The following is a 115,343-nucleotide window of genomic DNA, read 5'->3' as shown; positions in this document are numbered from 1 at the left end:
TATTTTCCACCCGAAATTTTGAACATTTCTTTCTTACGGTCGATAATTTTTAAGAAGTGCTTTTCTTCCCAAACCCCAATATCTCCAGTATGTAACCAACCATATTTTAAAACTTCGTCTGTCGCTTCTTGATTTTTGTAGTAACCCATCATCACATTTGGTCCTTTTACTAAAATCTCTCCATCCTCCGCAATTTTGATTTCTACATCTAAAACAGCTGAACCAACAGTTCCGATTCTTAAACCTAATTTGTTAGGATTATTTACAGATATTAATGGTGATGCTTCAGTCATTCCATACCCTTCGAAGAAAGGTAAACCAGCAGCTAAAAATACACGAGCAATACGACCTTGTAATGAAGCAGAACCTGAAATAATACTTTCAAAATTACCACCTAAAGCATCGTAAAATTTATTTAAAACTAATTTACGAGCAACTGCTAACTTCATATTATAAGCTAATGATCTTTTAGAAGCGTCTGGCTCATATTCTGCAGCAACTTCCACAGCCCAATCAAAAATCTTACGTTTAGTACCTGTTAAATTACTTCCCGTTTTCATGATTTTTTCGTACACTTTTTCCATCAAACGTGGAACCGAAGTCATGATATGTGGCTTAACTTCACTGATGTTATCACCAATTTTTTCTAATCCTTCCGCAAAATATACGCTGATACCAATGTGTAAATAAGTATAGATAACCATACGCTCGTAAGCATGACACGGAGGTAAAAAAGTTAATCCACGTGCGTCGCCTTGAACCAGTTTAGTAACTTCACGAGCCGCTAAAAAATTAGATACCATATTTTTGTGCGATAACATCACACCTTTTGGTTTCCCTGTTGTACCAGAAGTATAAATTAAAGTCGCTAAATCTGTTTCCTTTATAGCTGCGCTTAATGTATCGATAACAGACTCTGGAGTATCTTGTCCAATCTGAAATAATTCAGACCAGTTTCTAGAATCTGGAAATTCATTAATAGCAAAAACATGGCGTAAACTAAAAATTGAATCAACCATTCCGTTGATTCTTGTATATAAATTTTTATTACTAACGATACACAATTCAATTTCTGCATCATTAAAAATAAACTGATATTCAGCATCTGTAATATTTGGATAAATTGCTACAACAACTCCTCCAATTTGTTGAATAGCAAAATCAATAACATGCCACTCGTATCTACTTTCACAAATTAAACCTACTCTATCTCCTGGTTTAACACCTAATGCTAATAAACCTTTAGACAGTTTTCTCGTTTGTTCTATATATTCATTTGTTTTAGTAAACTTCCATTCACCATCAATTTTTGATGCAAACATATCATGATTAGGCCATAATTCAGCCTGACGATATGCTAAATCAAATATTCTCGTAGGATTATTCATCTCGTATTATTTATATTTTTCCACTATATAAAATGCAGGCAAATCTCGTAATATTTTTCCATAATATTAAACTTTCACAATCATTTTGATTAAAAATGGGTAAAATACAGTGACTTAATCTCTTTTTAAATATTTGTATTATAATTGATTATTGACTAAATACTTTGCAAATAATTCTTTTAAAAGACATAAAAAAAGACCATTAAAAAATGGTCTTTTATAAATTTTATTTGAAAATATTCTCTATTTCAGTTTTATATTTTTCAGCAATTACTTTTCTTTTTTTCTTTAAAGTTGGTGTTAATTCACCTCCTTCGATTGTAAACTCATCAGAAATGATAACACATTTTTTTAACTGTTCCCAATTTCCAAAAAATTGGTTTGCTTGTCTAATTTCTTGATTAATTTTCTTTTGAACCTCAGATTGCTTGTAAAATTCAATCTTTGGTAATTTCGCAATTTCTGGAGCAGCAACTTCTGCCCACTCTTTTAAATTTGCAAAATTTGGAACAATTAAAGCTGATGGAAATTTTTCACCATCACCCACAACCATTGCTTGATCAATGAAATTAGATTCAGTTAATTTATTTTCAATCGGTGCAGGAACAACATATTTCCCACCAGAAATTTTAAACATTTCTTTCTTACGATCGATAATTTTTAAGAATTTCCCTTCACCTTCAATCCAAGTTCCAATATCACCTGTATGTAACCATCCATCAATAATAACTTCAGCAGTTGCTTCTGGATTTTTGTAATATCCCATCATTACGTTTGGACCTTTTACTAAAATTTCTCCATCTTCAGCCAACTTAACCTCAACACCAGAAATTGGCGAACCAACTGTACCGATACGCACCCCTAAACGATAAGGATTATTAACTGTAATTAATGGAGAAGTTTCTGTCATTCCGTAACCTTCATAAAAAGGTAATCCTGACGCCATAAATACACGAGCAATACGACCCTGTAAAGACGCACTTCCTGAAATGATATTTTTGAAATTACCACCTAATGCTTCGTAAAATTTATTTAAAACTAATTTACGAGCAACCGCCAACTTCATGTTATATGCCAATGAACGTTTTGATGCATCTGGCTCATATTCTGCAGCAACCTCAACAGCCCAATCAAAAATCTTACGTTTAGTACCAGTTAAAGTACTTCCTGTTTTTATAATTTTTTCGTACACTTTTTCCATCAAACGAGGAACGGCCGTCATAATATGCGGTTTCACTTCACTGATGTTTTCACCAATTTTTTCTAAACCTTCAGCAAAATAAACATTGATACCTAAGTTTAAATAACAGTAAATTACAGTACGTTCGTAAGCATGACAAGGAGGTAAAAAAGTTAATCCTCTTGTTCCAGGTTCTAAAACTAACAATTCATTAGAAGCCTTGAAATTAGAAACCATGTTGTTGTGCGACAACATAACTCCTTTAGGACGCCCTGAAGTTCCTGAAGTATAAATTAAAGTAGCTAAATCAGTAGGACGAACAGCTTGACTTAAATTAGAAACATATTCATCTGAAATATCTTGACCAATTTTTATTAATTCAGTCCAATTTCTAGAATCAGGAAATTCGTTGATCGCAAAAATGTATTGTAAATTGAACATTGAGTCCATTAATTTACTAATACGATTATATAAATTTTTATTGCTAACGATACATAGACTAATTTCAGCATCGTTAAAAATAAATTGATATTCAGCATCTGTTATATTTGGATAAACTGCCACTACAACAGCTCCAATTTGCTGAATAGCAAAATCGATAACATGCCATTCGTAACGGCTTTCACAAACTAATCCAACTTTATCACCAGGTTTTATACCTAATGCCAAAAGCCCTTTTGAAATAGCTTTGGTTTGTTCAATAAACTCAGAAGGTTTTGTAAATTTCCATTCACCATCTATTTTAGTAGCAAACATATTATTGTCAGGCCATAATTCAGCTTGACGGTATGCTAAATCAAATATTCTTGTCGGATTATTCATCAATTATATTTTTTCCAAAAATGTTTGCAAATTTCGTGATATTTTTTCACAATAATAAACTTTTACAAGATTTCGTTACATCAACACAACTAATCGATTGTAATTAAGTAAGATATAAAATAAATCTGAATAATTAGTATTAAAAATGATGAATATCGAAAATTGATTAGATAAAAAAAGTGATTCGAAACTATATTCAAACCACTTTTTTATAAACTAAATGTTTTAATTATTGATAGATCATCTCTATCTCATTCTTATATTTTGCAGCAATTACTTTACGTTTTAGTTTTAATGTTGGCGTTAATTCTCCTCCATCAATCGTAAATTCGTTAGGAATAATTGCGAATTTTTTAATCTTTTCCCAATTCCCAAAATGGATATTTCCTTTCTCAACTTCTGACATAATTTTGTTATAAACAGTTTCAGATTTTAAGAATTCATCTTTTGATAATGATAATAAGTCTTTCGCATTTGCTTTTGCCCAATCCATTAAATTTTGATAAGAAGGAACAATTAAAGCTGCAGGAAATTTATGAGTCTCGCCAACGACCATCATTTGCTCGATAAAATCTGACTCAACCATTTTTGATTCAATCGCTGTAGGAACAATATATTTTCCACCTGAAGTTTTAAACATTTCCTTTTTACGATCGACTATTTTTAGAAACTTACCATCAATAATTTCTCCGATATCACCTGTATATAACCAACCATCTTTCAAAACTTCTGCAGTAGCTTCCGGATTATTGTAATATCCTAACATGACATTTGGACCTTTTACCATAATTTCGCAATCACTTGCTAATTTAAATTCCACACCAGGAATTGCAGGTCCAACAGTTCCGATTAGCACTCCGTCTTGATAAGAATTTACAGAAATTAAAGGTGAAGCTTCAGTTAAACCATAACCTTCGTAGACATTAACTTTGGCCGCAAAATACAAACGCATCAGCCGTTGATTAAGAGCCGCACTTCCAGAACAAACTGCTCCTAAATTTCCTCCTAAACCTTTTTTCCATTTCGAAAGAACTAGTTTATGTGCAATCGCGTATTTAATATCGTAAAAGAAATCGCGTTTCGTTGGATCTGGATCATACGCTTCTCCTACTTCAACAGACCAAAAGAATAATTTACGTTTTATACCTGATAATTCATTTCCTTTAGCCATGATTTTCTCATAAACCTTTTCTAATAAACGCGGAACAGCAGAAATCATATGAGGTTGAATTTCTTTCATATTTTCTCCGATAGTTTCCATCGATTCGGCATAATATACTTGCATTCCTTTGTACATGTATAAATACTGAATCATTCGTTCGTAAGCGTGACAAGCTGGTAGAAATGTAAGTGATTTATCGTATGCTTTAGTTGGTGTAGGACGATCAGCAGCCATCGAATTACTTAAAATGTTTTTGTGCGATAACATTACTCCTTTAGGATTACCTGTAGTTCCTGAAGTGTAAATTAATGTCACTAAATCATCTTCTTGTACTGCATCTTTCGCAACCTCAACTTCAGTTTGATTGATTGTATTTCCTGCATCAATTAATTCATTCCAATTTGTTTTACCTGGAGATGGATTAATCATATACAATCTTTCTAAAGTAGGTAAGTTAGATTTTAGATTGTTAATACGATCATATAAATTATCAGTGCTAACCAAACAAACTTTGATGTTAGCGTCTTTAAAAATATATTCGTAATCAGCATCAGAGATATTTGGATAAATTGCCACGACAACACCACCTACTTGTTGAATAGCGAAATCGATAACATTCCATTCTAAACGATTCTCGGAAATTAAACCAACTTTCTCACCTTGTTTTACACCTATTGCAATAAGACCTCTTGAGACTTCATTTACCATGTCGATAAATTGCTTAGAAGTAATTGCTTTCCATTGCCCATTAACTTTTGTATTAAGCATATTTAGGTTTGGAAATAACTCTAATTGTCGGTAAGGTAAATCAAACAATCGTTTAGGTTGATTCATAATTTTTTATTTATTGTAATGATAAAAACAAATATCAATTAAAAATTTAAATTTCCTATGCAAGAATAATAAATTTTTAAAAATTCATACTTATTTATTCCAAATGCGTAATTAATCCACAATATTAGCCACAATTATTGAAATATTAATAAATAATATTAACACTATTTTATCTAAATAAGACAGATAAAAAAAGCTTCCAATTGGAAGCTTCTGAATTATTTAGCATATATTTTTTGAATAACTGAATCAAATTTTTGAGAAATTATTTTTCGTTTCAATTTTAAAGTTGGTGTTAATTCGCCAGTTTCAACTGTAAATTCATTCGGAAGAATTGCAAATTGTTTTATTTTTTCCCAGTTTCCGAAATGACTATTTGAACTATCAACTTCGTTCTGAATTTTTGAAACAATTTTTTCGTGATTTAAGAATTCTTCTTTTGGCAAATTAATTAAATCTGGATTTTCAGTTTTAGCCCAATCCAATAAGTTGGTGTAACTCGAAACAATTAATGCCGCAGGATAATGTTTACCTTCTCCTACTACCATCGCTTGCTCAATAAACTTAGATTCCACCATTTTTTTCTCGATTTGCTGGGGAACAATGTATTTACCTCCTGAAGTTTTGAACATTTCTTTTTTTCTATCAATAATCTTCAAAAACTTACCTTGAAAAACTCCAATATCACCAGTGTGTAACCAACCATCTTTTAAGACTTCTGCTGTGGCTTCAGGATTTTTGTAATAACCCTTCATTACATTATCTCCTTTGACTAAAATCTCACCATCATCAGCCAATTTCACATCAATATTAATCAATGGAATACCAACAGTTCCTATTTTTAACCCACGCTTTATACAATTTACAGAAACACAAGGTGCAGCTTCTGTTAAACCATAACCTTCCCAAATTGGAATACCAGCAGCTAAATAAATTTTAAGCAAACGTTCTTGTAAGGTAGCACTACCCGATGCAACTCCTTTCACGTTTCCACCAAGCGCTTCTCTCCATTTAGAAAAAATAAGTTTTCTGGCAATTTTTAGTTGAAATTTATACCAGGCAGATAATTTTGTTTCATCTTCATTGTACTGCTCGCCTAATTTTATAGCCCAGAAAAATAATGCACGTTTTACTCCAGTTAATTGTTCTCCAGTGGCCATAATTTTATCAAAAACTTTTTCCAAAACACGCGGAACAGCAGAAAAAATATGTGGTTTAACCTCTTTCATATTTTCTCCAATCACTTCCATGGATTCAGCATAAAAAATGGTAACACCCATATAAATATATACATACTGAAAAACACGTTCGTAAGCGTGACAAGCAGGTAGAAAAGACAAAGCACGATCGTAAGCTGTAATAGGAAAAGAATATTCAGAACTAACTACATCTGATATTAAATTTTTATGAGACAACATTACTCCTTTCGGATCGCCTGTTGTACCAGATGTATAAATAATTGTAGCAATATCGTCTTCGCTTACATTAGCCTTATAATCTTTGATAATATCATTTTGAACATATAAACCTTCTTTGATCATCTCGAACCAATGAGGAATATGAGGATATGAATTGAAGGTATAAACTTTTTGAAGTGTTGGAATTTTATCTTTAATGTTCAGTAATCGTTGATACAATAAATCTGAACTTACTAAACATAATTTAACCTCAGCGTGATTGAAAATATATTCGTAATCATTATCTGAAATATTAGGATAAACTGCAACCACCACAGCGCCTAATTGTTGGATAGCAAAATCAACTAAATTCCATTCCAATCTATTTTCGCTAATCATTGCAACTTTATCTCCAGGTCTAACACCCGAGGCATATAATCCTTTGGATATGTTATTGACGCGCTGAATAAAGTCTTTTGTCTTAATTCCTTGCCAAACACCATCAGTTTTAGAACTAAAAATATCTATTTCTCTGTACTTTTCTAACTGAAAATATGGAAGGTCGAAAACTCTTATTGGTTTGTTCATTTGTAGATTTTGTATAAAAATCAAATTTCGGCAAATTATTATTGTAATAAAAGACATTTAAGCCTTATTTAACAATTTTGAAATTTGTTTTGAATGAAAAAAAATAAAAATACCGAACCAATTTAAATTCTAAAAGCGTTATAAATTCCTTGTTTAAAATTGAATTTATATTATTGATTCTCCATTTTCGTTCGTGGTTAAAACTTCCGTCATGTAATTGTAAAATGGTAATAAGCTTTGATAAGCTTCTACCACCTTTTGAGGAAAATCTTGATCAAAGATTTCATGATCGTCAAACTTTTTAATGAATAGAAATTGTTTTTTTCTAAGTAACTCAATACGTTCATGATCTTTTGGAAATCCTTTAGGTGCTGTCTTTAATTCATCTCCATATAAGTTCCCGAATGTATTTAACAATACTTTGTCTTCTAATAATATTTCTAAAGTTGCAGACGAATCTATTGCTTTTCTAATGCGCAATAAATCATCTTTTTCTGGTCCCCAAAAACCACCACCAATAAAACAATTATCTTTTTCGAAATGGATATAAAATCCACCTCTTTTTTCAGGTTTCTTACGTCCTACAAAAGCAGAAAAATGATTTTTATAAGGCGTTTTATCTAAAGAAAAACGAATATCTCGGTAAATACGATATTTTTTCAATGGTTGCAAAACTTCAACTTCTGACAAAGCTTCATAAACCTCATCAAAAATTAAATCTGCTTCTTTTTTTGCTGTTTCAAATTTTGGCTTATGCGCTGCAAACCATTCTCTATTATTATTTTTTTCAAGCTGACTTAGAAAGTCTAAAAAATTTGCCATCGATTATTTTTTTGATTTTAGAAGACTCTCGTACAAATTTACATATTCTTCCACAGTAAATTTAGTCGCTAATTCTGCTATTAAATCATAAGGAATATCGTCTACTTTTTTAAAACGAATGCAACTTTTTCCCATGTCTAATTTCTTTTTCGAATGATTTTTAAATTCAGTTGTGAACCAATCCAAAACCTCTTGATTCATGTAAATTCCCATGTGATAAATTGCTATGTGATTCTTTTGAGAAGCCAAACCGATAAATGGTAAAGGTTGAGTTGAATCGCAATGATAACCTTTGGCATAAATTGAAAAAGGCACTACAAATCCAACATGACCATAACTAATATGTTCGGAAAATCCTGTCGGTAAATTTGCTTTTATGGTTTGATATAATTTCTCGAAACCTACTTTTCGCTCATCTGGAAGTTCTTTAAAATACTCCTCTGTATTACTTACTGTATATTGCATTAGCTTTTGTATTTATCGTGTAAACCTTTTCCTTCCAAAATGATTGGTTTAATTTTATTCAAGCGATTAATTTTGGTTTTCTCTTGTTTAGCTTCGTCAATGTATTCGATGTAATCTTTACGTCGTCCAGGTGTTAGCGCAAAAAAAGCTTGATGTAAATCTTGATCTTGTTCTAACGCTTCTTTCAGTATACCTTGTGGTTCTTTAGGTGGTTCTTTAGGTGGTTCTTTTACAAGAATTAATTCTTTTCCTTCTTTAGCTATCTGGATGGCTTCTTTGATATAACTTTCTATCAATTTTGTATCTAAATCTTCAATACTTTTGAAACGCCATTGGCGTAAAGCTTTCGTTTTTTCTTCGTTGGCTGAAATCAAGACTTTAGCTTTATCTTCTAAAAAAACTCCATTATGAAACCATAATGAATAGTGATTTTTAAAACCACTAAAAGCCAATACATTTTTACCATTGTAGGTATAAATATCTCCACCCCATTTAAATTCTTTTACCAAATCAGTTTTAGAAACAATTTCTACTAATTTATTGGTAATATCAGCATATTGATCGTGGTATTTTTTCCAATCCGGAACTTCCTTATTTTTTAAAATTTCTACTTTATGAAGGATTATTTTTTGAAGCGTATCAAATGGAATCTCTTGATCTAATTGAATTTGAATTGTTCCTTTTGAAGTCTTATAATTTTTTAAATCATCTTTATAAAGTTCAATCATATCTTCTCCAGGATAAATGCCTACATGATTTTTGAACATCGCAAAATGAATCAAATTACCATTCAATTTATACGTTGGCATTTTATAATTGATTGTCGGTTTCGCCTCTGGAACTAAGTTTTGAATAAAATTTGAAAGTGAATGTAGGATATTCTTTTTATCTCCTTCAAAAGTGTCTATATATTCTTCGATTGTTGAAAAAACATTCGCCATCGCTTAAGAATTAAAATCTCCTAAACCGAAAACTGCACCAGCTGGATCAGAAACAATCACATAAAAATAAGAACCGTCTTTTTTACGCGCTTCGTGGATTAATTTACCACCCAATTCTAATACTTTATTTAAAGAATATTCAACATTTTCTACATTAATATACATAATCCATTGCGATGGTAAATGACTATGTTTCCCTCTTTTATTACAAATTCCGGCAGAACCTTCGCCGTCGATTCCCATTCCATAATCCACATAATCATCCTCTCCATCTTTCATCGGCACAGGATTTTCTTCCCAACCAACAACTTCTTTATAGAAATCTTTTATTTGATCCGCATTTTCTACCGTTAAATCAGACCAAAGTATTTTACCAAATTTATTTTTGTTTTCGCCCATTTATAATTATTGTATTTAAGATTAAGGTTTCATAAAATCAAATGCACCTGTGCGTAAATTGATTCCATATTCTAAACTTGCTTTCATACACGCTAAGAAATTTGCCCAACCACCGGTTTGTCTCATTGCAGTTTCTATACCTTCTTTATCCGAATTAAATTCGTGTTCAATGACATTAACAACTGTAAAATCTTCACCAAATTTTTCAAGATAAATTTCTACCATCATATTATCTTCGCCGCCGCTCCAATCGAAAGAAATATACTCGTTGGGTTTCATCAAAATTCCGGTAACCGGGAAAGTGTCATTAAATTCAGGAAATTTCCAAATTACAGTTTTGTAAGCTTCTAAAGGACCTGATGAAGATTCGATAAAATAAGTACTCATTTTATCGGGCATAATAATGGATTCGTAAACCTCTTGGATAGGCCTTAAAATTTGAATACTTGCTTGTGCTGTTATCTTCATAAACTCTTGATTTTATTCTATCTAATTTAGATAAAATATGTTTGATAAATGGGAATTTAAAATAGATAAAACACATTAAAACAACAAATTAAAATAGTTTAAAATAATTATAATAAAAAAATCCAGCATGATTGCTGGATTTATATTATAAATGGAAATTCATTAGAATGTAACCTTTCCTATTTTACCTTTATTACCGACTAAAATAACTGATTTTTTATCAGGTGAAGCAATGCACGTGTTGTAACTATCTTTGGTAATATTTTTCCAATTATGTCCACCATCAATAGAATAATCAACACCTGAATAACCACATACAATTACTTTATCTTTACTTAAAATGGCAACGCCTGATTTGTAACCTTCAGGATATTTCCAAGAATCTATAAAATTAATCTGATTATTTACAATCTTGAATTTATACAAATTGTATTTAGAATCTGTTGGTTTTGTATAGTCACCACCAACCATATAACCTATATTGTTTGTAGCATCGTACGCCATGCCATTAACTCCTGCTGTTGTTGACGATGATTTTTCTAACGAATATAATTGTCCTCCTTTAGCTGTGTAACGATAAACGTTAGATGCGACACCTCCAGAAACTATTAATACTTGATTTTCATCAGCATAAATATTACTTCCACTCGAAGCAAAAAAAGCTTCTTTAGGATTTTTTAAACGCAAAGGTTGATTCATTACCGATTTAGAAACTTCCCATTTCGTTGGATCAGTTAAAGTTGAAGTTACTAAAAATGGTTTACCAACTTCTATCGGATCACCTAAAGCATAAATTTTCTTCGATTTCTTATCCACATACAACGCGTCTAAAAACACACCTTTTTGGTTATTTTCATACACTTTTGTCCATGTTTTTCCACCATCTTTCGTTAATAACAAATAAGCTGGAGAATCAATTCCCATTGCTAAATAAGTATCCTTACCTAAAATTTCGATGTCACGAAAATCTCTATTTTGAACAACCGTTGGATTAATCCATTTGAATGTTTTTCCACCATCCGTTGTTTTTCCAATTGTATTTTTAGATCCAGATACAACAAAATTAGTTGCAGATTCTATCGCTAAACCTCGAAAACTGACATCAGTTTTTTCTTCGTTGATGATTTTATAGGTTTGTGCTAATGAAAAACTTGATAATAATAAAAATAAATATTTCATACAGGTAAATAATTACATAACACAAGATAAAGATTTATATTACATTAAAATTAATATAATTGTAATAATTCGGATTATTTGGTATAAGGTTTGAATTATCTTTAGAAAAAATAAAACATATGAAAAAATTACTACCCCTATTTTTGATTGCACTATTTAGTGTTTTTGTAGTGAGTTGTACAACTGACGATGACAACTTTACACAAGATACTGATACGATTTCTTCAGTATATGATCTAAAAAATGTGAACTTCACATATGATAACGGTTATAACATTTTCAGACAATTTCAAGTTCCGTTGTATAACAGTGATGTTGTTTTAATCTACAGACAATCTGCAACAGTTAGTGGTAATCCAGTTTGGGAGCTTTTACCTAAAACGTATTATTTATCAAATGGTGATGAAGTAGATTATACTTTTGATTTTACAGTTAATGATATTACAATTTATGCTGGTGGAACATTTGATTTAACTGGAACTGAATTTATAAGAAATCAAACGTTTAGAGTAGTTGTAATTCCTGCTAATTTTGGAAGATCTGCAAATGGAATTAATTTCGAAAATTATGATGAAGTAATAAATCATTACAACATTAACGATAAAGTGGTTAAAAATTTATAATACAAAAAAGGGATGTTTTACATCCCTTTTTTATTTTCTATTAATTAATTTTTTCTGCTGTGTAATCACTTTCATTACCTAAACGGTCAACCGCTTTTAAAGCAACTGCATTTAATTTTTTACCATTTTTAGTTTTAGATAATGAATGATATGTAGTATTCGGATTTAAGAAATGAGTTTCCCAATTCTCATTATATCTTGTAAATAATACCCACTGTGATATATTATTTGATTTTGATTCTTTCCAATTTACAACTACATCATTTGGTTGATTTGTAACTAAAATTTTAGGTTTAGATAATTTATCTGCCTTTATCCAATTCATCTTAGGAATCAAAGCTTTTGATTGATAAGGTCCATTTTTCAATGAACTTAACATCGAAGGATTTTTAGTTAATCCCGCAATACTCCAATGAATTACTCCCGGATGTTGATCTAAAATTTGATTAGAAATCTTTACTTGATTTACAATTTCAGTTGTACGATCAGCAGCTTTAACTTCAACCGTATTTAAACCTGGCCATAAGTGACGATTATGCGTATTTTCAGATTTCCACCATTCTAATAATTTAGGAAAAGGTTGACCTTTCGATTCGATTGGCCAATACAATTGAGGCGAAAAATAATCTACCCAACCTTTGTTCAACCACAATTTAGCATCAGCATATAATTCATCATACTGAGAAGAACCAGTAATTCCAGCAGGATAACCTGGTTTCCAAATACCGAATGGACTAATACCAAATTTAACGTGAGGTTTTTCTGCCTTTATTTCTCGGTATATACGCTCTATAATATAATTTACGTTATCACGACGCCAATCAGCACGAGCTAATTTTCCACCATTTTTTTGATACTGATTCCATGATGTATTATCAGGAAAATCTGCACCACCGTTATACGATGCGTATGGATAAAAATAATCATCAAAATGAACCCCGTCAATATCGTAACGAGAAACAATATCTTTTACCACATTAGAAACGTGATTTTGTGTGCGTTTATCCGCAGGATCAAACCAATACATTCCATTCTTAAGACGAACTACGTTTTCTGGGGCTTTTTTAACCATAGACTGACTTGTAACAGAACCTCCACTCGAATGATGCGCACGATATGGATTTAACCAAACATGCAATTCTAACCCACGTTTATGTGCTTCTTCAACCCAAAATTCCAAAGGATCGTAAAAAGGGTAAGGACTTTTTCCTATTTCGCTAGTTAAGAAATACGACCAAGGTTCGTAATTACTTTTATATAAAGCATCTCCTGAAGGACGAACTTGAAATATAACAGCGTTAAAATTATTAGATTCTAACATATCTAAAATTTTAATAGCTTCTTCTTTTTGCTGATCTGTTGTTAATGTACGCTTAGATGGCCAATTGATATTGGCTACCGTTGCTACCCAAGCAGCTCTAAATTCACGATTAATTTCAGGTAATGTCACTTTAAAAATCTCTTCTTTAGGTTGAGAGACTTGAGGTTTTGTGACAGTTGTACTTGGTGTTTCTCTAGGAACTACAGGTTTCGTGACAGGTTTAGAAACCTTTTTGTAAACCACCTTTTTAGTTGATTTATTCGTAGAACATGCAGTAAATGTTAGTGTAACAACACTTAACATCACCAATAAAGACTTATAATTAAATTTCATTTGAAATTAATTTCATTATTTATAATTGATTACTAAAGTATAAAATCTAAATCATACGCTTCAACTCTACTAGTTAATTATTTATTTTAATCGTTTATCTATTTTATAATATTAGAATTACATTTTGCAAGTTAAAAATTGATGTGAAATAAATACTTTAATTCATTCAGAAAATCTTTAAATCTCCATCTTTAATCCATTCTTTTTTCTTCATAAAAAAGTAAATGATATATGATAATATAGCTGGTAAAATAATTTGTAAACCTAAAATCGCTGTTAAAATATAAGTTTTCGAAAAATTAGTTTTCATTGCGTTGTAAGTTCCAATTTGCCCAACCAAACCACAACTTCCCATACCAGATTCTAAAGCTGTATTGGACATTCCAAAGTATATGATTGCAATCGGACTTATTATTGCTGAAGCTAAAGTTGGCGGAATCCAAATTTTCCAATTTTTATAAATATTAGGCATTTGTAACATACTTGTACCTAAACCTTGTGCCAAAACGCCTTTTATTCCGTTATCTTTAAAACTAATGGTTGCGAATCCAATCATTTGTGCACAACATCCAATTGTTGCAGCTCCTGCAGCTAATCCATCCAATTCTAACATCAAACATAATGCTGCTGAAGAAATTGGTAAAGTCAAAACCATACCCACAACAATTGCGATAACTACACCCATAATTAGAGGGTTTGCATCAGTAGATAATATAATTAGTTCGCCAATCCATTTCATTAATTGATTTACTGATGGACCAATAAATTGCGCCAAAATAACACCCACCAAAACGGTGACAATTGGTGTAATCACAATATCTATTCTAGTTTCTCCCACAACCATTTTACCTATTTCTACGGCAAAAATTGTGGCGATAAACACACCTAATGGACCACCAAGTTGGTACGCAGCAATACCAACAACTGCCGAAGAATACATGACTAATTGTGGCGCGCGCAAACTATATGCGATGGCTAAAGCAATTGCAGGTCCTGTCGCTTGATTGGCTACTGGCCAAACAACATCTTTTAAGAAAGCAATTCCCAATTCGTCACCTACAGTTTTTAAAATAGTCCCAACCAATAAAGTTGCAAACAAACCATAAGCCATTGCTCCCATTGCATCAATAAAATATCGTTTAGGAGATAACTCAATATCTTTTCTTTGAAGAAATTCTTTCATTTATAAATGATCAGTTTACAAATATCTATATTCTAATTCTGTAAACATTTTTTTATCACATTTTTTTAAAGTAAAATAATCCATTAATTATAAACTTGTTAGCTAAAATTAAAATGCTTAGAAATTTTAAAATTAAAATAGTAAATTCGGATTAAATAAAATATCCATGAAGAATCTTGCAACTTTAACATTATCAATGCTTATCTTATTTTCATGTACAAATAATAAAAAAAGCACTGAGAATACTGATATAAACGATAGCATTCCTAAAGAGACTGAAGCTGCGAATACTGAATATAAACCAGCATTTGAAGGCCAAACTCGCGCAAATTATATTAAGACTAAAAGTACTTATGATATAAGTATCGTCAATGAAAATTTAGGTTTACCTTGGGCTATTGTCAATTTACCTGATGGAAAGTTATTGATGACAGAAAAGTCGGGTCATATGATGATTATTGATTTACAAAAACCTTACGAATTAAAAAAAGTTACAGGTTTACCAAAGGTTAATCAATACAATCAAGGAGGATTATTAGATGTAATTTTAGATCCTAATTTCAAAGAAAATCGAACGATATATTGGACATTTTCTGAGCCTGCGATTGATGGAACCAAAAATGATCAAACTTCAATAGCAAAAGCAACTTTATCAGCAGACGAAACTAAGGTAGAAAATGTAAAAATAATTTACAGAACATTCCCTTCACACGATAGTGGTTTACATTACGGAAGCCGTTTAGTTTTTGATAAAAACGGATATTTATACGCTTCATTCGGAGAAAGATCTGATGAAGAAATGCGTAAATACGCACAAGATTTAAAATCGCCATTAGGAAAGATCATTCGAATTACAACTGATGGAAAACCTGCTCCTGGAAATCCATTTGCTTCAAATAAAGATGCTTTACCTGAAATATACAGTTTAGGTCACAGAAGCCCTCAAAGTTTAGCATTTAATGAAAAAGGTGAATTATGGGAAGTAGAACATGGTCCACGTGGAGGGGATGAATTAAATTTAATTCAACCTGGTAAAAACTATGGATGGCCTTTAATTACATACGGAATTGAATATGCTGGTGGAAAGATAGCAAATGGAGCTACTAAAAATGATGGTTTAGAACAACCTAACTATTATTGGGATCCTGTGATTGCACCAAGTGGAGCTGAATTTTACACTGGTTCGATAGACGAATGGAAAGGAAATTTATTTGTTGGTGGTATGATGAAACAAGCCTTAGTTCGTTTAGTTATTGAAGGAAATAAAGTTGTTGGTGAAGAGCATTTATTATTAGATCAAAAAGATCGTATTCGTGATATGGTAACTGGAACTGATGGACATTTATATGCTGTTGGTGATAATGGAAAACTATACCGAATCGCAAAAAAATAATTTCAGAAAAAAGTGGTAATGTATATTACCACTTTTTTAACTCTTATTAGTAATTGCCATGAAAAAATTCTTTATCCCGATTTTATTTATTTGCTCAAATTCACTTTCATTTGCTCAAGAAAATGACAGTATACTATTACATGAAACTGTCATCCAAACTTTTCATCGAAAAACTCTAATTTTAGAATCTACATCGTCCATAAATTCATTGAGTAAACTTCAAATGAAATTGAATCATCCTGAACGTTTATTGGAAAGTTTTAATACTCTTCCTGGAGTAAAAATGGAAGAACGTTCGCCTGGTAGTTATCGCATATCTTTAAGAGGAAGTACAATTCGATCACCTTTTGGTGTTAGAAATGTAAAAATTTATTTAGATGATTTTATTTTGACTGATGCAACTGGAAATGCGTATTTAAATTTAATTGATCCTCAATTTTTATCCTCGATTGATGTAATGAAAGGACCTCAAGGTGGTGAATTTGGATCAGAAACAGGTGGTGTAGCAGTTTTAAAAACTTTAAGAAATAATGGAATTAAAGCTTCTGTTGGTACAGGAAGTTATAATCAATTTCATGAAAATATCAATTATAGTAAACAAATTGGAAAGCATCGATTGCATTTTGGACAAACTCATTATCAATCCGATAGCTATCGTGAACAATCTGCTATAAATCGTAATTCATTTCTTTTAAAAGATCAATGGAATTACAATAATGAAAATGAATTAAATTTTATCTTATTATATACTGATTTAGATTACCAGACGCCTGGTGGATTAACTTATAATCAAATGCAGGAAAATCGTAGACAAGCGCGTTTGGCAACTCCTACTCTTCCAAGTGCAGTTGAACAACAAGCTGGTATCCAAAATAAAACTTTTTTGGGCGGAATTAATCATTTGTGGAAAATCAATCCAAATTGGAAGAATTTTGTAATGATCCAATCATCATACACTGATTTTGAAAATCCTTTTATTTCTAATTATGAAGAGCGACAAGAGAATAATTTTCAAGGACGTTTGTATTTTGAATATGAAAAACAACTAAGTCAAATCAAATTAAATACTCGATTCGGAACTGAATTAGGTCTAAATAAAACCAAATTCCGCAACTACGATAATAGTAAAGGAATCAAAGGAAATCCACAAAAATTTGACGATTTACAAACTTTCAACGGATATTATTACATCAATCAGCATGCGAATTTTGCGAATAAATGGTTTGTTGATGCATCGATTAGTTTAAACACAATGAAATACAATTGGGAAACTTTATATCCGAATGTAGAATCAGGTAATAAATCGTTTCAAATACAATTACTTCCACAAATAGGCGTTAGCTATAATTTTATAAATAATTGGAGTGTAAGAGGTAAAATTGCAAAGGGAATTTCGGCTCCAACAACAGAAGAAGTACGATCTTCAACACAAGAAATTCAGCAATATTTGAATGCAGAATATGGTTGGAATAAAGAGTTTGGAATTCGTTATACATTTAATCAATGGTTTGTTGATTTAACTGCTTTTGATTTTCATTTAAAAGATGCAATTGTAAGAAGACAAGACGAAAATGGAAATGATTTCTACATCAATTCTGGAGGAACAAAACAACGTGGAATTGAATTTCAGCTTCAATCAAAACCGTTTAATTTTGACCATTCTATTTTTACAAAAGGATCTTTTTTTGTTTCAGGTCATCTATTTGATTTTAAATATGATCATTACAAAATTGCCAACAATGATTATTCAGAAAATACGATTCCAGGAATATCTAAATTTTCATTACAAAATAGCATTTCAATAGAATTATTGAATAAAATACAAGTTATTTGGAGTAATTATTACAATTCTAAACTTTATTTAAATGATGCAAATACAGTTGAGGAAAAAGAAACTGTAATTGGAAATATACTTGTTGATACAAATTTTAAAATTAAAGAAAGTTCGCTATCGATTTATTTCGGAATAAATAATCTTTACAACACAAAATACAGTGCTGGTTATGATTTAAATGCTTTTGGAAATCGATTTTACAATCCAGCGGCAACAACAAATTTCTATTTAGGATCACGATTTACATTATAAAAAAAAACCTGCAAAATGCAGGTTTTATTCTTTTATTTTGTCTTATCTGTACTTCTAAAATTCATTTTATGAATTGGAAAACTACCTTCTATAAAAGCCATTTCAAGTTCTAAAATTAATTTCAAAGATTGATAATCTATTTTATCTGAATCGTCGGTTGGTTTATGATAATCAGGATGACCGCCAGTATGGAAAAATAAGACTGGAATATCTTTTTCATAAAAAGAAGTTTGATCAGATCCGCCTCTACCTTCGTAACCTGTATAATGCTTAATAAATTTTGATTTATCTATTTTATTATACAAGATTTCAAATTCTGGTGATGTACCATAACCTATAATCGAAACTCCTTTTTCTGCATTAAAACGACCGATCATATCCATATTTAACATCCAATGAATATTTTCTAAATTAAGCGTTGGATTTTTTACAAAATATCTTGAACCTACTAAACCTAACTCTTCTGCTCCAAAAGCTATGAATAAAAAATTGACAGGTTCTTTAATATTATTTGAACTGTATATTCGAGCTAACTCTAACAAACCCGCAATTCCAGAAGCATTATCATCTGCTCCGTTATGAATAATTCCATAACTGTTTTCAGCCAATGAACTACCTTGTTTTCCTTCGCCAATGTGATCGTAATGAGCACCAATTACGATTGTCTTTGCTGCTTGATTATCTAAAAATCCAATTACATTTCGAGCTGACCGAATACTATCAGGCACCACTACTCTTTTCACTTTAGCTGTAAAGTTTTGAAAATAACCATCATTTCCTAATGGCTGTAAAGCTAATTTCTTAAACTCTTTTGCTATATATTTTGATGCTTTAGCATTCTGTTTGCTGCCCGTTCCACGCCCTTTCATCTTATCATCCGCAAGAAAATAAATATGTTTTTGAAGATTTTTAACTTCAACCTGTTGCCCGTTGACTTGACAGACAAATAGTACTAATAAAAAGTATATAAATTTCATAGTGATGAATTATGTAAATCTCAAAAATAAGATTAATCCAGTAAAATTTATATAAATTTATAGCTTATATACAATACATGAAATTAACACCTTTTTTAATTGTTTTGGGCTTAATAGAAATTATTTTATTCATTCTAACTATCAATTTTATTTTTATTGACAATAATGGAGGAAAAGCTTTAGGTGGAGTAATTGCATTGTTAGGGTTTATTATTATTGGAATAATTTTGGGCGTAGAGCAATTAATTCTACAAAGTATAAAAGTTAATTCGACTTTAATATTTATAATAGAAACTATACTACTTTTGTTATTCGCACTATATATTTTTATAAATGGATTTTCTATTGGTTAATATTATAAACTGAATATTTTATCATAAAAAAAACCTGCAAATTTTGCAGGTTTTTTATTTAATCAATTGGTAATGTAGCTAATATTTGATATGTTTTGATTTCTGTTGCCGTAGGCCATTCCACAGTTTCACCTACTGCTTTTCCAACAGTAGCTAATCCTAAATTTGACAAAATTGAATATTTATCTTTCTTGAATTTTGCTTTATCAGGTGCTACTAATTTCACTTCTATTTCATCATTTGTTGACACATCTTTAACTCTTAAAATATTGTTTACAGAAACAATATCTTTCGGTAGATCTCTACGAAGAACTTGCTTTGCATTACGTAGACCTTCAGTTAGAATTACTTCTTGTGATTTTGTTACTTTTTTTCTTCTTAAATGATCTTTAATTAAATCGTAAATACCTGTTGTTAAAATTAATTTTGTTGACATAATGATACTGTTTAAATCTTTTGGATTAAAAAGTTTATAGCATGATCCATCAGAACATCACGAAATGTTCTGAAAACTTTTTTGAATATAAAATTGATTGTAAGAAAATTCCCTGTCTAGGATCTAACAGGGCTTAATTTATAAACTCCTTAGAGCTTCTTAAAAAAGTATCGTCGTGCAAGTAAGCTAATGATAACACAAGCATAGCAAGACCATACTTTAAAAATTTGTTATTTGTTGTTACCATATTTGTTATTACTTAAAGGACAAACATAATGAAGTTTATCTATTAAAGCAAATCATTTAAGAATTTGAAACATTCTATATAAATTATTACTTCAATTAAAATATTAAAGAATCTCATAAATTAATTGGAATTAATTGGAATTAATTCATACTTATTAGATGCATGTTATATCATTCAAATTATTAAAATAAAAAACCGAAGCTAAAGCCTCGGTTTTTTAGATATTTAAAGATATAATTTACATATTTCTTCTGTACTGACCACCAACTTCAAATAAAGCTGAAGTGATTTGGCCTAAAGAACAAACTTTAGTTGCTTCCATCAATACTTCAAAGATGTTTTTATTGTTGATAGCCGCAGTTTGAACTTCTTCTAAAATTTGCGCTACTTTATCAGCGTTTGCTTTGTTTAAGTTTTCTTTTGTCTTGATTTGGAATTGTTTTTCCTCTTCAGTCGCACGAATTACTTCCGCTGGAATCACCGTTTTAGAACCTGTAGAACTTAAGAACGTATTTACACCGATGATAGGGAATTCTCCATTGTGTTTTAATGTTTCGTAGTATAAAGATTCTTCTTGGATCTTAGAACGTTGGTACATCGTTTCCATCGCACCTAATACGCCACCACGCTCTGTAATTCTATCGAACTCAGCTAATACCGCTTCTTCTACTAAATCAGTTAATTGCTCGATGATGAACGAACCTTGAATTGGGTTTTCGTTTTTCGCTAAACCTAATTCTTTATTGATAATCAACTGAATTGCCATCGCTCTACGTACAGATTCTTCTGTTGGCGTAGTGATTGCTTCATCATACGCATTCGTATGTAACGAGTTACAGTTGTCGTAAATCGCATACAATGCTTGTAAAGTCGTACGAATATCGTTGAAGTCGATTTCTTGTGCGTGTAACGAACGACCAGATGTTTGAATGTGATATTTCAACATTTGCGCACGCTCATTAGCGCCATATTTATTTTTCAATGCTTTAGCCCAAATTCTTCTTGCTACACGACCGATTACTGAATACTCAGGATCGATACCATTAGAGAAGAAGAACGATAAGTTAGGACCAAATGCGTTGATGTCCATACCGCGAGATAAATAGTATTCTACATAAGTGAAACCATTCGCTAATGTAAATGCCAACTGAGAAATTGGATTCGCACCAGCTTCTGCAATGTGGTAACCAGAGATAGAAACCGAGTAGAAGTTACGTACATTTTTATGAATGAAATATTCTTGCACATCACCCATTAAGCGTAACGCAAATTCTGTAGAGAAGATACACGTATTTTGAGCTTGGTCTTCTTTCAAGATATCCGCTTGTACTGTACCACGAACTTGTGCTAAAGTCGCTTTTTTAATTTCGGCATAAACGTCATCAGGTAAAACTTGATCACCTGTAACGCCCAATAACATCAAACCTAAACCATCATTACCTTCTGGTAATTCACCATTGTAACGAGGACGTTCTACACCTTTTGCTTTATAAATTGCTTCGATTTTCGCTTCAACTTCCGCTTCTAAACCATGTTCTATGATGTATTTCTCACAGTTTTGGTCGATAGCCGCATTCATGAAGAAACCTAATAACATTGGCGCTGGACCATTAATCGTCATAGACACCGATGTAGCAGGATGCGATAAATCGAAACCTGAATATAATTTCTTCGCATCATCTAAACAACAGATCGATACACCTGCGTTACCAATTTTACCATAAATATCTGGACGATGACCAGGATCGTTACCGTATAAAGTTACCGAGTCAAACGCTGTAGATAAACGCTTCGCTGACATACCCTTAGATACATAGTGGAAACGACGATTGGTACGCTCAGGGCCACCTTCACCAGCGAACATACGTGTAGGATCTTCACCTTCACGCTTGAACGGATATAAACCAGAAGTGAATGGGAACTCGCCTGGAACATTCTCTTGTAATACCCAACGTAAAATATCGCCCCAAGCTTCATACTTAGGTAACGCTACTTTAGGGATTTGTAAGTGAGATAATGATTCAGAATGCGTTTGGATTTTGATTTCCTTATCGCGCACTTTGAACGAGTATACTGGATTCTTGTATTTGTTTACTTTATCTTCCCAACCAATGATTACTTCCCAGTTGTATGGATCTAAATCACGTTTTAATTTATCAAACTCAGCTAATAAAACTTTACCTAATTCTGCATTATCCGTACCTGTAATTTCGATACCGTGCTGCGTTAAACTTGGTGCTTTACCTGTTAAAGTTTCTATTGTTTTGTAGAAACCGTATAACTTTTGCGCCACTTCTTTTTGCGATAAAGTTTTAGCATCATAACCACGATTATTTTCTGCGATTTCAGATAAATAACGTGTACGAGAAGGTGGAATTACGAAGATTTTCTCCGACATTTCCTTCGTGATTTCAAAAGTAGAGTGGAGTGGCGCACCCGTTTTCTCTACAATTTTATCCATGATTGATTTGTACAATTGATTGGTACCAGGATCGTTAAATTGAGATGCAATCGTACCAAACACTGGCATTTCTTCAGGATTAATATCCCATAAGTTATGATTGCGTTGGTATTGTTTTTTCACATCACGTAATGCATCTAAAGCACCACGTTTGTCGAATTTATTAATCGCTACGATATCAGCGAAATCTAACATATCGATTTTCTCCAATTGCGTAGCGGCACCAAATTCTGGTGTCATAATATATAAAGAAGCATCAGAGTGGTCTAAGATTTCTGTATCAGACTGACCAATACCTGAAGTTTCTAGGATAATTAAATCATAATTAGCTGCTTTCAATACTTGTAATGCTTCCTCTACATATTTAGATAAAGCTAAGTTTGACTGGCGCGTAGCTAATGAGCGCATGTATACGCGAGAATTGTTGATCGAATTCATACGAATACGGTCACCTAATAATGCACCACCAGTTTTCTTTTTAGAAGGATCTACAGAAACTAAAGCGATTGTTTTCTCAGGGAAATCAATCAAGAAACGGCGTACTAACTCATCTACCATAGAAGATTTACCAGCACCACCTGTACCTGTAATACCTAATACTGGCGTATTTGTATTATCTGCTTTATTAAAATCGAAAATTTGTAAGAAATCATCGTGTCTATTTTCTGCTAAAGAAATTAAACGAGAGATTGTCGTTACATCATTATCTTTTAATGATTGGTACAAATCTTTACCATCTGGCAACTGTAAGTCTGGTGTAGGGAAATCCGACTTTTGTACCATATCATCGATCATACCTTGTAAGCCCATTTCACGACCATCATCAGGAGAATAGATACGCGTGATACCATAATCCATCAATTCTTTAATCTCAGTAGGTAAAATTACACCACCGCCACCACCTACGATGCGGATATGACCTGCGCCTTTCTCTTGAAGCAAGTCGTACATATATTTGAAATACTCATTGTGACCACCTTGGTAAGACGTCATCGCGATAGCGTTAGCATCTTCTTGAATAGCGGTATTCACTACATCTTCTACCGACTTATCGTGACCTAAGTGAATAACTTCACAACCAGTAGACTGAATGATGCGACGCATAATATTGATAGCAGCGTCGTGCCCGTCAAATAAGGCTGCAGCCGTAACAATACGTACTTTATTTTTAGGTTGATATGTTTCTTGGATAGGATGCGAGTTTGCAACCTTATCTTTAGTAACAGTTTCTGACATTATAATTTTGTTTGTTTTGATTCATACGAAGATATAAAAAACAGAATTAATAAAATATCCGAAAATTGATTAAATTAATCAATAACTAAAATTGATTTAAAGGTTTATATACATTTTGTTAATATCATTTATCCTTATAGATTGAAATAAAGATGATTCAGAAAATAATTTTTATAAAAATTATTTTCTGAATTAAATAATGATTGAATAATAAATACTTATAAAAATATAAGTGGAAAAAGACAATGAGTTTACTATGCATGCATTCTTAATCCTTGTAAAAAGGAATTTATTGTCAAATGTTTTTAATAATTTTAGCAAATAATTGAATTCAATTAAACTCGTAAACTTTACTAAATTTAAAATAAATTGAACCAAAAATGGTAATAATTAACAACTTCGAAGAATACAAAGCATTTGAAGGAAAAATCATTGGAACTTCTGAATGGCACACTATTGAACAAGAACAAATCAACATTTTTGCTGATGCGACTCGTGATCATCAATGGATTCACTGTGATGCAGAAAAAGCAGAAAAAGAAGGTCCATTTAAATCTACTATCGCACACGGTTATTTAACTTTATCTTTAATTCCTTATTTATGGAAAGAAATTGCTGATGTTCGCAATATCAAAATGGAGATTAATTATGGAATTGAAAATTTTAAATTTGGACAACCAGTATTAGTAAATAGCGAAATTCAATTACAAGCGAAATTAAAATCTATTGTTAATTTAAGAGGTGTTGTTAAAGTTACGATTGAATCTACTTTAATAATTAAAGACAATGCAAAACCTGCATATGTGGGTGATGTAATTTTCTTATATCATTTTAATGATTAATAATTAGAAAAATATATTAGTAAGCTTCCTTTTGGAAGCTTTTTTTGTGAAATAAAAAAACCTAACCAATAATTTGATTAGGGCACACATGAAAACTACTCATTACTTTTTGAAAATATTCTTAAAGTATTTATTTTATATCAATAATTGGATGAAATTTCTTTTAATTAAAAAAGTGTCTTTTTTGAAATTTAATTGATAAAAAGACACTTTCAAGTTAATTATAGATTTTATAGGTTGGTTAAAATTTATATTACAAATTAATCATATATAATTGGAGAAAATTTCTTAAAATATATAAAGCTTGATGTTCAGTTTGTAAAAGATGTGTTTGACTGAACCAATCAAAATTATTCGTTATAAATCCAAAGTAAAACAGGTTTTGTTACATTTTTAAAATAGCTATCTACCTTAGTCATAGCAGCATTTGACAACGCCGGACATCCCCACCCTTCTGGTGTACCATTTGGAAATATTTCTGTATCAGGAACTGCTTCCCAACCATGTAAAACGATAACACGTTGTAAGGCATTAGAATTCGTAGATTCTAATCCATGTAATAAATATTTAATATTTATTCCCCACTGGCTCCACCCACGTTCTCCAATTTCATATTTTCCTAAAGATGATTTATGACTATTATTTTCATTACTAAAAATTGGATTGTCTTTGGTTGATGTTCCACTCCATGGATTATCTCCCGCTCCATGACTAACTAAAAATTCTTCTACGATCTTATTTTCGTTAAAATCCCAGATATAAAATCGTTTCAATCCCGAATGTTTACTGAAATCGATAAGAATGCAAAAATCCGTGTTCATTCCTCTGTTTTGTGCAAAAGATAATGCTTCGTTAGCTTTGGTATCGATATTAATTTTTGATTCAGCTTGTTCAACTTCAACTTGATTTTGTTCACTTTTACTATCGCATCCAAAAATGACATTGAATAAAATACAGCAGATTATTTTTTTAAACATGAGGAAAATACATTTAATTTTAATTCTAAATCAAGATATTAAAAAAATGAACACTTGTAAGTAAATAATTTTTTGAATTTGAAATAAATAATTAATAAAAACCATTTAAATTTAGAACATCAAATTTTGATAATTACTCTACATGAAAACACAGTATTTTCGATTAACAAAAACTTTTTTCGCTTTAGCTTTTTTTACACTAATTTTTGGTTGTAATCAGATTGAGAATACAAAAGAAATAGAGAAAAATCTTGATAAAAAAGGGATTTCTTTAATTCAGTATGACGATGATGAAATGAATAAAGCAATAAAAGATGCTCGTTTAACTTTTGATGATTTTAAAGAGGAAATCGAAAATCCTGAAGACAAATATTTCGCTGTTAAAATAGGAATTTTATATCCTGGCGGAAAAGAACATCTTTGGGTTGTTGATGTGGTTAATGAAAATGGAAAATATTATGGTCGTGTTGACAATCAACCCGAATATACGAATGATGTAAAATTGAATGATATTATTGAAATTCCATTGAATTTAATTAGTGATTGGATGGTGATTGATGGTAACCAACTAATTGGTGGTGGTTACACGCTAAAATTAATTAGAGAACGTATGAATCCACAAGAACGAGAAGCTTTTGATAAAGAAAGTAATTTGAGTTTTCAAGATTCTATTTCATAAAAAAAGAGACCTTCCGGTCTCTTTTATTTTGAATCTAACATTTTAGTTATTTTCCCACCAAACTTTTACATCTATACGGTCGCCACCCATATTTTGTACTGCTTGATTATAATTTGCTGTATTTAAATTTTGTGCCGAAGTTGGATATAATAATCGATTTGGAACTTTTTTGTTATTCAACATTGTATTTGTTGTTGGTAAAACTGGAAATCCAGTTCTTCTGTATTCATACCATTGTTGATAATCTGTAAAGAATAAAGCATAATATTTTTGTGTCATAATCTGTTCTAAAGATCCGTTATAAGCAACTTTTTCATGCGCTAAATATTCTTCTGTTGGTTCATGATCTGTCCACATAGAAATTGCAGCTTTTACTCCATTTGTATAATGAGTTTCTGCATCTGTATAGAATCCTTTTTGTGCCAATTCAGCTTTTATAAATTCAACCTCAGCATAAGACATTAAAACCAATTTCATTGGTTCCATTACAAAATCTGTATTTGGACGAGATGGTGTAAAATCGAATTGAGAACTGTTTCCTTCATAAGCTGCATCAACTCCTTTGTATCCAATTGAAATACCATTATTATCCGTTGCATGTGTTGTAAATTTAGCTAAACGCGGATCATTAATTTCATTTAAATTATTGATAAAAAACGATGCAAAAGCACGGTTATCACGATAATCTTGTTCACGTTGCCAAGGCGAAACATTAGGAGAAATTCCTGTAACTTGTAAAACAGCTGCATCAAGATTTGATGTAAAAATTGGATATGTAGCTGGATCGTTTAAAATAGCTATCATTTTTTGGAACGCGTTCATTTCAGCTTTATTCGATACGCGTAACAATAATCTCAAGTGTAATGAATTGGTAAATTTTTTCCATTTCGTAATATCTCCATTAAACAAAATATCAGCACCATATTTCATACCCAAACTATTTTGATATAGTCCATTTGCATTTTCTAAATCTGATAATAATGCGGTATAAATTTCTTGTTGAGAATCAAATTTTGGTGTAAAATTACCTAACTCTCCCTGTCCAGCTTCGCTAAAAGGAACATCTCCGAACATATCTGTTAAATTAGACATCATCCACGCACGTAATGTTAAAGCAATAGCTTCGTAATTTACATCACCATTTTCGCGGCTTACTTTCAACATTTCTTCTAAATTAATTAAATTGTTGTAAGTCGTTGACCAAGTAGAATTACCTGTTGCTTGTGTGATGTCGTAACGATGAACACCTAACGCATTACTAGGAAAAGGGATGTGAACTTGCATTAATTGCGCTGTAATATCATAATTTTTGGATGTATTGTTACTTACCATATTATATATTACAGGATTTAAAACTGAACCAGCTGTAATTTCTGAAATCAAGTTTGGATTAACGTTAGTTTCCTCAAAATCTTCTGTACATGAAGTGACTGAAAAAGTAAAGGCTAAAGCGGCTAAAATTGAGAATGTATATTTTTTCATTGTGTAAAATCTAATGGATTAGAAAGAAGCTTTTAAAGTAATTCCGTATGTCGCTGTTGATGGCATCTGTCCCATTTCTACTCCTGGAACATACGTGTTTCCGTTTAATGCAGCGGTTTCTGGATCGTAAAGTGGGAAATCACTGATGATAAATAAATCACGACCAAAAGCAGTTAAGGATAAATTTGATAAGCCTGTTTTGTCAATCAACTTCTTAGGAAAATCATACGTAAAACTTACTTCTCTTAACTTTACATACGACGCATCAAAAGAGTTAGATTCTACATTTGCACGACGATAATAATCACCATAATATGTTGCTAAATCTACTTGTTTTGTATTTGGTGAGTATGAACCATCTGGATTTAAAATTACACCATCACCAACAATAAATCCATCTTCACGACCAGGTAATGAATCTTTTAATTTTCCTTGTTCCATTAATTTGTGGTACGATTGCGAATAAACAATTCCACCATATTGCCCATCAAATGTGAAACTAAAACGTAAATTTTTATATTTAAAACTATTTGTAATTCCTGCTCTCCAATCTGGTGTTGCATCACCAACATATTCTATTTCAGTTGGTCGAACTGGTAAACCTGTATTTGGATCGTAAATAATTTGTCCGTGTTCGTTTCTTACAAATTTATAACCGTATAATGCAGTTGAAGATTGACCTGGAATTGCGATCATAGAAACAGTACCTGCAGTTGCAATCGTTTGTTGGTTCCCTTCTACTCCGTCAGATAATGACATTACAGTATTTTCGTTCGTAGACCAGTTCATGTTTATATCCCAACGGAAATTTTTCGATTTTACAGGAGTTACATTCGCTGCGATTTCAATTCCACGATTTCTAATTTCTCCACCGTTAATGAATCGGTAAGAATATCCTGAAGTTGGATCTGTCGGAACACGTAAAATTTGATTATCTGTATTTTGTTGGTAAACTGTGAAATCTAACCCTAAACGTTTCTTGAACATTTGTAATTCAATACCTGTTTCCCAAGATGTAACAATTTCTGGTTTTAAATCAATATTATATAATGTATTAGCGACTTCGTTTGCTGAACTAAATTCTGATGTATCGTAGTATTTACTCGTTCTGTAAGGCTCTGTATCATTACCTACTTGTGCAAATGCTGCGCGGTATTTAATGTAATCAAAAGGACCTTTGATATCGAAAATATCTGATAAAATAAAACTTGTTGTAACCGACGGATAGAAGAAAGAATTGTTATGTTCTGGTAATGTTGATGACCAATCGTTACGACCTGTAATATCTACAAAGATTTGATTTTTCCAACCAAAAGATAACATTCCATATAACGAATTAACTTTTTTGTAAGCATCAGCAGTTACGGTACGAACTGGGTTTAATGAATTTGTTAATTTATAAATTCCTGGCGTACTTAATTGATCTGCGATTGCACTAACACTCGTGTATTCATAATTTAACCGATTACCTCCAAAGTTTGCATCAACTGTAAAATTTTCTCCAATTTTAGTAGAATAATTGAATAAGAAATCAATGTTAGATTCCATCTTCGTAATATCTTGTCTTCTGTAGCTTCCTTGAGGCGAACGATTTAAATCGAAAGGACGTTTTTGTTCACGAAATTGATTGAAAGAATTTACAGCTCCACGAACCATTAAATTGAAATTCTTCGCTAGTTTGATATCCGCTTTCATATTTCCTACAACCTGCGTACTACGCATAGGATTTACTGCTTCATAAGCAATAACATAAGGGTTATCGATGTACGAACTAAAAGGTCGAATCATTTGTACCCCTTCAAAACCTTGTTTCCAACGTGGTTTGTACCAATCGATATTTACATTAGGCGAATGCATAATCATAAAATAAGCAATCGATCCGTTGTTGTAACCTGTACTTGGTAAATTGTCTGAAGTTTTACGCGTATAATTCACTACCGACGAAACAGTGATGCGGTCTGATAATTTATAATTTCCATTTAAAGAGGCTGTATAATTTTCGTAACCTGTATTTGGCATAATCCAAGTATTCTTTAAATGTCCTAAAGATGCTCTGAAACTTCCTTGATCACCACCACCTGATAATGTAACGGAGTTATGACTATTAAATCCAGTGTTCCAATAACTTTTGTGCGTATCTCTATAAGGCACCCAAGGCGTACGCTCTAGTCCTACTCCTTGCAGATTTGGATCGTATTGATAAAACATTTGTCCATCAAAACGAGGTCCGAATGCTGAAGATGTTGAAGAAGTACTAGGTCCATCATCCGAACGACCAAAAGAATAGTACGGATTACCATTTGAATCAAATTGTTTTCCTGTTCCTTGACCATATTCATATTGATAATCTGGCCAATTATTTACAACTTCAACGGAGTAAGTAGATTTTAATTCAACACCTAATTTATTTTTTTTATTTCCTGCTTTTGTGGTAATAATTAAGGCACCATTTGCAGCACGAGAACCATATAAAGCTGCAGCTGCAGGACCTTTTAAAACAGTAACACTTTCTATATCATTTTGATTAATTTCTGATAATGCATTACCAAAATCGATAGGAGAATCATCGCCCATATAAGCTGTATCGTTTCCAGAAGAAGTCATTTCTGTACTCATTGGAACACCGTCAATTACAATTAAAGCGTAATTTTTTGATTGATCTAATGAATTGTTACCTCTTAATTTTATTCCTTGCGAATTAATTGGACCAGATGAAGCAGACGTAATTTGTAAACCTGCAACTTTCCCCTTTAAACCTGAAGACCAATTGGTAGCTTCGGCTGTTGATAATTCGTCTGAACCAATGGTTTGTTGAGAGAAACCTAATTTTCGTTCTTCACGTTTAATACCTAAAGCTGTAACGACAACTTCTGATAACTGATTTACTTCTGGCTTTTGTAAAGTTCTATTAATGATTCCATTTGCTGGAACATCAATTTCTAGATCGTTATGCTCTAATGATACAACTAAAATTTTTGAGTTTGGAACATGTATTCCAAAATCGAAAAAACCATCTGTGTTTGTATATGCAACATAATCTGTACCTATAATTCGTACTTCAGCATCCGCAACTCCAAATCCATCTGCATCTGTAATGCGACCTTTAATTGGGCCTTGTTCGTTAATAGAAAAATCAGTTTTGATTGAGTTAGCATTAATTTCCGCTTGAGCGATTTGCATCGAGAATATACTACATGCTAAAACGATCGGAATGTGTCTTTTTTTCATCTTGTAGAGTACTAAATTTATACCTATCTGAGTGTGTTATTAATCTGATACAAATCTATTTTGGCGAAAATCAATAACGATTAACTGAATTTTAAGAGTTCCTTAACTAAACGTTAAATACGAATCCAAAAAAAAATTATTGATAACTTAAACTTTACATTATTTATAATAAAAAAAGCCTAGAATAATCTAGGCTAATAAACAAACGATGGGTATTAAAAGTTTTATTTAATCACTTCGTAATTTGAAGTTGCTGTATGCACTTTTCCGTATTTATCAGTCGCACGAATAGTTATATTATATTTCCCAGCTTTTTTAGATGGTAATCTATCCGACCAAATATGTGTAGATTTTACTGCATTAGAAGGTCTTTTACCATCAAATTTTACTGCATCTACATCATAATCCATAATAGTTTTCATGTAATTATAATCAATTCCTGGCGTGTAATTCATTAATTTCCATTCGCCTCCATTAATCTGATATTCAACTTTATCTCCGTTTTGTCCCATAAAGAAATTCACCATTAACATGGCTTTACTTTTAGAACCTTCTACAACTTTCTTCGTATTGTAAACATTCATTTGGAAATCACTTCTTTTATTGGCAACTTTATAATCAAAATCATACTGATTACCTTTGATATTTAAAATCGCGTAACCTTTTGGTGTACCATCTCGCATTGTTGAAACAGGCACACCTTTTTCATCTTTTTGACCTGAATACCAATCCCCTGAAGTTGTACCAACATTAAATTCGTGATGAGGTTTTTCTTGTTTCCAACCCTCATTTCTACCATAATATAATTGCTGCTGGATATGTGTATGTGCAGAAATTGAAACCGTATTTGGATAATCTTTTAACAAGTCGAATAAACGTTGACGATGTCCATCTTTAAAATTATCTTCATTTTCGTGAAACAATGGAATATGAAAAGCTAAAACAATTAATTTATCTTTTGCTACATGTTTCAAATCGTTTTCGATAAATTTTAACTGATCTTCTCTAAATCCACCCCAATAACTTTTACCATCACGTGGATCTGGATATAAAATATCGTCTAATACAATAAAATGTGCGTCGCCTACATTAAAAGAATAATTGGCTGGACCAAAATTTTGTTCAAAAGTATCGTCACTGTACTTATCTTCTTTCGCATCATAATCCATATCATGATTTCCCATTACGTTGTACCACGGAATTCCAATTTCTTTGACCGCTTTGATATATGGCTGATGTAAAACCAAATCATCACCAACTAAATCACCCAATGAAATTCCGAAAACCATATTTTTGATGCCTTTTAATTCATCAACGATTCCACGAGAAAAATAATCAACCTCATCTAAATTATAAGCTTGTGGATCTCCGAAAACTAACGCCGAAAATTCTTTTCTTTCAGGAGTTGGAATCAATCCAAAGTTGATTGATTTTGGTAATTTTCCAGTTGGCTTACTTCCTCCATATTTTAATTCAGGAGAACCATTCGGTTTATGTATGTAATAAGATTGTGGTAATTGATCTTTTAAAACAGATAATTGATAATTTGATGGTTTAATTACAAATAAAACAGTTTCATCCGTTACTGTAATTTCATATTCACCTTTTAAATTTGTTTTTGCAATATCAACTCCATTACTCACCAAAACATTTGGCAAACCTTTTTCTTTTTTATCTAAAATTCCGTTTTTATTAATGTCTTCGTAAACAATTCCTCTTGCTACTTCTTGTGCATTGACAAATAATCCTGCGAATAAAATTGATAATGTAAATAATCTCTTTTTCATGTGTTGTTTTTAACTGAAGCAAATTTGTAAATAAGTATTGGCACTTGTATTAACTTAGTATTAACTCTATTTTAAATAATTGTTGTTAATCATTTTCAGATTTTTTTGATAGAATTTGTCTAATACATTTGCATTAGAATTTAACAGAAAATGATAAAACAAATAATTGCCGGAGTTGTTATATTAATAACAAGTTATACAACTGTGAAAGGACAAACGACACAAATAATTGCACATAGAGGTTTTTGGAAAACTGAAAATAATGCTCAAAATTCAATAAAAGCTTTACAAGAAGCTGCTAAAGAAAACTTTTATGGAAGTGAATTAGATATTCATATCACGAAAGATGATGTTCTAATTGTGAACCACGATCATGATGTAAACGGAGTTGTTATTGAAACCTCGAATTATTCAGATGTAAAAAATTTCACATTAAAAAACGGTGAAATTCTTCCAACTTTAAAAGAATATTTGATTGAAGGAAAAAAATATCCTCATTTAAAATTAATCCTTGAAGTTAAATCTCATCAAGATTTAAACCGTGAAAATAAAGCTGTAAAGGAAATTATTCAATTAGTAAATGAACTGAAATTAGCTGAACAAGTTGAATATATTTCTTTCAGTAAAAATATTTGTGATCAAGTTAAAATGCAAAATCCGAAAGCTTTAGTTTCTTACTTAAATGGAGATTTATCGCCGAAAGAAGTCAAAGAAAAAAGTTGGGACGGAATTGATTATAATTATAAAATTTTTCAGAAAAATCCATCTTGGATAAAAGAAGCGAACGATCTTGGTTTAATTACAAATACATGGACTGTAAATAAAGAAGATGTGATGAAAGAAATGATTGACCAGAAAATACAATATATCTCAACAGACGAACCATTAACGCTAAAACAAAAATTATCGAATAAATAAAAACGTTTTTAAAACTCCTCAAGTCTTATAATCTTCCTCATCAAAATGGTGAGGATTTTTTTTATAAAAAAAATCCGACTCTTTCGAATCGGATTTAATATTATAATTTTGGTTCTTGCTGACTTAAACAGTGGAAAGATCCTAATCCCCAAATAATGTCTGTAGAATCAATTCCTACGACTTTACGATCTGGGAAACATTTTTGAATAATTTCTAATGCAATTTCGTCTTTTGCACAACGATATGTTGGTACTATAACTGATTTATTAGCAATGTAGAAATTCGCATAAGATGCTGGTAAACGCTCGCCTTCGCAGTAAACACCATCTGGCATTGGTAATTCGATAATATTTAACGGACGACCATCTTCTAATTTCATTTCTTGTAACTGACGAAGATTTACTTGTAATAACTCGTAGTTATCATCATTTTCATCTTCTTCTACAACGGTTAAAACCGTATCTTCATTCACGAAACGAATCGTATCATCAATGTGTCCATCTGTATCATCGCCCACGATTCCATCTTCCACCCAAAGAATTTGAGAAACACCGTAGTAATTTCTTAAGAATTCTTCAATTTGCTCTTGCGAATATTCTGGATTACGATTCTCGTTTAATAAACAAGATTTAGAAGTCATCAACGTATTTTTACCATTGAATTCTACTGAACCACCTTCCATAATAATTCCTGGATAGAAAACTGGAAGATTAAATGCTTCTCCAATTTTAGTTGGAATCACATCGTCATTTTCGAATGGCGGATATTTTCCTCCCCACGCATTAAATCCCCAATCTACAATTACTTTAGGATTTTCTGTATTTTCCTTATTTACTAAGAAAGCTGGTCCGTGATCGCGACACCATGCATCGTTCGTTTCAAAAAAGTAAAATTCAACTTGCGATAAATCTGCATCTGTTTTTTCGATATGTGATAAAGCAAAAGCTTTCATTTCTTCATCTTTCACATTGATGCGAACTTTCTCACCTTTTGATAATTCAGCAATAAATTGCGCGTATGCTGGATAAATTAAGTGAATACGATCTGGCCAAGATTCTTCTTTGTGTGGCCAAGATAACCACGTTGCTTCGTGCTCTTCCCATTCAGCCGGGAAACGATAACCTAAATCTTTAGGAAATTTTGATGTATCTATTGTGTTCAATTTAATTCTGATTTAAAAGTTTTAAGGTATGTTCTAAATGTCCTTGCATTTTCCAATTGTCATGTCCAGCAATTACTAACTTGATTTTTGGATATTGATTCATTAATTTTTGAATCGTCTTTGGCCAAGCATTTACATCAGCTTCTCCAATATATCCTAAATCTGTGGCATCTGTACTTTTCACTAAACAACCACCATTTAAAATTTGATATTTGGGTAACCAAACGACCGTATTGTCAGATGTGTGTCCTTTCCCAAAATATTCAATTATGAAACGTTCACCTCCAATTTTATAATTTTTACCTAATTCAATTACATTTGTTGCAATCGCTTTTCCATTAGCTTTTAAAATAGAGTTCGTCTCTTTTGTTGCATAAGTTGGAATTCCCATTTTATTGTAATATTCAAATCCACCTGCTCGATCTTCATGAGAATGAGAAGCAAATACAGCAATTACTGGTAACAGATGTTTTTTCTGTATTGAATCTAAAATCGGTTGATATTGGGTTTTATCCCAAGGTGTATCAAATAGAACAATTCCTTTTTTTGTTACTAAATACATTCCATTAGCTGCATATTGCTTCCCATTAAATGTATTAAAAGTAGAATGAACAAATACTTTTGAATGAATTTGTTCAATAATTAAAGGTGCACTTTGTGCGTATAAAAATGTACTGAATAGAAAAATTATTCCTATCCAATACATCTTAAAATATTTTATGTTGAAATTAATCTTCATCAATAAATCGCTTCGTAATCGGAGCGTAAGTTTCGATACGACGATCTCTTAAGAATGGCCAATGCTTGCGGAAGTAATCAGATTCGTTTAAATCTAATTCTACAACTTCAGTTTCCTCATTATCATGTGAAGCTAAGTATAATAATTTCCCTTGCGCATTTGTAGCGAATGAACCTCCCCAAAATTTCATTGCTCCATCTTGTTCAAAACCACAACGGTTAACAGAAATAACTGGAACTCCATTTGCAACTGCATGCGAACGTTGAATTATTTGCCATGCGTTGTATTGATCTTGGTTAGTTTCCTCGTCTTGTGTTGTATCCCAACCAATTGCAGTTGGATAGAATAAAATTTCTGCACCCATTAAAGCTGTAATACGAGATGCTTCTGGATACCATTGATCCCAACAAATTAAGACACCAATTTTACCAAATTTAGTATCAAATACTTTGTAACCTAAGTCACCTGGAGTGAAGTAGAATTTCTCGTAGAATGCTGGATCATCTGGGATATGCATTTTACGGTATTTCCCTAAATATTCACCATCAGCATCTAAAATTGCAGTTGTATTATGGTATAAACCTTGTGCACGTTTTTCAAATAAAGATGCGATAATTACAACGCCTAATTCTTTTGCAACGACTGACAAAGCATCAGTTGATGGACCAGGAATAGATTCTGCTAAATCGAAATTATCATAATCTTCAACATCGCAGAAATATAATGATGTAAATAATTCTTGTAAACATACGATTTGAGCACCTTTAGCAGCTGCTACTCTAATTTGCTCAATCGCTTTATTTAAATTTTCTTGTTTGTCTTTAGTACAAGTCATTTGTACCATTCCAACTTTAACTTTTGCCATTTCGAAAATTGATAAATAGTTGTATAAATGTAAACAACAAAAATAGTGATATTCTTTTATAAAAATTATAAGAAAATCTTAATTAAACATGGTTGGATTTGACTTGAATTTATTTTGGTTAAATTTTTATAAATAAACAATTCTACTCAAAAACCTGATTCGTATTGGTTTAAATTATCGACATCTGAAAATCATATTTTTCAAGGATATGTAATTTTAAACACGAGATATTAATCAATCTCTTAATATTTATCCTAAATAACCTGTAAACTTTCTAATTTTAAGATAATATTAAATTTTTATTATAACTTTTCTATTCCAAAAGGAATAATTTTGCTCTTGGTTTGAAAAAAGATAAAACGAAAATGAAAAATTTACTGTTAACTATCTCATTAATGAGTAGTTCATTTATGATGGCTCAAACTGACGCTTCTTTTGTTTCCAACAACAATTTATATCATTACATTTCTAACTTCCCTAATTCAAATTCAGTTGAAACGGAAACAGAAACTATCCCGTTAGCTGAAGTTGAGATTAAAGTTGCAAAGAAAATTACGTACGAAGATCATTTACACGAAGCTGAATCCTTTGATATTCCGTTGATTTTGAATAATGAACAAATGGATTCCTTAGTATTAGCAAATCATTTATTAGCTGTTCCTGAAGAAGGCGAAGGATATAAAATCCAGAAATTAACACACTCTAAAGCCTATTTAAACGAAACTTCTTATTTAATACTTAAAGAAATCTCTTCTATCTTTTATAAAGAAACAGGTGTCGAGTTAAGTATTTCTTCTTTAACAAGAACACTTGAAAATCAAAATAAATTAAGACGCGTAAATAGTAACGCAGCAAAAGGCGATAGTTCGCATAATTACGGAGCTTCTTTCGATATTTCTTATGCAAAATATGGCGATAAAATCGGTAGAAATTATGCCAACGAAAAACTATTACAAACAATTTTAGAAGAGTTCGCTGCTGATGGTAAAATTTATTTTATCAAAGAAAGGAGGCAACCCTGTTTTCACATTACAGTGAGAAACTTTAATCCTGTATTGAAAGATATTTCTAAAAAATAACTACAAATCCTACTCTTCAGTAGGATTTTTTCGTAGATAAGGTTATATTAGTTTATATTTCCTATTATTTTTGCAAAATGTATAGAAAATTTTCATTTTTACTATTAATATTAATCATTACAGGTTTCCAATTTTCAAATGCTCAAGGAAGAAAGATCATTCCTCCAAGTGAAGAGTATAAAAAACATTTAAATGCAGCTAAATCTCATAATCTTGATTTAGTCAAAGACAAAAAGCATTTAGATAAATTGGTAAATCGTGGAAAATTGGTTGCTGTAAAACAACGTGGTTATGGTTGGCGTGTTGCCGATTTAACGCATAGTCATGGTTATTTGATACCGAAAGGTCAACAAGTTTTACGTGATATTGCCCGCGAATTTGTTAAAGAAACAGGTCAAAATTTCTTTGTTGTTACTTCTCTTACTCGTACGTTAAAAGATCAAGATCGTTTGCGTGGTGTTAATGGTAACGCATCTTCTAATGATAGTGCGCACAATTATGGTGCTTCTTTCGATATTTCTTATGTTAGATTTAATCATAAATTAGGTAGAAATGATCAGTTAGATAAAGAATTAAATCGAATTTTAACTGGATTTCAAAATTCAGGACGTATCTATTTTGTGAAGGAACGTTTGAGTAAATGTTATCATATCGTAATTAGATAATGAAATCGTTGTACATTATCTTTTTATCAATCTTTATATTTTTTGGTTGTTTAGATGCAAATGTGAATGGAATTATCATAAATGATTCCTTATTAAGTCAGCAATCTTATAATAAAAATCAAACGCTTAAAAAGATAATAATTCGTTGCCTCAATCAAGAATCTTCAGCATTTAAAGATCTTCAATCATTTGAATGTGGTGGAGCTGCAGGTTGTTATAATTTAGGATATATATTAACACAAATCATCTTTAAAATTGGTGAAGATAATTATATCAAAACTACCTCTCAATTACCTCATCAAATCCAAGAGTACTTAAAAGCTTTTATACGAGTTGGATTAGAATACGGAGATAATAATTATGATGGTGTGATGGATAATTTGAGAATTAAATCTACATTTCCTAAAATAGATCAAATAAATCTTCAATAATTTCTTAACTTCAATTCAAATCACAATATATGAATATCGAAGAATTGAGAGATTTCTGTTTGTCGCTCCCAGCTGTTGAAGAAAAATTTCCATTTGATCAAAATACTTTGGTTTTTTATATCGCTGGAAAAATGTTTTGTTTATCAAATATCAACGAATTTGAATCTATCAATATTAAATGTAATCCTGAAATTGCGATTGAATTGAGAGAAAAATTTCAGGCTGTTTTACCCGGATATCACATGAATAAAAAACATTGGAATACTATAAAAGTGAATGAAGATGTAAAAGATGATTTAATCAAACAATGGATTAAAGATTCCTATAATTTAGTGATCCTTACTTTACCAAAATCAAAAAGACCCGATTTAATATAAAAAAAGCAGAACTTAAGTTCTGCTTTTCTATTTGTACCAACTACTATACATTAAATAATTATTGGCAATACGTTCAATTTCGCCTTCTTTTAAACTTTGTGGTACATCTTTAACTTTTACTGCTGGTACACCAGCCCACAATTCACCTTCTTTTACATGTGTCCCTTTTGTAACAACAGCTCCTGCAGCAATTAAAGAGTTAGATTCTATTACACAATCATCCATTACAATTGCTCCCATTCCGATCAATACATTATCATGAATGGTACAACCATGAACTATTGCATTATGACCGATTGAAACATTATTCCCAATTGTGGTAGGTGATTTTTGATACGTTGCATGGATCGTTGCATTATCCTGGATGTTTACTTTATTTCCCATTTTGATGTAATGAACATCTCCACGAATAACTGCCGAAAACCAAATAGAGCAATCATTGCCCATTTGCACGTCACCAACAACAACAGCGTTATCTGCTAAAAAGCAGTTTTCACCCATTATTGGTTGTTTACCATTTAATTCTTTTATTATAGCCATAAAAAATATTATTATACATCAACAAAAATATAGAACTAAATCTATAAATTTGTATCAATTATGAGAGTATATACAGAAAATACACCTAATGAAAATGTGTTAAAATTCGTTTGTGACGAAACATTAACGCAAGGTGGAGTTGAATTTACAAAAGATTCAGCTGCTACCGAATCACCACTTGCACAAGTTTTACTTACTATACCATTTATTAAACAAGTATTTATCACTGCAAATTTTGTAGCGATTGAAAAAATTGATGCAGTTAGTTGGGACGATGTAAAAGACGATTTATTAGAAATTGTTAATGAGCATTTAGAGGAAGGAATTGTTTTATATCAGCAAAAAAAACAACCTTATACGGTCTATGCTGAAATGACGCCAAATCCTTCCGTAATGAAATTTGTTGCTAATGCACCATTAGTTCCAGAAATTATTGAAATTAAGGATAAAGAAAAAGCGGCAGGTGTTCCTTTAGCTGTTGCCATCTTTAAAGAATATCCATTTATTAAAGAAGTTTTCCTAACTGAAAATTATGTTTCTTTAACAAAAGATGATTCTGAAGATTGGGATTTATGGACAATGGACGTACGTTCTTTCATCTTAAATTATTTACAAGCTGGTGGAATTGTTTTTGAAGAATTCTACGAATTTAAAACAGAAGCTCCTGAAGAAGTTGTTGTAAAACCAAGAGAAGAATTTACAGATATTGAAGAACAAATTAAATCTATTTTAGATGAATATGTTCAGCCAGCGGTACAAAACGATGGTGGAAATATTGAATTAATTGGTTTTGATGTTGAAACAAGAACTGCCAAAATGTTATTACAAGGTGCTTGTTCTGGTTGTCCATCTTCAACTGCTACTTTAAAAAACGGAATCGAAGGTTTATTAAAACAAATGATGCCTGATGTAGTGGATAATGTAGAAGCCGTTAATGGATAAATCTCAAATTTTGTAAAAAGTAAAACCTCAGATTAATCTGAGGTTTTTTTTTATCTTAATAATCCTGAATCAATCAAAAAGTAATATCCACTATTTAAAAAAACATAGAAAACTAACATTTTAATTGATAACCTAAATTTTCGGTTAATTAATAATTGTATCAGATCGATACAAGCTGCGAAAAACAAAAAAATCACAAATAGAAATAATCCTCCTTGAATAGAAAATACTATAAATAATAGTAAACTAATTACGAAAGCAATAACATATCTTATAAATAATTCCAAAGGCTATTCGTTATAAAAATCTATCGATTGACGGTAATTATAAATCATTAAACGACGTCTGGCTTCTATATCGTTAATGCGGAAAGATGTAACGTCATCAATCATAAAATACAAGTTTCCTTCGTCCTGACCATCAGCTCCGATACATCGCAAAGAAAAATCTTCGTCCGTTACATCGTTTACAAAACCAGAAAATTGAGTTTCGTTATTAATTGAAATTCTTACAATATAATCTTGTTCGCCTTTAATTTCATTCAGGGTATGAAAAATCCAGTTTTCTTCTTTTGGAATATTTAAAACTACCTCATTTTGTAAATCTAAATCAGCATTATTTTCAAAAACATATTGCAAACATTTACAATAATCGTCTTTATCAATACGACGAATTTTATAAATAGGTTCTATAATTAAACCATCTTTTTTCCCGAATTTAGAGATGTGTTGCATGACGAAAAACTCATCATTAACATCTACAATATACCCAGCCCTAAAATCGGAAGCTGCAGGATCTTGAAATATTGCAATTATAGATTGCTCAACTTTAGATTGCTGGAGCAATGTTGAGAATTTTGAATTCATATTCATATCATTACTTTTTTCGAACTACAGTTGCTTCAAAAATCTCAGGTTTCCATTCTGATTTTTCGTGACCAACAATTTTTATTTTCTTGTAAACTTCCTCAGGTCCTGCCACAATCATAGTCATTTGAGAAGGATCTTTTAAGTTTTTTTCATTTAAAGCATATGTAATAATTACATTTTTCTTTGTTGTTGGTTTCACCAAATCTCTTAAATAAGTTTCAGCGTCAGCCGGAGTTTTAAACGTTTCATCTTTCTTTATAGAAACTTCAAAAGTACCTTCATAATCAAAAACTGGTTCATATAATAAAAACACTTTTTGATCTAAATCAATCGCTTTTTTTGCTTTTAAATATTCTTTTTCTGACTTGAAAGTTTTTAATTCAATTTCATATTCAAAAGGAAATTGTTTCGCTATATTCTCTAATTTATCAGCATCAAAAGAATACGCAATCCCGTTATTGAAAACATTATATAAACGTGGATTCACCAACCATTGATCTACAATTTTACGATCTTTAATTGCATAAATCATAAAATGATTAGAATCTGTTACCTTATTTTCTAATTCATAACCATGTTCCAAATTTAACTTTATACCACTAATACTTTTCGCATCGTTGATGAAGAAATTATATTTTTCGTAAGATTTGTCCGTATTATAATCGGCAGCCATTCCAACTAAAATCGTTTTCTCATCAAAATTCACTTTATCAATTAAAGTTTGTTGAGCTTGAACAATGTTAATTGACGAAACAAATAATGAAGTGGCAAGTAAAAGTCTTCGTATCATTTTTTAATGTTTTAAGTTTAATATGAATTTCTAAAAGTAATATTTATTTATAAATTTTAATATAGAAATGTGATTTCCTAAATATAGAGAATATTGATTTTTATTAAAACGGTTTGAATTATGCTTTTTAATAAAATTTAGCATTGATTTTGATAATGAAAATAAAACCAAAACCGCCATTATGAACAACAATAAACAATACATTTCCAATAATGTATTACTACAACTTGGATTTTTGATCTTAATCTTAATTGTTTTTGGATTAATTCTTAAAAATGTATTTGCATTTATACCAGGTATTTTAGGTGCAATATGTCTTTATGTTTTACTATTTAATCCCCTAAATTGGCTTACACAAGAAAAAAAAATAAATAAAACCGTTAGTGTAATCCTACTTATCATAACCAGTGCAATCTGTATTATTTTACCCTTGTATATTTTGATACAAACCTTAACAAATAAGGTAATGATCATGTTGAATGATACAAATAAAATTGAAGCTCAGATTAGAAAATTGATTGATTTGTTAAACAAACAATTCAACATCGACATTTTTAGTGAGAATAATATTTCCAAACTCGCACAAGTAACAACGACCATTCTTCAAACATTATTAAATGCATCGTTAGATATGTTTATACAACTAGGTGTGGCATTTTTATTGGCTTACTTTATGTTGATTAAACACAAGAAATTAGAGCAATCATTTTATCAACATATACCACTAAAAACAAGAAATTTAAAGAATATGAATTCCGATTTACGCCAACTTGTTATTTCTAACGCGATTGGTGTTCCATTAACGGCTCTTATTCAGGCAATAATCGCATATATTGGATTTCTAATTTTTGGCGTTGAAGAAGCTTTCACTTGGTTTATTCTTACCATTTTTGCTTCCATGCTTCCCGTTGTTGGTGCAGCATTAATTTATATTCCTTTAGTAATTTTACTTTTTATACAAGGCGATAATACAAACGCAATTGGTTTATTACTTTATTGTTTTTTAATTGTAGGACTTTCAGATAATTTAATACGTTTTATGCTTCAGAAAAAAATGGCCGATGTGCATCCTTTGATTACAATTTTTGGTGTAATTATAGGAATTAATTTGTTTGGATTTATTGGGATTATTTTCGGACCAATTTTATTTTCTGTTTTCTTATGGCTTATTAAACTTTATAAATCAGAGTTTGTGGATCCAAATCCAGAAGATGAATAAAATGGTTTCCACATTACTGCTCAAAAGTGTTATTATTTACAGAGATAATCGCAAAATATCCTTTTGATGCGATACAAACTTTAAAATTAACTATATTTAGTCATCAGTTAAACTGGTGACTTTTTTAATTCAAACCTCTATGAAAAAACTCATCTTATTTCGCCACGGAAAAAGTCGTTGGGATGAAGGTCTTTCTGATCAATTTCGTTCATTAAATGAAAAAGGAATTGAGCGCACTAATTTGTCTGCAAATAAATTAGCTGAAATTTTAGATTTTGAGCCTCAACATGTTTTTTCAAGTACGGCTACAAGAGCTAAAGAAACTGCTGAGATCACCAAAAAAATTGTTTTTCCAAAAATCGAAATTCAATTTGATAGTGAATTATATACATTTTCACATTTTAATCTAAAAAATTGGATAAAATCAACTGACAATGCATTAGATCATTTAATCATTTTTGGACATAATCCAGCATTTACGGATATTGCATATGATTTAGGATCTGAGTTTATACTTAATATTCCAACTTCAGGCGTTGTTTGGATTGAATTTATGACTGATAATTGGAATGATATTATTAGAGGAACAACAAAACACGTGATCTTACCTAAAGAATTATAAATGAAAAAATACATCAATAGAGACATTAGTTGGCTAAAATTTAATGCGAGAGTATTACAAGAGGCCGCTGATGAAAATGTACCATTACTGGAAAGAATTCGATTTTTAGGAATTTACTCGAATAACTTAGACGAATTTTATTCTGTTCGTTATTCTGCTATTTTACGCTCTATTCAGTTAAAAGACGTGGAAAAAGTTTATAGTAACATTGTATCTGATCAAACTGACGAAGAATTAATTGAAGAAATTAATACAATTGTTACAGAACAGCGTGAGAAATATGATCAACTATATGAAGATTTATTTAAAAAATTAGAAGATCATAATATTTATGTGATTGATGATAAAACTTTACCATTAAAATACAAAGACTTCATTACTGAATATTTCAATGACGAATTTATTCATAACGTTGGTGTTTTCGTTTTAAATGATAAAATAAAAATCCCTCAATTACGTGACGGTTCATTCTATTTAGCTGTAAAAATGACGATAAAAGACGAAGCTAAATATGCTTTAATTATCGTACCAACTAATTTATTTGATCGTTTTATTCTGTTACCAAAATGGGGTGAAAAATTTTATATCATGTACATCGAAGATATAATTCGCTACCATTTAAATGATATTTTTAGAACGTTTCATTATGATTCTATCGAAGCACATTCGATTAAAATTACGCGTGATTCTGAGTTAAACTTTGATAATGATTTAGAACATTCATTGTACGAAAAAGTAATTCATAGTTTAGAAGAGCGTAAAAAAGGTGATCCTGTACGCTTAGTCTATGACCGAGAAATTGCTGATGACACGCTTCAATATTTTTTAGAAAAGTTAGGATTAGATGATTATGACAGTATCATTCCAGGTGGAAAATATCACAATAAACGAGATTTAATTGGGTTTCCTTCTTTCGGAATTCAAGGTTTAACGTACAATAAAATCAAACCTATTGTACAAAAAAGACCAACCAAGTTTAAAAGTTATTTCCAAGCATTTACAGAAAATGACGAAATGATTTTTGCTCCATATCACGATTATTCTTTATTACTGAAATTTTTGCGTGAAGCTGCAATTGATCCAAAAGTCAAAAAAATAAAATTAACTGTTTATCGTGTTGCTAAAGATTCGCAAGTGATGCATACGCTTATAAATGCGGCGATGAATGGTAAAGAAGTAACAGCTATTTTAGAATTACGTGCTCGTTTCGATGAGTCGAACAATGCCATGTGGTCTAAAAAATTACAAGAAGCTGGCGTAAACGTAATTTTCGGTGTTCCTGGATTAAAAGTTCACTCAAAAATTGCATACATCGAGCGTTTACCTGAAGAAGGAATTGCTGAAAAATTTGCCATTATTAGTACTGGAAATTTCCACGCAAAAACAGCTAAAATGTATACAGATTATACTTATATCACTTCAAATCCTGGAATTACGAAGGAAATTGATCAAGTGTTTAACTTTTTTGACAAAAACTATTTAATTCAAACGTATCATCATTTAATCGTTTCTCCACACGGAACGAGAAACAAAATTATTAAGGCGATTAAACGAGAAATTAAAAATCAAAAAAGTGGTTTAGAGGCTGAAATCAACATGAAATTGAATAGTTTAGCAGATAAAGAAATAATTGATTTATTATATAAAGCTTCGCAAAAAGGTGTGAAAATAAGATTGGTTGTTCGTGGAATCAATTGTTTAATTCCAGGAAAGATTGGTCTTTCAGAAAACATTGAATGTGTAAGTGTAATTGATAAGTTCTTGGAACATCCACGAGTTTATTGGTTTAAAAATGCTGGTGAAGATAAAGTGTACATTTCATCTGCCGATATGATGACGAGAAATCTTGATTATCGTGTAGAAGTTGCTTGTCCGATCTATGATCAAAATATTAAAAAAATAATCATCGATACATTTAATTTGAGTTTTAATGATAATGTTAAAGCCAGAATTATTGATGAAAACAGTTCATTAACATACCGCCAAGATGAAGAACGTTTTAACCGTTCACAATTCTCTACGTATGAATATTTACAACAATTAAATGAGGATATAAATGAAAATTAGGAAACTTGGAGCGATCGACATCGGATCGAATGCAATGCGATTACTAATCAATTTTGTTTACGAAGAAGAAGGTAAAGCTCCAGTATTTAATAAAACAAGTATCGTTCGCATGCCTATTCGTTTAGGGCATGATGTTTTTACAGATGGTAAAATTTCTGATACGAATATAGAACGTATTTGTGACGCCATGCATTCCTATGCATTGATGATGAAAGTGTATGGAGTCGAAGAATATCGTGCGTATGCTACTTCTGCTATGCGCGAATCTATAAACGGTGAAGATGTTGCCAAAAAAGTAAAAGAACATTGTGGTGTAAATATTCAAATTATAAATGGAAAAACTGAAGCCGAATTACTTTTTTCAACTGAATTAAGTTCATTCGTAAAAGACAATAAAACTTATTTATACGTTGATGTTGGTGGTGGTAGTACAGAATTAACTTTATTAAAAGACAATAAAATATCAGCTTCAAAATCGTTTGAAGTTGGTACGGTTCGTTTGTTAGACAATAGAGTTGATCCGAAGACTTTTCCAGAAATGGAAGCTTGGTTAAAGGAAAATGTAAACAACGAAGAAATCGAACTTATAGGTTCGGGTGGAAATATTAACCACGTTTACAAATATTCTGGTGTAAAAATTGGGGTTCCGTTAGGAGCAGCTTACGTTAAGAAGCATTATAAGATTTTACAAACAATGACTGCTGATGAACGTATGCAAAACTTCAATATGAAGCCTGACCGCGCAGATGTTGTTGTATATGCCTTAGAAATTTATACAAATGTGTTAAAATGGTCAAAAGCAACGAAAATTCACGTACCGAAAATTGGACTTTCAGACGGAATTATTCGTTCTTTATATCAAGACATTTCAAAAAAGAAATAATACTAATCGGTAACCAAATGGTTGCCGATTGTTTTTGATTTTAATTCAGTTTCTCTCCACTCCTTTTCAGGATTACTATCTGGCATAATTCCTCCACCAACATACAATTTTACTACATCAGAAAAAATCTGTGCACATCTTAGATTGACGAAGTACAATGATTTATGAGGCGTTTTGAAACCAAAATAACCTGCATAAAATTTTCGATCATATCCTTCATTTGCTAATATAAAATCCTTAGCTTCTTGTTTTGGCATTCCACAAACAGCTGGTGTTGGATGCAAACGATTTAAAATTTCATTAACCTTCTCATAATCACAAACCTCAGCAGAAATGTAAGATTTTAAATGATTAAAAAATCCTGCATCAACTGTATGTGGCCCATCAACTGAAACTGATTTTGCATCATGTAAATTAGAAACGATATAATCTGTCACAACTTGCTGTTCATGAATTTCTTTTGCTGTCCATTCTTCTTCTTTAGGAAGTGTACCCGCTAAAGAAACCGTTTTTACCAAAAGGTTTTCTTCTTCTAACAACAATTCAGGCGAAGCGCCAATCCATAATCCATTTTCTTTTGTAAACCAGATATAAACAAATGCTTTTGGATAATTTTGGTGTAGATTTTTGAACGTTTTAATCAAATTTACACCTTCATTTTTTATCTCTTTTATCCTTGAAATTACAATTTTATCAATTGTAGATGCTTTTAATTCATCAACCGTTTTTGAAATTAAACTCAAGTAATTTTCGTAAGAAATTGCTTCGTTAGTTGTTGAAGGTTCTAACGGAAAAAAATCAGTTTCGATTAACTGATCTATTGCAATTTTTTCTACCAATGCAGAAGAAAAAACTAAATGTTGAGCATCATCAAAACGATGAAAAACAAATTGATTTTGGCTTGATTTATCATCATCTAACCATAATTCAACTTCAGTAGAATTTGGCTGTCTAAAAATTAAAAACGAGTGTTTATTGGCAATAACTTCTTGGAATTTTTCCTGAAAATTATTTTGTACTTGGTTTTTTAATGATTGCATTTGTAATGTGAGAATAACAAATTAATTTACCTTCTTCATCTGTAATTTCAATTTTAATCAAATGAGAAGTTCTACCCTTTTTTACAACAGTGGCGTGACCAAACACTGTTCCATCTCGCTTCGAACGAAGATGATTTGCATCAATTTGTTGTCCAACTGCAACTGCGTTAGGATCATTTAAAATATAGTTAGACAAAGAACTTCCTAAAGTTTCTGCCAAAACAACAGAAGCGCCACCGTGTAACAAACCAAAAGGTTGATGAACATTAGCGTTTACCGGCATACTTGCTTTTAAATAATCTTCGCCAGCTTCGTAAAATTTTATATTTAAATGAGATACTAATGTATTCTCTGACATTTTATTTAAACTTTCAACAGCTTTTTCAAAAGACATATTAATAGATTTTTTTGTTATATAATTCTGGATATTTAGCATTGATATTTTGGTAAAATTTTTCAATTTCATCTAAAATATCATTTAATGGTCTGTCATTTACTTCAACAATTTTAGATATTCCCGCACGCTTATTTTTATAATCACAATAAGCCAAAACAATAGGAACTTGAGCAGATTTTGCAATATGATAAAAACCTGTTTTCCATTTTTCAGCATAAGAACGTGTTCCTTCAGGCGTGTTTATCAAATACAATTGATCTGTATTTTTTAAAATTCCTGTTGCAAATTCTACCATGTTATGTCTTTGTGTACGATCTATCCCAATACCTCCTAATTGTTTGATAAAATATCCGTACCAAGGTTTTGTCCATGCATCTTTGATAAACATTTTCATCGGAATTCCCATCTGCCAAAATGCAGCAATTGTGAAATAAAAATCCCAATTGGACGTATGCGGAGCGCAAACTAAAACGCATTTATCCACTTTAGATAAATCTAAATGATTATCTAGCTTCCATCCTATTGTACTTAACATTAATTTACCGATAAACTTTTTCATTCGATACACATTTTAAGAGGTTTGTAAATGTAATTATACATTCATATAAAAATAGAATTATTTTACAATTTAAATCAAAAAAAGGATAGCTATAAAGCTATCCTTTTCAATATTAAAAGTTATATTTTTAATTTCTTAAATAAAGAAAGTAACAATTGTTTTAATTATTTCTGTAGTTAATGTTAATAGAATCTGTATCATCTTTATAGTTTATTTGGTTGTTTCTATTTTTTGATTTAGAATTTGAATCTACGTTTATACCTACAGATCCATCTTTCCCTTTTACTCTAATTCCGTTTTGGTCGATTATTACCTTTGCAGAATCAGTACCATCATTAATTTTAATATTTACGCTACCATCGTTATTGTAAGTATCATAATTTTCATGGTCATGAGAATCCTCATTTTCACAATTCAAACATACAATATTTCTACCATTATTTAGGTATAATTTATTGTGTATATCATAATAATATTCTTCTGAATCGTAATTTCCACCTGAATATACATGAACTGATTCAGCTTTTCGTACATGAACATATTTATTCGCTGGGACAAATAATGTGATGTCTACTGTTTGATTTCTGAATTTTCCATTTTTAGGAATTTTAATGAACTCGTCTAAGTTTAATTCATTACCATTAATTTCGTAATTATAAACTATTGATTCTAAATTCCTCTTAGCCTCTACATTACTTCCTCCTTTAGATGAATATTTGACTTCAATTCTGAAAGAATTATCAAAACTTTCTTTAATATCAAACTCATCACGAATAGGAATTATTAAATTTCCTTCTTCATCAATCAATTGATCAATATCATTAAATGTTTTGTATTTATAGTTTTTGGCACTATGTTCTTTAAAATTTACGACCAACGTATCCGATGCGATATTCATCGTTTGTTCTTTTGTTGTTTCTACCGAATTTCTAAATTTACTTGCCGTAGATAAAGAAATACCAATAATCGCGAATAGCGCTACAAACCATACAGCAATAGAACCGAAAATTAGAGATTTACTCGCCTTAAAATTTGTAAAACAACGAACGCCTAAAACTGTGAATAAAATTCCTGGAATTACTAATAATAAACCACCTAATATTTTAGATGTAATACTCATCCATTCTTCCTCGACTAAATAACCGAATAATTCTGTTGGCATTTCAGTCCAAGTTGTGAAAAACAATGCGAAACCTCCGATGATTAATCCAATTCCAATACATAGTATCAAGAATCCAATAAACCAAAGTAACATTTTACCAAAAACTCCGAAAGCTCCTCCTAATTTATTACTAATTTCTCGTCCACCAGAAACTACGGCTTCACCCGCCTGTTCGACGTTTTTTTTTATCGTATCAATATTCGCTGGTTTTCCGTACATCTGCAACTTTTCAGAAGTTGATTGTGCCTTCGGAACAAATATTAATAAAATGAAATAGCAAAAAACTACTAATAAAAATGAAACTCCTGCTGTGAAAATTCCTAAAATCCCTAAAACTAACCAAGTTGCTCTCACTGCCCAAGGATCTAAACCTAAATAGTGGGCTAAACCAGCTGAAAGACCTGTAATTATTTTATCGTCTGGATCACGAAATAATCTTCTTTGGTTTTGTGGACCATAAGTTGAATTGTTATAAGCAGAATTTGACGTTGTATTTTCACTTTCGAATTCATCTTCTTCAACTTTATATTGATTTGGATGTCCCATGGTAGCGATTACGAAATCAACATCGTCGTTACTAATAACTTCTTTGTATTTATTACGTTCGCGAAATAACTCTGAAATACGGATTTCAACATCTTCAATAATGTCTTCAATCCCTTCTGTACCACGTAACGAATTCCTAACATCCTGTAAATAGGTATTTAATTTTGAGTAAGCATTTTCATCGATTATGAATGAAAATCCTCCAAGACTTATTGATACTGTTTTATCCATTTTTATGTGTTTCTTTAGTTACTTTACCAACTGCTTCAATCAATTGATTCCATGTATCTGCTAATTCGCTGAGGAAAGTTTCACCTTCGTCAGTTAGTGCATAGTATTTTCTAGGTGGCCCTGCTGTAGATTCTTCCCAACGATATTGCAAAAGGTTATCATTTTTTAATCTTGTTAATAAAGGATATAAAGTTCCTTCAACAACAATCATTTCCGCTTTTTTTAGTTCGTCAATGATATCTGATGCATAAGCATCACCTTTTTTAATAATGCTAAGAATACAATATTCCAGAACACCTTTGCGCATCTGAACTTTTGTTTTCTCTATATTCATTATCTGTGTTTTAAATTGTTATACAAATATATGTGAAAATTATAGTATTATGCAAAACAAAGTACTGAATTATTTTTAATACTTTTGTTTAAAAAGCACTTGAAATTAACATGAAAGCGACTAATCATCAATGATGTAAACGAAATGTTAAATTTTTATTTTTTTTATAAAATAATTCAATCATCCTATCAAACCTTGTTAAAATCGAATTGATAAAGCTTACATTTGCACCAAATTATTTAACAATACATGAAAAAATTAGTTACAAGTGCATTCGCATTAACATGTTTATTGCTATCTACTGAAGCAGCTGCATGGGGAATGACAGGACACAGAGTTGTTGCAGAAATTGCTGATAATAACTTGACTAATAAAGCTCGTAAAGAGGTAACTAAAATTATTGGTCCTCAAAAATTAGCATATTGGGCAAACTGGCCAGATTTTATTAAATCAGACAAAAGCTGGAAACACGCAGACGCTTGCCATTATGTAAATATACCTGGAGACATGAGCCGTGAGCAATACAATGTTGCTATTGAAAGTACAGCTGATGAAAACATGTACAAGAAAGGTTTATTTTTAATTAATGAATTAAAAAATAATAAAGAATTAACTCTTGAAAAGAAACAAGAGTATTTATATTTCTTAATCCACATTATGGGTGATGCACATCAACCAATGCATGTAGGACGTGAGGAAGATTTAGGAGGTAACAAAATTAAAGTTAGTTGGTTCCGTGATACAACTAATATCCACACTGTTTGGGATTCTAAATTGGTAGATTACGAAAACTATTCTTATACAGAATATGCTGAGGTTTTAGATATTGTAACTAAAAATGATCGTAAAAAAATGCAAGAAGGTACTTTTGCAGATTGGATTTATGATTCTTACCAAAAAGCAAATGTAATTTATAAGACCGTGAAAATGGACGATAAATTAGGTTACAATTACCACTATGATAACAAATATAACATGGAACAACAGTTATTAAAAGGAGGTTTACGTTTAGCACAAACGCTAAATACTATCTTTAAATAATAGTTTCATTTATTTATAAAATATAACCGATTCTTTTGAGAGTCGGTTTTTTTATTTAATTATAGCTTATAAAAAAAGGATACACTTTAATGTACCCTAATACTAATAGTAACTAAATATAAAACTACTAATTATTCAATTATGTAGACTTTAATATCTTAAAGTAGACTTATAAATTTGTTTACTTCAATTGAAATTTTCAAACTGAAATAAATTTATTTTAATATCTAATATAATTTTAACTTCTTGAAAATAGAAATAGATAAACAATCACTCCTACCATTTAAATCCTTATATAAAAATGAATTAATTAGTGTTTAAAAAATTGTCATTTCTATATCTATTGAAAATCAACTAAATATGGTTAGCTAAACTTTATGATGATTGCTAAACCTTTCATTTTTATTGAGATCTAGAACACTTTGGAGAGTATTCGTGTAAATCCCAACTTGATAAAAAAAATTAAAGATGAGATTAAGAACTGAATTGTGCTTTTTATAGTTTAATCATAGGTTTAGTTTATTGCTTTACAAATCTATTTCCTAATTTATCATCTTTATGTTGCAAAATTATTGATAAAGAACCACAGTTAAATTTTGCATAATTTCTTGTACTTGACTAACCAAATGTTGAAATTCAATAAAATTTAAATTCATAATTTTCTGCTAGGTAAAATACCTTTAAATCTAATTTTTTCCCGATAAAAACATTTATACTATGCATTAATAACGATATAAAATCTGATTTATAAGGTACTTTCCTTACAGAAAGACAAGGATAATTGTTGGAGTGATTGTTAAATTCCTTAATTTATTTTGATTAATAGAATTAGTTTAAATTCAACTTCAATAAGTAATGCTTTTATACAATTAGGTATAGGTTGGTTATTGTACTATTGATACTTATCTAAAACTTCAATGAAAAAACTAAAATCTAATTACTAATTCTCCTCAATCATAATTAATTACCTACATCTTTACAGCAAATATATATTGAATTAAAAAGGATTGAAATAGTACTTATTCCCTACTTAAAATTAGGTATTCAATACCGCTTATTCAAAATACAATTTGCAATGAAAAACAACAATGCGTATTGTAGCTTTGTACAATACGCATTACTAAGACAATTAACTAAAATTGATTATAACATTTTTACTGTCTTTTTAAATTGTAATTGAAGATTATTAAAATCAAGAATATCTTTCTTTTTAATTATTATAACCTCACTTGGTTGAATGATATAAGAAATTGGTTTAATTTCTGTAACAGTATAATTGATATTCATAATATTTCCATTCATTCTAATACTATCTACGGATATTGTCGAACCTATATTAGTTTGTTCCAAAATAATTGGAATTACAATATCTGTATTAAAATCAATTAAAGTAGGAACACTTTCAGAAGACATCGTTCTGGCTACACCAAAAACACTATTAAAAACAGTTTCAGAATCTATGTATGATTTATCAATTAGATTAGAATTGAAATTATTTTTCACAAAATAATTGGATGCAATTTCAAAATTTAACTCTTTTGATGTAGAAGAAATTTTATCCTCATTTGTAAAAATATCAGTCGATTGTTTGTTGTTATTGGAACAACCTAAACAAATCGAAATAAACGATAATAAAAGAAATTTCTTCATTAAAATATTTTATGATTAAGTAACAAAGTACTTGCCAAAAAATATTAAAATTATTTAAAACGGAAATTTGAAAGTAGTTCATAAAAGTCAATAATAGTTATTAAAATAACTTCAATTACTATTATCGTTCTAAATGATAAAAAGTTAGATTGTTTTCATTCCAAGTCATATTTTATCAATAGAGCTTAAGAATTTATAATTTTTATCAAAAATCTTTTTAAATCCATTACTATTCATTTATTTTAGCTAAAAATAATACACATGAAGTTAATTAATTCACTTACTTATGCAGCCATATTCGGATCTGCTATAACGTTACAAGCACAAGTTGCGCCACAACAAAAACTAGATCCTACGATTGAGAAATTTGTTTCTGAAATCAAAAACAATAATCAATTAGAGAAAATTTCGCACGAATTATTAGACGGAATTGGACCTCGTTTAGTTGGTTCACCACAAATGGATCAAGCTGCAGATTGGGCTATGAAAACTTTTAACAGTTGGGGAATTACATCTCGTCGTGAAGACTACGGTACTTGGAAAGCATGGGAACGCGGATTAACACATGTTGATATGACTTTTCCAAGAGCAAAAAATATTGAAGCTACTCAATTAGCATGGTCACCAGCAACTAAAAAACCAATTAACGCAGAAGTTATTGCCATGCCAGTTTTTACTTCAGAAGCTGAATTTAGAGCTTGGTTACCTAAAGTTAAAGGTAAAATTGTTTTAATGTCACAAAATCAACGTTACGGTCGTTCAGATTACCAATATAAAGAATTTGGAACTGAAGAATTATACGATAAAGTAACTGCACAACGTAAAGCTGATAATGAAGCTTGGGCAAATTCAATTAAATTAACAGGATACAATAACAATACATTACCAGTTGTTTTAGAGCAAAACGGTGCTGCTGCTGTTGCAATTTCTTATTGGACAGGAATTATGGGTGCTAACCGTATTTTTGGTGCTAAAACTAAGAATATTCCGATGATTGACATCTCTAATGAAGATTACGGAATGTTATACCGTTTAGCTGAAAATGGAAAGGCTCCTAAAATTACTTTAAATGCACAATCAAAACACAACGGAGTTACAAAAGCGTACAATGTTGTAGGTGAAATTAAAGGTACTGAAAAACCAAACGAATACATCATTTTATCTGCTCACTTCGATTCTTGGGACGGTGCACAAGGTGCAACTGATAACGGAACTGGAACTGTTGCAATGATGGAGGCGATTCGTACAATCAAAAAATTATATCCAAATAATAAACGTACAATTTTAATCTGTTTATGGGGTTCTGAGGAACAAGGTTTAAACGGTTCTCGTGCATTTGTTGAAGATCATCCAGAAATTGTAAAAAACACTCAAGCAGTTTTCAATTTAGATAACGGAACTGGTCGTGTAGTTAATATTAACGGATCTGGATTTAAAGAATCTTACGAATACATGACACGTTGGTTAGCTGGAGTTCCAAACGATATTACAAAACACATCAAAACGGATTATCCAGGATTACCAAGTGGTGGTGGATCTGACCACTCTTCTTTCGTAGCTGCAGGTATACCAGGATTTATGTTAAGCTCTTTAAACTGGGGTTACGGTACATATACTTGGCACACAAACAAAGATACTTATGATAAGATTGTATTTGAAGAAATTCAAAGTAATGCAATTTTAGCAGCTTCTTTAGTTTATATGGCTGATCAAGAAGAAAAATTAGTTAATCGTGATCGTCGTGTATTACCAAACGGTCGTGACGGTAAACAAATGACTTGGCCAGAGGTTAAAGGACCAGCTCGTACTTCTGATGCATACTTCAAATAATAAATATTAAACATAAAAATCCGATTCAATAGAATCGGATTTTTTTATTGTTTAAAGAATTGATAACCTATAAACGAAATCAAAGCTATTTGTATAAAAACAATCAAGTAAATGATAGATTTAAAATCAGATTTCTGCGTTTTATGTCTAAATTGTGTCATTCCAATTATAGCTCCCAAACTTCCTCCAATAAATGCTAGAAAAAATAATGTCTTTTCTGGAATTCTCCACGATTTATTTTTGGCTTTTACTTTATCAATTCCGAAAATCAAATAGGTAATTAAATTGATACCGATTAAAATATAAATTAAATACTCCATAGCTTTTTAAGAAAAAATCCTAATTCATTACAAATTAGGATTAATTATATTAAGATTAAAATCTCCAGACTAATAAACGAGTTATTTTATTTCCTTGCTCCATATTAATCACACGAACTTCTCTAGCTTTTACACGTTCTAACATGCTTTTAAGAGGATGTAAATTTTCTTTACGAGAAACTAAAGTTGTAAACCATCTAAATTGATGTTTATACTTTTCACTTTCCTTAATCATATTCGAAATAAAAACACGCTCCCCTCCTCTACACCATAACTCAGAGTTATTACCACCAAAGTTCTGAATTGGTTTTTGATCGGATTTGTTCCCTAAATTTTTCAATTTACGCATCGTTTGCTCCATCACCTCTTTATTTGACTTGAAAAACGGAGGATTACAAATCGAAATTTCAAATTTTTCTCCTTGTTTTACAATATTTGTAAAGATATTCGTTGGATTATATTGCATTCTAATCTCAACTTTATTACGTAAACGAGCATTTTTACGAACAATTTCTGATGCATTTTTATATGACTGATAATCTAATTCAGCTCCAACAAAATTCCAATCATATTCGTAATTTCCAACAATCGGGTAAATACAATTCGCTCCAACACCAACATCTAAAACTTTAACGTCTTTTCCTCGTGGAATAATTCCTCCATTACTTTCGCCAAGTAAATCAGCAATGTAGTGGATGTAATCTGCACGACCAGGAATTGGAGGACATAGATTATCAGCTGGTAATTCCCAATAATCAATATCGTAATACGTTTTTAGTAACGCTTTATTTAACGCTTTAACACCATCTCTATTAGAAAAATTAATAGTTGGTTCACCAGATTTATTTGGAATTATATATTGTTTTAAAGGAGGATAAATAGCTACTAATTTATCGAAATTATAAGACGCTAAATGTCTATTTCTCGAATGTAATTTTTTTAACTTTCCCTTATTTTCAGGAGTATTCATTTCTAAAAATTTGTACAAAAATACAACAACCTGAAGTTTTTATCAGCAAGCTCTAATTCTTAATTAAATATTTAACTTAATTTTATGCTCACAATAATGAAATTACTATAATTCCTTTATTGATTAAAAACGTATTTTAAACTTGATAACAAAACAAAAATAATTTTGTTTTAATACTCTATAAACGAATTCTGATGAAAAAATATCTTCCAATATTATTTATACTATTTACCTGTATAGCAAATGCCCAATTTATTAAAGAAGAAAATAAGGCAAATGTTATTGCATACTGGGAAAAAGGTGAAGAATATAATTACAAACAACTTGAAAAAGAATATAAAATTAATAAAAACGATACGGTTATTACCAAAGACAAAAAGTTTGATGTAAAGATTAAAATCGTTGATCAAGATTCTACTTCTTATACAATTCATTGGGAAAACACGCCTGATTTATCGGATTATCCACCTCAACTTGCTCAATTAGTTGCGAATCATAAAGTTGGAAATTTTGTTTTTAAATATAAAACAGACGAGTTTGGTTCTTTCGTAGAATTATTAAATATCGATGAAATTGTAGATTTTAATAAACGTGCGATGGATATGATGTTAGAATCCATTACCGATAAAAAAGTTAGAAAAGAAGTTGAGGATGCTTCTAAATTATTAATGCAAAACGAAGAAGTAATTACACAATTTGCAGTTAATAAAATTAATACTTTTCACTTTTTTTATGGTCATTCATTAGAATTAGGAAAACCACACGAATATGAGTTTGAAAATATAAATCCTATTACAAAAAATAGAATTCTTTACAAACAATTAGTCGAATTAGAAAGTGTAGATGAAGAAGATAAAACATACTCACTTTACACCGAAACAATTCCTGATGAAAATAATCTTATTGGCGAGATTAAATCAACTTTAGAAACTATCATTTCGAAAGAAGTGAAAGAAATGGATCAGATTAAAAACTTTGATTATATCAGTAAAATTTTTCAAGTGACTCACGATTCTGGTGTGATTTTCTATCAAATGAAACGTGATTTTATCGAAGCGGATAACCAAGAAATAATTAAAGAAATTGAGTTTATCTTAAAATAAGCTTGATTATATTTTTCGTAAATTTGTAGATATTATTGAATTATGGAACAAAAAAACAATCCATTGCACGGCAAAAGATTAGATGATATTATTGAAGCTTTGGTATTGTACTACGGTGGTTGGGAAGGACTTGGAAAAGAAGTTAAAATTAAATGTTTTAACGAAAACCCAAGCTTAATATCATCATTAAAATTCTTACGCAAAACAGATTGGGCGCGTAAAGAAGTGGAAGAATTATACATCAAAAAAATTGCTAAATAATGCCTGAAATTGAGTTAGAAAGAGAAGTTTTTATCGCTACTGAGCTTTTAACACAAATTGAAGAAGAATCGCAAGTTATTGTACATTGTCACATGGATTGTACAGAATTTGCTGATGCGGCTCGTATATGGCCAAGCACCTATATTATTGATAATGCAACTGGAATTCGTTATCAATTGGTACATTCGGAAGGGATTACAATGGCTCCGAATTGGACGTATATTCCTGAAGGTTCTTCCTTGCATTTTACCTTATTTTTTAAGGGATTACCAAAAAGTTGTAAATCTTTTGATTTAGTTGAAATTATTTCACAACCTGGTGGATTTGAATGTAGAAATATACCAAGAAACAACAACGATGTTTACCACGTAATATTCGGATAAAATAAAAAACCTTCAACAAAATTGTTGAAGGTTTTTTATTTTATCATTGTTATTTTACTTCCTTTTTCTTCGTCTTTAACAATATTCAACGAAACAGGAATTCGTTCTTTCAGCTCTTCTACATGCGAAATTATACCAACTATTCTATTCTCTTTATGTAAATGATTTAACGTTTCAAAAACAATATTTACTGCTTCAGCATCTTGCGTTCCGAAACCTTCATCAATAAAAAAGAAATTTCGTTCTGCCTTCGAATTCGATTGTACACTTTCAGCTAATGCTAACGCCAAACTTAGCGAAACCTGAAACGCCTGACCTCCAGATAAAGTTTTAACGCTACGAGCGCGGCCTTCGTTTAAATAATCAACAATTTCGAAATCGTTGTTTTCATTGATCTGTAAACTCAACTGATTTCTGGTCATTCGATGGAATCGAATATTTGCATTATCACATAATTGTTTTAGATAAATAGACGAAACATATTGCACAAACCCAGCTGCATTAAACATATTTTTCAATATTGCTAAATTCGCAGCACGTTTTTGTAATTTATCCATTTCCTTCAACAAATCTTTTTTTGCCTCAAAAGATTCTTTCAGAATTTCAATTCCTGTTTTTAATTTGGTAACAGCTTCCGTCGCTTCTTTTAAATTTGATGTGATTACATTTAATTTTTCTTCCTCAATTTGATAGGCTTCATCATCAAAAGAAATAGATTTCAGTTTTTCTTCTAACTCTTCAATCGAATTTTTTAAAGTTTCATATTTCACTCTAAAATCTTCCAATTCTTGTCGAATTTGTGAAATATTTAAATTTAATTGTAAAGTTTGATGAACGATTTCTAAAGAATCGAATTGATTTTGAATCAACGCTTTTTCTATTCCAGATGTATGTGCAACTAACTCTTGATTCAGTTCTATTATTTGTTTTTCTAAAGAATCAATCGAAGTTTTTTGCGATGCTAATTTGGGTTTTAATTCATTTAAATTTTGATTAAAACGTGTATAATCTAACTCCGTTTTTTGAATAAATAACTTTAAATTTCGCCATTTATTTTGAACATTTTCTATCGTTTCTGAATTAAAATCTTCAAAATTCAATATTTTTAAATTTTGTTTATTCTGCTGAATTTGAGATTCTTTTTGAGCTTCTTCTAATTTAAATTGCTCCAAAGCTTTCGTAAATTTCTCTAAATTCACACGCTCCTTTTCAAACAATTCACGTTGTTCAGTCAGTAAGTTATTTTTCTCAGTAATCAATTTTTCAATTTCTAAAGAAGCATTTTTTCTTTCTTCAAAATTGGCAAAATCTTTAGAATCAAAATCTTTCCAAACAAACCCTTCTTGATGAGTATTGAATTGATTTACTAATTCTGTAAAATTATTTTTATCTAAACTCAACTGCTCTTCAATCAATTGTTTTTTATTGAAAATTGAATGCACATTTTGTTGTTGAATTCTAAGTTTTTCTTGTTCAGAAATAACATGAGCAATTAACTTCGAAATTTCATGTAATTCCGTTGTTACATCATCAATTTCAACGACGTTCGGATGATTTTCTGAACCACATAACGGACATGGTTTTCCATCATGTAAACTGTGTGCGTATTCCGAAATCTTCTTCTTTACTTCGATCTCGTGCTTAAGTTTTTCGTAAGCGTTTTTCTGAGTTTCTAATTCTTCAAATTTTGATTTAAAATCATTTTCGAAAGAATCAATTTTTATATTTTGATTGGCTAAATCTTGGACAAGCGTTTCGATTTGCTTTTGAGAATCAGCTAATTTTTGTTCTTGTTTTTGAATTGAAAGTTGAATATTTTGATTCTGATTAAACCAATTTCCAACTTCCATCAAAATTGTAGAATCAATTTTATTTTTAGTTAAAGATTTAATATCACTTTCTAAAGTTTTGATATTTTTCTCGATTAATTCTTCATTTTGTTTAACCTCAACAACTTTTTCTAAACCTTTTTCAGTTCTAATTTTTAAAACTTTAATTTCTTCCAAAAAAGTTAAAATCTGAATGATAAATTCTAAATCAATTTCCTGTTTTAGTTTTATTGGCAACGCATCAAAATCAGCTTGAATTTCTTTAATTTGATTCGAAACTTCTGTAATCTGATTCTCGATTAATTGTAATTGATTCTTTTGAGATTCAATCGTAGCATTCTTAAGTTCAATTTCTTTTTGAACTTTTGATTGATCCAACAATAATTGATTAAATGCATTAAAAATCAATTCATATTTTTCTAATTGAACTTTGCGTTCATCCACCAAAACTTTATCAACTGACAGTTGTTCGAAACTAATTTTCTTTTGCTTTAAGCTTTCAAAATCATTTTTTAAAGCTTTTAATTTCTGAAAATTTTCATTCGCTTCCGTATATTCAACTTGATGTTTTTCGGCGACCTTTTCAAGTTCAATTAACTGAAGTTGTAATTCATTTATATAATCTTCCGAAACTTCCTCAAAACCTGATAATTTACCTTGTAATTGATCAATTTCCGATTGATTTTTCTTAACTAAAACCGCAACTTTATCTTGTAAATCAAATCGATGAAGATTAAAAATTTCCTTCATCATTTGCGTTCGATCTTTTGCTCCTAATTCAATAAATTCTTTGAATTGACCTTGAGGAATAATTATCGTGCGCTTAAAATTCGAGTAACTTAATCCCAGTAATTCTTCTGCGCTAGTATGGTTTAATGGTACCCAAACTTCATCTTTTAGCTCTGAAAAAACTACCACTGGAGATTTTACATCTTCAAATCTTTTAGAATTTCTTTTAAAATCTCTTGTAATTCGAAATATTTTATTTTCATGATTGATGAAATCAAATTCGATATAAGAACGATTCGATTTTAAATTCATCATATTATACGTACGTTTATCACGCACATTTAATCGTTCAGTTTCCCCATATAAAGCATAGGTAATTGCTTCTAAAATTGATGATTTTCCAGAACCAACTGCTCCGAAAATCCCAAATAATCCGGCATCAATCAGGTTTGTAAAATCTATTGTTTGTCTTTCTTGGTAAGAATATAATCCTTCTATCGTAAGTTGAACAGGTATCATAGGTAATTAAAATTGGAAAATGAAAATATGCTTTAAAAACAGTTGAGAATGAATTTTAAGAATTCATCACTTCATTAAATAAATCAACAATCTCATCATTTGGATCTTGATTTCCGTTTTTGGATTTAAAATAATCCTTAAAAAGTTCTTTCATATCCTTATCTAAATTAATATCTGTATGAATTGGATTTTCAACTTGATTATTTTTAATCTTAGGAATTAAATGAATAATTCCATCATGTGATTGATAGATTAATTTACGATCATCAGTCTTTAAAAATGTATCACTTTCTAAGGTTAATTCAACCAATGTGTTTTGATTTTCATTTAACCAAGAAACTGCGCTATCGATATTATCAAACTTTTTTCGAATTAAAGGTCGACCATTTTTTAATGCAATTTTTTCAAATTTCACAACTTGATTGGGTTCTGCATCAATGATAGAAACATATTTTGTTTGTCCCGCTTCTGAAAAACTGTAACACAACGGAGATGACGAGTAAACAATAGGTTTTTCCGCCGTACCAACGTTATTAAATCCATGCAAATGTCCCAAAGCCGTATATTGTATTTGACTCGGAATTGCATCTGAAAACACTAAATCCGCATTTCCAATTTTGATAGGTTTCTCACCTTCTGGTTCTTCCAATAAAATTGCAGTACCTTGACTGTTCATGTATAAATGAGCAACCAACAAATTGATTCCGTTTTCGTCACAATATTTTTCGGCAATCGTATTCCATTGATGTTTTAAAACTTTGTTTAATTCTTCGTCTTTATTTTCACCAAAATATTGCTTTAAACGAACTTCATTCGCATAAGCTGTATGTATAATTCTAATTGGAGTATCAGAATTTTTAAGCTGTAACTCGATAAACCCAGCATCTGATTGCGTGATTTTAAATCCATTTAATTGAAATGGGTTAATCACTGCATTTGGATAACCAATTAATATAATTCCACACTCGCGCGCCAATGGATCTGGAGCATCAATACGATCTGGCGAATCATGGTTACCTCCTATTGCAATAACAGGTCTTTCGCCATTATTAGCTAATCGTTTTAATGTTATATAAAATAATTCGACCGCTTCTACGCTTGGATTAAATGTATCGAACAAATCACCAGCTATTATAACTAAATCGACTTGTTGCTCTTCGGCAATTTCGACGATTTCGTTCATTACTAAAATCTGCTCATCCAAGCGAGAAAAGTTATCCAATTTTTTACCCAAGTGCCAATCAGCAGTGTGTAGAATTTTCATAAATTATTCTTCGTTAGTTTTTTTTTCTTGCTCATTCATTTTCTGAATGATTTCTTTTAAACGAGCCTTACGCTCTGCTTCAGCATCTTTAACCTTCTTTCTTTGTTGAGCTTTCTTAGCTTTTACTCGTTTCTTATTCGCTTCTGTATTTCTACTCATTTTTTTAAAATTAATCTAATAAAAAGACAAACTATGTCGCTAATTAATTATTTCAGCAACATGTTTTTCAATATTCATGGTAATTTGTTCAATCGGTAAATCATCCAAATCAGTACCAAAAGGTTCTTCTATTGTTTCAGCAATTAATTCGAGAGATGCCAAAACATAAAAAATAAATGGAACTGCAATAGCAGTGAAATAGCCCATGGAAAAAACTAATCCAATTGGCAAAGTTATAACATATAGTACAATAAACTTCTTTATAAATGAACTATATGAATATGGAATTGGTGTATTTTTTATACGTTCGCAAGCTCCACAGATATTTGTAAATTCTTCAAATTCTTTATCTAATATGATCATTTGATATGAATCAAAAATCTTTTGGCGATGCAACAAGGTAATTCTTTGATACATCAAATTTGCGATATGATTGGGACCATGTTTTTCAATTAAATTCATATTGAAATATTTATCTTCATCCAACATGAATTTAGTATAATCGCTTCGCAAAAAACTAAACAATGTTTTTGCATACATTGGAATCATTTGTTTAAAGAAATCTCGATTTTCAGAATCATTTTCTGCCAACATTCCATTTAATTTTATTGCTAAATTTCTAGAAGCATTTGTTAAAGCGCCCCATTGTTTTCGTCCTTCCCACCAACGATCATACGCCGAATTGGTACGAAAAACCAACAACATTGATATAACAAATCCTAATAAAGAATGTACAGTTGTAATTTCTTTCAACCATGATTTTGATGATAAGTTCAGGTACTCTAATTCAAAATATGCAATCAATGCAGAATAAGCTCCCATAAAAATAATGAATGGTAAGAGCTTTAAAAAAGTATCCGATTTTGGGAAGTTGACAACAGCATGAAACCATTCCTTAGGATTATAAATTTTCATAAATAAAATTCTATAGCGTATATGGTCAAAAATAATAAAAAGCGGGAAGTTTGTTTTTATGAAATAAGTAAATTATCTTTAAAGTATTGAATGATTGTTTTCTATTTTTCACATTCTTAGGAAAATGATATTTAATGTAAAAATTATTGTAAAGATTTAATTGATCACTTCCTCTAAATTTATTTTGCTTAGGCAAAGTATTTTTTCAATAAATCTGATAATTTTTAAGCTGAAAATCAATTCTGGTTTTCAGCTTTTTAGTTTAATATTTTTAACTTCGTTTTACAAAAATTACAAAAAATGATAAAATCAGTATTAGATGAATTTGAACAGTTTAAAAATGAATTGACAAAATTGAATATCGTGGTAAATAAAGTGGAAAAGGTTGGTAACGGAAGTATGCCTTTTTATGAAATATTTTATACTTCTCCTCGCTATACAGTAGAAAAACGATTGTATGTACAACGCCACGAATTAGATGAATGGTTAGAAAAATTTAAAGAACAATACAAAAGCTAAATTATAAAAAATCCCTTTAACAATAAGTTAAAGGGATTTTGTAATTAAATTTTAGAATATTTTATAACCTAAGATTATTGAAAGCATATTGAATTTGCTATCATAATCTCCTTTACTTTTTAAATCTGTTACATAACGCATTTCTAAACTATAACGATCTAAATATTTATATCCTGCACCAATTCCTAGATTTGTTCCGTTTCCAAACTCAATAACACCAACGTTAGTACTATTTCTTTTAGCTTCTATTTTAGAATCTAAACTAAAAATTGGAATAAATTGAGCATTAATAAACAACTTTGATTTTTCATTCAAAAACATATAGTGTCTTACACCAATTGGAACATCTAACGCTTGGTAATTTAAAGAATGCGTAGTTGTGATTCCAGAAATCTCTGCAACAGAAACATTTTCAGCTTTATATGAAACATAATTTGGCTCGATTAATATTGCCCATTTATTTTTGTAAAATGGTAATATAAATTCTGCTTCTAATCCAATTCCGAAAGTTAGTTTTTTATCAAAAGTTAAATTTCTAAATTCTATATTATTAGTTTGAAAATCTAGTGAATTAAAATTTATACGAGGTCTAATATTTAAATTGAAATCAATTTTTTTATTAGATGAATGTGTATTAAGATATTCAACTTCGGTGTTTTGACAATTATTTATTTTCTGAAATAAATTAATCAAATCTTTTTCACGATAATTAATTTTCATCAAATTTTCTTTTGATACAGCATCACACTTGAAAGATTTAATTAATTGTGATCTATAACTTTTATTGTAGGCAATTTTATTACTTTCAAACCAATAGGGCTTATAGATCAATTGTTCTATATTCTTATCAGCTGTAGCGTAAAAGAATTTTTGTTCATCACCTTCAGAAAAGCTATATAAATTTGCTTCACCCATCACCAAAACCTTTAATAACAAGTCTTTTTTAATAAATTTTGGCTCACTTTCGTAAGTTAATTTACTTAAATCTGAAGAAGATTCATCAATTAATACAGTTGATTTTATATATTTTGAAGAATAGAAAATTTCGAATAATTGAAGTTCTTCTATTGGTATAATTTCAGATTTTAAATTTTCATTAGTCTTAATTTCTATTTTAGTTGGATTAGATCTCCAATCCATGTTTTTTATTAAAACATCTTTTCTTGAACCATCTTTTAAAATGATGTAACCAGGCTCAAATTTTATTTGAGCAAAAATTATAGAACTAATTGATATTAGTAATACTGATAAGTAAGTTTTCATAGAATTATTTATGATGTAAAAATAAAAAATCCCTTTAACAATAAGCTAAAGGGATAAATTAAATTATAAGTATTTTCTTAAATCTGTTGATAAGTAAAGTTTTCACCTAAGTACACACGACGCACATCTGGATCATTCGCTAACTCTTCTGGCGAACCTGATTTTAAGATTTTACCTTCAAACATAATGTATGTTTTATCAGTAATTGCTAACGTCTGAGAAACGTTGTGATCGGTAATTAAAATCCCGATGTTCTTATCCTTTAACGAACGAACAATCTTTTGAATATCTTCTACCGCAATTGGGTCAACCCCAGCAAAAGGTTCGTCCAATAAAATGAAATTAGGTTCGGTTGCTAAACATCGTGCGATTTCGCAACGACGACGTTCACCACCTGATAATAAATCTCCACGATTTTTACGAACGTGTTCTAATGAAAACTCCTCGATTAAGGCATCAACTTTCATTTGTTGTTCCTTTTTCGAATATTTGGTGAATTGTAAAACTGATTTGATGTTATCTTCCACTGAAAGTTTTCGGAAAATAGACGCTTCTTGCGCTAAATATCCGATACCTTTTTGTGCACGTTTGTACATTGGATCTTTCGTAATGTCTTGTTTATCCAAGAACACTTTACCTTGTGTTGCCGAAACTAAACCTACAATCATATAGAAAGAAGTTGTTTTTCCTGCTCCATTTGGTCCTAATAATCCAATAATTTCTCCTTGTTCTACTTGGAAAGAAACTCCTTTTACGACGTGTTTTTTGCCGTAATCTTTAATTAAATTTTCTCCTCTTAATACAATTCCCATATCGTCGTAAAGATACGTTTTTATTTAATCGAATTGATGATATCGTATTTTGTAATGATATGATGTTTACCATTCTCTAACTCAATCAATACCGCTTGGTTGTCTTTCGTAATTAATTTAGAAACTTCTTCTACCGTTGCATTTGCTTTAACTACTGGATAAGCAGCTCCCATAATTTCTCGAATTGGTTTTTCAGCAATATTTGGATCTTGCATATACGCTTGGAATAAATCTGATTCGTCTAAAGAACCTGCAAATCCGTTGATGTCAACCACTGGAATTTGAGAAATTTTGAAACGACGCATACGATCAATCGCGTGTGAAGCTAATTCTTCTGTACGAGCAATAACTAATGGTTTATCGATATGTTCTTGAATTAAATCTGCAGCAGTTTTAACCTCATCTTCTAAGTAACCTCTGTCGCGCATCCAATCATCGTTAAAAATTTTACCAACATAACGAGAACCTGAATCGTGGAATAATACGACAACTACATCATCTGGACCAAATTCGTCCTTCAATTGTAATAATCCTTTAATAGCAGAACCAGAAGACATACCAACAAATAAACCTTCTTCTAAAGCTAAACGACGCGTGTAAACAGCAGCATCTTTATCTGTAACTTTCGTGAAACCATCGATGATATCGAAATCTACATTTTCTGGTAAAATATCTTCACCAATACCTTCTGTTACATAAGAATAAACTTCGTTTTCATCGAAAATTCCAGTTTCTTTATATTTTTTGAAAACTGAACCGTATGTATCAACACCCCAAACTTTTACATTAGGATTTTGCTCTTTTAAGTATTTTCCAACTCCAGAGATTGTTCCTCCTGTACCAACACCTACGATAAAGTGTGTTACTTTTCCTTCTGTCTGTTCCCAGATTTCTGGACCAGTTTGCTCGTAGTTAGCTTGTGCATTTGATGGATTATCGTATTGGTTAACGTACCATCCGTTTGGAGTTTCTTCAGCTAAACGCTTAGAAACTGAGTAGTAAGAACGCGGATCTGTTGGCTCAACATCTGTCGGGCAAACAACAACTTTCGCACCTACAGCACGTAAGATATCCATTTTCTCTTTTGATTGCTTATCTGTAATTACACAAATTAATTTATAACCTTTGATAACTGCAGCTAAAGCTAATCCCATTCCTGTATTACCAGAAGTACCTTCGATAATTGTACCACCTGGAACTAAACGTCCGTCTTTTTCAGCATCTTCAACCATTTTTAAAGCCATACGGTCTTTACAAGAATGTCCTGGGTTAAAGTATTCTACTTTTGCTAAAACTGTACATGGTAAGTCTTTAGTAATGTGATTAATTTTAACTAAAGGCGTATTACCAATCGTTTCTAATATATTATTTGCGTATTTCATTTTAATACTGATTTTTATTAATTAATTATCTAAAATTGATTGCTTTAGCAGGTGTTATTTTAGAAATCATATACGATGGCAAAAGTAATACAATTGCACAAATTATGATAGCTCCTGCATTTAATAATACAATTGTTGGAATATCCAAATAAACTGGTGCAACAGATATATAATAATTCTCTGCTGGAAGTTTGATGATTTTAAAATATTTCTGGATCAATAATAACCCTAAACCTATTACATTTCCAGCGATTAAACCTGGTAACATAATAAATATAGCGTAATAGATAAATAGAGTTCTTACTTTCCAATTTGTAGCTCCAAAAGCTTTTAAAAGTCCGATGGATTGTGTTCTTTCCAGAATAAGAATTAAAAGAACCATAACCATATTAATGATTACAACGAAAAGCATAATCACAACAATGATGACAATGTTTTTATCAAATATCGTAATCCATTCATTGATTTGAGCAAAAGAATCCGATGCTCCTTCTGACAACAAATTATAAGGAATATTTTTAGCAACTTCTGCTGAAATTTTTTCAATATCCTCAACATCTTTTACAAATAATTCAAAACTACCAACGGTTGTCGAATCCCATTTGTTTAGATTTTGTACTTGTTTGATGTCACCTAACATTACGATATCATCAAAATTTTTAATGTCAGATTTATAAATTCCTTTCACATTAAATCGACGATAAACTGGCTTACTTTCGTCACGAATAAAATACATGACAAATGAACTATCAATATCTAATTTTAATTCATCTGCAATTTTTTGAGAAAGAACAACGTCGTTTAGAATTGAATCTTTATTAATTTTTGGAAACGAACCTTTTACTAAAAAATTCTGAAATCGAACGGTATCATAATCCGTTCCGACCCCTTTAAAAACTACTCCACTAAAATTTTCGGCCGTACGAATCACACCACTTTTGTTAGCGATGGCTTGCACATGCTCAATTTCAGGAATTTGTTTAAACGTGGGATAAAAAGCTTGATTAATTGATAACGAATCTGAATTTAAAGAATTATTACTATTGTAATTTTTAATCGTAATATGTCCGTTAAAATCGGCTAATTTACTTTTGATCGCTTTACGCGCACCAACACCTGTAGAAATTGTAACCAATGAAACAATTATTCCTAAAGCTACAGCTACTTGTCCGATACGAATGATAATGCTTGATAAGTTATTTTTAGTATTTTTACCAAGCGCTATTTTTTTAGAAAACCACCAAGAAAAGTTCAAATTATTAATTTTTACAATGATACATTTAAGTTGACTTTCAACATAAATCTATTTTGTTTAAACTAATGATAAATCAATTATCATCATGAAAAAACTTGTCAAATATACATCAATTGCTTTACTTCTAAGCACACCTTTATTTACGATTGCACAAACTTTTAATCAAAAAGTTCAAATTAAAGAAAATAGACAATTTGTAAGAGAAGTTTATGGATTATCTATCGGTTTAGGCGCCGAAAATACCAATGCTTATTTATCAAAACTGAAGGGTAAAAAAGTTGGAGTAGTTTCTAATCAAACTGGAATTTTAAGAACAAATCCTTCACAATTAGAATATAAAAACACTATTCATTTAGTTGATTTCCTTATCAATAACGATATAAATGTCGTGAAAATTTATTCGCCAGAACATGGATTTCGTGGAGATGCTGATGCTGGAGCAAAAGTAAAATCAGGCGTTGATTCTAAAACTGGATTACCAATCGTTTCTTTGTACGGGAATAATAGAAAACCAACTGCGGATCAAATAAAAGACATTGATATTTTATTGTTTGACATGCAAGATGTGGGCGCACGCTTTTACACTTATATTTCTACATTACATTATGTGATGGAAGCCGCTGCTGAAAATGGTAAGAAAGTGATCGTATTAGATCGTCCAAATCCCAATGCACATTATATTGATGGGCCTGTAATGCAACCAGAATTTACATCTTTTGTAGGAATGCACAAAGTTCCAATTGTTTATGGAATGACGATTGGCGAATATGCACAAATGATTAATGGGGAAGGTTGGCTAAAAAATAAGATGAAAGCGAATTTACAAGTGATTCCTTTATCAAATTACACGCATACAAAAAGGTACACATTACCTGTAAAACCTTCGCCTAATTTACCAAATGATCGTTCGATCAATTTATATCCAAGTACATGTTTATTTGAAGGTACAAATGTGAATGAAGGTCGAGGAACAGAAATTCAATTCCAAGTATATGGTTCGCCTTATTTGAAAAATATGCCTTTTGAGTACAAACCAATTTCTAGACCTGGAGCTACAAGCCCAAAATTTAAAGATGAAGTTTGTTACGGGGAAGATTTATCGCAAGAACCGTATATGAGTGAAATTTCGTTAAAATGGTTGATTAATGCGTATAAAAACAATACCAAACAGCCATTTTGGACTTTAAATAGTAAGAAACTTTGGATCGATCAATTATCTGGAACTGCTGATTTAAGAAAACAGATTGAAGCCGGTTGGTCAGAAGATCGTATAAAAGCTACTTGGCAAAAAGACTTAGAAGAATTTAAAAAAGTTAGAGCAAAATATTTGATTTACTAAGTTTAAAAATGGTAAAAAAATCAGTTCTGAATAAACTTTCAGATCAAGAATTAAAAAAATATTTACAATCTAACTCAAGATTTACAAGTGATGCTGTGAAATTGGCTTTAGAAATTTTGAAAGAAAGAGATTTTACTTTTTCTGATGAAGAAATAACTCGAATCAATTCACTGATTGAAACTAAAATTGAGAATGAACAAAAAGAAATTTTAATAGATTCAAACTTAGTTTACACAAATCATCCTGAAGCTAAAGAATTGTTTACTAAAGTATTTATCATTAGTGTTTCAATCTTTGGATCGTTTATTTTTGGTTGCTATTATTTATATAGAAATTGTAAGATTCTGAACAAATCAAATCAAAAAGCAATACTATATTTAATGATTTTTGGTTTAACATCTTTAGTAATTGATGTAATTTCTTTTCCTATTTTATATGAAAACAGAGAAGCAATCACAAAAACACTTAGACGGAGTGATTTTTATACTAAGTATTTTGAGAATTACTTTTACCTCTATATTTTCTTAATTCTTCGATTCATTTACTCACTAGCATTTATCGATATTTTATGGAGAAAATTTATAGGTAATGATTTAAAATATAAAGAAAAAACGGATCTGATTTAGATCCGTTTTTTTATTTAATTTCAGCATAATTAATTTCACCTGTCATTGCATCAAATCCAACGGTACAATTTTCGTATTGATAAATATTATCTGCACGCATTGGTTCTTGATTAAGATTTTGAGGAAAGTCAAATTGTTTTTTAATATCATTTTCCGAACTGATGTAACTTAAACCGAACACAAACTCTTTTCTGAAAGGTTGAGTTATTGGCGTTGGAGAAAAATAAACTTTAATGGCTGAGATTTTATTTTCAGAAATTGTAATTAATATTCCTTCATCTTTATATAACAATTCGTAATCATAAGATGTCGATACATTATTTTCACGCTTGGTTTGCTCACCTTCTAAGGAATCTAAAAAATTTATTACATCAACAGTTGTAATTTCTTTTCCTAATACGGCTTGATAATTATTCATATTATTTAATTGATTGGCACAAAAAAACCTTTCAAAATCAATGAAAGGTTTTTATAATTAATTAATAGCTAAAAATATTAATTTTCTTTTAAATAAACACCATCAGCTTCAAAGTTATATTGTAACTGTGGTTTAGTAATTTTTGCAATCTCTTCTTTCGATTTTCCTGCATCTTCAGCGTAGTGACGTAATTTATCAACAGAAATTTCACTAACGAAAGCCTTACCATTTACAACGATTTCAGATTTTTCTCCATCTAAAGGCATAAAAAATCCGTAATCTTTAAATCTTACAAATGATTGCTCTTCCCCTTTACCTAAGTCAACCTTCATCCAACAACCTTTCTTTTTACAAACCGATTCGATAGTAGATTTGAATTGTACATTTTCAATCACATCACCGTCTTTCATGTTGTCGTATAAAGAACCAAGTTCAACACTAGTTAAAGGCTTTTTTAAATCAAATGATTCTCCATATACTTGATATGCATATAAATCGTCAATTTTTGCAGAACCAGCTTCAATGATCTTTTTCTGAGATTTTGAAACTTTTTCTGTTTTAGGATTCTTTTTATCTTCTTTTTTTGTTTGTGCATTTGTTGTTACTGCAAAAGCCATAACTGCGCATACACCTAAAATATATTTTTTCATGATAAATTTCTTATTTATTACAAATCTAAATAATTATTTACTAATAACTCAATGTTTGGATAAGAATTATTCATCAACTCAGCGATATCTTCTTTCTTTTTCCAAACCACTTCTTCAATTCCTTCTTCAATCTGTGGTTGTGGCGTTTCAGTTCCATTATAAGTAACTTCAAACCAAAAAGTTTCTTTAATAATATATTCTTTCTGAAAATAGATATGATACGTAGACATTAAAAATTGCTCTAAATGTAAAGGAGTAATGCTACATTCTTCCTCTATTTCTCTAATAGCAGATTCTTCCTTTGTTTCACCTTCTTCCATCTTTCCTTTAGGTAAATCCCACTTACCTAAACGATAAATAAAAAGATATTCTTCTTTTGGATTACGTACAATTCCACCTGCTGCTTGAATCAATTTAAAATGATTTAGGAATAAAGACCATACTTGATCAATATTTTCGCTAAAAATATTTAAATGAGTTACGCCAGTATTAGCTAAAGTATGAAATGCTTCATCAAACTGAGATTCATGATGAAACAATATATTTTTCGCATCTGACTTTGATTCATGGTCGAAAGTCAGTAAACTTTCATTAAAAAAAACTTTGTACATTTGAGCTATTTGATACAAATTTATAAAAAACTCACAGGAATATGAAGGTAAATACAAATAAAGTACGCTTATCTAAAAGTCAGAAAGATGCATTTGATTTTTTATTAAATATGCAGAATTACGAACAGTTAATGCCTGCTGATACTAAATCTTTTGAAATTCATGAATCAGGAAAAGGATTTACTGTTGGTGTAGGTGCTTTACCTAAAGTTGGTATGCGTTTAAAAGAGACTAACAAGCCTTCTCAAATTGTTTTTGAATCTCCAGCTCCGGCGTTTGATTATACATTAACAATTAATATCGAAGCAGTTGATGAAAATAATTCTGATGTTGAGTTAGATTTTAATGGAAATTTTAATATGATGATAGAAATGATGGCGAAAGGACCATTAACATCTTTCATTCAAACAATTTCAGATAACTTAGCTAAAATATAAGCCATCAGAAATCATTACATAATAAAGCACTTCAATAATTTGAAGTGCTTTTTTTATGACATAAAAACAATCAAAAATATCTTTAATAAAACGTTATAATATTATTACTCATTTATAAATTAACTTTGCATACTATTTAAGTCCAATGCAAAAAATTTTATACTTATTTATTCTACTTGTTTCGGTTGTTGTTCATGCGCAGCAAATACAGGTAAATAGAAATTATACACCGACTCAACTTGTTCAAGATATATTTCTTGGATCGGATTGTATTGAAGTAGATGAACGTTCGATAGAAATAACAGGATTTAACAATTCATCTCATATCAGTTATGGTTATTTTGAAAAACGAAATTCTAATTTTCCTTTAGAAAATGGTATTCTTTTAAGCACCGGAAATCTTAACGGAGCTGTTGGTCCTAACAATAATTTACAGAGTTTTACAGCCGCAAATTGGGAAGGTGATCGCGATTTAGAAGAAGCTTTAGAAATCAACAATACATTAGATGCAACTGTATTAGAATTTGATTTTATCTCGCATCAAGATGATAAAATTAATTTTGAATATATTTTTGCTTCTGAGCAATATTTACGCACTGCAAGCGAAGGTCGATGCGGATATACGGACGGTTTTGCATTTTTAATAAAAGAAGAAGGTTCTCGTGACGATTACCAAAACATTGCCGTTATTCCTAATACTTCTACACCAGTTTCGGTACTTACAATTTTTGGAAATGGAGGTTTATGTCCGTCCATAAATTCACAATATTTCAGACAATTTAATGTTGGCAATTCTGCAACGAATTTTAATGGTGAAACTGTTGTTTTAACTGCTGTTGCTAATATTATTCCAGGTCGAAAATATCATATCAAATTAGTTATTGCAGATCAAGGAAATGGATTATATGATTCTGGAGTTTTCTTAAAAGCTGGAAGTTTTTCTGGTGGTAAAGATATTGGAGAAGATTTATTGATTGATACGAACAATGCTCTTTGTTTAGGTGACACGATTACAATCGATGCATCAACTACTAACGCAACTTCATACAAATGGTTTAAAGATAATGTAGAAATTATTGGAGCTACAAATGCTACTTATATAGTTAATTCAGCTGGAAATTATAAAGTCGAAATTTCGTTAAATTCAGGTTGTACGATTACTGCGGAAAGACGAATTGAATATTATGCAAATTTATCTGTATTAAACACAACATTCGAATTTTGTGATGAAGATTTAGATGGAATTGTAACACTGAATCTTGTGGATTTTAATAATCAAATAATCTCGAATTCAAATTCAAATTCAGCTCGAATCAAATATTTTTCTTCACAAGCTGATGCTGAAGCGAATCGAAATGAAATTCAGGAATTAAATTTTTCATCCACTGAAACGTCAAAAACAATATTTGTAGCAATCTCAACTGATTTTTGTCCACCAATAATTCATTCCATAACATTTACAAAAAAGGATTTAAGTACTGTAATTCCGGCTTCTCCTTTTGAAATATGTGATGATTTATTAGATAATCAAGAAGCGATTAATTTAGAAGATTACATCAATTTTATTCCAAATATCAACGAAGGTTATCGATTCTTTAGAACACTTGAAGATGCTATAAATAATAGAAATCAAATCTCTGAACAACAAGTTTTAGTTGGAGATACTACATATTTTATTCGTTTTTCACAGCCCAATTTATGTGATAATATTGCTCCAATTTCATTCAGATTAAAACAAGCTAAACGCTCAGAAACATTAATCGACCAAACGATATGCGAAGGTGCTACAACAACTTTAAACGCAGGTTCTGGTTTCGATTCGTATCTGTGGTTACATAATGGTTCAACTTCACAAATAGTAACAAATGTACCGGTAGGAACATATCAAGTTCGATTAGAATTTAATGGTTGTTTTTATACGCAAGAAGTTACTGTACACGCTGCTGAAAATCCAAACATAGAAAATGTAATTGTCACAGGAACAACGGTGACAGTTGTGGTAACAAATCCGACCTCGAATTATTTATATGCTTTAGATAATGGTGCTTACCAATCTTCAAATATATTTTATAATGTTGGAATTGGAAATCATACCATATCAGTAAAATCTTCAAGCGATTGTAACCCAATTTCACAAGATTTCTCTATTGTAAATATGGTTAATTTTATTTCGCCTAATAATGATGGAATAAATGATGTTTTAGATTATTCAGATTTAATATATAAATTGAATCCGAAATTTCAAATTTTTAATCGTTTTGGTCATATCTTATTCGAAGGTTCAACCGCAAATAACTTTACTTGGGACGGAACTTTTAATGGTAAAAAAGTAGCTTCTGGTAGTTATTGGTATACATTAGAATGGACCGAACCAGGAACAGAAGAAGTTAATCGACAAACGAATTCTATTCTTGTTAAAAGTAAATAAATGATGGAAAATTGGACTGCCTTAAAAAAAGGTGATTTGATGATGGAAATCTTCTTGGCTGAACAAAATTTAGATCAAGATTATATTTCATTCTGGGAACGAATAAAAATTAATCCGGTTATTTGGCACTGCGATGATGTGATTGAAGATAACTTTTGGGTTGTTGCTCAACACGAGAATTACATCATTTGGTACAATGATATTGAAGAAGGATTTTGTATTTCTAAATTTAAAACTGAAGGTAAAATACAACAATATACAGCATCTAAAAACGAATTAAATGCAGTTATTCAACTGTTTTTACAACAATTCTAAAATTATATGAATTAAAAAAGCGACTCAAAATTGAGTCGCTTTTTTTATATGTAAATCTTGTAAGATTATGCTCCCATAGATTTTTCGTAACGCTTACGATCAGTTTCTTTTAAGTGAATCTTACGTAAACGAATGTAGTTTGGTGTAACCTCGATACATTCATCAGCTTGGATGTACTCCATACACTCTTCTAAAGTCATTTCGATTTTAGGAGCGATAGAAGAAGAATCATCTTTACCAGCAGCACGAATATTATTTAATTTTTTAGCTTCGATAACGTTTACAACTAAATCGTTGTTACGAGAGTGCTCTCCGATAATCATACCTTCATAAACCTCTTCACCTGGCTCGATAAAGAATTTACCACGATCTTGTAATTTATCGATTGAATAAGGAGTAGAAACACCTTGATCTTTAGAGATAATTACACCTGCAGAACGTCCAGCGATAGCTCCTTTAAATGGTTTGTACTCTAAGAAGTTGTGTGCCATTACAGCCTCACCAGCAGTTGAAGTTAACATTAATGAACGTAATCCGATTAATCCACGAGATGGAATTTCGAATTCTAAGTGTTGCATTCCTTCTTTAGCTTCCATTACTAATAAATCACCTTTACGTTGAGTTACTAAGTCAATTGCTTTAGAAGAATAATCATCTGGAACATCAATTACTAATGTTTCGTATGGCTCACATTTAACACCGTCAATTTCTTTAAAGATAACTTGCGGTTGCCCAACAGTTAACTCATAACCTTCACGACGCATTGTTTCAATTAATACAGATAAGTGCATGATACCACGTCCGTAAACTAATTGTGTATTAGAATCGTCAGTTGGCTCTACACGTAAAGCTAAATTACGCTCTAATTCGTCTGTTAAACGATCTACTAAGTGACGAGAAGTAACAAATTTACCATCTTTACCAAAGAATGGAGAGTTGTTGATCCCGAATGACATGTTCATTGTTGGCTCATCAATGTGCATTACTGGTAATGCCTCTGGATTTTCAGCATCAGCAATAGTATCACCAATTTGGAAACCGTCGATACCTACAACAGCACAGATATCACCTGCTTTAACTTCTGTAGCTTTAACTTTTCCTAAACCAGAGAAAGTATAAATTTCTTTTACTTTTTGTTTTTTAGATGTTCCATCAGGTTTAGCTAAAGCAACCCAATCACCTTCTTTAATTACACCACGAGTTACTTTACCTACAGCAATACGTCCTAAGAATTTAGAATAATCTAAAGATGTAATTTGCATTTGTAAATCTCCTTCGTGTGCTTCTGGTGCTGGAACGTGCTCTAAAATACCATCCATTAATGGTAAGATATTTTCTGTACGAACATTTTCTGTATTAAACCATCCTTGTTTAGATGATCCGTAGTATGCTGGGAAATCTAATTGCTCTTCTGTAGCATCTAAGTTGAAGAATAATTCAAAAACTTTGTCGTAAACCTCATCAGGACGACAGTTTTCTTTATCAACTTTGTTGATTACTACTAATGGTTTTAATCCTAATTCTAATGCTTTTCCTAATACGAAACGAGTTTGAGGCATTGGACCTTCAAAAGCATCAACTAATAAGATAACCCCATCAGCCATTTTCAATACACGCTCAACTTCTCCACCGAAATCCGCGTGACCAGGTGTGTCGATAACATTGATTTTTACATCTTTATACATTACCGAAGCGTTTTTAGAGAAGATTGTAATCCCTCTTTCACGCTCGATATCGTTGTTATCCATAATTAATTCTCCTGACTCTTGGTTTTCTCTAAAAACGTTTCCTGAGTGAAGTATTTTATCAACCAACGTCGTTTTACCGTGGTCAACGTGTGCGATAATCGCAATATTTCTAATGTTTTGCATTCTTGAAAATTATGGGTGCAAATTTACGATAAAAATATTTTTTATTACTATGGATTTGATTTAAATTAAATAAATACATGATTAAATTAAAAAAAGTTAATTTTATTCACATCAGAAACTCAATAAATATTGATCAACTATTATATCAATTCTTAATCAAACTCGTCCAATTTTACTCACAAAACTTCACAAAATTACCCTACAAAAAGCGTTTGAATTTGAATAGTTCTAATTCTAAGTAAACCATTAATGGAAAATATTTAGGATTCTTTCATTAATTATTTCTGCTTATAATTAGAGTAACATTACATACTCAACTCTATCATAAAAAAAATAAGTTATTAAAACCTTATTTCTTAAGATCAATTAAATATAAGTGTTTGAAAAGTTTAAACGATGCAGATTAATAAATTAAATGAGGAAATTGTTCTTTAATAAACAATTTAAAATATAACAAGAAATAGATTATACTATTTAGAATCTAATTAATTCAGATGAAATATAATTTAAATTTCATGCATAAAAAAAGCCAAACATTACTGTTTAGCTTCTTGTGACCGGGCTGGGGCTCGAACCCAGGACCCCAACATTAAAAGTGTTGTGCTCTACCAACTGAGCTACCAGGTCTCCGATTTGGAGTGTTATTATTTTTATACTTCTCAATAACATGAAGTTTGTGACCGGGCTGGGGCTCGAACCCAGGACCCCAACATTAAAAGTGTTGTGCTCTACCAACTGAGCTACCAGGTCTCCGTTTTGGAGTGTTATTGTTTTTATACTTCTTAATAACGTGAAGTTTGTGACCGGGCTGGGGCTCGAACCCAGGACCCCAACATTAAAAGTGTTGTGCTCTACCAACTGAGCTACCAGGTCTCCGTTTTGGAGTGTTATTGTTTTTATACTTCTTAATAACGTGAAGTTTGTGACCGGGCTGGGGCTCGAACCCAGGACCCCAACATTAAAAGTGTTGTGCTCTACCAACTGAGCTACCAGGTCTCCGTTTTGGAGTGTTATTATTTTTATACTTCTTAACAACATGAAGTTTGTGACCGGGCTGGGGCTCGAACCCAGGACCCCAACATTAAAAGTGTTGTGCTCTACCAACTGAGCTACCAGGTCTCCGTTTTTTCGGAGTGCAAATATACGAAATATTTTAACACATCAAAACGAAAATGTAATTTTCTTTATTCCTTTTTCAAATTCTTAAAGAACTACCTTCGAAGTAAGAAATGGTCTATAATAGTGACCTGGCTGGGGCTCGAACCCAGGACCCCAACATTAAAAGTGTTGTGCTCTACCAACTGAGCTACCAGGTCTTTTTCTTAATTCGACTGCAAATATAGGGCGATTAAAATCAATTATACAAAACTTTTTAAATCTTTTTTGTTAAATAATTTTTAAACATTTCGAATTAAGAAACTTATCACACAAGAAAAATTAATAATTTTAATATCTTCTGTAAAACTTCTTGATTTTTTATTAAATTTTAAATTATTATTACCATTTGCAACTTCAAAATTAAATTATATTTGTCGTCATAAAATTTTACATTTAATCGTACCTAAACCAAACATCAATTAACTAATAAAATTTTAGAATGCATCAAAAAATATATATTGTATTACTATTAGGTACAATTTTTTTTCAGTCATGTAATAAAAAAACTGAAGCTGAAACTGTAAATCATGAGAAAGTTGATGAGCGTTGTACAGCTATAACTAAAGATACTTTACAATCTACTATTACTTTAGATGATTTAAAGGGTTTGATTAAAGCGGATCAAAATGAAATAAATAATTTCATGCACGAAAAATGTTTTACTAAAGCTGGTTTTGGTAAAAATTTATATATAAGTAACATTGAAAAGGCAGATTCTTTAAAGATAAAACAATTAAAACAAGGTGTGTTTTTCTTAAATAAAATCTCAGCAATAGATATATCACAAGAAATTGTTTATAAATTACAATATAGTTTTCCGATTAAATATCTTAATCAATACAAAAACGAAATAGATAAATTAGCTCGTAAAGCCCGTTTTTATCGTTCAAACTCTGTTGTAACTAATGAGGATTTTAAAGTTACTTATGAAATTGACCGTTGGGATAATCGTAATTTAAAAAATTCGTATTCTTACCAAATAGACACGCATAACGGGTTTGCTAAATTGACGATCTTCTACTCGGAAGATTTACCAGTGGATTAATAAACAATTTTAAAATGATTATTTCATTAATAGGTTATATGGGTTGTGGAAAATCTACAACTGGGAAAGATTTAGCCAAAACTTTAGGATACGAATTTATCGATTTGGATCATTACATAGAAAACAAGTATGAGTTATCTGTGAGTGAAATTTTTGATAAGTTTGGAGAACTTGGTTTCAGAAAGCGTGAAAAGGAAACTTTATTAGAAGTTTTACAAAAAACAAATGTTGTTTTATCGCTTGGTGGTGGTACGCCTGTGTACTACGACAACATAGATGTAATAAACGCCAATTCCATTTCGATATTTTTGCGTGTACAATTACCACAATTAGTAAAAAGATTAGAGAATAAAAAACATACGCGACCACTAATTGCTCATTTAAAAGATGATGAGTTAATGGAATTTATTGCGAAGCATTTATTTGAAAGAAATCATTTTTATCAAAAAGCAAAATACACGTTGAATATCGCCAATCAAAATTCGTCAGAAGTATTGAATCAAATCATGGAGATATTAAAAAAAGAAAAGATTTAGATTACTCTAAATCTTCCAATAAAAACTGATCGCCCGATACATAGTCATCTAAATCTCGGCGGTCTTTTTTTGTAGGTCTACCTTCGCCCTTTTCTCTATAGTAATCCTGAGATAATTTTCTCAATTCTAATACTTCATATTCTTCTTTCGGTGTTGTATCAACAATATGTAAAGACAATAATTTGGCACCAATTCTACTTTTCGGAACTTGTATTACTTTAAAAGATAAATTTATTTGATCTTTTCTAACTTCAATATGATCACCAGGAATCACATCTCTAGACGCTTTAACTACTTGATCATTAATTTTAACACGATTTTTTTTTATCGCATCTGTTGCTAATGCTCGAGTTTTATAATACCTTACACTCCAAAGAAATTTATCAATTCGCATACTTTATGACTATTTTTAACTATTGGATAAATATTTTTTCTAAATTCGCAATTTAAACCGAAAAATCATGATAAAGAAATTCTTTGTTACTTTATTAGCTGCAACTACTCTATTTAGCTGTAGCAGTGACGATGATAACAATAATGAATTAAGTGTTGAGCAAAGAAAAGCTTTGGACGACGAAGCTATCGAAGAATATTTGAATGACCACTACTTTAGCCCAATTAATGGTAAAGTATTAAAATTTGATACAATCGCAGGAAATGAAGATGATGCTAACATTAAATTAAGCGAACTTACTGTAAAAGATCCTGCAGGATATTACTACGCCATGCGCCCAGGAGTTGAAGCAAACGGAGATCAAGTTATAGAAGCTGATTCTTCTAAAATTTTAATTTCTTATCAAGCTAAAGTTTTTGAAGCTACAAATGATTTGGATACTTATGCAAAAAAATATGGGTACGTAAGTACTTACACAAGTAGTATCGATTCTGGCGACGGATCAGCACAAACTGACCCTTCTTTTTACAAAGCATTTATCAGTCCTGATATGATTGCAAACGGTGTTAAAAGAGAACATATTGAGTTGAAAAACTTTACTGAAGCTTTAAAGAAATTTAAATCTACTGGTACTAATGGACGTGATTTATACAACTTCCAAGGGATCATAATTTTACCATCTCAGTTAGCTTACGCACGTAACAGAATGTACACAGGAACAGCTATTACTGAAAATCATGCTTACAGAAATACATCTTTTATCTTCAATTTCGAATTACACAAAGTAACTCCGAGATAATAAGTTAAAATTTATATAATAAACTAAAAACCATCATTTATGTGATGGTTTTTTATTTAATTTATATTTAGAACGAAAAACGACCAAAAAATGAAAAATATCTTTAATTCCATACTCGATAACGATTTTTATAAATTCACGATGCAATATGCGGTAACGAAATTATATCCTGATGTAATTGCACGTTATAAGTTTATTAATCGCGGCAAACATGAATTTCCTGAAGGTTTTGCAGAAGAATTACAAAATCAAGTAAATGCAATGGCCAATTTGGCGTTGACTAAAGATGAAAAGAAATTTTTAACTGAAAATTGTCCCTATTTAAGTCCTGCTTATTTAGATTTTTTACAAGGTTATCGTTACGATCCTTCGGAAGTTAAAATTTCGCAAGATGGAATTAATGTTTCTGTAGAAGTTGAAGGGAATTGGTACAGAACTATTTTGTGGGAAGTTCCTTTATTAGCTTTAATTAGTGAAGTTTTTTACACTTTATCAGACGATAAAAGAATGACTAATGATGAAGTTACTAAAAACACGAGCGATAAAGTAGATTTGTACAATAAACTAGGTGTTAATGTTGCAGAATTTGGTACAAGACGTCGCCATTCTTATGAAGTGCACGATATTGTAATGAAAGAATTAACAAATCATTCAGGTCAAAGCTTTGTTGGAACGTCAAACGTACATTTCGCTCATAAATATAACGTAAAACCTATCGGGACACACGCCCACGAATGGTTTATGTTTCATGCAGCTCGTTTTGGGTATAAAGTTGCAAATTCTATGAGTTTGGATCGTTGGGTTAAAGTGTACTATGGTGATTTAGGAATTGCATTGACAGATACTTATACTTCTGATATTTTCTTCCGTCAATTCGATAAAAAATTATCTAAATTATTTGATGGAGTTCGTCACGATTCAGGTGATCCGATTGAATTTGGTGAGAAAGTAATTGCACATTACCAAAAAATGGGAATTAACCCAGAACATAAGACTATTATTTTCTCTGATGGATTAAATTCAGAAAAAGTAGAAACGATTGCAAATGCCTTTAAAGGTCGTATCGGATTATCATTTGGAATTGGTACTAACTTAACTAATGATGTTGGTTTACGCGCAATGAATATTGTAATGAAATTGACTGAAATTTCTTCAATAGACATTCCTTGGACTGGTGTAGTGAAACTTTCAGACGAAAGAAATAAACACACAGGTTCTGAAAGAGATATTCAATTAGCGAAAGATATACTTCAGTTAGGCGAAATAAAAGCCAACGACGAAGTTTTAAAATAAAAAAAATCCACTTCAAAAATGAAGTGGATTTTTTATTTATTGAAGATTATTTTTTCTTTTCTATTTCAAATTTCTTTGCTCCTTTTACCTTTTGATTTGTTAAAGCAATATCAAGAACTTCTTTCATTTCCTTCACGTAGTGGAAAGTTAAACCTTTTACATATTCTGGTTTAATATCTTCTACATCTTTACGATTATCTTCACAAAGAATAATTTCTTTAATATCCGCACGTTTAGCTGCTAAGATTTTTTCTTTAATTCCACCAACAGGTAACACTTTACCACGTAAAGTAATTTCTCCTGTCATTGCTAATTTCGCTTTTACTTTACGTTGTGTAAACGAAGACATTAAAGAGGTTAACATCGTAATACCAGCAGACGGACCATCTTTTGGAGTTGCTCCTTCTGGCACGTGAATATGAACTTTATAATTCTCAAAAACATCAGTTTCAAGACCATATTCATCTGCGTGGGCTTTGATATATTCTAATGCAATTGTTGCAGATTCCTTCATTACATTACCTAAATTACCTGTGATTGATAAACCACCTTTTCCTTTAGATAATAAAGATTCGATAAATAAAATATCACCACCAACAGAAGTCCAAGCTAATCCAACGACAACACCAGAAACTTCATTATTTTCATAACGTTCAGGAGTGATAGAAGGACCTAAAATCTTTTCAATATCAGCTACAGAAAATTTCTTATTATACTCCTCTTCCATTGCAATATTCTTAGCCGCGTTACGCACTAATTTTGCAACTTTCTGATTCAAATTACGTACTCCAGATTCACGTGTATAACCTGTAATTAAGAACTCAATTTCTTTTTTACCTAACGAAATTGCTTTTTCGTCAATACCATGTTCTTTTAATTGCTTTGGTAATAAATGACGTTTTACAATTTCCGTCTTTTCTTCAATTGTGTAACCAGAAATATTAATCATTTCCATACGATCGCGTAATGGACCAGGAATATTACCAATATTATTTGCAGTCGCAACAAAGAAAACTTTAGATAAATCGTAATCTAATTCTAAGAAATTATCACGGAAAGCATTATTTTGCTCAGGATCTAAAACTTCTAACATTGCAGAAGAAGGATCCCCGTGATTACTTGCTGTCATCTTATCAATTTCATCTAAAACAAAAACAGGATTTGATGATTCAGCTTTCTTAATAGATTGTAAAATTCGACCTGGCATTGCACCAATGTACGTTTTACGATGACCACGAATTTCCGATTCATCGTGTAAACCACCCAAAGACATACGAACATATTTACGCCCAATTGCTTTAGCAATCGATTTTCCTAAAGATGTTTTACCAACACCTGGAGGTCCATATAGACATAAAATTGGCGAACGCATATCACCTTTTAATTTCAGTACAGCCAAATGTTCGATGATGCGCTCTTTAACATCTTCTAAACCATAATGGTCTTCATCTAATGTTTTTTGTGCATTCTTTAAATCAAAAACATCTTTTGTATATTCATTCCAAGGCAATTCCAACATAAATTCAAGGTAATTACGCTGAATATTATGTTCTGGCATTTGAGGATTTAAACGAGATAAACGTCCAATTTCTTTATCAAAATGATTGGCAGTATCTTCAGACCAACGCTTAGATTGCGCTTTCTTACGCATTTCATTTATTTCCTCTTCAGTTGTATTTCCACCTAATTCTTCTTGAATAGATTTAATTTGCTGATGTAAAAAATATTCTTTTTGTTGTTGGTCTAATTCTTTACGAACTTTATTTTGAATTGAATTTTTCAACTCTAATTTCTGAAGCTCGATATTCATATATCGCATAACCTCTAAAGCTCTCAGTTTAATATCTGAAATCTCTAAAAGTAATTGCTTTTCATCTGTAGTTAACGTTAAATTAGACGCTACAAAATTGATTAAGAAAGTTTTACTTTCTATACTACGAATCGCATTTGCAGCTTCCGAAGGTAACATAGGATTTTCTTCCACGATTTGATAAGCTAAATCGCGAATAGATTCAATGATAATCGGATATTCTTTATTACGAGCTGTCGGAACTTTTTCAGTCAAAATTTCAACATCCGCGCGATAATAAGGTGTTTCTTCAATAAATTGCTCGATTTTAAATCGTCTAATCCCTTGTAAAATAACTGTAATATTTCCGTCAGGTAATTTGATTAAACGCATGATACGAGCAACTGTACCGAATTGGAATAAATCTTCTGGTTTAGGATCTTCAATCGCAATATCCTTCTGAGATAAAACTCCAATTAAACGATCACCTTTATATGCTTCTGTTAATAATTTTATAGATTTATCTCTCCCTGCTGTAATTGGAGCAACTACCCCTGGGAAAAGAACTGTATTTCTTAAAGATAAGACAGGTAATGAAGATGGTAAATCTTGCTTTTGCAATTTTACTTCTTCTTCTTTACTCATTAAGGGAATTAATTCAATTTCGTCTTCCATTCTATTATTTAATGACAAACTGTCAATTATTTATAATTCTAAACAATTTTGTCAGCATATTTATCTAAATTAAACACACTAACAACACTAATTATCAACTAAAATTCAATAGTTACAGTATCTAAAACAACTATAAATATTAGTCAATTATATTAAAGTCAATTCTTATGCCAATGCTTTTAGCTGTCAGTTTTGGCGTTTTATTGACGAATCACAAAGATAAGTCATATTAACTAAAAACATTTTAAAGCATTAGAATCCGCTACAATATTTAATTATTAAAAATAAAAAATTCGGACAACTGCCCGAATTTTATTATTTATTTAAATTTAAAGTCTTACGATATAAATCTTCGTATTGAGGTAAGATATTCTTCTTATCAAAACGAATTGCTTGTTCTTTAGCATTTGTACTAAACTGAAGCAATCTTTGATCATTTTCTAGAATATGAATTGCTTTTTCAGCCATCATTTCTACATCACCAACTGGACAAACAAACCCCGTAACACCATCAATATTAACTTCTGGTAAACCACCAGCGTTAGAAGATATAACAGGAACATTAGCCGCCATTGCCTCTAAAGCAGCCAAGCCGAAACTTTCTTGTTCCGAAGGAAGTATAAATAAATCTGCAGCTTTTAATACATCTTGCAAATCGCTTACCATACCAAGGCTTTTCACTTTATCTTGTATTCCGTATTCATTAATTAATTGATCAGCTAATTCCCATTCTGGCCCCTCGCCTGCAATAATTAATTTAGATGGAATCGTTTTCTGAATGATATTAAATGTCGAAATAACATCTTGAATTCGTTTTACTTTTCGAAGATTTGATGTGTGAAGAATAACTTTTTCAGTAGGTTCAGCAAAATTATTGCGACAACAAATACATTTTTCAGGCAAATATTGATCATTATCAATAAAATTATGTACTACTTGAATATCATTCGTAATCTCGAACGCTTTAAGCGTATCTTGTTTTAAACTTTCAGAAACTGATGTAACAACATCCGATTCGTTAATAGAAAATTCAACAGCAGTTTTATAAACAGGATGTTTTCCAACTAAGGTAATATCAGTACCATGTAAAGTAGTCACAATAGGTAAATGATAACCTTTACGAGCTAACATTTGTTTGGTAAAATATGCTGCATAAGCATGTGGAATAGCATAATGAACATGTACCAAATCTAATTTGTATTGTAAAACTTTTTCATACAAAATTGTACTTAAAGCCAAATCATACGGTTGATATTGGAACAACGGATATGTTTCTACATGGATACGATGAAAGTATATATTAGGTAACTTAATATTTAATCTAGCGGGAACATTGGTACTAAAAAAGTGAACTTCATGCCCTTTTTCAGCTAAATCCATACCTAATTCTGTTGCGACGATTCCAGAACCACCATAGGTTGGATAACAAACAATTCCGATTTTCATAGTCGATTTCATATCCCAAATTTAAGGTAAAATTGAATCATAAATCGCTTGAAGAATATTTTCTCTCACTTTTTTTGAAGAAAGTAAGTTATTTTCCTCGCTAACATTGACACGATTACTTAAAAAAACATAAACTAAATTATATTTAGGATCGACCCAAACCATTGTTCCTGTGAAACCAAAATGTCCATACGCATCTGCAGATGCACCTTTTATTGTTTTAACCAAGGTTTTGTCGAAACCAGCACCACGATTAGAATTTGGATATTGTTTACTTGTAAATTGATCTACTATTTCTGGTTTTATAAATTGTACGCCACCATACGAACCACGGTTCAGATACATTTGCATCATTTTTGCCATGTCCATCGCATTAGAAAATAATCCGGCATGACCTGCAATTCCACCCATCATAGCCGCACCTTGATCGTGAACAAATCCATGCACTAATTGATTTCTGTACGTTTTATCGTATGCAGTTGGAACAATAAATTCTAGATCAAAAACTTCTTTTGGATTATAAGTTGTGCGATACATTCCCAAAGGGCGATAGAATTTTTCTTGTAAAATATTGTTGTAATTTTTCTGATAATCTTTTTCTATTTTCTTTTGAAAAATATAATATCCTAAATCAGAATATTCATACGTTTTTTTACCTAAAGGAGATTTGGCAATATCTTCGAAAATAGAATCTTTAATGGAAGAAAGTATGTAAATATTGTCAGTTACTTTTATGCTATGTTCTTCGTTTTGTTTTCTGGAATAGAAATCCAAATATAAACGAGCATTTTTTACATTAACTGTTTCTTTGTAAAAGCCAATCCATGGTGCTAAACCTGATTGATGAGCTAGTACTTCTTTTACTTTAAGATTGTTTTTATTGGTGTTTTTTAGATCTGGATCTAATTCACCCAACGATTGATCGAAGTTCATTTTACCAACCTCAAATTCCTTCATAATTAAAGGAATTGAAGCGGTAATTTTTGTAACTGAAGCGACATCGTATAAATGATCCCAATCCAGTTTATTTTTATTTTTGATGTCTTGCGTTCCAAAAACCTTATCATAAATAACTTTTCCATCCTTTGCAACCACAATTTGCATTCCGGGTGTATAGTTTTTATTTACAGCATCTTGAGCTAAATCATCAACTTTATTTAATTTTTTTTTTCAACACCAACGTTAGCTGGTTCATCAAATCCTAAACGTTGAATCGCTTGTGTTTTTACTTGATCTCCGTATTTGATCTTTTCATTAACGGTAACTGGAAGTTTTCCTTTTGCTGGAATTGCACCGAAAATAATTTGTGGAGCAATTTGTTTTGTTTGATCTGTATTTTGATAGTTAACGACCACACCATCTATCGAACTTAAATCCAAATCCTTTAAACCATATGGACTTGTAAATAAGGTTAAAATAGATTTCTTATCAGCTGGAGTTGATTTTAAAATCGCTTTAGATGTAGCTGATAATTTATAAGATTTGTAAACCGTTTCATTTGATAAGAAAGCTCCATATATCACATAATCAAATTCATTTAACTTATTAATTTGTGAAGCATTATCAATTTTAACCAATTTTACATCAGCATATTTCTTTAAATGATCATGAAAAATTTTATAATCAGTTTGTTCCAGCGGAACGAAAGCTATTTTAGCCGTAACATCTGTAATTGGCAAAACATTATTTGAATTTTTTGTTACAGTTGTAGCTTCTTCATAAATTTTATATGTTAATGCTGAATTTTGTTCAGAATTTAAATCTTCAAAAACATTATTGGCATGTAATGGTTGAAAATTATTCAATCCAACTAAATATTTAGCCATTAAAATTTTCTTTACACTTTCAGCTAAACGATTTTCTGAAATTTCACCTTTTTCAATTGCAGCAATAATCTTTTGCTTACCTACTTTTACTCCTTGAGAAAACAATAACATATCATTTCCAGCTAAAAAAGCCTTGTAATCAACATCGCCAGGCGCAAACATTTTTGCCACACCATCCATGTTTAATGCATCAGTAATCACAATCCCTTTAAAATTTAAATCGCCTTTTAAATAATCTGTGACAATTTTTTTAGATAAAGTTGAAGGAATTTTAGGATCAGGTTCTAATGCAGGAACATTTAAATGCGCAACCATTACGGCTTGCACGCCATTATTAATCAATTCACGAAATGGAGCAACGTGATATTTTTCTAAATCTGATTTATTTGCCGAAATTAATGGTAAAGTTTTATGCGAGTCTTGATCTGTATCGCCATGACCAGGAAAATGTTTTGCAGATGCTAAAACTTTCATCGATTGTTGCCCACGCATAAATGCTGAACCTTTTAACCCGACATTTTTAGCATCTGATCCATACGAACGATTACCAATAATTGGATTATTTGGATTTACATTAACATCTACAGTTGGTGCAAAATTAAAATGAATTCCCATTCGGTTAGCTTGTTTCCCAATTTGCACTCCGGCTTGATAAACTAAATCTTCTTTTTCTAAAGCACCCATAGTCATATTCCACGGGAAACGTTCAACACCTTTTAATCGCATCGCTAAACCCCATTCCCCATCAACACCAATAATTAATGGAATCTTTGAAGTAGATTGATAACGGTTTGTTAGATCAATTTGTTTTACCGCTTGATCTTGCATGAAAATTAATCCTCCGATTTTCTCTTCTTGGATTAATTTTAAAATTTCTTCTTCATGCGCTGCATCTCGATTAGAATATGCTGCAACGATGAATAATTGCCCCACTTTTTCGTCTAAAGAAAGTGAATTATATTTTTCATCTACCCATTTCATCTGTAAAGAATCAACATATAGTGGTGATTCTGTCAGATTTATCGCATTGTATTCTTGCGCATAAGAGGAAGAAAAAAAGGAAAAGGAAGTTATTATTGCGATTAAGTATTTTTTCATCAATCTTTATTTAACTTTGTGTTTTATTTCGTTTGATTATTTTATTCGAAATTATAGTTTCAAATTTAATTAAAATTTTAAAATATGTCATTATTGGCTGTTGTACAAGACAACATGTTAAATCATCCATGGTTAATTGCGGGATTTGGTGTCGCGGTAATTATTATGCTTTTATTGGATTTAGGTGTTTTCAATAAAAATTCTCATGCTGTTTCAAACAAGGAAGCACTTTCTTGGAGTATCGTATGGATTTCATTAGCAATGATTTTTAGTGGTGTTATCTATTTTGTATTCAAACAAGCAGATGGACACGCTTTTGCAATGGAAAAATTCTCACAATTCCAGGCTGCGTATTGGATTGAAAAAGCTCTTTCTGTTGATAATTTATTTGTATTTATTCTTGTTTTCGGATTTTTCAAAATTCCGAAAGAATATCAACACAAAGTATTATTCTGGGGAATTTTAGGAGCATTAGCATTTAGAGCAATATTTATTTTCGCAGGTGTAGAATTAATTAAAATGACTTATTTACCAGCTTTTGAAATTGGTGATTTTAAATTCATTTTAGATAATGATACTGCAGAACATGCTAATTTAGCCGCGAAAGAATACTTTAGACCAAATGTGGTATTGACAATTTTTGGTATTTTCTTAATCTTTGCAGGTATTAAATCATGGTCGTCTAACGACGATGAAGATCAAGATTTATCTAAAAACTTTGGTGTAAGATTGGTTCATAAATTTTATAAAGTTTCTCCGAATTTTGATAAAGATAAATTCTTTACAGTACAAAATGGTGTTAAGATGGCAACTCCATTATTTGTAGCGTTAGCAGTAATCGAGATTACAGATTTAGTATTTGCGGTAGATAGTATCCCTGCTATTTTCGCAATTGCTCCGAATGATCCATTTATTCTTTATTCATCTAATATCTTTGCGATTTTAGGTTTACGATCATTGTATTTCCTATTAGCTAACTCGATGGATAAATTTAATAAACTACATTATGGTTTGGCTATTATTTTAACTTTTATTGGTATTAAAATGATAATTATGCCTTTCTATCATTTTGAGTCAACTGTCTCTTTAAGTGTAATTGGTGGAGTATTATTAACGACGATAATTTGGTCATTAATCTCAAACAAAAAAGAAGCTTAAAACATTATACAATTAAAAAATCCCACGAATGTGGGATTTTTTTTTATTTAGATTTTTAATTGATATAATACGTTAAAGCTGCTGATAAAAACGATGTTCTATTAGAATCGTTATCCCACCTATCGTAACCATACGTATCAATTAATCCCACTCCGTAACGAACATTTAGTTCAAATTTACGTTGATAAGAATAACCAACACCTACGTTAGCAGCCAAATCAAAGGACTTTAAAATATTATTTGATGCTTCAGGTCCCAGCGGATCAATATTATCAGAAATTACGAATCCAACTTGTGGCCCTGCTTCTAAAAAGAAATCACTTCCTTGATCATCAAAATAGAATTTATACATAATTGGAATATTGACGTAATCTACAAATGCTTTGTATTTATTCCCCGCTCTATCTACTGAAAATTCACCTTGATTTGTATATAAAACTTCGGCTTGTAAATAATGATCTTCTGTATTAGAAGATAGCTGATATTTACCTACAACACCTGCTAATAATCCGATTCTTTCTTTTGAAATTCCGTGTACTACTGTTGTATTACTTAATCCAGCACCAGCTTTTACACCAAATTGAAATTGTGAAAATGCAATTGAAGAAATAGATAAAAAAGCCAAACTAAGGAGTTTAGATTGTAATTTTTTCATAAGTAAGTTTATAATTGTTTATATAAAAATAGAAATAAAATCCATAAAAAAACCCTTTTTACAAAAGGGTTTCAAATAGTTAAGCTTTTTATATTAAAAAATTATTTTGCTAAAGGAGGAAATTTTGATAAGATTTCATTAATTGCTTGTGGAATTTTATCATTTTTAGCAGAAATGTTGGAAATATTTAAATCAGATCCTACACCTTGCCAAACTAAAATATTCTTTTTATCATCTATGATATCAATGATGATTTTACCAGCTGTATAATCAGAAACTGATGGATAACCACCCCAATATCCATATCCGTAAATATCATTATCAACACGTACTTCTTGAGTTGAACTTGCTAATATATTAACAACCAAATCGGCACCACTAGTAACTTTCGTAAAACCTTTGGTTGCCATTTCTTTATCAATAGAAGATATGATTCTGTTTTTATCTAAATCATTAATACTTAATTTATCAATTCCTTTTTGATGATATGAATAGGTTTTATAAGTATTGAAGTTAGCCGTTCTATCATAATCCGTTGCAACGTTAACTGCGTTACAACTTGCTAATAAAATAAAACTAAATAATGCTACAAATAATGAGATATTTTTCATGTTAAATTGTTTTCTAAATCATCTTAAATTTAATATCCTTTTTCTAAATAAAAAAACCTGATTTTAAAAAAATCAGGTTTAATTTATTATTTAGTAATAACGTGGATTGAAATCTAATAAATATGTTAGTGATAATGAAATTAATGATGTTCTATTAAAATCATTGTCTCTGTATTTAAAATCCCATGAATCAACTAATCCCCAGCTATATCTTAAATTTAACTCAAGTCTACGTTGATAAGAGTATCCAACACCTCCATTAATTGCTATATCGAACTTGTTTAAAACATTATTATCCGATCCCAACCAAGGCATATTTGGATTTGGCGAAGGGTATTGATCAACCACATCGTTAATTACAAACTGAACTTGTGGACCAAACTCAATGAAGAAATCATTATCCGTATCAGATAAATAGTGTTGATACATCACCGGAATTGTTAAGTAATTTACATTTACTTTATAAGGTCCGTTTTCCTCACCAATTGTACTATACAATAACTCCGCCTGAATATAGTTACGGAAATTTCTGTAGTATCCCATTTCTAACTGGTATTTAGCTAAGAAACCACCTTGAATAGCAATACGTGATTGTGAATCTGGATTAATATTTTTATAATTTGATAATCCAGCTCCAATTTTAGCTCCTAATTGTAATTGAGCTAAAGCGGGTAATGATAAGAAAATACTTGCTATTACAAGTAAAAACTTAACTTTTAATGTCTTCATGTATAAGTTTTAATAGAGTTTATGATAAAATAGGTTCTTTAACTTTTATTTCTACGTTACCATTGTGATTAATACGTACAAGTTCTACATATTGCGTTTGATTAACTAATGATAAATCAAAATCTGTTTGCACTTTGACATAGTTTTCAGTGAAACCAAACATTTTTCCTTCTTTATTATCATGTTCCCATAATACTTTCTGCGTAGATCCTAATTGAGTTTGATAGAAAGCCTGGCGTTTTTTCTCAGATAAAATGCGTAACATTTTATTGCGACGTTTACGTTCTGCTGGTTCTACAACACCTTCAAAATCGATTGCTTCTGTATTATCACGTTCAGAATATGTAAATACGTGTAAATAACTAATCGGTAATTTATTTAAAAAATTATATGTTTCTAAAAATAACTCTTCTGTTTCTCCAGGGAAACCGACAATTACATCAACCCCAATACAAGCGTTTGGTAATACTTCTCTAATTTTAGCTACACGATCTTCGTATAAATTAGATAAATAACGACGTTTCATCTTTTTTAGTATATCGTCGCTACCAGATTGTAAGGGGATATGAAAGTGAGGAACAAATCTTTCACTTTTTGAAACAAAATCAATTGTTTCATTTTTCAATAAATTTGGTTCAATCGATGAAATACGAATACGATCAATATTTTCCACTTTATCCAATTCCTGAACTAATTCTAAGAAGGTATGTTCGTGTTTTTTATTCCCGAATTCGCCTTTACCGTAATCACCAATATTTACACCAGTCAATACAATTTCCTTTATCCCTTTTTCAGCAATTTCTCTAGCATTTTTCAACACATTTTCCATAGTATCAGAACGAGAAATTCCACGAGCTAATGGTATTGTACAGTAAGTACATTTATAATCACAACCATCTTGCACCTTTAAAAAAGCACGTGTACGATCTCCGATAGAGTAAGATCCTACATAAAAATCTGCTTCTTCAATTTCACAAGAATGGATAATAGCTTCTTCTTGTTTATTTAAGTTCTCTAAGTATTGAGCAACATTAAATTTTTCTGCTGCACCCAAAACTAAATCAACACCTTCCATTTGTGCGATTTCTTCAGGTTTTAATTGTGCATAACAACCAACAACAACTACAAATCCATCTGGATTTGCTTTTAATGCATTCTTTACAATCGTTCTACATTCTCTATCTGCATTTGCTGTTACCGAACATGTATTAATTACATACACATTCGCTGGATCTGTAAATTCAACCTTCTGATATCCATGATCTTTTAAGTTTCTTGCAATCGTAGATGTTTCAGAAAAATTTAATTTACATCCTAACGTATGGAATGCAACTGTTTTTGTTTGATTAATCATAACTGCAAATTTATACATTTGCAATAAATAATGCATAGTTTTGAACTATAAAAAATTTAACATTAACCATGATTAAACACTTAGGTTACATTTTAATAACAATTTGTTTTTTTAGTTGTCATAAACAATCTGAAATAGATTCTTCTAAAGTATTTAAACTAAATAGATACGATAATATCTCTTCATTAGATCCTATTAATGCAAGAACACAGGCAAATAACTGGGCTTGTAACTTGATGTATAATAGCTTAGTTAAAATAAATAACAATTTAGAAATCGAGCCTGATATTGCGAAAAGTTGGACAATTTCTGAAGATGGTAAAACCTATACTTTTACTTTAAACAACAATATTTTTTTTCATAAACATCCGATTTTCGGTAAAGATTCTACAAGAAATGTAGTTGCTGAAGATTTTGTTTATTCTTTTGATCGATTAAATGATCCAAAAGCTGGCGGATCTGGTGGATGGATTATGAACAATATTGTAGATTATAAAGCTTTAAATGATACTATACTTCAGATTAATTTAAAAGAAGCATTTCCTCCATTTTTAGGTTTAATATCGATGAAATACGCATCTGTTGTACCGCATGAATTATTTAAGAATGGAAATGATGAGTTCTTAAAACATCCTATTGGAACAGGTCCATTTCAGTTCAAAATTTGGGAAGACAATGTAAAAATGGTTTTACGCAAAAATCCTTTATATTTCGAATTTGATGAAAAAGGGACACGTTTACCCTATCTGGAAGCAGTTAACATCACATTTTTACCAGAGAAAAATTCTGAATTTTTAGAATTAATTAAAGGTAATATTGATATGATGGCAGATTTAGATCCATCTTATAAAGATGAAATTTTAAATCCATTAGGTGAGTTAAGTGAAAAATACCGCGAAAATATTACGCTTTTAAAAGCTCCTTATTTAAGCACAGTTTATTTATGTTTTTATTTAGATCATCCAAATGCTATTGATCCCAAATTACGCGAAGCTTTAAATTATGGAGTTGATAAAAATAAGATCATTAAATATATGATGAAAGGAATGGCTTTCCCAGCTGATGGTGGATTCATTCCTAAAGGTTTACCAGGCTATTCAGCAAAATCTGGTTATAACTATAACCCACAAAAAGCGCGTGAATTAATCAATAGCTATAAAAAAGAAAACAAAACAATAAAACCAATAGAATTAACAACAGTACAAGAATATGTAGACATTTGCGAATACATTTCAGCAGAAATGGCCAAACTTGGTTTACCAATTCAAGTAAATGTTGTTCCAGGTCCGACGATGCGAGATGGAAAATCGACAGGAAAATTCGCTTTATTCCGTGCAAATTGGGGAGCTGATTATCCAGATGCTGAAAATTTCTTATCCTTATATTACTCTAAAAACTTTGCACCAGAAGGTCCAAATTACTCACACTATAAAAATGAAGCGTTCGATAAATTGTACGAACAATCCTATTTATTAAACAATATGGATGAACGAGCTAAAATTTACGCAGAAATGGATGCATTAATGATGAAATCATCTCCTATTCTACCTTTATTCTACGATCAAACAGCTGTTTTTTTGAATAAAAAAGTTAAAGGTTTTCAGATGAGTCCAATCAAAATTCTTGATTTGACAAGAGTTTATAAAGAAAAGTAGCATCAAAAAATAAACTAAAATCTTATAAATAATTTAATAACTAAGATTATCCTTTTAATATAATTTCCAAAATACAACAATTGATTAGCAAATATTCAAAATCAAATGCATTAAATCAACCATATTAATCAGTTATTTTTATAAAAAATGAGAATTTCATAATTCTGAATACCATTTTTTAGATATATTTGAACTTTAATTTGAACTATTATTTATATTTAAGTAAACACTTATGAAAGTCAGACAAGGTTTTGTAATTATTTCTATAGTACTTGTTCTAGCTATTTTAGGAATTTCTTTATTCTGGACTGGTATACTTTGGTCATTAATTATTGTAGCTCCCTTAATTATCATCGGAATCTATGATATGACTCAAAAAAAACACGCAATACGTCGTAACTATCCTGTTATCGGAAATTTCCGTTACATGTTAGAAAGTATTCGACCAGAAATCATGCAATATTTCGTAGAAACAGATACTGAAGGTAAACCTATTGATCGTTTAATGCGTTCTATGGTATACAGACGTGCAAAAAACGTTATTGATACTGTTCCTTTTGGTACACAACTAGATGTATACGAATCTGGATACGAATGGTTAAACCACTCGATGTATGCAGGAAAAATTAAACACGCTGATGATCCTCGTGTAAAAATTGGTGGAGATGAATGTAAACAACCTTATTTAGCAAGTTTATTAAACATTTCGGCTATGTCATTTGGATCATTAAGTGAAAATGCTGTTTTAGCAATGAACAAAGGTGCTAAATTAGGAAACTTCGCTCACAACACAGGTGAAGGAGGAATTTCTCCTTATCACTTAGAACCAGGTGGAGATTTAATTTGGCAAATTGGTACTGGATATTTTGGATGTCGTGCAAGCGATGGAGGATTTGATCCTGATAAATATGTAGAACGTGCTACATTACCAAATGTAAAAATGATTGAATTAAAAATTTCTCAAGGGGCAAAACCTGGTCATGGAGGAATTTTACCAGCAAATAAAAACACACCAGAAATTGCAGCAATTCGTGCAGTAGAACCTTACACAACAGTAGATTCTCCTCCATCACACTCTGCTTTCTCTGATGCCGAAGGAATGTTACATTTCATCAAACAATTAAGAGATTTATCAGGTGGTAAACCAGTTGGTTTCAAGATTTGTATTGGTATTAAAGAAGAATTCGTAGAAATTTGTGAAGCAATCATCAAAACTGGTATTAAACCAGATTTCATCGCAATTGATGGTGGTGAAGGTGGAACTGGAGCTGCTCCAGTAGAATTCTCGAACTCTTTAGGTATGCCTTTATTAGATGGATTAGCTTTCGCTGTTGATACTTTAAGAGGTTACGATTTAAAGAAAGATATTCGTGTTATTGCTTCTGGAAAAATTATTTCTTCTTTCCACATTGCTCGTGTTATGGCAATTGGTGCAGATTTAGTTTACTCTGCTCGTGCAATGATGATGGCCGTTGGTTGTATCCAAGCTTTACAATGTAACACAAATACATGTCCGGTTGGCGTTGCTACACAAGACCGCGATTTAATGAAAGGATTAGATGTACAAGATAAAGCTACACGTATGTACAATTTCCACAAGAAAACTATGCATATTTTATCTGAATTAATTTCGGCTACTGGTGTTAAATCACACCGAGATTTTAATCGTACACACGTCAATTTACGTGTTGACAATACGCGTGTAATGTCTTATGATCAATTATATCCAATTGTTGAAGTTGGGTCTTATTTAGGACGTACAAAAGAAGATATTATGCAAGAAATTAAATCTAAATTTGCTTTAGCAAGATAATTTAAGATTATATTTATATAAAAAAGCGACTTGATTTTCAAGTCGCTTTTTTATTATTTTAGTTTTGAAATTAAATCATGAGAAATATTTTCGATTACACCTTTTATCGCACTGCTAAAAGACATTTTAAAAGAGATGGTGTTGATGCTTTTACTGCCAGATTAACTCTATCATTTATTTTATCTTTATATTCTATTCCTTTTATTCTTATTTTATCTGATTTAATTAAAATTGAATCCAACATACCAATAGATATAATTCTATATTTTATTGGCTTTATTGTTATTCAATACTTTTTAAAGAAAAACTATAAAGGAAAATACTTAAAATTGAGAGAAAAATGGGTTAGAGAATCTAAAATGGAAAAATTTATCGGTGAAATATATATCATTCTATTTTTTTATCTCCTTTAGCTTTCTTGTTTTTGTGCCAGGAATTTATTTCAATTCAATAACTACAATTCCATCCTTTGCAGAAGATCCATATAAAACTAATGCTTTTTCATCTTTGTAAATTGTAATGGATTTAACTTGATTCGCATTTAATTGATTCGCTTCAGCAAAAGTGATTTGCTTTTGATTTAAAACTATTTTTGGTTGATTTAGCGTTCCTTTTTTTAGATAAATATCTTCGCCATTCATTAATTTTTCTAACTGTGTAAAAAAATCTGATTTCACTTTTATAGGCTGATTAATGAAAATATTATAAGTGTAATTTCCAGACGGAAGAAAATCAAGAAAATATTCAAAATCATCATTCGTTTTTATTCTTACACGCTTAAATAATTCGTCCAATTGATGATTGGATTGATATTCCTTTTCTTGTATTGATTTATCGCTTAAAAACGTTATAACTTTATAAGGCGCTTTATCTAATTTAAGTCCTTCATCATTTAAAATATCAATATTTTCTAATTCTTTCGAATCAAATTTACTATCATAAAAATAACTCTGATTCGTGTCTAAGTTTTTAATTTCTCGTGTAAAAAATACTGAATCATTAACAACAGTGATCTTTTCGTTTGCAGATAAAATTTCAATTTTAATAAATTTATTTTGTCCTTTATCCTCCTTCTCTTTAATTGTTTTTTCTATCGATTTTTTATCAATTTTTAATTGCGCTTTAGAAGGTATCGCAGCAAAAGTTAGTAATAGTATTAATTGATATATCTTATTCATTTTAATTTCAAATTGATTAACTCAACTAATATAATGACTAAAAACAAAAAAGCCGTTCTTACGAACGGCTTTTAATTTATGGATAGTTATAATTTTTTACTTCAAATTATAATTCTAATGCTTTACGAGCATCACCTCCCATTAAAACATTTAATGGATCTTCGATACCTTCTTTAACTGCAACTAAGAATCCAACAGATTCACGTCCGTCAATGATACGGTGATCGTAAGATAAAGCGATGTACATCATAGGAGCGATAACAACTTGACCGTTTTTAGCGATTGGACGCTCAACGATATTGTGCATTCCTAAAATACCTGATTGAGGTGGGTTGATGATTGGAGTAGACATCATCGATCCAAATACACCACCATTAGTGATTGTAAATGTACCTCCTGTCATTTCATCAACTGTAATTTTACCATCACGTACTTTGATTGCTAAATCTTTAATAGATTGTTCAACACCACGGAAAGTTAAGTTCTCAGCATTACGAACTACTGGTACCATTAAACCTTTTGGTCCTGATACAGCAACTGAAATATCAGAGTAGTCGAATTTAACTTGGTAATCACCATCGATCATAGAGTTAACGTCTGGGAATAACTCTAATGCACGAGTAACAGCTTTAGTGAAGAAAGACATAAATCCTAATCCAACACCGTGTTTCGCTTTAAATTCGTCTTTGTATTCGTTACGTAAAGCAAAGATAGCAGACATGTCAACTTCGTTGAAAGTAGTTAACATAGCAGTTTCATTCTTAACAGAAACTAAACGCTCAGCGATTTTACGACGTAAAGAAGATAATTTTTTCTCAGAAGAAGCACGAGAACCAGAAACTGGAGCTTGTCCCATAGCTGGAGTATGACGAACTGCATCTTCTTTAGTGATACGACCGTCACGACCTGTACCAGCAACTTGAGCAGCGCTAATTCCTTTTTCATCTAAAACTTTCTTAGCAGCTGGAGATGGAGTTCCTGTAGCGTAAGTTGGAGCCGGAGCAGCTGGTGCAGCAGGAGCTGGAGCAGCTTTAACTTCTTCTTTAACTTCTTCTTTAACTTCAGCTTTTGGAGCTTCAGCAGCTGGTGCAGCAGCACCTTCTGGTTTAGCAGCAGCAGTATCGATGTGACAAACAACTTGTCCTACCTCTACAACGTCACCTTCCTCAGCTTTTAAGTAGATAATACCTGCTTCCTCAGCTGGTAATTCTAATGTTGCTTTATCTGAATCAACTTCAGCAATTGCTTGATCTTTCTCTACGTAATCACCATCTTTAACTAACCAAGTAGCGATTTCTACTTCCGTGATAGACTCCCCTGGTGAAGGGACTTTCATTTCTAACATATCTATTAGCTTTATTTTTTTATTTAAATACTTTATTAATTACCTCTTCGTAAATAGCAGCCCAACGCTTGCTAGATCCTGGTGCTGTTGCAGCAGATTCTTTAGGAGAAACTACGTCAAATGGAAGTTTACGGTATCTACGTAAAATGTAACCCCACGCTCCCATATTTTCTGGTTCTTCTTGAGCCCAAATTAACTCAGCATCACCATATTTCGCTACAATTTCCTCAATGCGTCCTTCTTGGATTGGGTATAATTGCTCTAAACGTACAATTGCTGTAGTTGTATCTCCTAATTCTTCACGTTTCTTAGCTAATTCGTAGTAAATTTTACCAGAACAGAAAACTAATTTCTTAGCGTTTTTAGGATCTACAAATGTATCTTCGATAATTTCTTCGAAAGTTCCAGTTGTGAAATCTTCTAATTTAGAAACCGCTTGTGGATGACGTAATAATGATTTTGGAGACATTACTACTAAAGGTTTACGATAATCTGTAACAACTTGTCTTCTTAAAGCGTGGAAGAAGTTAGCTGGAGTTGTAATATTTGCAACAATCATGTTATTATCAGCTGTTTGCTGTAAGAAACGCTCTAAACGTGCAGAAGAGTGTTCAGCACCTTGACCTTCGTAACCATGAGGTAATAACATTACTAATCCGTTTTGTAATCTCCATTTATCTTCTGCAGCAGAGATATATTGGTCGATCATAATTTGCGCTCCATTTGTAAAGTCACCAAATTGTGCTTCCCAAATAGTTAATGCATTTGGATTTGCCATTGCGTATCCATAATCGAAACCTAATACTCCGTACTCAGATAATAATGAGTTGTACACTCTGAATTTCCCTTGATCTTCAGAAATTTCATTTAATAAAATTACTTTCTCTTCTGTATCTTCAGTTTTAATTACCGCGTGACGGTGAGAGAAAGTACCACGTTGTACATCTTCACCAGATAAACGGATATCACGACCATCTTTTAAGATTGATCCGAAAGCTAAAGCTTCTCCTAATCCCCAATCAATTTTATCTTCTTCGATCATTTTTGCACGTCCTTCAACTAAACGAACAATTTTACGAATGAATTTTTTATCTCCAGGAATTGTAGAAATTGTTTTAGCAATCTCTTTTAATGCGTCAGCATCGTATGCTGTATTTGCTTTTTCAAAAACTTTGTCACCTTCAGCAATTTCATACCCTTCCCATACCTCTGGCATGAAAGGAAATAATCTATTACGTTCAATTTCTTTAGAAGCTGTAAAGTTTTCTTCTAATAAAGCTTTGAATTCTTCTTCTTTTTGTTTTACAATATCTTCACCAACTGCACCTTCTTTTAATAATTTATCTAAATAAATTTGACGAGGATTTGGGTGTTTAGCGATTGCATCGTATAATTTTGGTTGAGTAAATTTAGGCTCATCACCTTCGTTGTGTCCATATTTACGGTAACCTAATAAATCGATGAAAACATCTTGTCCGAATTGTGCACGATAATCTGCAGCAAAACGGAATGCGTGTACTACTGCCTCAGCATCATCCGCGTTAACGTGTAACACTGGAGATAAAGTTACTTTAGCAATATCTGTACAATATGTTGACGAACGAGAATCTAAATAGTTCGTTGTGAAACCAATTTGGTTATTTACTACAACGTGAACTGTACCTCCTGTTTTGTATCCTTCTAATGACATCATCTGTAAGACTTCGTAAACAATTCCTTGTCCAGCTACAGCCGCATCACCATGAATTAAAACAGGTAAGATTTTAGAGTAATCTTCGTTATAATCTTTTTCAGCTTTCGCACGTGTAATACCTTCAACAACTGCATCAACAGTTTCTAAGTGAGAAGGGTTTGGTGCTAAGTTAATTTTAATATCTTTTCCGTTTAAAGCTTGGATTGTATTAGTAGAACCCATGTGATATTTAACATCACCAGCTACTAAATCTGTATCAAAAGCTTTTCCTTCGAACTCTGAGAAGATTTGAGAGTAAGATTTTCCAAAGATATTTGTTAATACGTTAAGACGTCCACGATGAGCCATACCAACTACAACCTCTTGAACACCTAAATCAGATGAACGGTTAATTAAAGTATCTAATCCTGGGATTAAAGACTCGTTCCCTTCAACAGAAAAACGTTTTTGTCCTACGTATTTTGTATTTAAGAAATTTTCAAACGCAGTTGCTTGATTTAACTTAAATAAAATTCTTTCTTTATCCTCTTTTGATAATTTTGGGTGGTTTAAGTTTTGGTTTAACCAATTTTGAATCCACTCAATCTTTTGAGGTTCTCTAACGTACATGTATTCAACTCCAATTGAATCACAGTACATTTCTTCTAAATGGTTTACAATTTCTTTTAAAGTAATTGCTCCACCAATACCTAAAATTTCACCTGCAGTGAAAGTTTGATTCAAATCAGCTTGAGATAAACCGAAGTTTTCTAATGCTAATGTTGGTTCCCACTTTCTACGCTCTCTAACAGGGTTAGTTTTTGTGAATAAGTGCCCACGTGTACGGTAAGCATTAATCAAATTAATAACCTTAAATTCCTTCTGAACTGAGTCAGGAACTTGAGCTGAAACTGCTGGGTTTACCACTTGTTGAGCAACCTTAGTCTCTCTTGCAGGAGCTGTTGCTACAAACAATGGCTCTCCATCATAAGTCGCGTTTGCGAAATCATACCCTTGGAAAAATGCTTTCCAACTAGGCTCTACACTATCCGGATATTGGATATACTGGTCATATAAGTCGCCGATAAACTCAATATGAGCGGCGTTCAAAAACGAAAAACGATCCATAAATTTTACTCTCTATGAGATTTAGCTACAAAAATAAACTATTTAAGTTTTTAAAAAAAATTACTTTCATCATATTTATCCTATTACGCCATAAAAATATATTATAGTTAATTTATTATTACATTTGGTAAGAACTTTTGAAAGAAACATAGCATTTATGCGTGAATTTTTAAGCAAAAAACTATCAAATCAATGGATTGGTTTCAGTTTGATCTGTATTATTTTTTCGTTAACGATTTGGATTTCCAATAAAATTGTGAAACAATTAAAGGATGTTGAAAAATCAAAAATTGAAAATTATGCGAAATCGTTAGAGTTAATCAGCCAGAACGAATATATCGATCCGATAACACAAGATTTTTTATTCAAATTAATCGAAGACAATAGTACTATACCTGTAATTTTAGTTGATGAGCAAAATAATATCAACTTCACAAAAAACATTGATCCGTCAATAGAAAATGATTCTGAAAAATTAAAAAAATACACAGACAAATTAAAGAAAGACAATATGCACATTGAAGTAAATTTACCAGATGGTAAAAATCATGTGTATTACTCAAACTCAAACCTATTAAATCAATTACGATACTACCCTATTATATTAATCGTTCTTTGTGGTTTATTTATTATGTTTTCTTATCTGTATTTTAAAAGTATTAGAGATACAGAAAAAAGTTATTTATGGGCCGGAATGGCTAAAGAAACTGCTCACCAAATTGGAACTCCACTTTCGTCATTAATGGGTTGGGTTGAATTATTGAAATTAGAAGAAATTGAACAAACGCCTATTTTAGAAATTGAAAAAGATGTTAATCGACTAAAACATATTGCTGAACGTTTTTCTAAAATAGGTTCTGAAGCAGAATTAAATGATCATAATTTAGTAGATGTTACCAATTCGACTTTATCTTATCTAAGACAGCGAATAAGCAAAGGAATTGAATTAAATTTTAATACTGAATTAGAAGAAATTACAACTAAAATGAATCCCTTGTTATATAGTTGGGTAATTGAAAACTTAATTAAAAATGCTGCGGATGCAATGCAAAACAAAGGAGTTTTAGATGTAGCTATTAAAGCTATCGGTAAAAAAATTGAAATCAGTGTGAGTGATACTGGTCCTGGAATTCCACCAAAATTGCAACATAAAATTTTTGAACCTGGTTTTACAACAAAAAAACGTGGTTGGGGTTTAGGATTATCGTTGGCTAAAAGAATTGTAGAAGATTATCATAAAGGAAAAATATTCGTTTACGAATCTTCGAAAGAACGAGGAACTGTTTTTAAAATAATCTTGAAACGATAAAATAAAACCGGCTTTCAGTTTTCTGAAAGCCGGTTTTATTTTATATCATTATAATGATGTATTAAAATCCTAAAATTGCTTTTGCAATCATAAAGTAAATAAACACTCCGATGATATCATTACTTGTCGTGATAAATGGACCTGTTGAAACAGCTGGATCAACACCTCTTCCATTTAAGAAAATAGGAATAAATGTTCCGATAATTGCGGCGTTAATAATAACTGCTACTAATGCTACACATATCGTCATAGAAACATAGTAAGACGTTCCGAACATAAAATGTGTAATTAACAATACTACCAATGCGATTCCTAACCCGTTTAACAATCCAAGTAAAAACTCTTTACCTAATCGTTTTAAAATACCACCTTTGATAGAGCCATTGGCTAAACCTTGTACCACAATTGCCGAAGATTGGATTCCGACATTTCCTGCAGTAGATTGTATCAAAGGCACAAACATTAATAATATTGTATACTTTTCTAAAGCAGACTCGAATCCAGACATGATTGATGCAGCGCCTAAACCACCTAACATCCCAATCATTAACCAAGGTAAACGAGCTTTGGTTAATTTCAAAATGCTATCATCAGAATCTACATTTTGTGTAATACCGGCTGCTAACTGATAGTTTTCTTCTGCCTCTTCACGAATAACATCTAACACATCATCAACCGTAATCACACCAACAAGACGCTTTAACTCATCAACAACGGGAACTTCATACAAATCATATTTTTCGATGACCTTAGCAACTTCTAAATCCTTTGTATCAATATTGACATACTGAATTTTAGAATTATAAACATCTTCAACCTTTGTATTAGCAGATGTTGTAAGAAATTTCTTTAATGATAGCGTTCCTAATAATATATCATCATGATCGACAACATAAATAGAAAAAACTTCTTCTAAATCTTCTGCTTGCTTACGCATTTGTTTAATAGCTGTGATAACTGACCAATCTTTGTTTACCTTGATCATTTCTTTCCCCATTAAACCACCTGCAGTATCTTCATCGTAACGAAGTAATTCAACAATTTCTTTCGCTTGTTCCTTATCTTCAATTTGAGCAATTACCTCGTTTTTTTTACGATCAGAAAGTTCATTAATAATATCAACCGCATCATCGGTATCCATCTCATTAATAACTTCGATAGCAATTTCTTTGGCAGAAAAAGTATGTAAGATTTTTTTACGATCATCTTCTTCTAATTCAAGAAGAATATCAGCAGAAGTTTCATTTTCGAGTAAATCAATTACAAAAGCTTGTTCCTTAGTGGAAAGTTCATCAAACAATTCAGCAATATCAGCAGGGTGAAACCCATCTAACATTTCTTTTACAGCTTTCGCATTTTGTTCTTTAATTCTTTCTGAAAGATTAACAATTAAATCTTTTGTAATTTCTACATTCATATGCTTATTGCATCAATTTTGTTAACTCGATAAAATCTTCTACAGATAACTGTTCAGCGCGTAAATTTAAGAATTCATGTTCGTTTAATTGCTCAGGAATCCCTACAGATTTTAAGGCATTACGTAATGTTTTACGACGTTGTCCGAAACCAGCTTTTACTACTTGCACAAATTTTGAACGATCTACTCCTTCTATTTCAGTACGGTAACGTTTCATAATAATTACACCAGATTTAACTTTTGGTGGTGGTGTAAAAACATGTTCTGGTACTGTAAATAAATATTCGCAGTGGTAATATGCTTGCGCTAAAACAGAAAGAATACCATAATCTTTTGTTCCTTTTTTAGAAGCTATACGTTCTGCCACTTCTTTTTGGAACATTCCGCAAAGTTCTGGAACATTTTCACGCTCATCGATTGTTTTAAAAATAATCTGTGAAGATATATTATAAGGAAAATTACCTAAAATAGCAATTTGTTCATCAAATTTAGATGAAAAATCCATTTTAAGAAAATCCTCTGAATGTATTTTAAAACCTGGATAAAAAGGTTGATACACTTCTTGTAAATATTCAACAGATTCAGTATCAATTTCAACAACCTCTATATTTTTTTTAGCTTGAAGTATATATTTAGTCAACACTCCCATACCTGGACCAATCTCCAATACACGATCGTAACCTTCCCAAGTTAAACCTTCGGCAATATCACGCGCAATATTCTCATCATTCAAAAAATGTTGCCCTAAATGTTTTTTAGCTTTTACTTTCAAATTTCTTAAAATTTTATATTTTCTTTAACCAATTTCGTACCGATTAACTATGTTTCGAAATAAGTTTTTTTTATCTTAGCCCCAAAAATAACCCAAATGTCAAAAACGAACGATAAATTTGAAAAAGGAAGACTTCGCTCTTCTAACATTACAGTCGTTATAAGTATATCTTTAGTTTTATTTTTATTAGGTGTATTTGGATTAATCGTAATTAATGCACAAAGTTACGCAGAACATCTAAAAAGAGAATTAAAAATCGAAGCATATTTTAATGATGTTGATGATCCGAAGATTAAAGACAAGGAATTATCGATGCAAAAAGAATATATCGATTCGTTAAAAATCAAGTACGATTTTATTGAAAGCACTCGCTACATCAGTAAAGAAGAGGCTTCTAAAATTGCTAAACTAGAATTGGGTATTGACGATGTTGAATTATTTGAGGCAAATATTTTCCCGCCATCTGTACAAATTACTTTAAATCCGAAGAAAATTAATTCTATCGAGCAAATTGATTCTATCAATTCAAAATTAGCTCAACATCCATTAATTGATAAGGTGAAAAGTGATAAACAAGCGATGGTTAAAATATACAACAGCATCAATACTATTACTTTTTGGTTAATGATTTTCGCGATTATTTTCTTAGTAATTGTTATTATTTTAATCAACAACTCTATTCGATTAAAAATTTATGCAAAACGTTTTAGTATTAAAACTATGCAATTAGTAGGTGCTCGTAGAAGATTTATCATGAAACCTTTCTTATTAGAAGGTGCATTTTTAGGATTCTTAGCTGCTATTATTGCTATTACTGGACTTGGAATTTTATGGTATTTATTAGCAACTAAGATCGGATTGTTATTATGGAATCCTAATTTCGGAATGTTAATTGGTGCTTTAATCGCATTAGGAGTTTTAATCGCTTTATTCAGTACACTATTTGCTGCATGGAGATATTTAAAATTAAAAACAGATCAACTATACTAATATTTTAATGAGTACATTAAATAATCAAAATACATTAAAATCAGAATCTACTAAAGGTTCTGATTTTACCTTTTTATTCGGTAAGAAAAATTACATCTGGATGGGAATTGGGATTGCATTAATTACATTAGGATTTATCTTAATGACTGGTCCCGATGCAAACACAACTCCAGATGGAAACTTTGATCCTACGTATTGGAACGAAGATATCTACTCTTGGAGACGAATTAGATTAGCTCCATTTTTAGTTATTGCAGGTTTTATTGTAGAGATTTATGCAATTTTACTTAACCCGAACAAAGAAAAATAATGGAAACATTAAAGGCAATTTTAGTTGGTATTGTACAAGGATTAACAGAATTCTTACCCGTATCATCTAGTGGACATATTGTAATTGCTCAAAATCTATTAGGATTAGATTTTGGAGAAGATGAAAATTTATTATTTGCAATTGTATTACATTTTGCGACTGCATTGAGTACAATTGTAATTTTTAGGAAGGATATTATTCAAATTTTTAAAGGATTATTTCAGTTTAAATGGAACGAAGAATTTCAGTTTTCATTAAAAATTGTTTTATCTATGATTCCAGCAGCCTTAGTAGGTGTATTATTAAAGGATCAATTAGAAGCTTTATTTTCTAATTTATTAGTGGTTGGAATTATGTTATTAGTTACCGCTTGTTTATTATTCTTTGCTGATAAAGCAAAAAGCACAACTAAAGATGTATCTTTTAAAGACGCTCTAATCATTGGAATTGCACAAGGTTTCGCTGCATTATTACCAGGTTTATCTCGTTCAGGATCTACAATTTCTACTTCTATAATTTTAGGAGATGATAAATCTAAAGCAGCTCGATTTTCTTTTTTAATGGTGTTACCTTTAATTTTAGGTGCAATTGCTAAAATGTTTTTAGATATGCAAGAAACTGGAGGTTTAGAATCTATCAACATCGCTCCTTTGGATTTAGTTGCCGGATTTTTCGCTGCATTTTTTGCAGGTTTATTCGCTTGTAAATGGATGATTAACATCGTAAAACAAGCTAAACTAATTTACTTTTCTATTTACTGTGTTATCGTAGGTACAATAGTAATTATTAGCACATTTTTATAATTAACTATATACTGATGAATGTAGAAAAGATACAAGAAGGACACGTTTTCTTAATCGATAAACCATTAGATTGGACTTCTTTTGACGCTGTAAATAAAATTCGTTGGAATATTCGCAAGGCTTACAACTTAAAGAAAATTAAAGTTGGTCATGCCGGAACTTTAGATCCAAAAGCGACAGGTTTGTTACTGATTTGTACAGGAAAATGGACGAAGAAAATTGATGAATTTCAAGCACAAGAAAAAACATATACAGGTACTATAAAGTTAGGAGTAACAACTCCGACTTATGATTTAGAATCTGAAGAAGATCAAATTTTTCCTACGGATCATATCACAGAAGAAATGATCCATGAAACTACAAAACAATTCACTGGCGAGATTGAACAACTACCTCCGATGCATTCTGCTATTAAAGTGGACGGAAAACGTTTGTACGAATTGGCGCGTGATGGACAAGAAATTGAACGTAAAGCGCGAAAAGTAACAATTGAAGAATTTAAAATCACAAAAATTGATTTACCATTTGTAGATTTTGAAGTTAAATGTTCAAAGGGAACATACATTCGATCTTTAGCTTATGATTTTGGTAAAGCATTAAATTCTGGTGGATATTTAACTGCATTACGCAGAACTAAAATCGGAGAATTTGATGTAATTAATGCTGAAAATTTTGCATTAGAAAAATCGTATTTCGAGGAAAATCAATAATCATTATATAAATTAAAAAAAGGTCATTCAGAAAACTGAATCACCTTTTTTTAATTATAATTGTATTAATACTTCGTTTATTTCCTTACTTACTGCTTTGGGTTTTTGCATCACCATAATGTGTGTTCCACCATCAATTATTTTACAATCTTTTATATATTCAATCGGAAAGACGATATCCTTATTTCCATGTATATGCGTCAAATTTTTAATTTCGTAAGCAGAAGATCGATTCCAGTTAACGATTTTATGAATGGACCATTTCAAATAATTTGCATCTTTAAACTCAAAAATATCGTCGATTGCATCTTCTTTTTTAGAATAATACAATTTCCTCATCATCATGTACGAAAACAAATGTTTTGAGGTAAAAAATTGCATAGGAATTATATGATGCGCATTAATTTTGGATGAAAATCTAAACATCAAAGGTAATTCTTCCCTACTCTTTACGCTGGATAATAAAATGGTATGCTTAGGATTAATAAATCGATTCATTTCCTGAACAATTATTCCACCAAAAGATAATCCCATCAGAAGAAAATCTTCCGTGGGATTTATTTGATTGATCATTCTTTCAGTGTAATGCGCTAAGGTTTCATTTTTTTCAGGATTAAGCCATGGGACATTAATCTGCTCAAAATCATCGTTAAGTTTCAGATTTCTAAAAGCATTTCCATTTGCACCTAACCCACTAACCTGATAAATTTTCATTTCTTTTTATAAAATATCTTTTCTTTTTGAGTAATCTGTTGGACGTACACCAATCACTTTCTGAAATGTATTACTGAATGTTGGTAAACTATTGTAACCCACCATCACAGAGATTTCACTGATAGAATATGTACCATCAATTAATAATTTTAATGCACGCAACATTCGTAAAATAGTAAAATATTGAACAAATGTCATCTGTAAATCTTTTTGGAATAATCTCGATAAAGATCTTTCACTAAACCCAAATTCAGCTGTTATCTTTTTCATCGTTATTGACGAGTCCATATTATCCTCTAAAAACTGTACAATTTTCTTTAATCGATCATCAGTTGGTAAAGGTAAAGCAAGTTTTAAGCTCGTTTTACTTACTTGTGGTAAAATTTCTTTAAAAGCTTGTCCAATAATATAATCGCTTCTGTGCTCAGAAGAAATATCACCTAACCATTTGTTAGTGAATAACAAAAGCTCTAATAACAACCCATTCGCTGGATAAATTCCAACTTTTTTATAAAATGCATGGTCTTGATCCGAAATAGGAAAATATAAATTCCTCATTATCACCTCTGGTGTATTTGGGTGAATACTATGTTCTGCATTTGGCGGGATCCACATAAAATGTCTTGCTGGCAAATAATAAGTTTCTTTCCCTATTTTTACATATACAATTCCACCTTCACAGTACAAAAATTGCCCCTTTTCATGTTTATGCTCAACAACATACGCTTCCGATATTTCCTTATGATAACAAAAGATTGAGTTAGGATTTTTATCAATCTCAGTTAAATAGTAACGAGTATCTAATTTAGTTTCTAGGTTTATATTCATAGTTTTGTAAAAGATTAAACTAATATACTACTTTATTTCATATATTGTACAAAGTACACAAACAATCGTGTCTTTTTTTAATAAATATTTGTCTTTTTTTAATATTGCGTAACCGAATATTATTTCAATTTTTGTAATTCCCTTTAGAAATTAAGGGAATAATTATTGAAAAGTAAAGATAAAGTTGCATTATGTTAGAAAGAATAAAATTAACAGATCTACACTCTAAAGTGATGACTGCTGAAGAATCTGCGAAGATTTTTGAGAACGGTATGACTGTAGGATCAAGTGGATTTACAAGAGGAGGAGACTCTAAAGTTGTATTAAAAGCATTAGCAAAGCGTGCTAAAACAGAAGAATTAAAAGTTACTTTAATTACTGGTGCATCTTTAGGTCATGATACAGATGCTGCTTTAGCAGAAAATGGTGCATTAACAAAACGTTTACCTTTTCAAGTAGACAACACACTACGTAAAAATATTAACGCTGGTAATGTATTATTCATTGACCAACACTTAGGTGAATCAGCAGAACACATCTTAAACGGACAATTCAAAATTGATGTTGCCGTATTAGAAGTTGCAGAAATCTTAGAAGATGGATCTGTTGTACCTACAACTTCTGTTGGTAACAATGTAGATATCGCTGCTAGTGCAGACAAAATTATATTAGAGGTAAATACAGCTATTCCTACATCTATCCGTGGAATGCATGATATTTACAAAGTTGAAGAGTACGGTTCTCGTTCAGCAATCAACATCACTGCATGTGATACAAAAATTGGTTCTGATGTAATTAAATTAGATCCATCTAAAATCGAAGCGATCGTTTTCCACGATATCACTGATATGGCTGGAGATATTGTTCCTGCTGACGAAGCAACATCAGCTATCGCTAAAAATATTGTAAACTTCTTCGAAAAAGAAGTTGAAGCAGGTCGTTTAACTAAAGAATTAATGCCATTACAATGTGGTATTGGTAAAGTTGCTAACGCAGTTTTAGGAGGTTTAGAGCATTCTAACTTCGAAAACTTAGTAATGTATTCTGAAGTATTACAAGATTCAACATTCGACTTAATCGATTCTGGAAAAATGAATTTTGCATCTGCATCTTCTATGACAGTTTCTCAGGAATGTTACGATCGTGTAATGAACAATATCGAGTTCTACAAAGACAAAGTTGTTTTACGTCCACAAGCAATTTCTAACTCTGCGGAAGTTATCCGTCGTTTAGGAATTATCGGAATCAACACTTCGTTAGAATGTGATATTTATGGAAACGTAAACTCTACTCACGTTACAGGAACACACATGATGAATGGTATTGGAGGTTCTGGAGATTTCGCTCGTAACGCTTACATCTCAATCTTCGTAACTGCATCTATTGCTAAAGGTGGAAACATTTCATCTATCGTTCCTATGGTATCTCACCACGATCATACAGAACATGATGTTGATATCATTGTAACGGAGCAAGGTTTAGCTGATTTAAGAGGTTTAGCTCCTCGCGAAAGAGCAATCGAAATCATCAACAACTGTGTTCACCCAGATTACAAAGAAGAGTTAATGTCTTACTTCGAAAGAGCATGTGCTGAAAGAGGTGGTCAAACTCCGCATATTTTAGAAGAAGCATTTTCATGGCACACTCGTTTAAAACAAACAGGTTCTATGAAAAAAGCTGAAGCTCAAACTGAAACTTTAGTAGGATAATTTTATAATTTTCCTTAATATATTTACAAGCACTTTCTTTTTAGGAAGTGCTTTTTTGTTGAAATAACGTAACTTTGTTAGACGACAAATTTTAGATATGAAAAAATTATTATACTTAACACTTATTACACCTTTACTATTTTCTTGTCAATCAGAAAGTAATCAAGAACAAACTTTAGAACAATTAGACAAAACTTCTGCAAGAGAAGTTGTTTTAAGCTCTACTACAATTGGTGATACAGTATTACATATTACAACACAAAAAATTTGGTCTAATAATCAGTTAGCTGGAGAAAAAATTGACACGTTAAAAACTGTAAAAGCAGCAAATGACACAATAAAAACTCCAATATATGTTACAATTCAATAATTTAGAGGGATGAATAATAATAAAAAAAGAGCCAGTCAACTTGTAACTTTAGTTTTAATTTCATCTGTTTTAAGTTCTTGCATGAAACGTGTAGAAGAACCTACTCCTGCAGAAAATGAACAAAAAGTTTTTATGCGTGCAGACTCTACAGCTCCTTATACGGATGTTTCAGAAAATTACGCACAAAACAACAATCAAAGTATGATGGGCGGTATGGGAACTTCTTTGCTTTGGTTTATGGCTTTTCGTAGTTTGTCTGGAGGTATGGGGTATGCAAGTCCTGGCTTACATCAACAATCTAATGTTGGAACCAATACTGCGAAAGCAACAGAAATGAAAAACCAAGCTATTCGTGGTGGATTTGGAAAATCAGCACAATCAAAAACAGTTTCATCTTAATTTTATAAATGGAATTAAAAAAATTACAAAAGGACTCTAATTGGCAAGAACGATTAGAAAATGTTGGTTTTGGTTATCATACAGACGAAAATAATAGAACATATTGGGTAGAAGATCGTTATTTTTCAATCACTCCAAAGGAAGCGGACAATATTTTTGATGCTACGAATCAATTATGGGAAATGTGTTTAGCAGCAGTTGAACATGTTATTGAAAATAATCGTTTGGATGAATTTAAAATTCCAAAATTCATTCAACCTTATTTAATTGAGAGTTGGGAAAACGAAACTCCTAGCATTTATGGACGTTTTGATTTTGCTTTTGATAAAAACAAACAACTAAAATTATTAGAATTTAATGCCGATACGCCTACTTCACTTTTTGAATGTGGCGTTGTACAATGGCTTTGGATGGAAAATTATTTTGGCGATACAAAAGACCAATTCAATTCTGTTCACGATAAATTAATTGAAACTTGGAAAATGTTAAAACCTTATTTAAAAGGTGAAACTTTACATTTTACATGTGTACGCGAATCTTTGGAAGATTTAACAAATGTTGAATATCTAAGAGATTGCGCAATACAAGCCGGAATTAATACTAAATTAATTTATATCGATGAAATTGGTTGGAATAATGTAAATTTTGTAGATTTAGAAGACGAGACGATAACAGATATATTTAAATTATATCCTTGGGAATGGATGGTAAATGAAACGTTTGCTTACAACATCAAAAATGATGAAATAAAAGCAAATTGGATTGAACCTGCTTGGAAAATGATCCTGTCAAACAAAGCTATTTTAGCCATTTTATGGGAATTATATCCAAACCATCACTTGTTATTAGAAACATATTTTAGCGAACCTCATCAAATGAAAGATTATGTAAAAAAACCTCTTTTATCGCGTGAAGGTGCTAATATTACTGTTGTAAAAGACGGAAAAACAACCGAAGAAACTTCGGGTGAATATGGGGAAGAAGGTTATATTTATCAAGAATTAGCCGAACTTCATAAAGAAGAAAGTGG

104 protein-coding genes, 6 tRNA genes and 1 pseudogene (2 of these 111 cut by a window edge) are annotated in these 115,343 nt (G+C 30.9%); 44 read left to right on the top strand and 67 right to left on the bottom strand.

Going from position 1 to position 115,343, the window contains the following annotated elements; genetic code table 11:
- The 10 genes from J9309_RS09460 to J9309_RS09415 all read right to left on the bottom strand — a co-directional run.
- Positions 1-1,388: the 5' portion of an AMP-dependent synthetase/ligase gene (locus J9309_RS09460; RefSeq protein ID WP_230475644.1), read on the bottom strand. 385 nt of this gene lie to the left of the window's left edge; only the first 1,388 of its 1,773 coding nucleotides appear in the window; the start codon lies at positions 1,386-1,388; its stop codon lies beyond the left edge, outside the window.
- Positions 1,389-1,614: 226 nt separating this feature from the next.
- Positions 1,615-3,390 (bottom strand): AMP-dependent synthetase/ligase, encoded by a 1,776-nt coding sequence (locus J9309_RS09455; protein ID WP_230475642.1) that lies wholly within the window; start codon positions 3,388-3,390, stop codon positions 1,615-1,617.
- Between the two features lie 229 nt (positions 3,391-3,619).
- The gene (locus tag J9309_RS09450; protein ID WP_230475641.1) at positions 3,620-5,386 is read right to left on the bottom strand and encodes an AMP-dependent synthetase/ligase; all 1,767 of its coding nucleotides are present in this window, start codon (positions 5,384-5,386) and stop codon (positions 3,620-3,622) included.
- Positions 5,387-5,604: 218 nt separating this feature from the next.
- Positions 5,605-7,371, bottom strand: coding sequence for an AMP-dependent synthetase/ligase (locus J9309_RS09445; RefSeq protein WP_230475640.1), 1,767 nt, complete (start codon positions 7,369-7,371; stop codon positions 5,605-5,607).
- 165 nt (positions 7,372-7,536) lie between these two features.
- The gene (locus tag J9309_RS09440; RefSeq protein ID WP_230475639.1) at positions 7,537-8,193 is read right to left on the bottom strand and encodes a DUF2461 domain-containing protein; all 657 of its coding nucleotides are present in this window, start codon (positions 8,191-8,193) and stop codon (positions 7,537-7,539) included.
- Positions 8,194-8,196: 3 nt separating this feature from the next.
- Positions 8,197-8,658, bottom strand: coding sequence for a DUF1801 domain-containing protein (locus tag J9309_RS09435; protein WP_230475638.1), 462 nt, complete (start codon positions 8,656-8,658; stop codon positions 8,197-8,199).
- Complete coding sequence (locus tag J9309_RS09430) at positions 8,658-9,599, bottom strand: DUF1801 domain-containing protein (RefSeq protein WP_230475637.1); 942 nt, start codon at positions 9,597-9,599, stop codon at positions 8,658-8,660. Before J9309_RS09430 ends, J9309_RS09435 begins: the two co-directional genes overlap by 1 nt.
- A gap of 3 nt (positions 9,600-9,602) precedes the next feature.
- Entirely contained in the window at positions 9,603-9,998 is a 396-nt protein-coding gene (locus tag J9309_RS09425) for a VOC family protein (protein WP_230475636.1), read from the bottom strand.
- A gap of 21 nt (positions 9,999-10,019) precedes the next feature.
- The gene (locus J9309_RS09420; RefSeq protein ID WP_230475634.1) at positions 10,020-10,466 is read right to left on the bottom strand and encodes an SRPBCC family protein; all 447 of its coding nucleotides are present in this window, start codon (positions 10,464-10,466) and stop codon (positions 10,020-10,022) included.
- Positions 10,467-10,628: 162 nt separating this feature from the next.
- The gene (locus J9309_RS09415; RefSeq protein ID WP_230475633.1) at positions 10,629-11,645 is read right to left on the bottom strand and encodes a WD40/YVTN/BNR-like repeat-containing protein; all 1,017 of its coding nucleotides are present in this window, start codon (positions 11,643-11,645) and stop codon (positions 10,629-10,631) included.
- Positions 11,646-11,764: 119 nt separating this feature from the next.
- Here J9309_RS09415 and J9309_RS09410 point away from each other — a divergent pair, with 119 nt between their 5' ends.
- Positions 11,765-12,268, top strand: coding sequence for a hypothetical protein (locus J9309_RS09410; protein WP_230475631.1), 504 nt, complete (start codon positions 11,765-11,767; stop codon positions 12,266-12,268).
- A 40-nt stretch (positions 12,269-12,308) separates the two neighbouring features.
- Here the strand turns inward: J9309_RS09410 and J9309_RS09405 are convergent, their stop codons facing one another.
- Both J9309_RS09405 and J9309_RS09400 read right to left on the bottom strand, forming a co-directional pair.
- The gene (locus J9309_RS09405; protein WP_230475630.1) at positions 12,309-13,922 is read right to left on the bottom strand and encodes a glycoside hydrolase family 10 protein; all 1,614 of its coding nucleotides are present in this window, start codon (positions 13,920-13,922) and stop codon (positions 12,309-12,311) included.
- A gap of 166 nt (positions 13,923-14,088) precedes the next feature.
- Positions 14,089-15,105, bottom strand: coding sequence for a PTS transporter subunit IIC (locus J9309_RS09400; protein WP_230475628.1), 1,017 nt, complete (start codon positions 15,103-15,105; stop codon positions 14,089-14,091).
- A 166-nt stretch (positions 15,106-15,271) separates the two neighbouring features.
- Here J9309_RS09400 and J9309_RS09395 point away from each other — a divergent pair, with 166 nt between their 5' ends.
- Together J9309_RS09395 and J9309_RS09390 are read left to right on the top strand one after the other, a co-directional pair.
- Positions 15,272-16,498, top strand: coding sequence for a PQQ-dependent sugar dehydrogenase (locus J9309_RS09395; protein WP_230475626.1), 1,227 nt, complete (start codon positions 15,272-15,274; stop codon positions 16,496-16,498).
- A gap of 58 nt (positions 16,499-16,556) precedes the next feature.
- Positions 16,557-18,584, top strand: coding sequence for a TonB-dependent receptor (locus tag J9309_RS09390; RefSeq protein WP_230475625.1), 2,028 nt, complete (start codon positions 16,557-16,559; stop codon positions 18,582-18,584).
- A 32-nt stretch (positions 18,585-18,616) separates the two neighbouring features.
- Here J9309_RS09390 and J9309_RS09385 read toward each other — a convergent pair whose 3' ends face one another.
- A complete protein-coding gene (locus J9309_RS09385; RefSeq protein WP_230475624.1) occupies positions 18,617-19,561 on the bottom strand; it encodes a M20/M25/M40 family metallo-hydrolase in 945 nt (314 codons plus the stop codon).
- A gap of 77 nt (positions 19,562-19,638) precedes the next feature.
- Here J9309_RS09385 and J9309_RS09380 point away from each other — a divergent pair, with 77 nt between their 5' ends.
- Positions 19,639-19,914 (top strand): hypothetical protein, encoded by a 276-nt coding sequence (locus tag J9309_RS09380; protein WP_230475623.1) that lies wholly within the window; start codon positions 19,639-19,641, stop codon positions 19,912-19,914.
- Positions 19,915-19,972: 58 nt separating this feature from the next.
- Here the strand turns inward: J9309_RS09380 and J9309_RS09375 are convergent, their stop codons facing one another.
- Complete coding sequence (locus J9309_RS09375; RefSeq protein WP_230475622.1) at positions 19,973-20,350, bottom strand: GreA/GreB family elongation factor; 378 nt, start codon at positions 20,348-20,350, stop codon at positions 19,973-19,975.
- 485 nt (positions 20,351-20,835) lie between these two features.
- Positions 20,836-24,294, bottom strand: a complete 3,459-nt coding sequence (locus J9309_RS09370; RefSeq protein WP_230475621.1) for a methylmalonyl-CoA mutase family protein — start codon at positions 24,292-24,294, stop codon at positions 20,836-20,838.
- Positions 24,295-24,674: 380 nt separating this feature from the next.
- Here J9309_RS09370 and J9309_RS09365 point away from each other — a divergent pair, with 380 nt between their 5' ends.
- Positions 24,675-25,136, top strand: coding sequence for a MaoC family dehydratase (locus tag J9309_RS09365; RefSeq protein ID WP_230475620.1), 462 nt, complete (start codon positions 24,675-24,677; stop codon positions 25,134-25,136).
- Positions 25,137-25,486: 350 nt separating this feature from the next.
- Here J9309_RS09365 and J9309_RS09360 read toward each other — a convergent pair whose 3' ends face one another.
- The gene (locus tag J9309_RS09360; RefSeq protein WP_230475619.1) at positions 25,487-26,113 is read right to left on the bottom strand and encodes a murein L,D-transpeptidase catalytic domain-containing protein; all 627 of its coding nucleotides are present in this window, start codon (positions 26,111-26,113) and stop codon (positions 25,487-25,489) included.
- A gap of 142 nt (positions 26,114-26,255) precedes the next feature.
- Here J9309_RS09360 and J9309_RS09355 point away from each other — a divergent pair, with 142 nt between their 5' ends.
- Positions 26,256-26,792 carry a YegJ family protein gene (locus J9309_RS09355; protein WP_230475618.1) on the top strand — a complete coding sequence of 179 codons (537 nt, stop codon included), beginning with the start codon at positions 26,256-26,258 and terminating at the stop codon, positions 26,790-26,792.
- 42 nt (positions 26,793-26,834) lie between these two features.
- Here the strand turns inward: J9309_RS09355 and J9309_RS09350 are convergent, their stop codons facing one another.
- From J9309_RS09350 to J9309_RS09340, 3 genes are all read right to left on the bottom strand, one after another.
- On the bottom strand, positions 26,835-28,274 hold the full coding sequence (locus tag J9309_RS09350) for a SusD/RagB family nutrient-binding outer membrane lipoprotein (protein WP_230475617.1): 1,440 nt from the start codon (positions 28,272-28,274) through the stop codon (positions 26,835-26,837).
- An 18-nt stretch (positions 28,275-28,292) separates the two neighbouring features.
- Positions 28,293-31,502 carry a SusC/RagA family TonB-linked outer membrane protein gene (locus J9309_RS09345; RefSeq protein WP_230475616.1) on the bottom strand — a complete coding sequence of 1,070 codons (3,210 nt, stop codon included), beginning with the start codon at positions 31,500-31,502 and terminating at the stop codon, positions 28,293-28,295.
- Between the two features lie 224 nt (positions 31,503-31,726).
- A complete protein-coding gene (locus tag J9309_RS09340; RefSeq protein ID WP_230475615.1) occupies positions 31,727-33,289 on the bottom strand; it encodes a calcineurin-like phosphoesterase C-terminal domain-containing protein in 1,563 nt (520 codons plus the stop codon).
- A 150-nt stretch (positions 33,290-33,439) separates the two neighbouring features.
- On the opposite strand from J9309_RS09340, the gene J9309_RS09335 reads away from it, so the two are divergent.
- The gene (locus J9309_RS09335; protein WP_230475614.1) at positions 33,440-34,207 is read left to right on the top strand and encodes a glycerophosphodiester phosphodiesterase family protein; all 768 of its coding nucleotides are present in this window, start codon (positions 33,440-33,442) and stop codon (positions 34,205-34,207) included.
- A gap of 100 nt (positions 34,208-34,307) precedes the next feature.
- On the opposite strand, the gene J9309_RS09330 is transcribed toward J9309_RS09335, so the two are convergent.
- From J9309_RS09330 to J9309_RS09320, 3 genes are read right to left on the bottom strand one after another with little or no spacing between them, the layout of a single operon-like run.
- A complete protein-coding gene (locus J9309_RS09330; protein ID WP_230475613.1) occupies positions 34,308-35,369 on the bottom strand; it encodes an agmatine deiminase family protein in 1,062 nt (353 codons plus the stop codon).
- Between the two features lies 1 nt (position 35,370).
- Positions 35,371-36,075, bottom strand: a complete 705-nt coding sequence (gene bla, locus J9309_RS09325; protein ID WP_230475612.1) for a BlaB/IND/MUS family subclass B1 metallo-beta-lactamase — start codon at positions 36,073-36,075, stop codon at positions 35,371-35,373.
- Positions 36,076-36,097: 22 nt separating this feature from the next.
- Positions 36,098-36,973, bottom strand: coding sequence for a carbon-nitrogen hydrolase (locus J9309_RS09320; RefSeq protein WP_230475611.1), 876 nt, complete (start codon positions 36,971-36,973; stop codon positions 36,098-36,100).
- A gap of 365 nt (positions 36,974-37,338) precedes the next feature.
- Between J9309_RS09320 and J9309_RS09315 the strand changes: the two genes are divergently transcribed.
- From J9309_RS09315 to J9309_RS09300, 4 genes are all read left to right on the top strand, one after another.
- The gene (locus tag J9309_RS09315) at positions 37,339-38,052 is read left to right on the top strand and encodes a DUF5715 family protein (protein ID WP_230475610.1); all 714 of its coding nucleotides are present in this window, start codon (positions 37,339-37,341) and stop codon (positions 38,050-38,052) included.
- A 77-nt stretch (positions 38,053-38,129) separates the two neighbouring features.
- On the top strand, positions 38,130-38,717 hold the full coding sequence (locus J9309_RS09310) for a DUF5715 family protein (protein ID WP_230475609.1): 588 nt from the start codon (positions 38,130-38,132) through the stop codon (positions 38,715-38,717).
- Positions 38,717-39,148, top strand: coding sequence for a hypothetical protein (locus J9309_RS09305; protein WP_230475608.1), 432 nt, complete (start codon positions 38,717-38,719; stop codon positions 39,146-39,148). Before J9309_RS09310 ends, J9309_RS09305 begins: the two co-directional genes overlap by 1 nt.
- A 29-nt stretch (positions 39,149-39,177) precedes the next feature.
- On the top strand, positions 39,178-39,525 hold the full coding sequence (locus J9309_RS09300) for an MmcQ/YjbR family DNA-binding protein (protein ID WP_230475607.1): 348 nt from the start codon (positions 39,178-39,180) through the stop codon (positions 39,523-39,525).
- Between the two features lie 27 nt (positions 39,526-39,552).
- Here J9309_RS09300 and J9309_RS09295 read toward each other — a convergent pair whose 3' ends face one another.
- Positions 39,553-40,065 carry a gamma carbonic anhydrase family protein gene (locus J9309_RS09295; protein ID WP_230475606.1) on the bottom strand — a complete coding sequence of 171 codons (513 nt, stop codon included), beginning with the start codon at positions 40,063-40,065 and terminating at the stop codon, positions 39,553-39,555.
- 57 nt (positions 40,066-40,122) lie between these two features.
- On the opposite strand from J9309_RS09295, the gene J9309_RS09290 reads away from it, so the two are divergent.
- Entirely contained in the window at positions 40,123-41,007 is an 885-nt protein-coding gene (locus J9309_RS09290) for a NifU family protein (protein ID WP_394369299.1), read from the top strand.
- Positions 41,008-41,297: 290 nt separating this feature from the next.
- Here J9309_RS09290 and J9309_RS09285 read toward each other — a convergent pair whose 3' ends face one another.
- Together J9309_RS09285 and J9309_RS09280 are read right to left on the bottom strand one after the other, a co-directional pair.
- Positions 41,298-41,879: a hypothetical protein gene (locus tag J9309_RS09285; protein ID WP_230475604.1), complete on the bottom strand. Its 582-nt coding sequence runs from the start codon at positions 41,877-41,879 to the stop codon at positions 41,298-41,300.
- A 4-nt stretch (positions 41,880-41,883) separates the two neighbouring features.
- On the bottom strand, positions 41,884-42,666 hold the full coding sequence (locus J9309_RS09280) for a hypothetical protein (protein ID WP_230475603.1): 783 nt from the start codon (positions 42,664-42,666) through the stop codon (positions 41,884-41,886).
- A 181-nt stretch (positions 42,667-42,847) separates the two neighbouring features.
- Between J9309_RS09280 and J9309_RS09275 the strand changes: the two genes are divergently transcribed.
- The 4 genes from J9309_RS09275 (at position 42,848) to J9309_RS09260 (ending at position 47,457) form a co-directional block, all read left to right on the top strand.
- Complete coding sequence (locus J9309_RS09275) at positions 42,848-43,885, top strand: AI-2E family transporter (RefSeq protein ID WP_230475602.1); 1,038 nt, start codon at positions 42,848-42,850, stop codon at positions 43,883-43,885.
- Positions 43,886-44,024: 139 nt separating this feature from the next.
- Positions 44,025-44,507, top strand: coding sequence for a SixA phosphatase family protein (locus tag J9309_RS09270; RefSeq protein ID WP_230475601.1), 483 nt, complete (start codon positions 44,025-44,027; stop codon positions 44,505-44,507).
- On the top strand, positions 44,508-46,574 hold the full coding sequence (gene ppk1 / locus J9309_RS09265) for a polyphosphate kinase 1 (RefSeq protein ID WP_230475600.1): 2,067 nt from the start codon (positions 44,508-44,510) through the stop codon (positions 46,572-46,574).
- Positions 46,564-47,457 (top strand): Ppx/GppA phosphatase family protein, encoded by an 894-nt coding sequence (locus tag J9309_RS09260; RefSeq protein WP_230475599.1) that lies wholly within the window; start codon positions 46,564-46,566, stop codon positions 47,455-47,457. Before ppk1 ends, J9309_RS09260 begins: the two co-directional genes overlap by 11 nt.
- 2 nt (positions 47,458-47,459) lie before the next feature.
- Here J9309_RS09260 and J9309_RS09255 read toward each other — a convergent pair whose 3' ends face one another.
- From J9309_RS09255 to J9309_RS09235, 5 genes are all read right to left on the bottom strand, one after another.
- Complete coding sequence (locus J9309_RS09255; protein WP_230475598.1) at positions 47,460-48,497, bottom strand: isochorismate synthase; 1,038 nt, start codon at positions 48,495-48,497, stop codon at positions 47,460-47,462.
- Positions 48,466-48,891 carry a hotdog fold thioesterase gene (locus J9309_RS09250; protein ID WP_230475597.1) on the bottom strand — a complete coding sequence of 142 codons (426 nt, stop codon included), beginning with the start codon at positions 48,889-48,891 and terminating at the stop codon, positions 48,466-48,468. Before J9309_RS09250 ends, J9309_RS09255 begins: the two co-directional genes overlap by 32 nt.
- A 1-nt stretch (position 48,892) precedes the next feature.
- Positions 48,893-49,453, bottom strand: a complete 561-nt coding sequence (locus tag J9309_RS09245; RefSeq protein WP_230475596.1) for a 1-acyl-sn-glycerol-3-phosphate acyltransferase — start codon at positions 49,451-49,453, stop codon at positions 48,893-48,895.
- A gap of 160 nt (positions 49,454-49,613) precedes the next feature.
- Positions 49,614-51,392, bottom strand: a complete 1,779-nt coding sequence (locus J9309_RS09240; RefSeq protein WP_230475595.1) for a PspC domain-containing protein — start codon at positions 51,390-51,392, stop codon at positions 49,614-49,616.
- Positions 51,385-51,726, bottom strand: a complete 342-nt coding sequence (locus J9309_RS09235) for a PadR family transcriptional regulator (protein ID WP_230475594.1) — start codon at positions 51,724-51,726, stop codon at positions 51,385-51,387. The genes J9309_RS09240 and J9309_RS09235 overlap by 8 nt, the downstream gene beginning before the upstream one ends.
- 249 nt (positions 51,727-51,975) lie before the next feature.
- On the opposite strand from J9309_RS09235, the gene J9309_RS09230 reads away from it, so the two are divergent.
- Entirely contained in the window at positions 51,976-52,767 is a 792-nt protein-coding gene (locus tag J9309_RS09230; RefSeq protein ID WP_230475593.1) for a S1/P1 nuclease, read from the top strand.
- A 1,143-nt stretch (positions 52,768-53,910) separates the two neighbouring features.
- Here the strand turns inward: J9309_RS09230 and J9309_RS09225 are convergent.
- On the bottom strand, positions 53,911-54,417 hold the full coding sequence (locus J9309_RS09225) for a hypothetical protein (RefSeq protein WP_230475592.1): 507 nt from the start codon (positions 54,415-54,417) through the stop codon (positions 53,911-53,913).
- 261 nt (positions 54,418-54,678) lie between these two features.
- On the opposite strand from J9309_RS09225, the gene J9309_RS09220 reads away from it, so the two are divergent.
- Positions 54,679-56,247, top strand: a complete 1,569-nt coding sequence (locus tag J9309_RS09220) for a M20/M25/M40 family metallo-hydrolase (protein WP_230475591.1) — start codon at positions 54,679-54,681, stop codon at positions 56,245-56,247.
- Between the two features lie 44 nt (positions 56,248-56,291).
- Here the strand turns inward: J9309_RS09220 and J9309_RS09215 are convergent, their stop codons facing one another.
- Together J9309_RS09215 and rlmF are read right to left on the bottom strand one after the other, a co-directional pair.
- Complete coding sequence (locus tag J9309_RS09215; protein WP_230475590.1) at positions 56,292-56,567, bottom strand: DUF1294 domain-containing protein; 276 nt, start codon at positions 56,565-56,567, stop codon at positions 56,292-56,294.
- Positions 56,568-56,622: 55 nt separating this feature from the next.
- Positions 56,623-57,537, bottom strand: coding sequence for a 23S rRNA (adenine(1618)-N(6))-methyltransferase RlmF (gene rlmF / locus J9309_RS09210; protein ID WP_230475589.1), 915 nt, complete (start codon positions 57,535-57,537; stop codon positions 56,623-56,625).
- Between the two features lie 194 nt (positions 57,538-57,731).
- Here rlmF and J9309_RS09205 point away from each other — a divergent pair, with 194 nt between their 5' ends.
- The 3 genes from J9309_RS09205 to J9309_RS09195 are packed head-to-tail and all read left to right on the top strand — an operon-like array spanning position 57,732 to position 59,284.
- Complete coding sequence (locus J9309_RS09205) at positions 57,732-58,640, top strand: hypothetical protein (protein ID WP_230475588.1); 909 nt, start codon at positions 57,732-57,734, stop codon at positions 58,638-58,640.
- Positions 58,641-58,682: 42 nt separating this feature from the next.
- The gene (locus J9309_RS09200; RefSeq protein ID WP_230475587.1) at positions 58,683-58,901 is read left to right on the top strand and encodes a VF530 family protein; all 219 of its coding nucleotides are present in this window, start codon (positions 58,683-58,685) and stop codon (positions 58,899-58,901) included.
- The gene (locus tag J9309_RS09195; RefSeq protein WP_230475586.1) at positions 58,901-59,284 is read left to right on the top strand and encodes a hypothetical protein; all 384 of its coding nucleotides are present in this window, start codon (positions 58,901-58,903) and stop codon (positions 59,282-59,284) included. The genes J9309_RS09200 and J9309_RS09195 overlap by 1 nt, the downstream gene beginning before the upstream one ends.
- A gap of 35 nt (positions 59,285-59,319) precedes the next feature.
- Here J9309_RS09195 and J9309_RS09190 read toward each other — a convergent pair whose 3' ends face one another.
- From J9309_RS09190 to J9309_RS09175, 4 genes are read right to left on the bottom strand one after another with little or no spacing between them, the layout of a single operon-like run.
- Entirely contained in the window at positions 59,320-62,361 is a 3,042-nt protein-coding gene (locus J9309_RS09190) for an SbcC/MukB-like Walker B domain-containing protein (protein ID WP_230475585.1), read from the bottom strand.
- Between the two features lie 55 nt (positions 62,362-62,416).
- The gene (locus J9309_RS09185; protein WP_230475584.1) at positions 62,417-63,625 is read right to left on the bottom strand and encodes a metallophosphoesterase family protein; all 1,209 of its coding nucleotides are present in this window, start codon (positions 63,623-63,625) and stop codon (positions 62,417-62,419) included.
- 3 nt (positions 63,626-63,628) lie between these two features.
- Positions 63,629-63,784, bottom strand: a complete 156-nt coding sequence (locus J9309_RS09180; protein WP_230475583.1) for a hypothetical protein — start codon at positions 63,782-63,784, stop codon at positions 63,629-63,631.
- A 39-nt stretch (positions 63,785-63,823) separates the two neighbouring features.
- Positions 63,824-64,699: a bestrophin family protein gene (locus tag J9309_RS09175; protein WP_230475582.1), complete on the bottom strand. Its 876-nt coding sequence runs from the start codon at positions 64,697-64,699 to the stop codon at positions 63,824-63,826.
- A gap of 300 nt (positions 64,700-64,999) precedes the next feature.
- Here J9309_RS09175 and J9309_RS09170 point away from each other — a divergent pair, with 300 nt between their 5' ends.
- Positions 65,000-65,218 (top strand): hypothetical protein, encoded by a 219-nt coding sequence (locus tag J9309_RS09170; protein WP_230475581.1) that lies wholly within the window; start codon positions 65,000-65,002, stop codon positions 65,216-65,218.
- A gap of 51 nt (positions 65,219-65,269) precedes the next feature.
- On the opposite strand, the gene J9309_RS09165 is transcribed toward J9309_RS09170, so the two are convergent.
- The 4 genes from J9309_RS09165 to J9309_RS09150 form a co-directional block, all read right to left on the bottom strand.
- A complete protein-coding gene (locus J9309_RS09165; protein ID WP_230475580.1) occupies positions 65,270-66,481 on the bottom strand; it encodes a porin family protein in 1,212 nt (403 codons plus the stop codon).
- Positions 66,482-66,558: 77 nt separating this feature from the next.
- Positions 66,559-67,287 carry an LPS export ABC transporter ATP-binding protein gene (gene lptB / locus J9309_RS09160; protein ID WP_230477863.1) on the bottom strand — a complete coding sequence of 243 codons (729 nt, stop codon included), beginning with the start codon at positions 67,285-67,287 and terminating at the stop codon, positions 66,559-66,561.
- A gap of 26 nt (positions 67,288-67,313) precedes the next feature.
- Positions 67,314-68,675 carry a pyridoxal-phosphate dependent enzyme gene (locus tag J9309_RS09155; RefSeq protein ID WP_230475579.1) on the bottom strand — a complete coding sequence of 454 codons (1,362 nt, stop codon included), beginning with the start codon at positions 68,673-68,675 and terminating at the stop codon, positions 67,314-67,316.
- A gap of 25 nt (positions 68,676-68,700) precedes the next feature.
- Positions 68,701-69,930 (bottom strand): ABC transporter permease, encoded by a 1,230-nt coding sequence (locus J9309_RS09150; RefSeq protein WP_230475578.1) that lies wholly within the window; start codon positions 69,928-69,930, stop codon positions 68,701-68,703.
- Positions 69,931-70,015: 85 nt separating this feature from the next.
- Here J9309_RS09150 and J9309_RS09145 point away from each other — a divergent pair, with 85 nt between their 5' ends.
- Together J9309_RS09145 and J9309_RS09140 are read left to right on the top strand one after the other, a co-directional pair.
- On the top strand, positions 70,016-71,269 hold the full coding sequence (locus tag J9309_RS09145; protein ID WP_230475577.1) for an exo-beta-N-acetylmuramidase NamZ family protein: 1,254 nt from the start codon (positions 70,016-70,018) through the stop codon (positions 71,267-71,269).
- 8 nt (positions 71,270-71,277) lie between these two features.
- On the top strand, positions 71,278-71,895 hold the full coding sequence (locus J9309_RS09140) for a hypothetical protein (RefSeq protein ID WP_230475576.1): 618 nt from the start codon (positions 71,278-71,280) through the stop codon (positions 71,893-71,895).
- 10 nt (positions 71,896-71,905) lie between these two features.
- Here the strand turns inward: J9309_RS09140 and J9309_RS09135 are convergent, their stop codons facing one another.
- From J9309_RS09135 to J9309_RS09125, 3 genes are all read right to left on the bottom strand, one after another.
- Entirely contained in the window at positions 71,906-72,313 is a 408-nt protein-coding gene (locus tag J9309_RS09135; protein WP_230475575.1) for a hypothetical protein, read from the bottom strand.
- Between the two features lie 77 nt (positions 72,314-72,390).
- Positions 72,391-72,963 (bottom strand): DUF4920 domain-containing protein, encoded by a 573-nt coding sequence (locus tag J9309_RS09130; RefSeq protein WP_230475574.1) that lies wholly within the window; start codon positions 72,961-72,963, stop codon positions 72,391-72,393.
- Positions 72,964-72,980: 17 nt separating this feature from the next.
- Positions 72,981-73,574, bottom strand: coding sequence for an NUDIX hydrolase (locus J9309_RS09125; RefSeq protein ID WP_230475573.1), 594 nt, complete (start codon positions 73,572-73,574; stop codon positions 72,981-72,983).
- A gap of 41 nt (positions 73,575-73,615) precedes the next feature.
- On the opposite strand from J9309_RS09125, the gene J9309_RS09120 reads away from it, so the two are divergent.
- The 3 genes from J9309_RS09120 to J9309_RS09110 all read left to right on the top strand — a co-directional run bounded on the left by J9309_RS09120 (position 73,616) and on the right by J9309_RS09110 (position 76,754).
- Complete coding sequence (locus J9309_RS09120) at positions 73,616-74,011, top strand: hypothetical protein (RefSeq protein WP_230475572.1); 396 nt, start codon at positions 73,616-73,618, stop codon at positions 74,009-74,011.
- A gap of 145 nt (positions 74,012-74,156) precedes the next feature.
- The gene (locus J9309_RS09115; protein ID WP_230475571.1) at positions 74,157-76,439 is read left to right on the top strand and encodes a choice-of-anchor L domain-containing protein; all 2,283 of its coding nucleotides are present in this window, start codon (positions 74,157-74,159) and stop codon (positions 76,437-76,439) included.
- Entirely contained in the window at positions 76,440-76,754 is a 315-nt protein-coding gene (locus tag J9309_RS09110; RefSeq protein ID WP_230475570.1) for a hypothetical protein, read from the top strand.
- A gap of 65 nt (positions 76,755-76,819) precedes the next feature.
- On the opposite strand, the gene typA is transcribed toward J9309_RS09110, so the two are convergent.
- From typA to J9309_RS09075, 7 genes are all read right to left on the bottom strand, one after another.
- On the bottom strand, positions 76,820-78,625 hold the full coding sequence (gene typA, locus J9309_RS09105) for a translational GTPase TypA (protein ID WP_230475569.1): 1,806 nt from the start codon (positions 78,623-78,625) through the stop codon (positions 76,820-76,822).
- Between the two features lie 554 nt (positions 78,626-79,179).
- Positions 79,180-79,252 (bottom strand) — tRNA-Lys (locus tag J9309_RS09100).
- A gap of 50 nt (positions 79,253-79,302) precedes the next feature.
- Positions 79,303-79,375: transfer RNA gene (locus tag J9309_RS09095), tRNA-Lys, on the bottom strand.
- 50 nt (positions 79,376-79,425) lie between these two features.
- A tRNA-Lys gene (locus J9309_RS09090) sits at positions 79,426-79,498 on the bottom strand.
- Between the two features lie 50 nt (positions 79,499-79,548).
- Positions 79,549-79,621, bottom strand: a tRNA-Lys gene (locus J9309_RS09085).
- A 50-nt stretch (positions 79,622-79,671) separates the two neighbouring features.
- Positions 79,672-79,744, bottom strand: a tRNA-Lys gene (locus J9309_RS09080).
- 124 nt (positions 79,745-79,868) lie between these two features.
- A tRNA-Lys gene (locus J9309_RS09075) sits at positions 79,869-79,941 on the bottom strand.
- Between the two features lie 281 nt (positions 79,942-80,222).
- Here J9309_RS09075 and J9309_RS09070 point away from each other — a divergent pair.
- Together J9309_RS09070 and J9309_RS09065 are read left to right on the top strand one after the other, a co-directional pair.
- Positions 80,223-80,828 carry a hypothetical protein gene (locus tag J9309_RS09070; RefSeq protein WP_230475568.1) on the top strand — a complete coding sequence of 202 codons (606 nt, stop codon included), beginning with the start codon at positions 80,223-80,225 and terminating at the stop codon, positions 80,826-80,828.
- A gap of 14 nt (positions 80,829-80,842) precedes the next feature.
- On the top strand, positions 80,843-81,364 hold the full coding sequence (locus tag J9309_RS09065; protein WP_230475567.1) for a shikimate kinase: 522 nt from the start codon (positions 80,843-80,845) through the stop codon (positions 81,362-81,364).
- A 1-nt stretch (position 81,365) separates the two neighbouring features.
- Here the strand turns inward: J9309_RS09065 and J9309_RS09060 are convergent, their stop codons facing one another.
- Positions 81,366-81,758, bottom strand: a complete 393-nt coding sequence (locus J9309_RS09060; RefSeq protein WP_230475566.1) for an RNA-binding S4 domain-containing protein — start codon at positions 81,756-81,758, stop codon at positions 81,366-81,368.
- A gap of 67 nt (positions 81,759-81,825) precedes the next feature.
- Between J9309_RS09060 and J9309_RS09055 the strand changes: the two genes are divergently transcribed.
- Together J9309_RS09055 and pncB are read left to right on the top strand one after the other, a co-directional pair.
- Positions 81,826-82,557: a hypothetical protein gene (locus tag J9309_RS09055; protein WP_230475565.1), complete on the top strand. Its 732-nt coding sequence runs from the start codon at positions 81,826-81,828 to the stop codon at positions 82,555-82,557.
- A gap of 90 nt (positions 82,558-82,647) precedes the next feature.
- On the top strand, positions 82,648-83,850 hold the full coding sequence (pncB, locus tag J9309_RS09050; RefSeq protein WP_230475564.1) for a nicotinate phosphoribosyltransferase: 1,203 nt from the start codon (positions 82,648-82,650) through the stop codon (positions 83,848-83,850).
- Positions 83,851-83,896: 46 nt separating this feature from the next.
- Here pncB and lon read toward each other — a convergent pair whose 3' ends face one another.
- The 4 genes and pseudogenes from lon to J9309_RS09030 form a co-directional block, all read right to left on the bottom strand.
- Positions 83,897-86,314 (bottom strand): endopeptidase La, encoded by a 2,418-nt coding sequence (lon, locus tag J9309_RS09045; protein ID WP_230475563.1) that lies wholly within the window; start codon positions 86,312-86,314, stop codon positions 83,897-83,899.
- A gap of 315 nt (positions 86,315-86,629) precedes the next feature.
- Complete coding sequence (gene bshA, locus J9309_RS09040) at positions 86,630-87,760, bottom strand: N-acetyl-alpha-D-glucosaminyl L-malate synthase BshA (protein WP_230477862.1); 1,131 nt, start codon at positions 87,758-87,760, stop codon at positions 86,630-86,632.
- 21 nt (positions 87,761-87,781) lie between these two features.
- A pseudogene (locus J9309_RS09035) lies at positions 87,782-88,900 on the bottom strand (serine hydrolase domain-containing protein); the annotation flags it as partial.
- 17 nt (positions 88,901-88,917) lie between these two features.
- A complete protein-coding gene (locus J9309_RS09030; protein ID WP_230475561.1) occupies positions 88,918-90,684 on the bottom strand; it encodes a glycoside hydrolase family 3 protein in 1,767 nt (588 codons plus the stop codon).
- An 84-nt stretch (positions 90,685-90,768) separates the two neighbouring features.
- On the opposite strand from J9309_RS09030, the gene J9309_RS09025 reads away from it, so the two are divergent.
- Complete coding sequence (locus tag J9309_RS09025; RefSeq protein WP_230475560.1) at positions 90,769-91,842, top strand: TerC family protein; 1,074 nt, start codon at positions 90,769-90,771, stop codon at positions 91,840-91,842.
- A gap of 55 nt (positions 91,843-91,897) precedes the next feature.
- On the opposite strand, the gene J9309_RS09020 is transcribed toward J9309_RS09025, so the two are convergent.
- From J9309_RS09020 to mtaB, 4 genes are all read right to left on the bottom strand, one after another.
- Entirely contained in the window at positions 91,898-92,497 is a 600-nt protein-coding gene (locus J9309_RS09020) for a porin family protein (protein ID WP_230475559.1), read from the bottom strand.
- A 101-nt stretch (positions 92,498-92,598) separates the two neighbouring features.
- Complete coding sequence (locus tag J9309_RS09015; protein ID WP_230475558.1) at positions 92,599-93,108, bottom strand: DUF4136 domain-containing protein; 510 nt, start codon at positions 93,106-93,108, stop codon at positions 92,599-92,601.
- A 90-nt stretch (positions 93,109-93,198) separates the two neighbouring features.
- Positions 93,199-93,837: a porin family protein gene (locus J9309_RS09010; RefSeq protein ID WP_230475557.1), complete on the bottom strand. Its 639-nt coding sequence runs from the start codon at positions 93,835-93,837 to the stop codon at positions 93,199-93,201.
- A gap of 19 nt (positions 93,838-93,856) precedes the next feature.
- Positions 93,857-95,191 carry a tRNA (N(6)-L-threonylcarbamoyladenosine(37)-C(2))-methylthiotransferase MtaB gene (gene mtaB, locus J9309_RS09005; RefSeq protein ID WP_230475556.1) on the bottom strand — a complete coding sequence of 445 codons (1,335 nt, stop codon included), beginning with the start codon at positions 95,189-95,191 and terminating at the stop codon, positions 93,857-93,859.
- 68 nt (positions 95,192-95,259) lie between these two features.
- Between mtaB and J9309_RS09000 the strand changes: the two genes are divergently transcribed.
- The 3 genes from J9309_RS09000 to J9309_RS08990 all read left to right on the top strand — a co-directional run bounded on the left by J9309_RS09000 (position 95,260) and on the right by J9309_RS08990 (position 99,072).
- A complete protein-coding gene (locus J9309_RS09000) occupies positions 95,260-96,846 on the top strand; it encodes an ABC transporter substrate-binding protein (protein WP_230475555.1) in 1,587 nt (528 codons plus the stop codon).
- Positions 96,847-97,078: 232 nt separating this feature from the next.
- Positions 97,079-98,659: an FMN-binding glutamate synthase family protein gene (locus tag J9309_RS08995; RefSeq protein WP_230475554.1), complete on the top strand. Its 1,581-nt coding sequence runs from the start codon at positions 97,079-97,081 to the stop codon at positions 98,657-98,659.
- Positions 98,660-98,736: 77 nt separating this feature from the next.
- Positions 98,737-99,072, top strand: coding sequence for a hypothetical protein (locus J9309_RS08990; protein WP_230475553.1), 336 nt, complete (start codon positions 98,737-98,739; stop codon positions 99,070-99,072).
- Positions 99,073-99,096: 24 nt separating this feature from the next.
- On the opposite strand, the gene J9309_RS08985 is transcribed toward J9309_RS08990, so the two are convergent.
- The 3 genes from J9309_RS08985 to J9309_RS08975 all read right to left on the bottom strand — a co-directional run bounded on the left by J9309_RS08985 (position 99,097) and on the right by J9309_RS08975 (position 103,982).
- The gene (locus tag J9309_RS08985) at positions 99,097-99,837 is read right to left on the bottom strand and encodes a hypothetical protein (protein ID WP_230475552.1); all 741 of its coding nucleotides are present in this window, start codon (positions 99,835-99,837) and stop codon (positions 99,097-99,099) included.
- A 106-nt stretch (positions 99,838-99,943) separates the two neighbouring features.
- Positions 99,944-101,188: a 2-oxoglutarate dehydrogenase complex dihydrolipoyllysine-residue succinyltransferase gene (gene odhB / locus J9309_RS08980; protein ID WP_230477861.1), complete on the bottom strand. Its 1,245-nt coding sequence runs from the start codon at positions 101,186-101,188 to the stop codon at positions 99,944-99,946.
- Positions 101,189-101,201: 13 nt separating this feature from the next.
- Complete coding sequence (locus J9309_RS08975; protein ID WP_230475551.1) at positions 101,202-103,982, bottom strand: 2-oxoglutarate dehydrogenase E1 component; 2,781 nt, start codon at positions 103,980-103,982, stop codon at positions 101,202-101,204.
- Positions 103,983-104,139: 157 nt separating this feature from the next.
- On the opposite strand from J9309_RS08975, the gene J9309_RS08970 reads away from it, so the two are divergent.
- On the top strand, positions 104,140-105,291 hold the full coding sequence (locus J9309_RS08970; RefSeq protein ID WP_230475550.1) for a sensor histidine kinase: 1,152 nt from the start codon (positions 104,140-104,142) through the stop codon (positions 105,289-105,291).
- A gap of 61 nt (positions 105,292-105,352) precedes the next feature.
- On the opposite strand, the gene mgtE is transcribed toward J9309_RS08970, so the two are convergent.
- Entirely contained in the window at positions 105,353-106,708 is a 1,356-nt protein-coding gene (mgtE, locus tag J9309_RS08965) for a magnesium transporter (RefSeq protein WP_230475549.1), read from the bottom strand.
- A gap of 4 nt (positions 106,709-106,712) precedes the next feature.
- Entirely contained in the window at positions 106,713-107,480 is a 768-nt protein-coding gene (gene rsmA, locus J9309_RS08960) for a 16S rRNA (adenine(1518)-N(6)/adenine(1519)-N(6))-dimethyltransferase RsmA (protein WP_230475548.1), read from the bottom strand.
- A 96-nt stretch (positions 107,481-107,576) separates the two neighbouring features.
- On the opposite strand from rsmA, the gene J9309_RS08955 reads away from it, so the two are divergent.
- From J9309_RS08955 to truB, 4 genes are read left to right on the top strand one after another with little or no spacing between them, the layout of a single operon-like run.
- Entirely contained in the window at positions 107,577-108,470 is an 894-nt protein-coding gene (locus tag J9309_RS08955) for a cell division protein FtsX (RefSeq protein WP_230475547.1), read from the top strand.
- Between the two features lie 7 nt (positions 108,471-108,477).
- Positions 108,478-108,780 carry a DUF3098 domain-containing protein gene (locus tag J9309_RS08950; protein ID WP_230475546.1) on the top strand — a complete coding sequence of 101 codons (303 nt, stop codon included), beginning with the start codon at positions 108,478-108,480 and terminating at the stop codon, positions 108,778-108,780.
- Positions 108,780-109,583, top strand: coding sequence for an undecaprenyl-diphosphate phosphatase (locus J9309_RS08945; RefSeq protein WP_230475545.1), 804 nt, complete (start codon positions 108,780-108,782; stop codon positions 109,581-109,583). The genes J9309_RS08950 and J9309_RS08945 overlap by 1 nt, the downstream gene beginning before the upstream one ends.
- 14 nt (positions 109,584-109,597) lie before the next feature.
- A complete protein-coding gene (gene truB, locus J9309_RS08940; protein WP_230475544.1) occupies positions 109,598-110,293 on the top strand; it encodes a tRNA pseudouridine(55) synthase TruB in 696 nt (231 codons plus the stop codon).
- Positions 110,294-110,347: 54 nt separating this feature from the next.
- On the opposite strand, the gene J9309_RS08935 is transcribed toward truB, so the two are convergent.
- Together J9309_RS08935 and J9309_RS08930 are read right to left on the bottom strand one after the other, a co-directional pair.
- A complete protein-coding gene (locus tag J9309_RS08935; protein ID WP_230475543.1) occupies positions 110,348-111,007 on the bottom strand; it encodes an alpha/beta hydrolase in 660 nt (219 codons plus the stop codon).
- Between the two features lie 6 nt (positions 111,008-111,013).
- The gene (locus J9309_RS08930; RefSeq protein WP_230475542.1) at positions 111,014-111,835 is read right to left on the bottom strand and encodes an AraC family transcriptional regulator; all 822 of its coding nucleotides are present in this window, start codon (positions 111,833-111,835) and stop codon (positions 111,014-111,016) included.
- 191 nt (positions 111,836-112,026) lie between these two features.
- On the opposite strand from J9309_RS08930, the gene J9309_RS08925 reads away from it, so the two are divergent.
- The 4 genes from J9309_RS08925 to J9309_RS08910 all read left to right on the top strand — a co-directional run.
- Positions 112,027-113,544: a succinate CoA transferase gene (locus J9309_RS08925; RefSeq protein ID WP_230475541.1), complete on the top strand. Its 1,518-nt coding sequence runs from the start codon at positions 112,027-112,029 to the stop codon at positions 113,542-113,544.
- 97 nt (positions 113,545-113,641) lie between these two features.
- Complete coding sequence (locus J9309_RS08920; RefSeq protein WP_230475540.1) at positions 113,642-113,914, top strand: hypothetical protein; 273 nt, start codon at positions 113,642-113,644, stop codon at positions 113,912-113,914.
- 9 nt (positions 113,915-113,923) lie between these two features.
- Positions 113,924-114,313: a hypothetical protein gene (locus J9309_RS08915; protein ID WP_230475539.1), complete on the top strand. Its 390-nt coding sequence runs from the start codon at positions 113,924-113,926 to the stop codon at positions 114,311-114,313.
- Between the two features lie 8 nt (positions 114,314-114,321).
- Positions 114,322-115,343: the 5' portion of a glutathionylspermidine synthase family protein gene (locus J9309_RS08910; RefSeq protein ID WP_230475538.1), read on the top strand. Its footprint extends 118 nt past the window's final position; only the first 1,022 of its 1,140 coding nucleotides appear in the window; the start codon lies at positions 114,322-114,324; the stop codon falls past the right edge of the window.

The organism is Faecalibacter bovis (assembly GCF_017948305.1).
Classification (GTDB): Bacteria; Bacteroidota; Bacteroidia; order Flavobacteriales; family Weeksellaceae; genus Empedobacter; species Empedobacter bovis.
The sequence above is the reverse complement of the archived record's forward strand: the minus strand, read 5'-3'. Positions and strand labels throughout refer to the sequence as shown.

What these genes read in the sequence shown, in the direction of transcription:
- J9309_RS09065 (WP_230475567.1), top strand. Translation starts at nt 80,843, where the DNA reads ATGATTATTTCATTAATAGGTTATATGGGTTGTGGAAAATCTACAACT.
- J9309_RS09020 (WP_230475559.1), bottom strand. Translation starts at nt 92,497, where the DNA reads ATGAAAAAATTACAATCTAAACTCCTTAGTTTGGCTTTTTTATCTATT.
- J9309_RS09260 (WP_230475599.1), top strand. Translation starts at nt 46,564, where the DNA reads ATGAAAATTAGGAAACTTGGAGCGATCGACATCGGATCGAATGCAATG.
- J9309_RS08985 (WP_230475552.1), bottom strand. Translation starts at nt 99,837, where the DNA reads ATGAATAAGATATATCAATTAATACTATTACTAACTTTTGCTGCGATA.
- J9309_RS09285 (WP_230475604.1), bottom strand. Translation starts at nt 41,879, where the DNA reads ATGAATATGAATTCAAAATTCTCAACATTGCTCCAGCAATCTAAAGTT.
- J9309_RS09310 (WP_230475609.1), top strand. Translation starts at nt 38,130, where the DNA reads ATGTATAGAAAATTTTCATTTTTACTATTAATATTAATCATTACAGGT.
- J9309_RS09220 (WP_230475591.1), top strand. Translation starts at nt 54,679, where the DNA reads ATGAAGTTAATTAATTCACTTACTTATGCAGCCATATTCGGATCTGCT.
- J9309_RS08990 (WP_230475553.1), top strand. Translation starts at nt 98,737, where the DNA reads ATGAGAAATATTTTCGATTACACCTTTTATCGCACTGCTAAAAGACAT.
- J9309_RS09355 (WP_230475618.1), top strand. Translation starts at nt 26,256, where the DNA reads ATGAAAACACAGTATTTTCGATTAACAAAAACTTTTTTCGCTTTAGCT.
- pncB (WP_230475564.1), top strand. Translation starts at nt 82,648, where the DNA reads ATGAAAAATATCTTTAATTCCATACTCGATAACGATTTTTATAAATTC.
- J9309_RS09435 (WP_230475638.1), bottom strand. Translation starts at nt 8,658, where the DNA reads ATGCAATATACAGTAAGTAATACAGAGGAGTATTTTAAAGAACTTCCA.
- J9309_RS09400 (WP_230475628.1), bottom strand. Translation starts at nt 15,105, where the DNA reads ATGAAAGAATTTCTTCAAAGAAAAGATATTGAGTTATCTCCTAAACGA.
- J9309_RS09345 (WP_230475616.1), bottom strand. Translation starts at nt 31,502, where the DNA reads ATGAAAAAAAGACACATTCCGATCGTTTTAGCATGTAGTATATTCTCG.
- J9309_RS09280 (WP_230475603.1), bottom strand. Translation starts at nt 42,666, where the DNA reads ATGATACGAAGACTTTTACTTGCCACTTCATTATTTGTTTCGTCAATT.
- J9309_RS09395 (WP_230475626.1), top strand. Translation starts at nt 15,272, where the DNA reads ATGAAGAATCTTGCAACTTTAACATTATCAATGCTTATCTTATTTTCA.
- rlmF (WP_230475589.1), bottom strand. Translation starts at nt 57,537, where the DNA reads ATGAATACTCCTGAAAATAAGGGAAAGTTAAAAAAATTACATTCGAGA.
- J9309_RS09270 (WP_230475601.1), top strand. Translation starts at nt 44,025, where the DNA reads ATGAAAAAACTCATCTTATTTCGCCACGGAAAAAGTCGTTGGGATGAA.
- J9309_RS09350 (WP_230475617.1), bottom strand. Translation starts at nt 28,274, where the DNA reads ATGAAAAAATATACATTCTCAATTTTAGCCGCTTTAGCCTTTACTTTT.
- J9309_RS09180 (WP_230475583.1), bottom strand. Translation starts at nt 63,784, where the DNA reads ATGAGTAGAAATACAGAAGCGAATAAGAAACGAGTAAAAGCTAAGAAA.
- J9309_RS09170 (WP_230475581.1), top strand. Translation starts at nt 65,000, where the DNA reads ATGATAAAATCAGTATTAGATGAATTTGAACAGTTTAAAAATGAATTG.
- J9309_RS09215 (WP_230475590.1), bottom strand. Translation starts at nt 56,567, where the DNA reads ATGGAGTATTTAATTTATATTTTAATCGGTATCAATTTAATTACCTAT.
- J9309_RS09340 (WP_230475615.1), bottom strand. Translation starts at nt 33,289, where the DNA reads ATGAAAAAGAGATTATTTACATTATCAATTTTATTCGCAGGATTATTT.
- J9309_RS09245 (WP_230475596.1), bottom strand. Translation starts at nt 49,453, where the DNA reads ATGAAAAAGTTTATCGGTAAATTAATGTTAAGTACAATAGGATGGAAG.
- J9309_RS09055 (WP_230475565.1), top strand. Translation starts at nt 81,826, where the DNA reads ATGATAAAGAAATTCTTTGTTACTTTATTAGCTGCAACTACTCTATTT.
- J9309_RS09440 (WP_230475639.1), bottom strand. Translation starts at nt 8,193, where the DNA reads ATGGCAAATTTTTTAGACTTTCTAAGTCAGCTTGAAAAAAATAATAAT.
- J9309_RS09135 (WP_230475575.1), bottom strand. Translation starts at nt 72,313, where the DNA reads ATGAATAATTATCAAGCCGTATTAGGAAAAGAAATTACAACTGTTGAT.
- J9309_RS08925 (WP_230475541.1), top strand. Translation starts at nt 112,027, where the DNA reads ATGTTAGAAAGAATAAAATTAACAGATCTACACTCTAAAGTGATGACT.
- J9309_RS09070 (WP_230475568.1), top strand. Translation starts at nt 80,223, where the DNA reads ATGCATCAAAAAATATATATTGTATTACTATTAGGTACAATTTTTTTT.
- J9309_RS08920 (WP_230475540.1), top strand. Translation starts at nt 113,642, where the DNA reads ATGAAAAAATTATTATACTTAACACTTATTACACCTTTACTATTTTCT.
- J9309_RS09405 (WP_230475630.1), bottom strand. Translation starts at nt 13,922, where the DNA reads ATGAAATTTAATTATAAGTCTTTATTGGTGATGTTAAGTGTTGTTACA.
- J9309_RS09200 (WP_230475587.1), top strand. Translation starts at nt 58,683, where the DNA reads ATGGAACAAAAAAACAATCCATTGCACGGCAAAAGATTAGATGATATT.
- J9309_RS09360 (WP_230475619.1), bottom strand. Translation starts at nt 26,113, where the DNA reads ATGTTTAAAAAAATAATCTGCTGTATTTTATTCAATGTCATTTTTGGA.
- J9309_RS09230 (WP_230475593.1), top strand. Translation starts at nt 51,976, where the DNA reads ATGAAAAAATTAGTTACAAGTGCATTCGCATTAACATGTTTATTGCTA.
- J9309_RS09445 (WP_230475640.1), bottom strand. Translation starts at nt 7,371, where the DNA reads ATGAACAAACCAATAAGAGTTTTCGACCTTCCATATTTTCAGTTAGAA.
- J9309_RS09015 (WP_230475558.1), bottom strand. Translation starts at nt 93,108, where the DNA reads ATGAAAAATATCTCATTATTTGTAGCATTATTTAGTTTTATTTTATTA.
- J9309_RS09390 (WP_230475625.1), top strand. Translation starts at nt 16,557, where the DNA reads ATGAAAAAATTCTTTATCCCGATTTTATTTATTTGCTCAAATTCACTT.
- J9309_RS09125 (WP_230475573.1), bottom strand. Translation starts at nt 73,574, where the DNA reads ATGTACAAAGTTTTTTTTAATGAAAGTTTACTGACTTTCGACCATGAA.
- J9309_RS09185 (WP_230475584.1), bottom strand. Translation starts at nt 63,625, where the DNA reads ATGAAAATTCTACACACTGCTGATTGGCACTTGGGTAAAAAATTGGAT.
- J9309_RS08975 (WP_230475551.1), bottom strand. Translation starts at nt 103,982, where the DNA reads ATGGATCGTTTTTCGTTTTTGAACGCCGCTCATATTGAGTTTATCGGC.
- J9309_RS09450 (WP_230475641.1), bottom strand. Translation starts at nt 5,386, where the DNA reads ATGAATCAACCTAAACGATTGTTTGATTTACCTTACCGACAATTAGAG.
- mtaB (WP_230475556.1), bottom strand. Translation starts at nt 95,191, where the DNA reads ATGATTAATCAAACAAAAACAGTTGCATTCCATACGTTAGGATGTAAA.
- J9309_RS09370 (WP_230475621.1), bottom strand. Translation starts at nt 24,294, where the DNA reads ATGTCAGAAACTGTTACTAAAGATAAGGTTGCAAACTCGCATCCTATC.
- J9309_RS09365 (WP_230475620.1), top strand. Translation starts at nt 24,675, where the DNA reads ATGGTAATAATTAACAACTTCGAAGAATACAAAGCATTTGAAGGAAAA.
- J9309_RS09190 (WP_230475585.1), bottom strand. Translation starts at nt 62,361, where the DNA reads ATGATACCTGTTCAACTTACGATAGAAGGATTATATTCTTACCAAGAA.
- J9309_RS09145 (WP_230475577.1), top strand. Translation starts at nt 70,016, where the DNA reads ATGAAAAAACTTGTCAAATATACATCAATTGCTTTACTTCTAAGCACA.
- J9309_RS09385 (WP_230475624.1), bottom strand. Translation starts at nt 19,561, where the DNA reads ATGAAATTTATATACTTTTTATTAGTACTATTTGTCTGTCAAGTCAAC.
- J9309_RS09415 (WP_230475633.1), bottom strand. Translation starts at nt 11,645, where the DNA reads ATGAAATATTTATTTTTATTATTATCAAGTTTTTCATTAGCACAAACC.
- J9309_RS09225 (WP_230475592.1), bottom strand. Translation starts at nt 54,417, where the DNA reads ATGAAGAAATTTCTTTTATTATCGTTTATTTCGATTTGTTTAGGTTGT.
- J9309_RS09235 (WP_230475594.1), bottom strand. Translation starts at nt 51,726, where the DNA reads ATGAATATAGAGAAAACAAAAGTTCAGATGCGCAAAGGTGTTCTGGAA.
- ppk1 (WP_230475600.1), top strand. Translation starts at nt 44,508, where the DNA reads ATGAAAAAATACATCAATAGAGACATTAGTTGGCTAAAATTTAATGCG.
- J9309_RS09195 (WP_230475586.1), top strand. Translation starts at nt 58,901, where the DNA reads ATGCCTGAAATTGAGTTAGAAAGAGAAGTTTTTATCGCTACTGAGCTT.
- truB (WP_230475544.1), top strand. Translation starts at nt 109,598, where the DNA reads ATGAATGTAGAAAAGATACAAGAAGGACACGTTTTCTTAATCGATAAA.
- J9309_RS09305 (WP_230475608.1), top strand. Translation starts at nt 38,717, where the DNA reads ATGAAATCGTTGTACATTATCTTTTTATCAATCTTTATATTTTTTGGT.
- J9309_RS09315 (WP_230475610.1), top strand. Translation starts at nt 37,339, where the DNA reads ATGAAAAATTTACTGTTAACTATCTCATTAATGAGTAGTTCATTTATG.
- J9309_RS08935 (WP_230475543.1), bottom strand. Translation starts at nt 111,007, where the DNA reads ATGAAAATTTATCAGGTTAGTGGGTTAGGTGCAAATGGAAATGCTTTT.
- J9309_RS09060 (WP_230475566.1), bottom strand. Translation starts at nt 81,758, where the DNA reads ATGCGAATTGATAAATTTCTTTGGAGTGTAAGGTATTATAAAACTCGA.
- J9309_RS09120 (WP_230475572.1), top strand. Translation starts at nt 73,616, where the DNA reads ATGAAGGTAAATACAAATAAAGTACGCTTATCTAAAAGTCAGAAAGAT.
- J9309_RS09025 (WP_230475560.1), top strand. Translation starts at nt 90,769, where the DNA reads ATGTCATTATTGGCTGTTGTACAAGACAACATGTTAAATCATCCATGG.
- J9309_RS09010 (WP_230475557.1), bottom strand. Translation starts at nt 93,837, where the DNA reads ATGAAGACATTAAAAGTTAAGTTTTTACTTGTAATAGCAAGTATTTTC.
- J9309_RS09175 (WP_230475582.1), bottom strand. Translation starts at nt 64,699, where the DNA reads ATGAAAATTTATAATCCTAAGGAATGGTTTCATGCTGTTGTCAACTTC.
- J9309_RS09410 (WP_230475631.1), top strand. Translation starts at nt 11,765, where the DNA reads ATGAAAAAATTACTACCCCTATTTTTGATTGCACTATTTAGTGTTTTT.
- lon (WP_230475563.1), bottom strand. Translation starts at nt 86,314, where the DNA reads ATGGAAGACGAAATTGAATTAATTCCCTTAATGAGTAAAGAAGAAGAA.
- J9309_RS09420 (WP_230475634.1), bottom strand. Translation starts at nt 10,466, where the DNA reads ATGAAGATAACAGCACAAGCAAGTATTCAAATTTTAAGGCCTATCCAA.
- J9309_RS09430 (WP_230475637.1), bottom strand. Translation starts at nt 9,599, where the DNA reads ATGGCGAATGTTTTTTCAACAATCGAAGAATATATAGACACTTTTGAA.
- bshA (WP_230477862.1), bottom strand. Translation starts at nt 87,760, where the DNA reads ATGAAAATCGGAATTGTTTGTTATCCAACCTATGGTGGTTCTGGAATC.
- typA (WP_230475569.1), bottom strand. Translation starts at nt 78,625, where the DNA reads ATGCAAAACATTAGAAATATTGCGATTATCGCACACGTTGACCACGGT.
- J9309_RS08995 (WP_230475554.1), top strand. Translation starts at nt 97,079, where the DNA reads ATGAAAGTCAGACAAGGTTTTGTAATTATTTCTATAGTACTTGTTCTA.
- J9309_RS09250 (WP_230475597.1), bottom strand. Translation starts at nt 48,891, where the DNA reads ATGTCTTTTGAAAAAGCTGTTGAAAGTTTAAATAAAATGTCAGAGAAT.
- J9309_RS09165 (WP_230475580.1), bottom strand. Translation starts at nt 66,481, where the DNA reads ATGAAAACTTACTTATCAGTATTACTAATATCAATTAGTTCTATAATT.
- J9309_RS09255 (WP_230475598.1), bottom strand. Translation starts at nt 48,497, where the DNA reads ATGCAATCATTAAAAAACCAAGTACAAAATAATTTTCAGGAAAAATTC.
- J9309_RS08950 (WP_230475546.1), top strand. Translation starts at nt 108,478, where the DNA reads ATGAGTACATTAAATAATCAAAATACATTAAAATCAGAATCTACTAAA.
- J9309_RS08970 (WP_230475550.1), top strand. Translation starts at nt 104,140, where the DNA reads ATGCGTGAATTTTTAAGCAAAAAACTATCAAATCAATGGATTGGTTTC.
- J9309_RS09300 (WP_230475607.1), top strand. Translation starts at nt 39,178, where the DNA reads ATGAATATCGAAGAATTGAGAGATTTCTGTTTGTCGCTCCCAGCTGTT.
- J9309_RS09320 (WP_230475611.1), bottom strand. Translation starts at nt 36,973, where the DNA reads ATGGCAAAAGTTAAAGTTGGAATGGTACAAATGACTTGTACTAAAGAC.
- J9309_RS09000 (WP_230475555.1), top strand. Translation starts at nt 95,260, where the DNA reads ATGATTAAACACTTAGGTTACATTTTAATAACAATTTGTTTTTTTAGT.
- J9309_RS08945 (WP_230475545.1), top strand. Translation starts at nt 108,780, where the DNA reads ATGGAAACATTAAAGGCAATTTTAGTTGGTATTGTACAAGGATTAACA.
- J9309_RS09275 (WP_230475602.1), top strand. Translation starts at nt 42,848, where the DNA reads ATGAACAACAATAAACAATACATTTCCAATAATGTATTACTACAACTT.
- J9309_RS08915 (WP_230475539.1), top strand. Translation starts at nt 113,924, where the DNA reads ATGAATAATAATAAAAAAAGAGCCAGTCAACTTGTAACTTTAGTTTTA.
- J9309_RS09110 (WP_230475570.1), top strand. Translation starts at nt 76,440, where the DNA reads ATGATGGAAAATTGGACTGCCTTAAAAAAAGGTGATTTGATGATGGAA.
- mgtE (WP_230475549.1), bottom strand. Translation starts at nt 106,708, where the DNA reads ATGAATGTAGAAATTACAAAAGATTTAATTGTTAATCTTTCAGAAAGA.
- J9309_RS09115 (WP_230475571.1), top strand. Translation starts at nt 74,157, where the DNA reads ATGCAAAAAATTTTATACTTATTTATTCTACTTGTTTCGGTTGTTGTT.
- J9309_RS09030 (WP_230475561.1), bottom strand. Translation starts at nt 90,684, where the DNA reads ATGAAAAAATACTTAATCGCAATAATAACTTCCTTTTCCTTTTTTTCT.
- J9309_RS09140 (WP_230475576.1), top strand. Translation starts at nt 71,278, where the DNA reads ATGGTAAAAAAATCAGTTCTGAATAAACTTTCAGATCAAGAATTAAAA.
- bla (WP_230475612.1), bottom strand. Translation starts at nt 36,075, where the DNA reads ATGTATTGGATAGGAATAATTTTTCTATTCAGTACATTTTTATACGCA.
- J9309_RS09375 (WP_230475622.1), bottom strand. Translation starts at nt 20,350, where the DNA reads ATGTCAACAAAATTAATTTTAACAACAGGTATTTACGATTTAATTAAA.
- J9309_RS09155 (WP_230475579.1), bottom strand. Translation starts at nt 68,675, where the DNA reads ATGAAATACGCAAATAATATATTAGAAACGATTGGTAATACGCCTTTA.
- J9309_RS09205 (WP_230475588.1), top strand. Translation starts at nt 57,732, where the DNA reads ATGAAAAAATATCTTCCAATATTATTTATACTATTTACCTGTATAGCA.
- J9309_RS09425 (WP_230475636.1), bottom strand. Translation starts at nt 9,998, where the DNA reads ATGGGCGAAAACAAAAATAAATTTGGTAAAATACTTTGGTCTGATTTA.
- J9309_RS09380 (WP_230475623.1), top strand. Translation starts at nt 19,639, where the DNA reads ATGAAATTAACACCTTTTTTAATTGTTTTGGGCTTAATAGAAATTATT.
- J9309_RS09130 (WP_230475574.1), bottom strand. Translation starts at nt 72,963, where the DNA reads ATGAAAAAATATATTTTAGGTGTATGCGCAGTTATGGCTTTTGCAGTA.
- J9309_RS09295 (WP_230475606.1), bottom strand. Translation starts at nt 40,065, where the DNA reads ATGGCTATAATAAAAGAATTAAATGGTAAACAACCAATAATGGGTGAA.
- J9309_RS08955 (WP_230475547.1), top strand. Translation starts at nt 107,577, where the DNA reads ATGTCAAAAACGAACGATAAATTTGAAAAAGGAAGACTTCGCTCTTCT.
- J9309_RS08930 (WP_230475542.1), bottom strand. Translation starts at nt 111,835, where the DNA reads ATGAATATAAACCTAGAAACTAAATTAGATACTCGTTACTATTTAACT.
- J9309_RS09335 (WP_230475614.1), top strand. Translation starts at nt 33,440, where the DNA reads ATGATAAAACAAATAATTGCCGGAGTTGTTATATTAATAACAAGTTAT.
- J9309_RS09240 (WP_230475595.1), bottom strand. Translation starts at nt 51,392, where the DNA reads ATGGATAAAACAGTATCAATAAGTCTTGGAGGATTTTCATTCATAATC.
- J9309_RS09455 (WP_230475642.1), bottom strand. Translation starts at nt 3,390, where the DNA reads ATGAATAATCCGACAAGAATATTTGATTTAGCATACCGTCAAGCTGAA.